Genomic DNA, 115,343 nt, shown 5'->3' on the forward strand with positions numbered 1-115,343 from the left:
GCATACAAAAAGCAGTTAACCAAGCAAAACATCTTTCAAAGTATGTCACGAAAAGGGAACTGTTTTGACAATTCTCCGATGGAGAATTTCTTTGGACTGTTAAAGCAAGAAATGTATTACGGGGTAATTTATGCCAGCTTTAAACAATTGAAGCAAGCAATAGAAGATTGGATACATTACTACAATCATCATCGAATTAAAACGAAACTTGGTTGTAGTCCTATTCAGTACCGCGAACAGATGACCGCATAAAAAATACCAACCAGATTTCTCTGGTCGGCATTTGGTCTAACTTTTGGGTCTCACTACAATGATTTTCTGGCTTTTTTTATTTGCGTCGATACATTTTAGTTAAATCAAGCATCAAATAAATCAGCAATAATGCTGTGATAATTACCGCAATAAGATTGGCAATATCATTATGGAAAAGAAAGCTAAGTCCATTAATTGCTAGTGCGATTGCAATAATAATTAAATATTTTACCATTAAAAATCTCCAGTTCTATAGTGCGCCATCTTGAATAATTTCTGTTTTATAACCATCTGGGTCTGTTAAAAAATAATAAAATGGATCTTCACCAGGAAGTCCTTTTAATTCAGTCACTGTGTAGCCAGCTTCTTGATGTTCTTTTAGTAAGGCGCGGACATTCGGCACCCCTACAGCAAGATGACCGTAACCATTTCCTAAATCATAAGCGTCCTGTTGGTCATAATTATATGTTAATTCTAATTCAAAGCCACCTTCTTCAAAAGCCATATAAACAAGTGTGAATTCAAAATCCGGAAAATCTTTTCGGCGGACTTCCTTTAAACCTAGTGCTTTTTCATAAAAAGTAATTGATTCAGTCAAGTTTTTCACTCGAATACACGTATGTAACATTTTAGCAGTCATTTGCTCTTCCTCCTTTTAAATTTCTTTCTCCATTGTAGTATATCAGCGGAATGAATACAAATAAGGTATATTGAAGTAAAACGGTAATTTCGGTATAATGAGTGTGTGCAGAAAGGTGGAAATAAGATGACGGAAATTAAACGAATTATGACTGGCGAAATTCAAGAAAATTGTTATATTATTTATCAAGATAATGTTGCTTTAATAATTGACCCAGGTGCAGAAGCTAGTAAAATTAAAGCAGAAATTGCAAAACTTCAAGTAACACCAATAGCGGTTTTGTTAACGCATTGTCATTATGATCATATTGGTGCCTTGGAAGAAATAAGGGCAGCTTATTCCATTCCGGTTTATGTTAGTCCAAAAGAACAAGCATGGCTTTCCAACCCAGAATTAAATCTATCTGCTCATATTGCTGGAAAACAAATCATTGCTGAGCCGGCAGAATATGAATTTAAACTTGGGGAATATAATATAGAAGACTTTCACTTTAAAGTGGTACCAACACCAGGTCATTCTATTGGAAGTTTAAGTTTTATTTTTGACGACTTTGTTATTGTGGGTGACGCTTTATTTAGAGGGAGTATCGGACGTACTGACTTGCATACAGGTGACTTTGATACTTTAATTAATAGCATTAAAAAAGAATTATTCGTTCTCCCAGATGACTTGTTAGCTTATTCAGGACACGGAGAAGTTACAACTATTGGTAATGAAAAAGAAACAAACCCATACTTCAATTAAAAAGTGGCAGAAGCGTTATTCTGTCATTTTTTTGCAAATAAATGAGAGGTGTTAAAAATGCGTTCAGATGAAGAAATTTTCAAAGAAGCAACAACAAAATCATTGTTACAGCTACTTAAAAAGAGTGAGGACTTTTATAAATATTGTTACCAAGAAATAATTCCCAAAGGACAAGAAATTAAATTAAAAGACTCCAAAAATTTCAAAATTTATTTAGTTGAGAGTGGTTATTTTGCGTACTGCCTCCAAAATGATAATGGGGATTCTGGAATTATTAGCTTTGTTGGGGATGAAGTTGCAGTTAATTTAGTACCACTTATTAAAGAAGAACCAGAAGACTCAATTTTGCGTACTTTAACCAAAGTACATTGCTGGGTACTTGATTCTGATTTTGTTGAACGTATTTTGGACGAAACCAATCAGAAATCACTATATTTACTAGCGAATTTACTTTATACGAGAAAAGTTTATTTTAAAGCGAGTAAGCGAACTTTTATGAAAAAAGAAGCACGGATTCGGGCTTGTTTGAAAGAGATGGGTTTATACCTAGGACGAGTAACCAAAGAAAAAGAATATATTTTGCCTGAGGAAATTAATAATTTTATTTTAGCTCAATATGCAAATACAACCCGAGAGTACACTAATATGACTGTCTTAAAATTGCGCAAAGCAGGAATACTAGATGATAGCCATAAGCCATGGGTAATTAAAAAAATAGATGATTTATAAAGTAGGGAAATCTCCCAATTAAAGCAATAAACACCTAAAGAAATTGTCACAAAAAAAACTTATTTATCTAAATTTAACCTATAAATTTATATTTTTTTCATAAATTGGTAGGAAAATCCTTTTTTCTTGATTGAAATGTTAGATGAATTTATAAATGACGACTCTAAGGTAATTTTTATTTATGATATTATATTTTAGAGGAGGAATTTATTTTGAATACATTAGAAAAAAGGCAACATGAAATTTTAGTTAATCCACTTCATTTTTGTAAGAAGTCTAGTGATTTTGCAAAGCACAGTATGAGTATTAAACTTTCAAAAAATGAATTGTTTGATGTAGACTTTGTAACAGATATTTATTTTGTCGAAATAGGAATCATTATGAAAGGGACACAAATTGATGATAATATAGGTTATAATCAATTATTAAAACATGGCGATATGTGTAATTTTTCATCGTTTATTTCGCCTGAGTTAAAACGCGGAATGGGTACTAAACTATTATCCCCAAGCACCAATGTTATTACAGCAGTTGATAGAGATTTTTTCGTTTTTATGGTTGACAAACATGTTAGTAGTGAAGTGTTTATGTTGTATCAATCCAAGAAAGAAATTATAATGTTGCAACGTCGCTGTTTGCTTAATACACTTAAAGTGAAAGATCGTGTTAAACATGTTATCGCCGCAGTTGGCTACGAATATGGAATTTCTAATGGAACGAATATACAAATTCCATCAGAATTATCAACGACATTTTTATCTAAGTTTATGGGAATAACTAGAGAATACCTATGTCTCACTATGAGCGAATTAAAAAAAGAAGGATATTTACTTAATACGAAAATTCCCATCGTTATAAACGTTGAAAAATTATTTAACGAAATTCCTTATGATTCTTTGATTTTATAAACTTTAAGAGGATAGTCTAACGGCTGTCTTCTTTTTTATGCTAAAATAAAGAAAAAAGAGGAGATTCATAATGAGTGATTACTTGGAAATTCCTGAATTAAATAAAGCTTTTCCGTTTCGGTCATTCATCAATGAAGGTGAGGTTCTTGTTTATCCGCACTGGCACAAAGAAATCGAGATTATTTATGCACTCAAAGGTAGCTTGAATTTAGGAATTAATGATATGCCAATTCAGCTAAAAGAAGGGGAAATTCAAGTTATTAATGGAGGAGATGTACACTATTTTTTAGCTTCTCCAAATAGTGAACGAATTGTTATTCAGTTTGATTTAAGTTTATTTCAAGAAGAGATGCAAATGGATATTGCAGGAAAAACTCTTCGTGAAATGTTGGCGGAAATGGCTCATTTGAGTAGAGAGTGGCCAGAAGAAGTGATAACAAAAATGCAATCGTTAATTATGGAAATACATACGGAATCTAACACTAATAAGCCAGGGAAACACTATATTTTGAAAGCAGATTTGCTATCTATTATTGTACTTATTTACCGTGAAATTCCACAATTAAAAACACAGCCTGTTAGCGTGATTTCTGAGCAAGCTGTTCTTAAATCACAAGAAACCTTACATAAATTAGAGCAGATTTTCTCTTATGTGGAAAAACATTATCAAGGCCCTATTAGTTTGCAAGAAATGGCTGATCATACTGGGTTTAGTACCTATTATTTTACAAAATTTTTCAAACGAAATACCGGAATGACTTTTGTTACTTTTTTAAATGATTACCGTTTGAATAAAGCCAAGTGGATGTTATTAAATGAGGCATTTCCAGTAACAGAAGTGGCAGAACTAGCGGGATTTAGTAGTGTTAAGACATTCCATCATGCCTTTAAACGAGCGATGGGAGTAGCGCCACTCAAATACAGAAAAGCAATATACGGGAATAATTAAGCAATAAAACAGGAAGAAATACCTCTAGTAGTTTTGTATGATGTAACTATCAAAACTATTGGAGGTTTTTTATATGTCATTGAAAGTTGGAATTATTGGTTGTGGAGGCATTGCAAACGGGAAACATATGCCAAGTTTATTAAAAGCTGAGAAAGCAGAAATGGTTGCTTTTTGCGATATCATATTAGAAAAAGCCGAAGCAGCAGCCGAAGTTTTTGGTGGAACAAATGCAAGCGTATACACAAATTATCAAGACTTACTCCAAGATAAATCCATTGATGTAATTCATGTTTGTACACCAAATATTTCTCATGCGGAAATTTCGATTGCTGCATTGGAAGCAGGTAAACATGTAATGTGTGAAAAACCAATGGCAAAAACAACAGAAGAAGCAAGAAATATGATTAAAGCAGCAGAGCGCACTGGCAAAAAATTAACCATTGGCTATCAAAATAGATTCCGTAAAGACTCAAACTACCTACATCAGATTTGCGAAAATAAGGAACTTGGCGATATTTATTATGCGAAAGCCAAAGCAATTCGTCGTCGTGCAGTACCAACATGGGGCGTTTTCTTAGATGAGGAAGCACAAGGCGGCGGACCTCTTATTGATATTGGTACCCATGCACTTGATTTAACACTTTGGATGATGGACAATTACAAACCAAAATATGTTGTAGGAAATAGTTATCATAAACTTTCTGAAAAAGAAAATGCTGCGAATGCTTGGGGTTCATGGGATCCAAAAAAATTCACAGTAGAAGACTCTGCATTTGGCTTTATTACTATGGAAAATGGGGCAACTATTGTGTTAGAAGCAAGTTGGGCGTTAAACACACTAGATGTAGGTGAAGCAAGGACATCTCTTAGCGGAACAGAAGGCGGCGCAGATATGGAAGATGGCTTGCGGATAAATGGAGAAGCGTATAGTCAAATGTATGAAAAGAAAATTCAATTGGATGCGGATGGTGTAGATTTTTATGATGGTGAAGGAGAGGATCCAGCATTAATTGAAGCTGAGCAGTGGTTGGATGCTATTTTAAATAATACTGAACCAGTCGTAAAACCAGCTCAAGCACTTGTAGTAACACAAATTTTAGAAGCAATTTATGAATCAGCTAAAACCGGAAAACCAGTTTATTTTAATTAAGGGGGAAGTACCTTTATGAAAGCAAAAATAGCTTTACAGTTGTGGAGTGTAAAAGAAGCTTGTGAAGATGATTTTTTTGGAACACTTGAAAAAGTGGCTGAAATGGGATATGACGGCGTGGAATTTGCTGGCTATTACGGGAAATCTGCAAGTGAAATTAAAGCAAAATTAGCAGCACTTGGACTAGAAGTTGCAGGTTCGCATATTAGTAAAGAAAAGCTTGAAACAGATTTAGAAAATGTGATCCTATTTGAACAAGAATTAGGTAATCAACATATTATTTGTCCGTATGCAGACTTTGAAACGAAAAAAGAATGGCTTGAATTTAGTTGTGAACTTCGCAAAATTACTCAAAATATCCAACAAGTTGGAATGCGATTTGGCTATCATAATCATGCTCATGAATTAGAACAATGGGATAATGACATCATTTTAGAACAGTTACTGGAAAATACACCTGAAATGTTTGCGGAATTAGACACTTATTGGTTAGAGTATGCAGGAGTTGGAGTTATTCCTTTTATTAAAAAATATTCTAACCGGGTGCCGCTAATTCATATTAAAGATAAATCGAGAACGAACAAAGAAAGTACTATTATTGGTGAAGGTATTCTTGATATTTCTGGCTACGTGAAGACGGCTCTTGACTCCGGGACAAAATGGCTAATTATCGAGCAAGAAGCATTTGAGGAAGATCCACTAACAAGTGTTTCCAAAGGGTATACGTATTTAGCGAATTTATTGGAGGAGAAGTAATATGACTCGTGTGACAGTATGGAATGAATTTTTACATGAAAAAGAGGATGACTCAGTGCTTGCAATCTATCCAGATGGAATTCATGGACAAATTGCTAGTTTTCTAGAAAAAGCTGGATTTGATGCGAAGACAGCTACTCTGGAAGAACCAGAACATGGTCTTACAGAAGAAGTATTAGCGCATACCGATGTCTTGATTTGGTGGGGACACATGGGTCATGACCGTGTAGAAGATAAGATTGTTGATCGTGTGCAAAAGCGTGTTTTAGAAGGGATGGGCCTTGTTGTACTACATTCCGGGCATATGTCCAAAATCTTTATGCGATTAATGGGTACCAGCTGTGATTTAAAATGGCGGGAAGCAAATGAAAGAGAGCGACTCTGGGTAGTTGACCCAACACATCCAATTGCCCAAGGAATTAACGAGTTTATCGAATTAGATGAAGAAGAAATGTACGGTGAGCATTTTGATATTCCAACACCGGATGAATTAATTTTCTTAGGTTGGTTCGAAGGCGGCGAAGTTTTCCGAAGTGGCATTACGTACAAAAGAGGAAATGGGCGGATTTTTTACTTCCAACCAGGACATGAATCCTACCCAACCTATCACCATCCGGAAATCCAACAAGTAATTATTAACGGAGTCCAGTGGTGCGCAGAAGGTAGAAAAACATATCCGGCATATGGAAATCATCAACCACTTGAAAAAATAGGGAGGAAATAAAAATGAAATTAGGCGTTTTTACACCATTATTTGCTAATTTATCATTAGAAGAAATGTTAGATAAAGTAAAAGCAGCAGGACTTGATGCAGTGGAAATTGGAACGGGTGGAAATCCGGGAAACCATCACTGTCCAACAGATGAACTTTTGGAAAGCGAAACAGCTCGCAAGGAATATTTAGAAAAATTTACTAGTCGAGGATTAACTATTAGTGCATTTAGTTGTCATGATAATCCGATTTCACCAAATAAAGAAGAAGAAGCTGCGTCGGATGAAATTTTGCGTAAATCAATTAAATTAGCTTCTTTAATGAATGTTCCGGTTGTTAATACATTTTCTGGAACAGCTGGAGATAGCGAAGATGCCAAAGCGCCAAATTGGCCGGTTATTCCATGGCCGACTGTTTATAGCGATATTAAAACTTGGCAATGGGAAACAAAACTAATTCCTTATTGGAAAGAAATTGGCGAACTAGCAGCGGCTTCTGGCGTTAAAATTGGTATTGAATTACATGGCGGTTTCTTATGCCATACACCATATACCATTTTAAAACTACGTGAAGAAACAAATGATGCTATTGGAGTTAATTTAGATCCCAGTCATTTATGGTGGCAAGGAATTGATCCAGTTGGCGCTATTAAAATTTTAGGAAAAGCCGGAGCAATCCATCATTTCCACGCAAAAGATACGTATTTAGATCAAGATAACATTAATATGTATGGTTTAACTGATATGCAACCGTATGGCGATGTTCAAACGAGAAGTTGGACATTCCGTTCAGTTGGTTGTGGTCATAGTTTAACAGAATGGTCAGATATTATGAGTGCACTGAGAACATATGGCTACGATTACGTAGTTAGCATTGAACATGAAGACCCATTGATGTCCATTGATGAAGGATTTGATCGTGCCGTTACAAATTTACAATCTATTTTAATTAAAGATAAACCACTAGATATGTGGTGGGCTTAACGATAAGAAGGGATGTCTTAGAATGAAAAAATATCAATTAGTAATTGTTGGTTACGGCGGAATGGGAAGCTACCATGTAACTCTTGCATCAGCAGCTGATAATTTAGAAGTTCATGGTGTATTCGACATTCTCAAAGAAAAACGGGAAGCTGCCGTGCAAAAAGGTTTAAAAATCTATGAGAGTTATGAAGCTGTTTTAGCAGATGAAAATGTAGATGCTGTCCTTATTGCAACACCAAATGATAGTCATAAAGAACTGGCTATTCGCGCACTCGAAGCAGGAAAACATGTCGTTTGCGAAAAACCCGTTACGATGATAAGTGAAGATTTATTAGCAATTATGGATGTATCAAAAAAAGTAAATAAACATTTTATGGTCCATCAAAATAGGCGTTGGGACGAAGACTTTCTTATTATCAAAGAGATGTTTGAACAAAAAACAATTGGTGAAATGTTCCACTTAGAATCGCGGGTACACGGGGCAAATGGTATTCCTGGAGATTGGCGTCATTTAAAAGCACATGGCGGCGGAATGGTTCTTGATTGGGGTGTTCATTTACTTGACCAATTATTATTCTTAGTTGATAGTAATGTGAAATCCGTCTCTGCTAATTTAAGCTATGCGCTTGGTGATGAAGTCGATGATGGTTTTGTATCTTTTATTACTTTTGAAAATGGAATTACTGCACAAATTGAAGTGGGAACGACTAATTTCATAAAATTACCGCGCTGGTATGTCAAAGGAACAGAAGGAACTGGAATTATCCATGATTGGGATTTAAGTGGTAGTATCGTTAAACCGACTGCACTTGCTAAATTATCGGAACCCACCCCAATACAAGCAGGACAAGGTCTAACAAAAACAATGGCACCTCCAAGCGAAGAAGCAACCGAGACTTTACCATTAATTGCTCCTGGCAAATTAGCTATGAGTTTTTATGATAATTTTGTTCAAGTATTAAATAATGAGAGCGAACCAATCGTCCAGAATGAACAAGTTTATCAAGTTTTAAAATTAATTGAAGCTATTTTCCAAGCTGCCGAATCAAATAAAACCGTCCATTCCATTTAAAAGATGTTTTAGCTTTTGGCTTTGTGGAAAACAATACTATGAAGATGTTTTCTTCTATTGAATACAATCTAATTAGGAGGGTTATTTCAATGAGTGAAGACAACGGTATCAAAGACAAAGCAAAAGGACTTAAAGACAAACTGGTAGGCGACGCAAAAGATCAATATGGTAAAGCAACAGATGACAAAGGAAAACAAGTCGAAGGTAAAGCACAAAAAGCTAAAGGTGAAGTAGAAGACAAAGCCGGCGATGTTAAAAAGAAATTATCTGAGTAAGTACAGATAAAGCGGATGTGAAGTAAAATTCACATCCGCTTTTTAATAACTAATATGCAAAAATGTTTTGCTAGGGAGTGTAAAATAAACTGTGTAAATAATGAATCCTAGGTTCATTGTTTATGCAGTTTTTCTTTTTTGGTACAATGAATAAAAAATGGAAAGGATGAGTATATGATGCCAAAGAAAAAGCGTGATCCTAAAACCGTTGCCCTTGCGAAAGCCATTGTGGAAGAATACCAGCCGGAGTCTGTGGAAGAGATGCAAAGTGCCTTGAAAGACGTATTTGGACCGCTCTTTGAGCAATTATTACAAGGAGAAGTGGAACATCATCTTGGGTATAGCACGCATTCTCGTGAAGAGAAGGAAGATGATAATCGACGTAATGGTTATGGGAATAAAACGGTGAGAACCAGCTATGGCGAAGTTCCTATTGACGTGCCACGAGATCGTTCTGGTACATTTGAACCACAACTTATTCCGAAGCGTCAGAAAGATGTCTCCGCAATTGAAAATAAGGTGTTAGCGATGTATGCCCGTGGCATGTCACAACGAGATATAGCCAAAACAATCGAAGATATTTATGGTTTTCAAATTTCCCATGAAATGATTTCAAACATCACAGATACAGTCCTACCAGAATTAGAAACGTGGCAGAGTCGCCCATTGTCTAAGTGCTATGCTTTTTTATTCGTGGACTGCATGTACGTAACGATTCGAGATGGTTATGAAGCCAAAGGCTACGCTGTCTATACCATTCTAGGCTATACGCTGCAGGGGGACAAAGAAATACTCGGACTTTGGCTCAATGAAAGTGAAAGCAAAAATAGATGGATGCAGATTTTTGATGAATTAAAAGCGCGTGGTGTAGAGGATGTCTTCTTCCTTTCGATGGATGGTGTATCTGGTTTAGAAGAAGGCGCTAAAGCTATTTTCCCAACAGTGGTTGTCCAGCGCTGCATCGTCCATCTCGTTCGAAATTCCCTCCGTTACGTCCCATCCAAAGATTATAAAGCCTTTACGGCTTCTCTTAAGAAATTGTATGGTGCGCCTTCACTAAAAGCCTGCCAAAGGCAATTAGAGACCTTCCGACAACAGTGGAGTCAGTATCCAGGTGCCATTGATGTTTGGATACGGAATTTCAAGCATGTGGAACAATTATTTGATTATGGCAGCGCCATCCGTAAAATCATGTATACTACGAATGCCGTGGAGAGTGTCCATGCCAGTTTTCGAAAAGTCACGAAGAAAGGCGCCTTCCCACAGGAAAACGCCTTACTCAAAGTCCTTTATTTACGCGTAAAGGAACTACATTCGAAATGGGCAGAAGAACACATTCAAAACTGGTCGCTTGTCATGAACCAGCTCCTTCTTTTGGATTCCCTTGAGAATCGTGTGTCGCATTATATCTCTATTTCTTAATTACACACTTTTCTTGACAAACCCTTTGGCTATTCTTAAAAAGAGCGTTAGTACAAGCTGTTTTTTATTTTTCGGCTAAGTAATTCATTTTATTTGGCATATTTTTGATTTTTTTATAATTAACTACCATTTTATTTTCGCTGATTAATAATTTGAACTGCGAATCTTTTGTTAACTGCTTTTCAGAGTAAAATGTTAGTTTCTTTTGTTTTCCTGTATCATCATAAACATTCGTTGCATACTTATAACCTTTGAATTGATTTATTTTAACTGGTTTTCCAGTTGTAGCTACTTTGAGGTAGTAGGGTTTGACAGCTGCATCTGAAGGTATAGCATATTCCCAAACAGCGCAGATAGCTAGAAGAATAGTAGCTAATATAATGGATATCTTTTTTTTAGTAAACATCATTCTTCACCTGCTTTCTTATATTACATTTAGTTTACAATGAAAAAATAACTTTATCCTGTTCATTAACTAACAAAATCTGCTCTCAACCTTACATTTTTGTCAGAAAGGTTTAAGAAAGTAACTTATAAGATTGTGAAGATAAAAAAAGTGAAATTGGAGCTACTAAATATAGGTCAAAAGAAAAAAATAACCACTATAAGTAGTAGTTTTTTAAAATTAGAAATGTGCGAAAAAACACATGATAAAGTAGTGAAAAAATTTTTTGTTTGCTAAAAACCTTGTTGTAATCATCTTTTTCGAGTTTTCATCATTAAAACCAAAGCACAATATCTTGCATTCACAATAAAAAAGTTATACTATATATAGTATCGAAAGCGAAATATTGCTTCATCGCCTTTTAACTTTTATTGAGGGGAATTTGCTCCTTTAAAAGTTAATTTTTTTGCTCCACAGAATAGGCTTACTTGTTCACCGGACGAATAAAAGCGCAAAAATGAATCAGATATTTTTACAACGAGGAAAAAAGGATGAAATGGGGATTGCAAATGACAACTTACATAGTAAAAGACGGGGGAAACAGAAAGCTACCTTTTGACAAAAGCCGATTGGATGGCTATTTAGAGAAAATCCATGAAGAATTTCCAAAACTTGATTTAGAAGATTACAAACGGAAAGTTTTTAATTTTGTAGAGAAAAAAGAAGATTATGCAGCAGATGAATTAGTGGATTACTTAATTCGAGAAGCGGAAGCACGTACAGATATTCATATTCCTGAATGGGAACATTTTGCAGCACGTCTTTATTTAAATAAATTATATAAAAAAGCAAGTAAAAATCGTTTTTATAATGATGATGATAAATATGGTTCTTATGTAGGGCTTCAAGAAAGTCTGGGAGAACGCGGTATTTATTCCGGAAATATCTTAAAGAACTATTCTAAAGAAGAATTAATTGAAGCAGGAAAATTAATTGATCCTGAAAAAGATAAATTATTTACTTACAATGGTTTATATTTGTTAGCTACTCGCTATTTAGCAACGGATTCTGAACGTAATGTCTATGAATTGCCACAAGAACGTTGGCTGACAATTGCGCTTTACTTAATGCAAAATGAACCAAAAGAAAAACGTATGAATTTAGTTGGAGAAGCTTACTGGGCTTTAAGCAATCTTTATATGACTGTTGCAACACCAACACTTGCAAATGCAGGGAAAGTTGGCGGACAATTATCTAGTTGCTTTATTGATACAGTGGATGATAGTTTACAAGGAATTTATGATAGTAATACAGATGTTGCTAGAGTTTCTAAGCACGGCGGTGGAGTTGGCGCATATCTTGGTTATGTTCGTTCAACAGGAGCAGCTATTCGTGGTGTAAAAGGCGCAAGTGGTGGCGTTATTCCATGGATTAAACAGCTAAACAATACCGCAGTCAGTGTCGATCAATTGGGGCAACGTAAAGGAGCAATTGCTGTATATCTAGACGTTTTCCATAAGGACATTGAATCTTTCCTAGATTTACGCTTAAACAATGGCGACCAACGTTTACGCGCACATGATGTATTTACTGCAGTTTGTATTCCAGATATTTTTATGGAAGCAGTAGAGCGCCGCGGAGAATGGTATTTATTCGATCCACATGAAGTAAAAGCGAAAAAAGGCTGGTACTTACAAGACTTCTATGATGAATCAAAAGGAGAAGGTACTTTCCGCGAAAAATACGATGAATTAGTTGCTGACGAAACAATCAGCAAAAAAATTGTTAAAGCAATTGATATTATGAAACGTGTAATGATGAGTCAGCTAGAAACCGGAAATCCATTTATGTTTTATCGTGATGAAGTAAACCGGATGAACCCAAATAAACATGAAGGTATGGTATACTCCAGTAATTTATGTACCGAAATCATGCAAAATATGAGCCCGACAAAAATGATCCAAGAAATTATTTCAGGTGATCAAATTGTTATTACAAAACAAGCCGGAGATTTTGTTGTATGTAACTTATCTTCTGTTAACTTAGGTCGTGCAGTGGTGGCGGAAGAAGAAGGTACTTTAGAGCGCTTGATTGAAGTAGAAGTACGGATGTTAGATAATGTTATCGACTTAAATGAACTACCAGTACCACAAGCGACAATTACCAACCAAAAATATCGTTCGATTGGACTTGGAACATTTGGATGGCATCATCTATTAGCACTAAAAAACATCGCTTGGGATTCTGAAGAGGCAGAAAAATATGCTGATGAATTATATGAACAAATTAATTACTTAGCTATTCGCGCTAGTAACAAACTAGCTCAAGAAAAAGGTGCCTATAAAGTCTTCAAAGGAAGCGACTGGAACACAGGAGAATACTTTGCACGTCGTAATTATAATTCACCTGAATGGCAAGAATTAGCGAAAGAAGTAGCAGAAAAAGGCTTGCGAAATGCGTATCTTGTAGCTGTAGCACCAAATATGAGTACGGCACAAATTGCTGGTTCAACAGCTTCTATCGACCCGATTTATAGTGCATTCTACTATGAAGAGAAAAAAGACTACCGTCGTCCAGTTATTGCACCAGACTTAAATCTAAGCACATACCCATACTATGAAAAAGGTGCTTACAAAGTAGACCAATTTGCAAGTGTTCGTCAAAATGGTCGTCGTCAACGTCACGTAGACCAATCATTAAGCTTTAACTTCTATGTACCAAGTGGTATCAAAGCAAGTAAACTACTTGAACTGCATATGACAGCTTGGAATGAAGGGCTAAAAACGACATACTATGTTCGCTCAAATGATATTGATGTGGAAGAGTGCGAATGGTGCTCTAGCTGATAAATCTCTAAAACATGTAGAAATAACATAAAATAAAAGGGAGGGCTTGCCAAAATGGCTGACCAAAAAGAACAACTTACACGTATTAAAATTTTAGAACCTTTATTTCCTAATCGTTCTACTTCCATCATAAACGGAGAAACTAGTGGGATTTTGAATTGGAATGATATCCCTTATCCATCTTTCTACCGTGCTTATAAAGAACTTTCTACTAACTACTGGATTCCAGATGAAGTAGATATGAAAAGTGATGCAAAGCAATATCCCGCTCTATCAGAACAAGAAAAATATGCGTTTGATGCGATTATTGGCTTGCTCGCAACACTAGATTCTCCGCAAACACGTTTTATTTATAATATTGCGGAATATATTACTGATCCAGCTGTCCATGCGAATGCAGCAATTATCGCTCAACAAGAAGTAATCCATAATGAAAGTTACTCTTATGTACTTGCTTCTATCACAAATTTACAAGAACAAAATCGCGTATTTGAACTTGCGAGAACACATCCAACAATTATTAAACGTAACGAACCAATCATGGAAGCATACGATGACTTTATGAATAATAAAACAGGGGAAACACTTGTAAAAGCATTAATTCAATCTTCTATTTTAGAAGGAATTAATTTCTATAGTGGTTTTGCATACTTCTACAACCTTGTTCGTCAAAATAAAATGACTGGAACAGGGAAAATCATTAGCTTTATCAATCGTGATGAACTAGCACATTCCAAGTTTATTTCAGAAGTAATCCGGGCAATCCTTGGCGAAAACCCAGAATTACAAACAGAAGAGCTAGTGGAATATACACACGAAGCTTTCCGTCACGCTGTAGAACTGGAAACAGAATGGTCTGAAGAAGTTTTACAAGGTATTGAAGGTATTGATGTGGAAGAAATGGTTGACTACGTGAAATACCGTGCCAACAAAATGCTAGGAATGCTTGGTATTCCAGAACTTTATCCAGGACATAGTGAAAACACAATGACATGGATTAAAGCTTATGCAGATAATTTTACAGAAACAAAAACCGACTTTTTTGAAATGCGCAATTCAAGCTATAAAAAAACGAATTTGGATAACGGATTCGACGATCTATGAGAATTCTGTTAGCCTATGATTCTTTAAGTGGTAATACAAAAATGGTGGCTGATGAAATTGAAGCGATTTTACAAAGCGAAGGACATGATGTTGTGTCCTTTCGCGTATCGCCTCTAGCCGAGTATCCGCTTGAAGAAGATTTTGACTTGTACGTGTTGGGGGCATGGACAGTCGACTACGGAAGAACGCCGCCAGATATGAAAGATTTTATCGCGGAATTAGCCGTTAAACCCAAGAATGTAGCCATTTTTGGCACTGGGGAAACACAATGGGGTATGGATTTTTATTGCGGAGCCGTTGACCGAATGGCAAAATACTTTGGAACAAATTATCCAACTTTAAAAATAGAACAAATGCCACACACTGAACAAGATGTGGCTGATATAAATAATTGGGTCAAGGAAATTTTAACAATAAGGAGTGGAATTAAATGACAAGTATTGAAATTAAATCAGCTGAAGAGTTTGCAGCTCATATTAATGGAGAAGAATTAGTATATGTAGATTATTGGAAAGACAATTGTCCTAATTGTAAAATGCTTGACCTTTCTTTTGATGAATTCAAAAATTCTGAAATCGCGAATAAAGTGAAAGTATTAAAAGTAAAATTAGAAGAAATGGGTGAAAATTTCTTTTTTGATCGTGATGTACAACAAACGCCTACACTAGTATTATACAAAGGCGGCGAAGAAATCCACCGTTTAAATGGATTTATTCCTCCAAATAAAATTGAAGAAGCTATTTCTCTTAATGCATAATCACAATAAGTGACAGGTCCTATCTATAGGGACTTGTCGCTTATTTTTGCACTTCATTGCGCAATTATTCACAAATTTGTTTTATGTAAGGAGCTAAAATTTTGAAAGAATTACAAGATGAAATCACTATGTTTCTGAAAGAACGTAATTGGTTAGATCAGTATAATCATCCAAAAGATCTTGCGCTATCATTATCACTAGAAGCAGCAGAATTGCTCGAATGCTTTCAATGGAAAACCGATGAAATAGCAGTGAAGGAAAATCGGGAAGAAATACTGAAAGAAGTGGCAGACGTGATGATTTATGCTTTGCAAATTGCGGAGAGTTTAGGAGCAGATGCAGAGGAAATTATTCAGTTGAAATTAGCCGAAAATCGTACAAGAACTTGGTCAAAGTAAATTTAAAAGCAAAAAATAAAGCTACTTTACCTTCAAAGATAAAGTAGCTTATCAGTTTAGAAAGAATAGGAACGTTTACGGCGTTTTTTGGAACGAATCATTGTAAAAATTCCTGCGATTATTAGAATAAGGGAAATAATACAAACACCAAAGCCGATAAGTCCGGATATGCTAAAGGAAACACCAAAGCCAATCAGACCAACAAGAAATATTACTAAGCCAGCTAATTTCATATATAAACTCCTTTCAGAATTCTTATCTCTATTATAAAGGAATTAACAGGAAAAAATAAGACTTTAAAAATAAAAAAATTTTAAAGATGAAAGTTATTGATAGAGCATAGGTTCGCATAAAAAGAAAATAGTCAAGACTGCAAACGAAAAAAATTATCTGTTATAGTAAGATAGGAAGAGAAGCAAGGAGGAAAACATATGGATTTTAAAGAATATCAAATTTTAGCAAACAGGACTGCAGCAACACATGAACAGGCACTGACGAATTACGGACTTGGAATTGCAGGAGAGGCCGGTGAAGTTGCCGATTTGATTAAAAAATATGCTTTTCACGGACATGATTTGAATAAAGAAGCTTTAACAAAAGAACTTGGCGATGTACTTTGGTATGTATCACAAATTGCGAAGTGGGCGGATATTAGCATGGAGACAGTGGCAGAACTAAATATTGAAAAATTAAAACGACGCTATCCACAAGGCTTTTCCACAGAGCGAAGTAAACTCCATATCGATTAAAAAAAACGTTTGTATGTAAGAAGAATTTTCCTACAATACAAACGTTTTTAGTTTTTTAGTGAGCTAGAAAATCTACTAAATAGTATAAAAATGACATATTGAATAATAGAGAAATAGAATACAAAATTCCAGAATGGCCAGTGGAAAACACCAAACATAATTTGCAGTGATTCAATGGGTTGAGTAAGTAAATGGATAGAATGCAATCGCGAAAATCGGCCAATATAAATAGCATAACTAGATAATAATATTAAGCTAATTAAAAGTAGTTGATAGCTAAGGCTACTAGTCCAGTTGAACCGTCTTCTAATTTCAGCAAGCATTTTTGCAAATGACCAAAATCCAATAAATAGACCAAAGAAAACACCAACGATAATATAAGTGAAATGGCGCCATAACCAAGGAGCAGTGGATATAATTCCTTCTGCACTATAAATTTCTAATCGTTGTAAATGCAACAAATCAGTTAAAAGATAAGGGGAATTCGGAAAAAATACCAGCCAAACAAGTGCAAGTGGCCAAAAAATCCACCAAACACGAGGTTTTTTTGTAAGAAATACAGCTATTTCAAAAGGGATATAAGCAAGCCCAACGTTTAATATCAAAAACGTATAAGTATCTGCTGTAAAATACAGTATAAGAAAATAACTAACTAAAAAAGCTCGGCAAATCCATATTGCTTTTTTCATGAATGCTCACCTCGTGCTAGCTATTGTATCATAAATGGAGTTCCTGGGTGAAACTTAACTTGCTAAATGAAACAAAAGTACTAAAGATAAACCAAATGCAGAAAGTAAAATAGAACCAACCAATGCTGCAGCAAAAGGTTTAGCGCCCATTTTTCCAAAAGAAGGCAGATGGACGTTTAAACCAAGTCCTCCCATAGCCATAGCAATTAAGAAATAAGCACAGACAACAAGGAAATCAGTTACAGTTGATGGAATGATACCAAAACTATTAATGGCACTTGTTGCTAAAAAACCAAAAATAAACCAAGGTACCGGAAGTTCTGCCCATGAAAAACGATTTTTTGTACCAACATTAACCATCTTTGCAACAACAAAACAAACTGGAACAAGTAATGCCACACGAGTCAGTTTTACAATAACTGCCATATCAACCGCTGAAGTACCACCAGGATCTGCTGCAGCGATAACATGGGCTATTTCATGAAGTGTAGCACCTGCAAAAATCCCATAACCATTAGGACCAAGCGGTAAAATTGGGTAGATAAGTGTGTAAATGATAGTGAAAATAGTTCCTAGTAAAGCAATGATCGTTGCAGCGACTGCTGTTTGATTATTATCCGCTTTTACTTGAGGAGAAATAGCGACAACCGCTGCTGCCCCGCAAATCCCAGTTCCACAAGCAACTAAAATAGCTAGTTTTTTATCTACTCCAAATAATTTAGCTAAAAAATAAACGATGGTAATCCCAAAACTAAGGCATAGCGCTGCAATAAGAAATACACGCCATCCAGCATGGTAAATATCCACTAAATTCAATCGGAAACCAAGTAAAATGATTCCAGCCCGAAGAATAACTTTATTGGAAAATTGAATACCTGTAAACCATTTTTCTGGTATTGGAATGAGAGCACGAATAATAATCCCGATTAAAATAGCTGTTACAAGTTGTCCAAGAATCATTAAAAATGGCAATTTAGCTAGAAAATACGATAGTCCAGCGATACAAAAAGTGAGTGCTATACCATACCAAAAGGTTTTCAGGCGAAATAATGATGGATTCATACTGTTACTCCTTTCTTTTATGCTTTTACTTTACCATTTCCTTTTTTATTAGTAAAATTTATATTAATTATATTATTGATAAGTAAAATTTATGGAGGTGTTGAATATGGATGAGGCGCTAAGAACCTATATTAGAGTGGTAGAATTAAAGAGTTTTACGAAAGCATCTGAGGAATTACATATATCTCAACCAGCAGTGTCTTTGCAGTTAAAGAAATTAGAAGAGCGGTACGATACGGAATTAATTTATCGGCAAGCTAAAAAATTTGTTTTAACGGCAACAGGAGAAATGCTATACCACCGTGCGAAACAATTAGAAGGTTTATATAGACAGGTTGAGGATGAAATCAGTTTATACCATCATCATTTAAAAGGGAGATTGCGAATTGGCGCTAGTTTTACTGTTGGGGAATATTACTTACCAGCGATGATTGCTAAATTCCACGCAAAATACCCGGATATAACATTAGAATTAATTATTGAAAACACTGCAAAAATTGCTGATAAAGTAGAAATACTCCAAGTGGATATTGGAATAATAGAAGGACAAATAAATAAAAAAGACCTTGAAATAAGTGCATTTTTAGATGATGAAATGTGTATTGTTGGCCCAGCAATTGGGGAAATGAAAGCAATTCAAAAAGGCACAACATGGATTGCTCGAGAAGAAGGTTCAGGAACGCGGGAATATTTAGATCATATTATTAGTACAAACGGCTGGAATATAGCAGAGCGAGTTGTAGCGTGGAGCAATATGGCCGTTAAACAAATGGTTCTTGAAGGGCTAGGATATACCATTATCTCCAAAAGTGTGGTAGAAGCTGAAATAAGGCAAGGAAAATTACGTACTTTTAATGAAGATAAAACGATGATGCGTAAACTTTCTGTACTTAAAAACAAACAAACTTTGGAAAATCGAATTGCAGAAACATTTTTAGCTTTTTTACGGGAGAATCAGTAAATAAAACTAGCTTTTTAGAGGCGTTGTGATTACAATAAAAAAGAATACATTTTAGAAAGGGAGAGGCAATGAAAGATTATTTTATAGATCGTTCCTATAAAGCGTCTATGGGAATAGCAAATGCCGTTCTTGTAACGCTTGGTATTGGACTTCTGTTACAAACTATCGGCCAGATGACTGGAATCTCATTTCTGGTGACGATTGGTGCGATTGGAAAATCGATGTTAATTCCTGGCATAGGCGTGGGTATTGCAATGTGCTTGCATGCTAATACACTTGTAACGATAAGTGCGGCTGCATCTGCTGTAATTGGTGGAGGAGCTATAGCAACATTGTCTGGTGGTGGCGTTGCAATTACTAGCGGAGAACCAGTTGGAGCTATTTTAGCTGTAATTGTAGCTGTTTGGACTGGGAAACGCATCACAGGGAAGACTAAGTTTGATATGATTTTGATTCCAGGCGTATCACTTCTCGCTGGTGGACTAAGTGGTATTTTATTTGCGAAGATAATGGCGCCGATTTTAGATTCTGTTAGTCTAGGAATTAGCACTTTAATTGGTGGTTCCCCGCTGATTTCATCCATGGTGATCGCTTTTGTTTTTGGATTACTTATTCTAAGCCCAGCATCATCTGCGGCTCTCGCAATTGCACTTCAATTAGACCCAACAGCAAGTGCAGCGGCATTAATTGGTTGTTCCGTTCAATTTGTATCTTTTGCAGTGTTAAGCTATCGAGACAATAACTGGGGAGCATTTTTTGCACAACTTATATGTACACCAAAACTACAAACACCAAATATTATTAGAAAGCCGAGCCTTATGTTAGTACCATTACTAACAACAATAGTCGCCGGACCGCTTGGAGTGATGGTTTTCCATATTCAAGCATCTAGTGAAGTAGCTGGACTCGGATTATGTGCGTTTGTTGCACCACTTTATTTAATAGCAAATTATGGATTCAGCACATTAGCTGCTTTTATTTTGGTTTCGGTTGTCTTGCCAGGTGTTATTGCACTTATTGTCAGACCAATATTAATCAAAAAAGAACGATTGAAAACAGGAGATTTAACTATTGAATTACAGTAAATAAAACGGAAAAGTAGGACAATTTAGTTCTGCTTTTTTGTTACAATAAAAGACTAAATTAGCTGTTTGAAAATGTGTCATTGTAACAAAATGTACATAATTTTTTTCTGAAATATCATATCAAAAAGTATTCTTTTCGTGTAAAATATATCCTTGTAAGCAATAAATATTAAAGAGGTTTAAATTATGGAAAAAAGTGGATTTGTTGCAGATCCAATTTATGGAGAAATCAAGAATGAAATAATGACTAACACTTTGGAAAATGGCGAAAAAGTGAATATAGACGACATTATGAAACGATTTCAAGTCAGCAAACAAGTGGCTTTTGGTGCCCTTCATTGTTTACATAAAAGTGGTATGATATGTGAGGAAAACGGAGGCAAAAGTTTTTCAGTAACTACTAAAAATGAAACAGAGCATCGCGAGAAATCTCGATTAAAGTTAGCTTTTTTTCATCTTAACTATGCTGTACAGAAATTACAAGATAAGGATGCAGAAATTTGCGCCACCTGTCTTCGTAGGGAATTAATCTATATAAAACTAGCTGTAGCTGATCAAGATGCAGATGTGTTTATAAGTCATGTAAAAAATTTTTATGCTTGTATGATTCACTACACAGAAATGCCTACGATGGAGAGAAATATTGATACTTTCACAGTACTCCTGCAAAAAATGAAAGAAAATAATGAGAAGCTGTTTTTCGACGAATTTAAAATGGATATTACCAAATCATTAGAAGAATTAGTTACTCATTTAGAGGCAAAAGAGTTTGAAGCATGTCACTTAGTAATCCAAAAATTTTACGATAAAAATATTTCAATTTTATTTTCGTAATCGAAAAACCCTGTATGACAACTTTCGTCACACAGGGTTTTTCTTTTCGGATGAGCTTGTCTTGCCACTCATCTGATGGGCCGGACCATGTCTGGATGTTTCTGAACAAACATACAACATTCGGAAAACGGTGAGGCATTTTCGAACAAGTAGACCATTTTTTTAACTCTTCCTTCTCAAGATATTCAACTTACGAATAAATGAGCGCCCGAACTTGTTCAAATAGTGGCCATTAATGAAACGATACTTTATTCGCTTATTTACCAACGTAGTGAGGCTAAAAATATTGATAAATGGGCGACGTAACGAAATTCCGTTCTCCTGCAACCAAGTTAGTTAAGTCCTTGACGCGGCGTATACTCCTCGCCTTCCTCCTGTAAGCTAACTTTAGCTGCTGACACTAAAATCCTTCACCAGACGTTTTGCCGGCATATGACAAAGCTGAGAAAAAAATCAGCTTGTACACCAAGTTTTTGTCATTAGCATCACCTTTTTTGTTCGTTGTATTCTATATATAGCCGTTATTCAAAATTGTAAACGCTTTATATAAAAAATGATTATAAAGTCATAGGTTAAGAAACGAAATAGGGTCTTTAGTCAGAGAAAATAAGCCATTAAAATATCATCGACAAAATTACCTTCAATAATAAATTCTTTTTCAAGCCGTCCTTCTTGTTTAAAACCATTCTTTTCATAAAAACGGATGGCGCGTTGATTAATAGATAACACACGCAAGGAAATTTTGAGATAGCCATTTTCACGAGCAATCTCTTTCATTTTATCCATTAGTAATTGTCCAATGCCTTCGCGTTGATAATCAGGATGCACAGCAATATCAAGTTCTACTACATGTTTATTGGAAGGAAGTGGAATAGGCGATTTATAACCAAGAATCCCAATTACTTTATCCTCTTTAACAACAACCACTTTGGAACCAGGAGGACTTTTAAGTAAAAATTCTGCTTCGCTGTCGAAATGAACGTTCCCAGGAGTTGTTCCAGGAGTCCATACTAAATGTTCTAATTCTATCATAGATGCTGCATCTTCACGAACGGATAATCTGATTTGCATAATATATACCAACTTTCTTTATTTTCTTTTTGCGTAAGATAGGGAGGTTTTCCAAGTTTTCCATAAGCCATCATTGGAGTAGAGTAATACATTTCCTTGGTAAAGGCGCACAGTAAGGAAGAAAGCCCCAACTACACTCAATGTAAGAATCGCTAGTGAACTAAAGATACCAAGTGTGGAAACGGATAAGAGGTCCATCCGGGCTAGCATCATCATTGGTGAAAACGTTGGGATATAGGAACCGATAATTACTAGTAAATTATCAGGTGCATTAGCTGCTGCGATAGAACCCCAGTAGCCAATAATTGCTAGAATCGTCATTGGATATATGAACTGCGCAACGGTTTCTACATTTGGTACCATTGAGCCAATCATTGCTGCAATTAAAATATATAAAAGCAATCCTAAAATGACAAAAAGTAGATTTAATACAAGATAATAAGCAGGAAAAACAGCTACTTGATCTAGTATGTTTTGAACCATATCTGTATTTTTACCAGCAATCAAGACAATTGCTCCACAAACGACATAAAAACCAATTTGAGTTAAGAGCATTAGAATAATAGCGGTTAATTTAGCAAATAAATGTGTTGTTGCCGAGACGCTAGATAAAATAACTTCCATAATTCGTGTGCCTTTTTCAGTAGCTATTTCAGAGGCCACAATATTTGCGTAACTCATAACGAAAATAAAGATAACGAGCGTTAAAATTAATACAGCAGCACTCATTACATCTTTTTCATGGTTTGTTAATTGATTACTTGCTTCTAAATCATTGGTAACTGAAACGGGAGAAGTGATCTGAGTTAGTTGATTGTTTGTGATTTTATATTTAGCTGCTTTTTCGGCAACTTTGGTAGCAGTAAGATCATCGGTTAATCGTGTAATGGTATCTTGTCCAGCAGTTTCTTCTGTGGTATAAACGGCACTTACTGTATCATTTTTTTCGGTTATTGTGACAAAACCATCAATATCTCCCTTTTTTAGAGATTTTTGAGCTGTTTCTTTATCTGTGATGGCTGATTTCACTTTAAAATGAGTATCATCTTTGGCTAGTGCTTTTTCGTAAATAGGGTTAGCTGTTAAAACGGCAATCGTAGTAATATCACTAGTAGAATCAAAATATTCCACCATTTTTGGTATCCCAGCAATTAGTATGGCAATTAAAACTGGAAATAAAAGGGAAATCAAAAATGATTTTGTTTTTACCCGACGTTTATAAACTTGCTTGGTGATTACGCCAAATTTACTCATTTGAATTCACCAGCTTTCCACTTAAAGATTTCTTCTAATGTAGGGGCTTGAAGGCTAAATGTTTGAATGAACCCATCTTTTGTAACATATTCAAAAATTTTCTCTGCATCGGATTCATTTTCAATTTCTAGTTGGAAAACGCCGTCACGCTGGGTTTCAATATGAAGTACTCCTGGTAGTGCCGCAAGTTGTTCTTTTGTATGGTGCGATTCAATGAAAATACGTTTACGACCAAACGCTGATTTAACTGATTCAGTAGTTCCTTGAAGAACCGTATTGCCTTTTTTTAACATTAAAAGAGAGTCACATAGCTCTTCTACATTTTCCATACGATGGCTAGAGAAAATAATAGCTGCTCCAGAAGCCCGTAAATCGAAAACAAACTTTTTCAAAATTTCTGCATTTACAGGGTCAAGACCACTAAAAGGCTCGTCTAAAATAACTAGCTTCGGTTGATGGATAATGGTACTTAGCAGCTGGATTTTTTGTTGATTTCCTTTGGATAATGTCTTAATTAAATCTGTCTTTTTACCAACAATTTCAGCACGTTCCAGCCAATCATCTATCTCACTTTTTATTTTTTGTTTAGGGTAACCTTTTAATTCCGCAAAAAATATTAGTTGCTCCTCGATAGTGACATTAGGATATAAACCACGTTCTTCCGGCAAATAACCGACAATATTATGGTCGATTTTGCTTACTTCTTGACCATTCCAAGTGATTTTTCCAGAAGTTGCTTCTAAAAAATGCAAAATAAGTCGGAAAGTAGTTGTTTTGCCGGCGCCATTTTGTCCAATAAGTCCAAGTATTTTTCCTTCTTCCACTCGAAAAGACAAGTCATTCACAGCTGTTTTATCAGCAAATTTTTTTGTTACATTATGTAATTCTAGCGTCACATGAACACCCCTTTCTAATTTCTTCCCACCACTTATTATACGTTGTTAAGCTACTATTGTCTTCCTGGAAGTAGCTTAAATTTGCTTAAGGTGAAAATGATTTTTTCACAAAATCTGCTAAAAAATTGTCTAGTGTAGTGGACATAACTTGTTGTAACCGTTTTCTTTTATTTGTGTATAATAGACCGTAGAGGAGGTGATGAAATGCTTCTAACTAAAACGGAGCGAGCATTAATTAACTTGTTCTTAACGAAAAATGACTTTTTAACAGCTAATCAACTAGCGGAAATTTTAGATGTTTCTTCTAAAACGATTTATCGCAGAATCAAAAATATTAATAACGCAACAGGTAAGAAAGACATCTTGATTTCGGAAAAAGGACGTGGTTTTAAACTTGATTATAAGGCCTATATTCAAGCAAAGTTAGAGACTTCAGAAGATATTTTTGGCTATACACCTACTGAAAGAAGAGAAAAAATATTACTTCAAATATTATTTAAATCACCTAAGTATTTAAATATCCATCATTTATATGAAGGCTATTATGTCGGTTACAACTCCATTAAAAATGATTTTGCGCTGTTAAATCAATCAATCACAAAGTATCATTTAACCATTGAAAAAAAGCAAAAAGAAATACGTGTGGTTGGAACAGAAGAAAATATTCGAATAGCAATTAATGAGGTAATTAACAATTTGGATTTATCTAGCTACGATGATTTGAAAACTGATTATAGTGATTTAAATAAAGCAGATGTGCAATTTATCGTGCAACAAATGGAAATTATCGAAAATAAACTAGCTATAAGTATCCCTTATCCATATGATATCAATATTTTCTCGCATCTTTATATTTTGATTAATCGTTTTCGACAAGGTGAGGTGGAAGAATTTGGTGAAAGTAGTGAAAGCGAAACTTATGTTATTACAAACAAGACACTCCACGTAATTGCAGTTGAAGCGATTGAGGCGATTGAACAATATTTGAAAATGAAACTACCAGAACGCGAGACTTTTAATTTTCTCCAATATTTAATTTCTTCACGTTTTAATCATGAAATTGAACTATTTCCTAACAATGTACTACCGATAGTGGAGGAAATGACCGATTTTTATATTAATGAAGTGGCCGCAAAAATTAATATTCCTATCAATAAAAAGCAGCTGAAAATTGAACTTTTAAGTCATATGAAGCCAATGGTAAACCGAATGAACCACCAGATAAATATTAAAAATAATTTATTAAGTGATATTAAATTGGAGTATGGAAATCTATTTGAAATCATTAAAGACACGGCTAGAGATGTTGCTAAAACATTTAACCTCCAAACCATATCTGATGATGAAATTGGCTATATAACCATCTACTTTGCCAAACATATGGAACAATCACCTTTAATAAAACGAATTCTTATCATGTGTTCAAGCGGGATTGGCACATCTGAATTATTAAAAGTAAAAGTGCAAAAAGCATTTCCTGATGTAGAAATAGTGGACGTTTTATCATCTACAAGATTCAAAAATAATATACAAGACTATCGGAATATTGATTTTATTCTAACAACAATTAAAACAGATAACAATGAAGAGATTCCTTCACTACTAGTAAGTGCAATGTTTACAGAGAAAGATAAGTTGATGGTGAAAAAATTAATGGAAAGTTTATAGGAGGGGAATATATGGATATTCAAGAGTTAGATATTAGCAAAGTCATTAATCCAGCACTTGTAAATCTAGAATTACAAGCAACAACCAAATTAGAAGTAATTGAAGAACTAACTGATTTACTAGTTAAAGCTGGTGCGGTTGCAGATAAAAAAGCTTTTATAGCAGACGTGTTATACCGGGAAGAAGAAGGGAAAACTGGCCTAGGTGAAGGGGTGGCTATTCCACATGGTAAATCTGCTAGCGTAACTAATACTTCCATTGCGGTAGGACGAACGCAAAATCCGGTAGAATGGGAATCTTTAGACGATAAACCAGTTAATATTATTATTCTTTTCGCAGTCAAAAATTCAGATGCTACGACAACCCATATAAAATTACTTCAAAAAGTAGCGATTTTACTTGCAGATGATGAGGTGATAGGACAATTTCAAACTGTACAGACAAAAGAAGCATTCATTAAATTGTTAGCTAAAAACCAGATTTAGGAGGAGTTTAGGATGAATATTATTGGAATTGCAGCATGTACATCAGGAATTGCACATACCTATATTGCTAAAGAAAAACTAACGAAAGCTGGAATTGCCCTTGGACATAACATTCATATTGAGACACAAGGAACAATTGGTATTGAAGATGAACTCTCAGCAGAACAATTAAAAAATGCGGATGTAGTAATTATTGCAGCAGACATTAAAGTTAGCGGAAAGGATCGTTTTAAAGGGAAAAAAGTAGTCGAAATTCCAACTGATTTAGCTATTAAAGCACCAAAACAAATTATTACAAAAATAGATAATGAAATAAATAACTAGGGAGTGGACCGGTATGATGAAAAAACTGCAAATCAAAAAACATGCTCTTACAGCGATTTCGTATATGTTACCGTTAGTTGTTGCCTCAGGGTTACTTATTGCCATTGGAAATTTAACAAGTGGACAGGTGATTTTAGATTATAAAGCACCTTATTCTATCCCTGATGCCCTTGTATCGCTAGGTGTTCTTGGGATGGGCTTACTTGCACCAGTCATTGCGGCTGCGATTGCATATTCGATAGCTGACAGGCCGGGTATTGCTCCAGGACTACTGATGGGGGTCATTGCCAATTCTATCGGAGCAGGCTTTTTGGGAGGAATGCTTGGTGGTTATCTAGTTGGTTACTTTGTACTTATCCTAGTGAAATATTTGAAAGTACCAAAATGGGCGCAAGGTTTAATGCCTATGATGATTATTCCACTTATAAGTAGTTTGGTTATAGGGCTTCTAATGTATTTTGTTATTGGTGTTCCTATTGTGTGGGCAACAGATGCGATGACAAATTTCTTACAAGGAATGCAAGGCAGTATGAGGTTTGTTTTTGGCGCAGTACTAGGTGGAATGGCTGCATTTGACTTTGGTGGTCCAGTAAATAAAGTAGCTTCATTATTCGCCGATGGGTTGCTACTTGAAGGTGTAAAGGAGCCAGAAGCGGTGAAAATTCTTGCGTCAATGGTTCCACCGTTTGGAGTAACGCTTTCATGGGTTGTTTCTAAACTTATCAAAAAGAAAAAATACACTAAATCAGAAGAAGATAATATTAAAATTGCCTTTCCGATGGGGATTTGTATGATAACAGAAGGCGTAATTCCCATCGCGGCAGTTGACCCAATTCGAGTAATTGTTTCTTGTACATTAGGTGCTGCTGTAGGTGGAGGTCTTAGTATGACATGGGGAATTGGCTCACCCGTTCCATCAGGAGGCATGTTTATCGTACCTGCAATGAATGAGCCATTACTATTTTGTTTAGCATTACTGATTGGAACTTGTGTCACAGCTGCAATGCTACTAATTTTAAAACGAGAACCAACCAAAGAAGAGGAGATAATTGCAGATCAAGGTTTAGAAGAGGAAGAAGAAGTCGATTTGTCTGGAATTAAAATTTCGTAAAGTTAGGAAGGAGATACAGACAGTGTATGTTTCAATGAAAGGAATGCTGCACCGTGCCAATCATGGGAATTATGCAGTCATGGCGATTAATTGTTTTAATTTAGAAACCGCAAAAGCAGTAATTGATGCAGCGCAAGAACTTAGAGCGCCAATTATTATTGATTTATTGCAAGAACATTTAGAAACACACTTGGGAAGTCGATTTTTAACAAAACCGATTATCAAAATGGCAAAAGAAGCAAGCGTTGAAGTAGCTATTAATTTAGATCATGGACAAGATGTAGCCATTGTAAAGCAGTGCTTGGCTGATGGGTTCTCTAGTGTGATGATGGATGCATCCAGTCATCCATATGAGGAAAATGTAGCGATTACAAAAGAAATGGTCCAATTTGCAGAAGTTTATAATGCAAGTGTAGAAGCAGAAGTTGGCAATATCGGAGCAGTGACAGGGGATAATTACACAAATCAAGCAATGTATACAGAACCGAAAATTGCTATTGATTTTGCAAAACGAACTGGCATTGATGCACTGGCGATCTCATATGGATCTTCTCATGGGGACTATCCAGCTGGCTTCACACCAGCCTTTCAATTCGATATTGTTCAAGAAATTAAAGCTGCTACGAAAATGCCACTAGTTCTACATGGTGGCTCTGGATGTGGCGCTGAAAACATTACCACTTCAATTCAGCTTGGAATTAATAAAATCAATGTAGGTTCTGATTTTATGAAAGCTCAAGCAACCAAAATCAAAGAATTACAACAAGAAACGCCAGGGCTTAGTTTTGTTGAGTTAATTCATGAAACAATCCAAGCCGGCAAAGAAGCAGTTAAATATTATATTCTATTATCCGGATCTAACGGAAAATCACTTTAAAAGGAGAATGAAAAATGTTAGTTAATATGAAGCAATTATTAGAAGTAGCCAAGGAAAACAAGTTTGCGGTAGGGGCATTTAATGTCGCTGATAGTAATTTTTTACGTGTAGTAGTAGAAGAAGCAGAAAAGAACAATGCACCGGCAATTATTGCTGTCCATCCAACTGAGCTAGATTTCACAAAAGATGATTTTTTTGAATATGTACTTGCAAGAATTAAAAATAGCCCTGTACCATTTGTACTTCATTTAGATCATGGTGATAATATGGGTGATGTGATGCGAGCTGTCCGTTGCGGTTTTAGTTCAGTCATGATTGATGGATCCCTGTTACCATTTGAAGAAAATATTCGTGTGACAAAAGAAGTTGTTGATGTCTGCCACAAACTTGGTGTATCTGTAGAAGGAGAACTTGGTACGATTGGGAAAACAGGAAACAGCATTGAGGGTGGTGTAAGCGAGATTATTTATACAAAACCTGAAGAAGCGGAGGAATATATTAGTCGAACTGGGGTGGATACTTTAGCAGTAGCTATTGGAACAGCACACGGTATTTATCCTAAAGACAAGGAGCCAAAACTACGCTTAGATATACTCCAAGAAATTAAAGACTTAGTAAACATTCCATTAGTACTACACGGAGGTTCTGCTAATCCAGACACAGAAATTGAAGCAGCTGTTAAGATAGGAATTCAAAAGGTAAATATCTCTAGTGATTATAAATATGCTTTTTATAAGAAATGTCGAGAAATTTTGAGCACAACGGAACTTTGGGATGCTAACGCCATTTACCCAGAATGCATTGAAGCAGCAAAAGCAGTGGTAAAAAATAAAATGGAACTTTTTCATTCTGTAAATCAAGTTGAAAAGTATCAACAAAGTAATATACCAGTTTGGCGTAGCGATTTAATTTAATACTAAAAAACGAAGAGTGCTCCTTTTGCACTCTTCGTTTTATTATAAGTAAGCTTGTAAATTTTCAATATTAATAAGTTTTTTAAGCCTTTGAATATCATTAATTCTCCAAGGCTTTTTTTGTGAGTCTAAAATACCTTCCTCACGTAATTCCATAAGCACCTTAGAAGTATAGCTTTTAGATGTATTTGCATGGCTGGCAAGCTCTTGGTAAGTAAGAAATTCTGGTAACTCCATGACATTTGCAGAAATTTGCAACCCGAAATCCATCATCGTATTTAATGAAAAATAGATACTATCTCGTGCACTTAATTTTTCTTGAATAGCAATTATATATAATTTTCTACGTGTCTCTGCAAGTTGGTGAAGCATTAAATAATTTCTGGGATCCTCAAGCTCCATCATTTTTTTGAAAAACTGAAAATCAATCCGCCACCAAATAACATCAGTTAAAGCGACTATCTTTGTGTGCTTTGGAATATCTTCAGAGTATACAGGAAGGTGAGGAAATGAACCATGTTGCAAAATAAAAACGAAATTCTGTTTATCAATACCTTCAAAAATAAATTTCATAAAGCCATCTACTATTATGTAAATATATTTTCTTCGATTATCTGAGGTTATAGTGGTACCTTCTTTCAAACGCTCTTGAATACAGTGTTTATTAAAACTAGGATCTTTTTTTAATAATTTAAGCATATTTGCTGGTGAAGCAAATTGATCTAATGTTTCTTTTAAATACATATAATCTCTTCCCTTCGTAGTTTTAATCTTCCCGAAACCACTGCAAATAAAACGTTTCTTTATATTTTATTCTTCTAGATGAATAATTTTAAGTTAATTATTATTGGAAAAGAATACTTTTAAATGCCTATAAAATGTCACAAATAATTCATAATTCAGCTAAAGTAAGCAGGAATTTAAGTAAAACTAACATTTTAGCATAGAAATAAAATAAATTTTGCCTTCGAAAGACACTTTCAAAATATGGATAAAATATGAAGAACCGCACTCTGACCTATAATATAGATAGATTAAAAAAACAAACCAACCTTTAAAGGAACATTGGGGAAATAAATGTGACAAAAAAGTCAAAAAAACACCAATAAAGCGGGAAATTTAGCTTTTTTACTGGGTTCCTTTTAAAACTATTTAATAGTATCATCACTTGTAAGAACACTCATTACATCAATGACATATATTTTTAACAATCAAAAAGTAGAAATGAGATGGGGAATTATGCAATCAATGTTTGAAAATTTATATAGCAAAAAAGTCTTAGAAGAGGAATTTGGTTTTCAACGTTTTTTGCAAACTTTAATTGATAATAAAATTTCTTATAACAAAATAAAAATACCTAATAATAGCATTTTATTATCCGAAGATACAATTAATTCCAAGGTTTATTTTATTGAAAAAGGGATAGTATCATTGGAAAAAGAAGGCAATGTAGTTAGTTTTTTAGGGGCAAATCAAATTGCGGGTTTAAACGATTATTTTATGGATGAAGCTAATCTATATACAACTAGAGTAATAGATACTGTTACTGCATACGAATTCAATAAGGAAGATATTATTTGTTCCATAATTGGGATGCAAGAAGGATGGCTTTATCTATACCTTAATAATCGAAATCATGAAAACGTGCTTATTGAAAAATGTAATCTCATGCGTGGAAATGGCGAAAGTAGATTAAAAGATTCCTTAGAACAATTAGGAGAGTTTTTTGGAAGTGAACAAGAAGGAATGATAATAATTCCAAAATGTTTCACTAGAAAAATAATCGCAAATTATTCTAATCTATCAGTGAGATCTGTTACTCACCTTTGCGGAAAGTTAATAGAGTCCGGATTTTTAGCAGAAGATTCCAAGTCTTTTATTTTATTGAAAAAATCCGACGATATTTGGAAGGAATTACAAGCCTAAAATAGCAGTTATTATATCAGAAAAGTGAGTTAGAAGTTGGTTGAAATAACTTCTAACTCTTTTTTTACATCAAAAAAGCGAGAAAATTTTTTCTCGCTTTCGTTAAGTATGAGCCGTGCTGGGTTCGAACCAGCGACCCTCTGATTAAAAGTCAGATGCTCTACCAACTGAGCTAACGGCTCTAAATATGACTGGGCTAGCTGGATTCGAACCAGCGCATGACGGAATCAAAATCCGTTGCCTTACCGCTTGGCTATAGCCCAATAATAAAATGGTGGAGGGGAGTGGATTCGAACCACCGAACCCGAAGGAGCGGATTTACAGTCCGCCGCGTTTAGCCACTTCGCTACCCCTCCGTTATAAAAGATGCCGACTGCAGGAATTGAACCCGCAACCTACTGATTACGATTCAGTTGCTCTACCAGATTGAGCTAAGTCGGCAAAGAATTGCTCTCACTGCTGGCAAATCGAAATCTAATTAATCCTTCAAAACAGATACTAATATATAATATAACATTTTTGTTATTTTTACCAGCTTTTTTTTCAAAAAAACAAAAATATTTTTTGCTGGTTAATTAAAAATAAAAAAGTGACCCGTACGGGAATCGAACCCGTGTTACCGCCGTGAAAGGGCGGTGTCTTAACCGCTTGACCAACGGGCCATCACATAAATGTTTTTTACCGCTAGAAACTATTATATAAAAAAAGGGTAGCATTTGTAAATACCTAAATTAATTTCTTTTTTTTCTGAAAATAATCACACGGAAAAAGAGTGAAATACAAACTTAATGGGTATGTGTATCTATAGAAGTTTCCAGATAAAAAATAAAATGCAAAACATAGCGTTAGTAACAGATTCAAACGGAATAGAAAGCTATATTAATAAAATAAAATAGATTAATGTTACAATCTAAAATTAGCTGTGCTATAATGTGTCTGGTTAATTGGAATTTAGGTTGAAAATCAAATAAAAAGGTAGGGAATATAATGGCTTCACCGCTAAAAAGACTATTAATCGGCCGCCCTCTGAAAACTTCAGAAGCTGGAGACCAAAAATTAGGGAAATTAAAGGCTTTAGCTGTTCTATCATCCGATGCACTTTCTTCTATAGCATATGGGACAGAACAGATTTTACTGGTACTTGTAACTGTTAGTGCTGCGGCTATGTGGTATTCGTTACCTATAGCGCTTTGTGTTCTTGTTCTTCTGTTTGCGCTTAATTTATCGTATAAACAAATTATTTACTCTTATCCGCAAGGTGGGGGCGCCTATATTGTTTCTAGGGAGAATTTAGGGAATAATGCAGGTTTAATTGCCGGCGGATCATTGCTTGTCGATTATATGCTTACTGTAGCTGTAAGTGTTTCATCTGGAACGGATGCAATCATTTCAGCTGTGCCCACCCTTTATCCATTTGCTGTACCAATTGCTGTAATATTAGTTGTTATAGTAACGATTATTAATTTGCGAGGCATTACAGAATCAGCTAGCTTGCTCGCAATTCCAGTATACTTATTTGTTTTCTCTATAATTGCACTTATCTTTACTGGTTTATTTAAAGTATTAACTGGAATGGATGCTAGTCATGAAACAGCTGCTGTAGGGACACATGTACAGGGCGTAACGATTTTCTTGTTACTAAGAGCATTTGCTTCAGGGTCAGCATCTTTGACGGGGATAGAGGCTATTTCTAATGCCGTTCCATTGTTTAAAGAACCTCGACCAAAAAATGCAGCTAAAACGTTAACACTAATGGCTGGATTACTAGGTTTTTTCTTTGTCGGAATAACTGTTCTTGCTTTTGTATATGGAACTGTTCCAGAGTTAAAAGTAACCGTGTTATCACAAATTGCAGAAAATGTATTTGGTAGAAACTTTATGTTTTATTTTGTTCAAGCTACAACTGCGCTTATTTTAGTTTTAGCGGCTAATACAGGTTTCTCAGCCTTCCCACTTCTAGCTTATAATTTAGCAAAAGATAAATTTATGCCAAGAATGTATTTAGCAAGAGGAGACAGATTAGGCTATTCAAATGGAATTATTACATTAGCGATTGGCTCGATATTACTTATTATATTATTTAAAGGAAAAACAGAGCTACTTATTCCACTATACTCAGTAGGTGTATTTATTCCATTTACGCTATCGCAAACAGGAATGATTGTAAAATGGTGGAAACAGCGTCCCAAAGGCTGGAAAAAGTCATTATCGGCAAACTTACTTGGTGCATCAATATCATTTACAGTATTAATTGTCTTATTCTTAACGCGTATAGAGTCTGTTTGGCCAGTATTTATTTTCATGCCAATCATGATTTATGTGTTCCACCGTACAAGGCATCACTATCGTAAAGTAGGACCGCAACTGAGAATTGATGAAACAATGGACTTGCCTGATTTTAAAGGAAATGCCGTTATTATCTGTGTATCTGATACCACCAAAGTTGTAGAAGGGGCATTGCAATATGCTAAATCTATTGGTGATACAGTCATAGCTGTCCACATTTCTATTGATAAAAAACAGGAAAAGGAATTTGTTGAAAGATGGAATAGGGTACATCCTGAAGTACGAATTGCCAATCTGTTTTCACCGTATCGCTCTATTTCAGATCCATTAATGAAATTTATTGATACCGCGAAACAAAAAGCAGATCAAGACAATTACTCACTTACGGTATTAATACCGCAATTTATCCCTAGAAAAGGTTGGCAAAATCTTCTTCATAACCAAACAAGTCTATTGATTCGTACAAGACTTCTAATGAAAAGAGATGTCGTTGTTTCGACTTACCCTTATCATTTAAAAGAATAGCAAGAGAAAAACGGAAGAGCACTTCGGGGGAAGAGGGATGCTCTTCCGTTTTTTATAATGGAACAACGTAAGTGTAACTAGATTTAATTTATTTGTAAAAAGAGGAAAACGCCATTTTAAAAACAAATAAAGCTGGAAAATCTTATTTTTCTTAAAGCAAAATCGGAATTTAAGGAAGAAATTAAAAAGAAAATCAATATTTCAATGAAAAATTATTTTTTTAATGATTGGTTGATTTTTTTTTACTTAGCAAAAATAATAAAGATGAATTGTATACGATATTAGTGAAACAATCCTTTTCTTGTGTAAATAGAAAAGTTAATTTTAATACTTATATACTGAAATGAATAAATATTAGTTAGATACAAATTAGGGAAAAGGACTTAATTAATATTACAAAGTGGTAACAAATTTTTCTTTTTGATGAATTCAAAATGAGTGTATTTGGAATATAAAAATAAATGGCTATATAAAGCCATTTGTGCAATTTAGTAGTTAATTAAAAAATCCTCTGAAGCCTTGAAAAAAGCCAGTTTTCGCGTTATAATTTCAATAGTTGATGGAGTAATTATGTTAGTAAAGGAGCGCTTTGTATGCAAGAACAAGATATTAGGTATTATGTACTACCTACTATAATCGTTTTCATATTAGGAATTGCTGCAATGAATGCAACTAGTTTTCCGTTTGTTAGTTTTCTGACAACTACGCTCGTAGCTACGGTGATTGGAACTATCATTGGTGGGGCGCATCAATTACTTAGAATGCTTATTAAAGCTTATCAACATTCAAAAGCGAGAAGAGTTTCACAAAAAAAGTGGCAAACACTATAAAGTGAACTATTACATAATAAAATTTAACCAAGCATTTTCGCATTTTTTGTGAGAATGCTTTTTTGTTGGTTAATAGATATTTTTTTTTATGGAAAAGATGGTACAATAAGGAAGATTATGAATGGAGGAGGTTGGAGATGGCAACTTTAGCAGATGTTGCAAAACGGGCGAATGTCTCCAAAATGACAGTTTCACGGGTTATTAATCATCCAGACCAAGTTTCAGATGAACTGAAAATGCTTGTTTATAGTGCAATGGAAGCGTTAGAGTATGTGCCGAATTATGCGGCTCGAGCGCTTGTTCAAAATAGGACACAAGTAATTAAATTTTTAATTTTAGAAGAAATTGATACTGTAGAACCATATTATATGAATTTATTAACTGGAATTAGTAGGGAGCTTGATAAATATTATTATTCGCTGCAACTTGTTACACAACGATCTAGAAATATTGGTGCTTACGATGGTTTAATTGTTACTGGGATACGTGATAAAGATTATGAGATGGGTATTTTAGATATTGATAAACCAGTTATTTTCTATGGCGAAAATAAACGTGGCTATGATTCGATTGATGTGGACAATAAGAAAGGGACAGCGCTTGCCACAGAACATATGGTTGAAATCGGCTTTACGCGAATTGTATTTTTAGGAATTGACTTATTGGATGAGCAATTTATGAAATCACGTTTAGAAGGTTATGAAGAAGTAATGAAAAAACACCATTTGCAACCAGAAAGCTATTTTATTGCTAATAGTTCAAGTGTTTCAGAAGAGAAAGCATTTGAATTATTACGTTATAATTCAGAAAAAATTGCAATTGTCAGTGCATCAGATCGAATTGCGATTGGCGTCGTTCGTGCAGCAGCAGCTTTTGGACGTCGTTTTGGTGAAAATGTTGCTGTAACGGGATTTGATGGGGTATTTTTAGATAGAATTTCATCTCCCAAAATTACGACTGTTCGTTCTCCTGTTGTAGAAATGGGGGAGGAACTTGCAAAGATGTTACTTGCTAAAATTAATGATCATGGAAAGCCTCAAGGAAACCTATTATTTACTCCCGAATTACTGATACGAGCCTCTACAACTGGAAAAGAAGAGTGATAAAAACGCTAGGAATCTTTATTCCTAGCGTCTTTTTTATTGGATTAAAATTGGTGAAAATGCTAATAAATCAAAAATAAAGTGAACAATAAATGTAACCCAAATGGAGTCCGTTTTCTTAAATAAGTAATTTAAAATAAGTCTGGCTGGTACTAATGTAATGATACATTGCAGAAAATTAAAATCATAGGAAGTTAAGTGCCAGATTGCAAAAAGGAAGGAACTGAGCAAGGAAGCTTGTCAAAATTTCCAGTTCCATTTTTTCCAAGCAGCGAACATCAAGCTGATAGATATCAATTCTTCGCCAAGTATCATAAATGGAATAGTGGTGAAGACATAAGACCATGTAAGAACGTTGTTGATGCTATTTTCAATAGTACCACCTGCAAAATAAGCCCAAAGATAATTAAATATGGAACTGATAATAAATATTGCAGGAGCACCAATAAGTATCCATTTGAAACTAAAATGTTTAAACCAATCTAAAAATGTTGCTTTCAATATGATAAAAGCAACAATTCCCATACATAAGGCATTAAAAATAGCACCTATGAATGTTAACATTTCAATATTGGAAATGATGTGTGGCAAAAGAAGAAAAAGAATACCAATAATGATTGCGCTGAAAAATAACCAATAACCTTGTTTTTTATCGTTTAAAGTATATTCCTTTGTATCCTCCTTTTAGGCCATGTTAAAGAGCTTTTATTAGTCCATGAGTTATTATAGCTCTTTACTTTAAATCAGTAAAGTTACTAACTTGTCACTTAGCACACGGAGAGAAAAGCTGACTTTCTTCTATACTAAAATGTAATGTCTAAAATCTTGTTACCGTTAACGAGCAGGAAAAGGTTGCAAACGCTTTAATGGAAATGCTAATTTGAAATAGAACGATAGGTGATATAGGAGGAGAAAAAATGGAAAAAGCAGGGATTTATCATCAACCAGCGAGTAGCTATGCTTATAGTTATGACGCTAAAACACTACATATTCGGATTAGAACGAAACGCATGGATATTAGCGAGGTTACTTTAATTGCTGCCGACCCTTACTTATGGAAAGATGAAAAATGGCAAAGTGAATCGTTTTTAATGCGTAAAATTGCAGAAACTGAAGAACATGATTATTGGTTTATTGCAATAACACCCGAACATCGACGTCTTCAATATGGCTTTTTATTAAAAGATACAGAAGGAATGACAACATTTTATGGCGGTCGCGGTTTTTTTGAACCAACAGAAGCGAATTTAGCGACGATGGATTATTATTTTAAATTTCCATTTATCCATGCAGCAGATACATTTAAAGCTCCTGAATGGGTTGGAAATACGATTTGGTATCAAATTTTTCCAGAGCGTTTTGCAAATGGAAATCCGGCTATTTCACCAGAAAATGTATTACTTTGGGGAAGTAAGGATCCAAGTACAACAGATTTTTTTGGCGGAGACTTGGAAGGAATTATCCAACATTTAGATTACTTAGTGGAACTTGGTATTAATGGCGTGTATTTAACTCCTGTGTTTGAGGCGCCAACAAACCATAAGTATGACACCATTGATTATAAAAAAATTGACCCGCATTTCGGCGATAAAGAAACCTTTAGAAAACTCGTTCAAGAAGCACATAAGCGGGGCATTCGAATAATGTTAGACGCGGTATTTAATCACATTGGTGACATTTCAGCTGCATGGCAAGATGTTGTGGAAAAAGAAGAAAAATCGGCGTATCGTGATTGGTTCCATATTCATAGCTTCCCCGTTCGACAAAATGAAAATGGGAATATTGAAGGAGAACCAACGCTTTCTTATGATACCTTTGCTTTTACAACACATATGCCGAAATTAAATACAGCCAATCCAGAAGTTCAAAAGTACCTGTTAGATATTGCAACATACTGGATTCGCGAATTTGATATTGATGGTTGGCGTTTAGATGTTGCTAATGAGGTGGATCATGCTTTTTGGAAAGAATTTAAAAAAGCAGTCCAAGCTGAGAAAGAAGATATTTATATTTTGGGAGAAATTTGGCATGATTCATGGATTTGGTTACTCGGAGATGAATTCCATGCGGTAATGAACTATCCATTTACGCAAACGATTATTGAAAACTTTATTGAAGAGAAAATCACACCTGAGCAAATGGTTTCTGGTATTAATGAACAATATATGCGCTATCCGAATCAAGTTAATGAAGTCATGTTTAATATGCTCGATAGCCATGATACAGCACGCATTTTAACACGTGCTAATAATGATGAAGATAAAGTAAAACAAGCACTTGCTTTTATGTTCGCACACACTGGTTCTCCGTGTATTTATTATGGAACTGAGATAGGGATGGACGGTGGAAATGATCCGGGTTGCCGTAAATGTATGGAATGGGATGAAGCAAAACAAAATCAATCTATGTTAGCATTTACGAAAAAATTGATTGCGCTTAGAAAAGAAAACCAAGCGATTATCACATCTGGCGAGTTAACATGGTTGGATGCAAGCAGCAAAACGGGGATTACCGCATTTACGAAAGAATTAAATGGAGAAAAACTGCATTTTCTTTTCAATCAAGCAACAGAAGCAAAAGATTTCACAATTTCATTTGGAAATAGTGCGATTGATATTTGGAACAATCAAACAGTATCGGAAAATCTTACTATCCCTGCAAAAGGATTTCTTGTTATCAAAGAAAACAGTTAAAGCATACGCGTAAAGGAATTTTTCACATGTTTACCAGAAAAATGTTGTTATCGGTAACATGTGAAATCTTCTTGTAAACGCTTTCGATGTCAGCATATAATAAAAGTATAGGTTAACCTAATTCACAAACTTTAAAAAAGATTTGAAAAAAGATGGGGACTTAATGAGCAGACAAAAAAGAGCGGCTTTTTTCATAAAGAGGAGGAAAAGTAGATGAAGCGTTTTAAAAAAGTGGGGATTGTTTCAGCGGTTTTAGTAATGGCTTTAAGCTTGGCAGCATGTGGTGGCGGAAAAGATTCTAGTAAAGCGGGCGCATCTGATGGGGAGAAAACACTTACAGTTTCTGTTGATGCAGGATACAAAGACTATATTAATAAAATCAAAGGTGACTTCGAAAGTGATAATAACGTAAAAGTTAAAGTAGTTGAAAAAGACATGTTTGAAACACTTGAAGCCCTGCCACTTGATGGACCAGCTGGGACTGCACCAGACGTAATGATGTCAGCTTTTGATAGAATTGGTAGCCTCGGACAACAAGGCCACTTGGCAGAAGTAAAACTAGAGAATAAAGCTGATTATGATGAAAAAGATCAAAAACAGGTGGCTATTGACAATAAAATTTATGGCGCTCCAGCAATTATTGAAACATTAGTTCTTTACTATAATAAAGATTTACTTGATAAAGCACCAGAAACATTTAAAGATTTAGAAACAATCGCGAAAGATCCACGTTTTGCCTTCACTTCTGAAAAAGGAAAAAATACTGGTTTCTTAGCAAAATGGACTGACTTTTACTTCTCTTATGGACTTCTTGCAGGATATGGCGGTTATGTTTTTGGTGATGAAGGTACAAATCCAAAAGATATTGGTCTAAATAACAAAGGGGCTGTTGAAGGAATTACCTATGCAACAAGTTGGTTCCAAGATGTATGGCCAAAAGGAATGCAAGATAATAAAAGCGCAGATGACTTCATTCAAGACCAATTTGTTAAAGGGAAAACAGCTGCAATATTAGGAGGACCATGGTCGGCAGCTAACTATAAAGAAGCGAAAATTAATTATGGTGTAGCAAAAATCCCAACACTAAACAATGGTAAAGAATATGCGCCATTTGCTGGTGGTAAAGGTTGGGTAGTAAGCAATTATTCTAAAAACAAAGATGTAGCACAAAAATGGTTAGACTATGTAACAAACCAACAAAGTCAAGAAACTTTATATGATATGACAAATGAAGTACCTGCTAATTTAAAAGCACGTGATACTGCGAAATCTAAAAATGATGAATTAACTAATGCAGTTATCGAACAATATAAAAATGCACAACCAATGCCAAATATTCCTGAAATGTCGGAAGTTTGGACTGGGGCTGAAAATCTAATGTTTGATGCAGCATCAGGTTCAAAAACTCCACAAGAATCAGCGGATGATGCAGTGAAAGTAATAGAAGATAATGTAACACAAAAATATACGAAATAATACCGAATCGGCGGGGCATGGATGAGCGCGCCCGCCGATTTTAACATTTAGTCAGTGAATCTATATCTAGAATTGAGGGTAACAAAATGAAACTAGAACAAAAACAAATTAAAAATGTTCGCAGGGCGACTTTGTTATCAATCATTCCTGGGCTTGGTCAATTTTATAATAAACAAAATTTTAAAGGGATTGTTTTCTTTGCACTATTTGCTTTGTTTATCATAGAATTCTTTACAATTGGCTTAAATGCACTTATTGGCCTGATCACACTTGGTTCTGTTCCTGGTGTTGACCACTCCTTGTTTTTAATGATTGAAGGTACTTTGCAATTAATTGTGACATTACTATTTATAGGCTTTTGGTTTATAAATATTTTTGATGCAAGACGTGTGGCTATGCAGTGGAACCTGGGCGAAACTGTTAACCAATCAGCACTTGCGATTATAAAAAATATGCTTGATAAAGGTTTTCCTTATTTACTTACATTACCCGCATACCTTGTTATGACGTTTATTATTATTTTCCCAGTACTTGTAACACTTTTTATGGCGTTTACCAACTATGACTTTTATCATATTCCACCAGCTAATTTAATTGACTGGGTTGGTTTTAAGAACTTTTTTAATATCTTTTTCCTAAGTTCGTATCGTGACACATTCCTAAGTGTTTTCTCATGGACACTCGTTTGGACTATTTGTGCCACTTCTCTCCAAATTGTGGTTGGGGTATTTACAGCCATTATGGCGAACCAAAGCTTTATTAAAGGGAAGCGATTATTCGGAGTTGTTTTCTTACTTCCATGGGCGGTACCAGCATTTATCACTATTATGAGTTTCTCTAATATGTTTAATGACAGTATTGGCGCGATTAATACACAAGTAATTCCACTATTGAATCATTTACCGTTTGTTGATATGAACGCAATAGCTTGGAAAACGGATCCATTTTGGACTAAAGTAGCGCTGATTAGCATTCAAGGCTGGCTTGGTTTCCCGTATATTTATGTTATGGTAACGGGAGTTTTACAAGCCATTCCAGGTGAACTTTATGAAGCAGCGAGAATTGACGGGGCGAGCGCAATTCAGCGTTTCCGTAAAATTACCTTGCCGATGATTTTATTTGTAACGGCACCAGTATTTATTACACAATATACATTTAATTTTAATAACTTTTCGATTATATACTTATTTAATGAAGGTGGTCCCGGAAGTGTCGGAGCAGGCGCTGGATCAACGGATATCTTGATTTCATGGATTTATAAATTAACAACAGGTACTTCGCCACAATATGCTGTAGCAGCTGCTGTAACGCTACTTATTTCAATTATCGTTATTACTGTTTCGATGATTGCCTTTAAGAAAACGAATGCCTTTGGGAACGAGGAGATGATGTAAATGAGAGATTTTATGAAAGATCAGCGGACGACGAAGTTTTTAACACAGTTTTTTACGTATTTATTTTTGACCGTGTTAACGATTATTATTTTGTATCCGATTCTAATTACAGCATCGTCTGCCTTTAAACCAGGTAATATCGCAGCATTTACTTTAGAGTGGTCGGATAGTTGGACACTAAATAATTTTACTCGGTTATTTAATGAAACATTATATTTGGATTGGTACAAAAATACACTTATTATCGCTGTCGTAACAATGATTATGCAAGTAACGATTGTGACGCTTGCCGGTTATACATATAGCCGATACCGTTTTAAAGGACGTAAAAACAGCTTGATTTTCTTCCTGATTATTCAAATGGTACCTACAATGGCGGCACTTACAGCTTTCTATGTTTTGGCAATGCTTTTAGGCGCGCTTGACCAGTATTGGTTCCTGACATTGATTTATATTGGTGGCGGAATCCCAATGAATACTTGGCTGATGAAAGGATACTTTGATACTGTTCCGCGGGATCTAGATGAATCTGCAAAACTTGATGGAGCGGGACATTTCCGGATTTTCGCACAAATCATTTTACCACTGGTAAGACCGATGATTGCAGTTCAAGCTTTATGGGCATTCATGGGACCATTCGGTGATTTCTTACTTGCTAAATTCTTACTCAGAACACCAGAAAACTTAACTATAGCGGTTGGACTTCAAACATTTATTGCCAATCCACAACAACAAAAAGTCGCGTTATTCGCAGCAGGAGCCATTCTTGCCGCTTTACCGATTTGTTTACTGTTCTTCTTCTTGCAAAAGAATTTTGTTTCTGGCCTAACTGCTGGTGGAACAAAAGGATAATCGATTTTTAAAAAGGCTGTGATATCAATGAAAAAAGTTCCATTTATCATTCACTATGTAAAAAGCACATTAGGTCCAAGCGCCATTTTTGACGGACGAAAAGCACTTAAATTTTGGCAAATGGTGATTGTATTTATCTTCTTAAATGCATTACTGTTACTACCAGTTTCGGCTCATTTTGCGAATCAAACAAGTTTTGACTTACCAGAAATAATGCCGGGAATGGCTGCGCTTGGAACAGATCAGTTGGCAAATGATATACAAGGCTTATCGCTCGAAAATGGCGAATTAACGGATAAAAATGCTCATCTAGTAGAGAAATCGGCTAATGGCGTTTCTGGGGTTAATTTAACTGATGTAGAACTTGGCAATGCTAAAAATGTGATTAATCTCAAAAATAATGAAATGGTGCTAAAAGATGCAAGTGGCTATACATTCCAAGTAAGCTACCCAAAAGATGCCACATTAGCGGAAATTACTTCTAGTGAATCATTAGTAAATTGGATTTCAGCTCAATGGTATTTAGAAAACCAAGCATTTGTCTTTCTTTCGATGGTTATGATGATTGGTTCGATAATCTTTGTGAGTTCGCTTATGCTAGCTATATTCACGTCGCTTTTCATTTGGATGACAAAACGGAGCAGCTTTTCAAAGATTGGCTCTTTTAAAGAATCTTTTAATTTAACGCTGAATGCACTGGGAATTCCAGTGATTGCAGCATGCGCTATCGGCTTTATCTATTTTGATATAACCATCATTATGGCTGTCCAATCACTTGGAATGGTATTAATGATAGCTTGGACATTTTTAAAGACAAGATTTTATAAGACTAGTGAGAAAAATATGGCTGCTAGTCGCTAATTAGGAGGATTTAGTATGGCACAGAAGCAATTATTTGAGATTAGTCCATGGACATTACGAACAACCAAACTAGATAAAGAAAATAAACGGTTGCAAGAGAGTTTAACTTCCCTTGGTAATGGTTACATGGGAATGCGCGGGAATTTTGAAGAAGGATACTCCGGCGATGGCCATATTGGAACATATTATGCAGGTGTTTGGTTTCCTGATAAAACGCGTGTTGGTTGGTGGAAAAATGGCTATCCGGATTATTTTGGTAAAGTCATTAATGGATTAAATTTTATTGGGATTAACGTACGACTTGACGGTGAAAAACTAGATTTATTTACAGATGAAGTAAGTGATTTCGAACTTACCTTAGATATGGAAAAAGGAACGCTGAGTCGTCATTTTACAGTAGTTAAAAATAACAAGTCTTTCCGGATTTCAGCAGAACGCTTCTTAAGTGTAGCCACAAAGGAACTCGCAGTTATTCATTATCAAGTGGAAGCGTTAAGTGATGCTACAGTCGAATTATCTTCTTATTTGGATGGCAATGTGCAAAATGAAGATGCTAATTATGAAGAAATGTTTTGGCAAGAATTAGAACAAAGCGCTAGTGAACATCAGGGAGCGCTAGTTACAAAAACAATTCCAAATAACTTTGGGACACCGCGCTTCACTGTTTCAGCCGTGATGGAAAACCGCAGCAACGCGAAAAAAGAAACAAACCAAACAAAGTCACTTTATGCAGAAAATAGCTATTATTTTGAATTAAAGGCGAAGGAAGTGGCGCGAATCGAAAAACGAGTTGTGATTACAACTTCTCGTGATTATGCAGATGCAGCGCTTTTAAATGCTGGTAAAAACATTTTACAAAACCTTCAAGCTAGTTCCTATGACGAGTTGCTCGCAGCACATATTGCTGGATGGCGCGAACGATGGGACAAAGCAGATGTTGAAATTGTTGGGGATGATTCAGCGCAACAAGGAATCCGTTTTAATATATTTCAATTATTTGCTACTTATTATGGAGAAGATGCTCGTCTTAATATTGGCCCTAAAGGATTTACTGGAGAAAAATATGGTGGGGCAACCTATTGGGATACAGAAGCATTTGCGCTACCGATGTATTTATCACTAACGGATAAGTCTGTTAGCCATAATTTGTTGAAATATCGTCATGATCAACTGGACGGTGCAAAAATCAATGCGCAGAAAATCGGCTTAGGTGGGGCACTTTACCCAATGGTTACTTTCACGGGGATTGAATGTCATAATGAATGGGAAATCACTTTTGAAGAAATTCATCGAAATGGCGCAATTGCTTATGCGATTTATAATTACACAAATTATACGGGTGATGAGACTTATTTAAAAACGGATGGTATCGAAGTTTTAACAGAAATTACTCGTTTTTGGGCAGACCGCGTGCATCTTTCTGATCGATTAGACAAATATATGATTCATGGAGTAACTGGGCCAAATGAATACGATAATAACGTTAGTAATAACTGGTATACCAACTATATTGCTGCTTGGACGATTCGCTATACTCTTCAAAATTTAGATGATGAATCGAAAAAGCGTTTTGGTATTACAGAATTCGAACTAGCTAAATGGGAAGATATTGTGTATAGAATGTATTATCCGTTTGATGAAAAATGGCAAATATTTGTTCAGCATGATACATTTCTGGATAAAGAATTACGTTCAACAGATACACTTAAACCGGAAGATAGACCTATCAATCAAAACTGGTCTTGGGATAAAATTTTACGTTCTTGCTTCATTAAACAAGCAGATGTGCTACAAGGATTATATCTATTTCATGATGATTTCGATTTTGATACAAAACAGCGTAACTTTGAATTTTATGAGCCATTAACTGTTCATGAGTCAAGTCTATCACCAGCTGTTCATTCTGTTTTAGCTGCGGAAATTGGCAAATATGATAAGGCGGTAGAACTTTATAAACGGACCGCACGTCTGGATTTAGATAATATTAATAATGATACAGAAGATGGATTGCATATTACATCCATGGCAGGAAGCTGGCTTTCCATTGTTCAAGGCTTTGCAGGCATGCGAATTTCAAATGGAAAACTTCGATTTGCGCCATTTTTACCAAATGGGTGGAGCAATTACCGTTTTAAAATCAACTTCCGCGATCGTTTGCTAGAAGTGAATGTTGCTAAAGAAGACGTGACAATTAAACTTTGTCACGGAGAACCAATAGATTTAGAAATGTATAAGGAAAACTATTCACTTGAAACATCAATAACTATACCAATAAATTAATAAAAAACTTGTTGAAAACTTTGTAAAATGTTTTCAGCAAGTTTTTTTCTTTAACAAATCTTTCCAATTTTTGGCAGGATGATTCCTTTTTCCACCCGGGCTCTTATGCTATAATAAAGAAAGTGAACAATTAAATGACTACTAAAATAGCATAAAAGGTTTACAAAAGGCGCGGAGGTGAAGTGATGGATTTTTCCAATATGTCGATATTGCACTATCTAGCAAACATTGTAGATATTCTTGTCGTATGGTTTGTAATTTATAAAGTGATCATGCTAATCCGAGGGACAAAAGCAGTTCAATTATTAAAAGGTATTTTTATCATCATTGCAGTAAAACTATTAAGCGGATTTTTTGGTCTCCAAACAGTAGAATGGATTACGGATCAGATGCTTACTTGGGGATTTCTTGCAATCATAATTATCTTCCAACCAGAATTGCGCCGTGCTTTAGAGACGCTTGGTCGAGGGAATATTTTTACTCGTTATGGTTCAAGAATTGAGCGTGAACAACACCATCTAATCGAATCTATCGAAAAATCTACCCAATATATGGCGAAACGTCGTATCGGAGCATTAATCTCTGTTGCACGAGATACGGGGATGGATGATTATATCGAAACAGGCATTCCATTAAACGCAAAAATTTCTTCTCAGTTATTAATTAATATTTTTATTCCCAATACGCCGCTTCATGATGGCGCCGTTATAATTAAAGGAAATGAAATTGCATCGGCTGCGAGTTATCTGCCGCTTTCTGATAGTCCGTTTTTGTCCAAAGAACTTGGAACACGACACAGAGCAGCACTTGGAATTAGTGAAGTAACAGATAGTATCACAATAGTTGTATCCGAAGAAACAGGCGGAATTTCATTAACAAAAGGCGGAGAACTTTTCCGTGATGTTTCAGAAGAAGAGTTACATAAAATTCTTCTAAAAGAACTAGTGACAGTTACAGCTAAAAAACCTTCTATCTTTTCTAAATGGAAAGGAGGGCAAAGCGAATGATGGATCGAATTTTAAATAATAAATGGTCGATTCGGATTATAGCTTTATTACTTGCTGCTATCCTATTTACATCAGTTAATGCGAGTAATAATAGCGCAACAAGCCTCTCCACCACTGCTTCAAGTGACACAGAAGTAATCGAGAATGTACCAGTAAAAGTGTATTATGATAAAACTAATTTATATATTTCAGGGGTTCCTGAAACCGTTACTGTAACAATTTCTGGACCAAGAAGCATTGTCCAATCTGCTAAAGCGCAACAAGATTTTACTGTTTATGCTGATTTAAGAAATGCCTCCATTGGTACCCAAGAAGTTAAACTACAAGTGAAAGACATTTCTGATCGTCTTAAAGTAAAAGTAGACCCTGTATCAGTTAATGTTAATGTTCAAGAAAAAGTAACAAAGAAATTCTCTGTAGATGTAGAGTTAAGTAAATCAGTCATTGCGGATGGATATGAAGCTGGTACACCCGTTGTTGATCCTAAAAAAGTATCAATTACTGGAGCAAAAGACACGATTGAACAAATCGCTTATGTCAAGGCAACCTTAGAAAGTGATGGGAAGCATAAATCAGAATTCACCGATAATGCTACCGTTTCCGTTTTTGATAGTAACTTAAATAAACTCGATGTGGAAGTAAGTCCGCAAGAAGTAGAAGTTACCGTCCCTGTTGAGAAAGTTGGGAAATCTGTTCCGATTAAAATCAATCAAGAAGGAACACCAGAGAGTGATATTGAAATCTCCAGCATAACTCCTGATAAGTCAGAAGTGGTTGTGGTGGGGGATGATACGGTCCTTGATAAAATAAAAGAAATTGAAATCCCAATTGATGTAACAAAAATAAAAGCCGATACTGTAAAAGAAGTGACGGTCCCAGTTCCAACTGGAGCCAAATCCGTCCAACCAACGACAATAGAGGTTAAAATAAAAACTATAAAAAAGTCTGAAGCAAGTGGCGATACAAACAGCACAGAAAACAATCAAGAACCTGAATCAAATGATACAACTACCAATGACTCAGAAGATACAGACACAAAAGAATCTAAAGTATCTAAATCATTCTCGGATATGCAAGTGTATATGAGCGGACTAAAAAATACATTGGACGCACAAATGGTTACACCTGCAAATGGTAAAGTTACTGTAACTATTACTGGTGAGAAAAAAACGGTGGATAGTATCGTAGCAAAAGATTTAAGTGTTATCGCTAACTTAAGTAAAGGAAATGCTGGGGACTTCTCGACTCCGCTGGAAGTGAACGGTTTACCAGATAATGTTGCTTATAAAGTTAATCCAATATCAGCAGATTTTATTATTAAGGAAAAAGAAGCACAGAATACCGTTCCATCCAAGAACACATAAAAATAAGGAGTATGGGATTTAGATTCTCGTACTCCTTATTTTATATTTTTACATAGAAAAGAATGAGAATTAACAACACTTTATTGCAGAAGGATGAAATTTTTTCTTAAAAAAGGTATAATAACAGGTATATGGTTGAAAGAAAGTAGATAAAACCAGAATTAGGAAAAAATAAAACTAAAACAACAAACAAAAATCATTTAGATAATGAATGACTTAGAAGGAGAGTAATAAAATGGGTAAATATTTTGGTACGGATGGAGTTAGAGGGGTAGCAAACTCAGAATTAACACCAGAACTAGCTTTTCGATTAGGACGAATGGGAGGTTATGTTTTAACTCGTCATGTAGGAGAACATCCACGTGTGCTTGTTGCGCGTGACACACGAATCTCAGGAGAAATGCTTGAATCTGCTTTAATCGCTGGACTTGTTTCAGTTGGTATAGAAGTAATGCGTTTAGGAGTAATCTCAACTCCAGGAGTAGCGTATCTAACAAAAGCACAAGGAGCATCCGCTAGTGTAATGATTTCAGCTAGTCATAATCCAGTAGACGATAATGGAATTAAATTTTTCGGTTCAGATGGTTTTAAACTTTCTGATGACCAAGAAGAAGAGATTGAACAGCTTCTTGATACGGCAGAAGATACATTACCTCGCCCAAGTGGAGAAGGTTTAGGAACGGTTAGCGATTACTTTGAAGGAAAGCAAAAATATATTCAATACTTAAAGCAAACAATTGAAAATGATTTTAATGGCTATCATATCGCTTTAGATTGCGCTAATGGAGCAACTTCTGGACTTGCAACACATTTATTTGCAGACTTAGATGCTGATATTAGTTCTATGGGAGCTTCTCCAAATGGGCTTAATATCAATGATGGCGTTGGTTCTACACATCCAGAAGCCTTAGCTGCATTTGTTTTGGATAAGAAAGCAGATGTTGGTTTAGCATTTGATGGAGACGGAGACCGAGTAATTGCTATTGATGAAATCGGCCAAATTGTTGATGGTGACAAAATAATGTTTATCTGTGCGAAGTATTTACGCGAACAAGGTTTATTAAATAGTAATACAATCGTTTCTACTGTAATGAGTAATCTAGGTTTTTATAAGGGGTTAAAAGAGCTTAACATTGAAGATGTACAAACAGCTGTTGGGGATCGTTACGTAGTTGAGGCGATGCGTGAAGGTAATTATAATCTTGGTGGAGAACAATCAGGTCACATTATTTTCCTAGATCATAATACAACAGGGGATGGACTTCTTTCCGGAATTCAATTAATAAATGTAATGAAAGCAACTGGGAAAAAATTATCAGAACTGGCTTCTGAAATGAAAACATTCCCGCAAAAATTAGAAAACATCCGGGTTAGTGATAAAAATCATGTAACAGACAACCCGCAAGTTAGCAAAGTAATTAGTGAAGTAGAAGCTGAAATGGCAGGTAACGGTCGTGTTCTAGTTCGCCCATCTGGAACAGAACCACTTGTAAGAGTCATGGTAGAAGCTGCTTCAAAAGATGAAACAGATGAATACTGCGAACGTATTTCAGCTGTTGTCCGCGCGGAAATGGCACTTAACGACTAAACGAGAAAACAAAAAATCCTGATGATATTTGTCATCAGGATTTTACTAGTTTTAGTAAAATGATTTGATCTAAACAAGGAATATCATTTTCGATAATAACTTGTTCAGGGTAGTGGTCGGAAAAATAATCCGGTATAATTTGTTGCATTCGAAAACCATTTTTTTGATAGAATGCTAGCTGATTAATACTCGAATTTCCAGTTTTGACGATAACTTCAGAAAAATGATGACTTTTTGCAAAATCGAAAGCTTTTTCTAATAGCTTTTTTCCAATCCCTTTATTTTGAAAAGGTTGAAGAACTGCTATATTCATGATTTCTAGTTGATGCTTGTTTAATGGTAAAAGACAGATTACCCCAATAGTTTTTTCGGAATTTTGCCATTCAAAGACAATAGATTTTTCCAGATATTTCTTGATTTGGATTTCGCTAGGATCAGCTTCAAGAAGGAGTTCAAGTGGTACTGGCTGGCTTTTGTCCCAGATTTTCCAGTTCATTTTTATCACCTCGATTTTAGGTTAACATGGTAAATGAAAAATAGGAAGGGAAGTGGGCAAATTGCCTGATAAATTAAGAGGCGTTTGTGGTAGTTTGCTAGTTGCACTTGGTGTGACACAGTTATATAGTTTTGTCAGTGTAATAGTAGGTTATTTTAGTGCGGAAGAAAATAATTTTATTTTTGTTTGGAATTATTGGGTAATATTATTATTTGGTTTAGGTTTTTTTATTTTCGGATTTTGTTTAATTAGGAATGAAAAATTTTGGCTTGGTAGTGTTATTTTGACCGTTTGTTTTATTCTGTTTCAAGGTTTTTCGGTATATTACTATCAAATTAGAATCTTAGCTGAAATTAAAAAGAATGCTCCCTTTGAATGGTCAGGAACCATCCTATTTATTGCGGGAATTTTAGTTTTAATCTTGTTAATTATGACATCTAAAATGCCTAAACGAGAAGGGCTAACGGATCAAAATTGGAAAACAAAATGGCGTTATGCAGCTGGCTTTTTTTCGCTTATCGGGGCAGTAACCGCCGTATTTGCAGCGACGATTATTTTTAAACAACTTCATTCCGATAGTATAAAAGAAGGCTATTTATTTACAATGCCTTTAGATGCGTATTTTGCTTGTTTTATGGCTATCATATTTATCATGGTAACTATTCTTTCATGGCGAAAAGTTTCTTATTTGTTGATTGGGATATTGCTAGGAGCCTCATTTATTTTATTTACGAATTACTTATCTGTGAATAATTGGATTGATTTTGCAAAAGATAATCTATCTATTACATTTGGAAACAATGAACGCCAAGTATTTGGTATGCAATTTCTGATGGGGGCTTCGGCGCTTATTTCTAGCATATTTGCTTATATTGCTAAAAAATAATACGATTAAATCTAGTATTAAAATAACAAGCAGAAACCTTATATAAAACCATTTTTATGGAATATATAAGATTTCTGCTTGTTTTTCTTTTAAAAATAATTTGGGTTTATTGTTTTTTCCCTACAACGATATTGGTATAACTATTTAGCGTAAGGAAGTAATAGACAATATACATTAACGTGTAGATTCCTGTGGAAATAATTACGGGCATTGTTAAATCTAAAAGCAACATATGCGAAAGTCCAACTAGCGCAAAGCTACTATGCAAAATGCCGATTGCTAGTGGGATTAAGAAAACAACTAGTAACTGTTTAGCAAGTGTTTTTCGAATGTCTTTACGATTAAGTCCGATTTTTTGCAGAATATCAAAAGTACCAATATCATTATAAGCTTCTGTTAATTGTTTAAAGTAAATGATACTTCCTGTCGCTGCTAGGAAGACGAAGCCAATGAACATTCCTATGAAAAGAAGTACGCCTGTAACAGTAATGATTTCTTGATAAGTAGCGTTATATGAAAGTAACATACTATCTTTTGGTGTGACTGCTTGCATTTTTTCATTCAATTCTTTGGCGCTTTTGGCATTTTTAATGGAAATGGATTCAAGATTTACAGGTTGAATATTTTTGTCTGCGGCGATTTTCTCTACCTGACTATCGGCCAAAACAAGTAGCCCAGGAACCGTTCCAAGTGGTGAGTCTTGCACGACAGATTTAATTTGAACTGTTGGGCTTCCTGCTGCGATTAAATGATATTTTTCTCCGATCATTTCTTCTTTGGAGCGATCATCATACATAAATGAAAGAACCATTTGAGCTTGGTTTTCTTTTAACTGCACAGCATTTTCGTTATTTCCTTGATTTTTAACAAGTGCATTATAATCAGATTCTGAAATAACAGGGAAGCCTTCATTTACGCTATATTCAATAAAATCGGGGTTTGTTTCTTTTGCTGGAACAATGTAGTACGTACTTTGTTGTTTGGACTCGATTGGATGGTCTGAATCACTACCAGCTGTTTGGATGATTTTTTTATTGGTAGATGTATCTTTTGGAATAATATATTCAAAACTGGATGGAGCTGTCGTGCTGGCTGAACTATTTGCTTGATAGTAAATACTGCTAATTGTACCAATAACAGAAAGCGTTGTGGCACTAAGAATAGAAATAACAATCAATGTTTTAGCATTTGACGAAATTCGGAATGTTAATTGTGATGTGGAAATAATATTGCTTCCTTTATAAAAAAGTTTCTTATTATTTCGCAATTTTGTAAGTAGATAAGGCAGGAAGAACGTAATAAAAAGAGCTGTTCCTACAATAACTGAACCTAAAATAATTAGCGCACCAATTGGCAGTCCAAGTTTTATCCAGATGGATCCCTTTGCATCAAGTGGTTGCCCAGCGATTGTATAACCGAGCGCGATAAATAATAGCGAAAGTAATGCTAAAATGAACGATGGTTTGGGGCTTTTTTCGCGTTTTGCCTCAGAATGGAATAAATCTATTAATGTTGTGCGATAGATAATTCGGTAACCTGAGAAGGATGTAAACAAGGTGATGATTAGGAAGACGATACTAGTTTGAATGACAGCTTCCCACGAGAAAGCAAAACCACCGATGTTTTCAATATTAATTAGCTTCAGTAATATAGTAACAAAAATTTTGGAAAGCAGAGTACCTGCTAAGATACCAATTACTAGGGCGCCAAGACCCATTAAGAAATTTTCATAAAACAACATTCGACCTATTTCTTTTTTTCGTAAACCAAGTAAGGAATAAAGTCCAACTTCTTTTTTACGTTTTCTAGTGAAGAAATTATTGGAGTATAGAATGAAAATCGCTACAAAAATAAGCAAAATCACCGAAGAAGTGGAAAAAGCAGTGGATAATTTGGTCGATTTATCAATTCGTTCTACTACAGATGGATCTTTTGAGAGTACGAGAAAGGTAAAATAAATCATAATACTAAAAATCATCGAGGCAAAATATAAAAAGTAATGAACAAAATTATGGCGAATATTTTTTTTCGCTAAATCAAATAACGTCATCTGTGTCGCCTCCCAGTTTAGCAAGCACATTAAGAATTTTTTGGAAGAACTCCTTACGTGTTTTGCTTCCACGGTAGATTTCAGTATATAATTCGCCATCTTTAATAAATAAAATTCGTTTACAGAAACTTGCTGCAAAAGCATCATGGGTTACCATCATAATTGTTGCCTCATCTTGTTCGTTTAAATCCCGCAAACTTTCTAATAGGTTGCTAGCTGATTTTGAATCAAGTGCACCTGTTGGCTCATCGGCAAAAATCAGACTTGGGGAAGTAATGATTGCTCTGGATGCTGCAGTACGTTGTTTTTGACCTCCGGAGACTTCATTTGGATATTTATCAAGAATTTCTGTGATACCAAATTTTTCGCCAATAACAGCAAGTTTGGCATCAATTTCTTTTACAGGTCGTTTGGCAAGTGCAAGTGGTAAAATTATATTTTCACGAATAGTAAGTGTATCCAGTAAGTTGTAATCTTGAAAAATAAACCCTAATTTATTGCGGCGGAACATAGACATTTGCTGTTCATCCATATTTTCCAGTTCTTGCCCGGAAATCATAATCTCACCAGATGTAGGTTTATCAATCGTGGATAATACATTTAAAAGTGTGGATTTTCCGGCACCAGAAGGACCCATAATACCTGTGAATTCCCCTTTTTTAATATCAATACTGATGTTTTCAAGAGCAGTATAGACATTGCCTTTAATTCCATAAATTTTTCGAACATTTTTTGCTTGTAAAACTGTTTCCATTGTTTTCGCTCCTTAAATAAACTAACTTCTAATAAGTATATGTATTATTCTAACGTTAAAAATTGCTTGATTCCATCGTCTCAAATGACAATTATAATAATTATCCTTACAAAATTGTTAGTTTAGTGAAATAAAAAAACCGGAATTCCCGTAACCAAATCTGCGTTACAACATAGATTTGTTACTAGGAATTCCGGTTTTTACTTATTAAATGGTAAATAGTTTAGATAGTTCTTCTGAAGGTAATAGGTTTCCGATAAAGAATGAGCCAAATTCTGCATATCTAGCACTTGCTTCATCAAAACGCATTTCAGTAACAATGCGTTTAAATTCAAGTGCATCGTCAGAAAATAAAGTGACACCCCATTCGTAGTCATCAAAACCAATCGAGCCGCCAATGATTTGTTGTACTTTACCTGCATAGGTACGACCAATCATCCCATGATCACGGATAAGTTTTTGACGTTCCTCCATTGGGAGCATATACCAGTTATCCGCACCGTCACGTTTTTTACTCATTGGATAAAAACAAATATGCTTTTTAGGCGGAAGAGCCGGATATAGTCTTGCACGAACACCTTTATTTTGGTAAGGATCTTCGTCACCTGCCATATGAGAAGCAAGATAATTACTTAATTCCACAACCGATATATACGAATAGGTTGGTAATAAATAATCCGCAATGGCTAGTTTATTGAACTGATTTTCGACTTCATTTAAAGACTCAAGGGAATCTCGTAAGGTGAAAAAGACAAGATCTGCTTTTTGACCTAGAATGCTATAAATCGTGTGTTCCCCTTCACCAATATTTTTGGTAATTTCCATATCACTTAAAAAATGGCTTAATTCATTTAACATTAGTTCTTGGTTAGTTGGATTTAATTCACGCCAAGCCGCCCAATCTATCGAACGAAAATCATGAAGACAAAACCAACCATCTAATGTTTTTACTGCTTCATTCACTATGTATCACTCCTTGTTTATAATATCACTAACTAAAGTGTACCATATCAGACTATGTTCGTCTGTTTCGCTGTTTGTGAATCTAGATTTCAAATGGACGATATTTTTTACGCAAACTTTGTTGATTTTCTAAGCGAAGTTCAATGTCTATTCGGTGAAAGAGAATCATGTTGCCTTTCTTCGTATAGGGGAGAACATTACGTTTTGCTAGGGAAAGGAGCGCTTGTTTTGAAATACCTAAAAACGCTGCTGCTTCATTTGCGGTGAGGAAATTTTCTTCTAACCATTTAAAGTCAATTTGTTGTTGGCGCACACCTTTTCACCTCTTTCTTTTTAAGTTTAGAAAATATCTCGTGAAAATACAAGGGAAAACATTAACAATTGCTTAAAAACAAGCTATACTTTAACTAATGAAATTAAAAATTAGGAGGTAGAAATATGAATGAGGTTTTAACGTTGCTTAGAAATCATCGCTCATTTCGTAAATATAAAAAGGACGTAACGATACCTGAGGAAAAGTTGGATGCAATTATCCGTGCAGCTCAAAGCGCTCCTTCTTGGATTAATGGACAGCACTATTCAATTATTGCAATAAAAGATCAAGCGCGCAAAAATAAAATGGCAGAACTTTGCGGTAATCAACCATACATAGCTGAATGTTCTGTGTTTCTATGCTTTTTAGCAGATTTTTATCGAGTGAAAATTGCTAGTGAGATGCATGGGAAAAGTTTCCAGATTTCTGGTGAGGAAGATTTGCTAATGGTTGCGGCAACAGACATTGGTCTAAGCATGCAAAATGCGCTAACTGCTGCTGAATCGCTTGACTATGGCACAATTTGTATTGGTGGATTAAGAAGGAATATCACTGCAACTTCTGAATTCCTTAATTTACCCGAATTTGTTATGCCCGTAGTTGGACTTTGTATTGGTGTTCCAGATGTCGAAGCCCCAGTAAAACCAAGATTACCAAAAGAAGCTGTTTATTTTGAAGAAACATACCAAACGGATGTTATGCCATTACTAGAAGCCTATGATAAGGAAATCATTCCATTTTCAGAACGAGAAGGTTTTGTTTCTTTTACAGAGCGATTAGCGAAATTTTATGATAAACCATACTATCCAAATTTAACCGAACAAATCAAAGAAAGAGGCTTTTTGGGCGGAAAATAACTGGCATCTTCGCGGTTAATAGTATATACTTTTAGTTGATAAAAACCAGCAGAAAAAGCTGGAATGGAGGTAAGTTGATAATGACAGAAGCATTATTTTTAAACCCTGTTTTTCAAGACCGAATTTGGGGTGGAACAAAATTACACGATTACTTTAGCTATGATATTCCGTCCGATACAACCGGGGAAGACTGGGCGATTTCCGCTCATCCAAATGGACCTTCCGTAATTAAAAATGGAGAATTTAAAGGGAAAACACTAGCTGAATTGTGGCAAGAAAATCCGGCACTTTTTGGGAATCCAACAGAAGAAGTGTTTCCTCTACTAACTAAAATTTTAGATGCAAATACAGACCTTTCTGTACAAGTGCATCCGAATGATGAATATGCAAAAACGCACGAAAATGGTGAACTTGGCAAAACGGAATGTTGGTATATTATTGACTGCGCTCCTGGTGCGGAATTAATTTATGGGCATAAAGCTGCTAGTAAGGAAGAATTTGCTAGCTGGGCAAAAAATGGTGAATGGGATAAATTACTTCGCAAAGTGGCGATTAAACCGGGTGAATTTTATTATGTTCCTAGTGGTACGATTCATGCACTGGGTACAGGGACATTAGTGCTTGAAACACAACAAAGCTCTGATACAACTTATCGTGTATATGATTATGATCGTAAAGATGCAGAAGGAAACTTGCGCGAATTGCACTTAGATAAAGCAATCGACGTAACAACTGCTCCCCATGTGGATGCGAAACTAGATATCCAAACCGAAACACGTGGCGGTTTGACAGAAACCACTTTTGTTTCCAATGATTTCTTTAGTGTCTTCAAGTGGGAAGTGGATGGTACGGCTGAATTTACAGCCAAAGCGCCGTACACATTAGTAAGTATTTTAGATGGAGAAGCAGTAGTTACAATTGATGGTAAAGACCAAACTATAAAAAAAGGTGACCATTTTATTTTACCAAATGAAGTGAAAACTTGGGCAATAACTGGCAAAATTACAGCGATAGTTTCTAATCCTCCTGTAAAATAAAATACAAGCAGAAATCATTGTATAAAGCCATTTCTAAAGTGGAATATAGAAGATTTCTGCTTATTCATTTCTTTATGAGAGTACAACTAAAATATAGTTTTGCGCACGGCTATACTAACTTTTATACACCGTTTTTTGGATACCTATAATAAAGGTTTTAATATAGGTATCTATTTCCAATTTATGTTTCTCTGCATCAACTGTCTTAGGCGTGAGCTCAAAATAACTGGAATTTTCAATATATCGTTCATAAAACAAACTATATTCAATCGGATGAATCACATCATGCTTATTGGAAAGTATAAGGACTGGAATAGTTAAATTAGTTAGTTCACTTTTGTTTTTTATCGGACTATCTTTAGGTATATCAATAAATTTTTTATAGTAATGAACAGAGGCCTTATCTTCAAAATATCGCTCAAAAGTATCAATTGCTTTAGGGTAGGTATCTTTTATAGATTGAAATATCGGATCCTGTTCAAATAACTGTTGTCCGTTTTTTTTCGGCAAATAGTTACTTACTATTCTAAACCATTCTATCACTTCTTTTTTCATCGGCTCATCTGTCGCAGAACTCCTAAGTAATATCAACCCCGTCACTCTATTTGTCTCATGAACTGCTAAATTCAATGCAACACCAGCGCCCATAGATAATCCACCGACATAAAAATGCTGTATCCCTAAATAATCCATTAACGCTAAAGCATCACTTGCCAATCTATCGTAGCTAAGTTTTTTAGAGTCATGTCCGCTTTTCCCATGACCTCTTTGATCCATTGAAATTAATTGAATTTTTTCGTCTTTATTAAATGTTTCAAAAGCAAATTCTAAATTATCACCTAATCCATGAAGAAACAAAAGTGGTATGCCCTCTCCTTGTATTTCATAGTTAAAGTCAATTCCTTCGTGTTTAAAAAATGGCATGTTTTATAATCCACTCCTCTGATAGTCATATTGGTTCAGTATTTTTCACCATTAATCCATGTACATAGAACCTCAAATTTGTTATCAAGTAAAACTAAGTCAGCCATATAACCTTCTTCAATTTGGCCCAAATTTTCCATTCCTAAAATAGTTGCTGGCGTACTTGTTGCCATTTGAATAGAATCTTGCAAGTTAATACCAAACTCCGTACTTAACCGTAAAGATTTATTCATCGTCACGGTACTTGAAGCTAAGGTTCCGTCTTCTAAGCGTGCTATTCCTTCCTTGACAGTTACTTGGTGACCGCCAAAAATATACGTGCCATCGCCAACTCCCATAGCTTGAAGGGCGTCAGTAGTAAGAACGACTTTATCTGGTCCTTTAATTTTATGAATGAGACGCACAATTCCAGGGTGAAGGTGTACGCCGTCTACAATTGTTTGAACACTAATCGAATCGTTTTCTAAAGCTGCTGTAACGAGTCCGGGTGATCTATGATGGATTGTCGGCATTGCATTGAAGCAGTGAGTAATGTGGCTTGCCCCTTTTTCAAAAGCATTCTGTGCCTCTTCATAAGTTGCATTGGAGTGCGCAATTGCAACAACGACACCTCTTTTTTTCAAGAATTCAATTAGTTCAATACCACCAGGCAATTCCGGAGCAATAGTTACCATTTTAATTAAACCGTCTGCTTCATCAAAAATTTGTATCATTTCATTTAAATCAGGATGCCTTAAATATGCTGGGTTTTGCATACCTTTTTTTTCTATATTAAGGTAGGGGCCTTCCAAATGAATTCCTGCAATTTTTGCGCCTTTCTCTTTTCCAATCACTTTTTTTGTTTGCTTAATCATTTGAATTAAGTCTTCCAAAGAGGAACTAACCGATGTAACTAAAAAGCTAGTACATCCTGTTTCTGCACATGCCATAGAAACGGCTTGAATGCTTTCTGTTGAACCATCCATCATATTGTAATTATTAGCTCCATGAATATGAACGTCAATCATTCCTGGAATCAGCAGTTGGCCCTTTCCATCAAAAATTTGCTCTTCTGAATAATTTTCAGGAGCAAATTTATCGCTCGGTAAAACTTCTTTTATTATATTTTTTTCTATAATAACAGTTACATCCATTACGTCATTTTTCTGATAAACTTTCACGTTTTTGATCATTGTCATTACTTTCACTATCCTTTCAATGATATAACTTCCACTTCTTTAGAAATAAGGTGCTGCATTAAATTTTTTGGTAATGGCTCATCTGTTATTACGCCATCAATTCCAGAAAAATCAATTTTAAATGCAGTCTTTTTATTAACTTTGGTAGTATCCATTAATAAGTATACTTTTTCGGAATTTCTGATAATCTCTTGTTTCATGTAAACATCTGTAAGTTCTGAGTAAAAGACACCTGCTTCCGTTATTCCTGTCCCTCCAATAAAAGCAAAATCAAAATTAAATTGTTTGAGTTGATCTAAAACGGGCTCACCGGATAGCACGCGCGAATGGAAGTGGAAAAAGCCACCGAGCAGGTATACTTTATTATTTTCTTTCTGAGATGCGGATATTGCATTATCCATAGAATTAGTCACTACTACTAAATCATTTTGCTCAAGGTCTGAAGCCAAAAAATTAACTGTGGTTGAAACATCTAAATAGATTGTCATATGATTTTTTATTAATTTACCAGCTGCATAAGCGATTCCCTGTTTTTGTTTACTCTGTTGAACTAACCTATTTGTATAGCTTTCTATTTGTGGTTTTAAAATTGGTTGTGACACACCACCTGGATAGCGTTCAGCCAAACCACTTTCGACTAGTTTTACAATATCACGTCGAGCTGTATCTTTTGAAATGGAAAAAATGCGCATGAGTTCTTCCTGAGAAATAGTTTTCTGGCTCTCTAGCAACTTCAGTTCTTCAAGTATTCTTTCTTTTTGGTTCATAATATCGCCACCTATTATAATCTATTTTAAGTTTTTTTATATTTTTTATAAGTATTTATAATTTTATTATATACTATATTAAGCTTATGTCAATCCGGTATTTTTTACACCTAGCTTCACATAAAGCGGATTCCCCAAAAAGGTTAACTCTAGAAGGTTTTAATACTTGCTTCAAATTTTGTTCATTTTGAGTCACAACTTAATGTGGGTTATAATGAAAGTAATTGTGTTTGATAGGGGCATTTAAAAAAGGAAAGTCAATAAAAATAAATCGAAACAGCAACGTAGAGGTGAAAAAATGACGAGGAAGATAAAGTTGGTTATTATATTGGGTGTGATGATTGCCTTACTTGTTGTGGGGTGGTTTGCTGGAACGCGGTTGACTGTAAAGCAATATGATGTTACATCCACTAAAATCGAAAAAGAAATAAAGCTGGTACAATTATCTGATTTGCATTTTAGTGAGTTTGGTGAAAATAATAGTAAACTTGTAGCAAAGGTGGAAGAATTGAAGCCAGATGTAATTGCGATTACTGGAGATCTCTTTGATGAGCAAGGTGATAGTGTTCCCAAGTCATTAGTAAAGCAATTAACCAAAATTGCCCCTGTGTATTTTTCGCCGGGAAATCATGAATATGATGTTAAGGATGCTTATGAAGATGACTACAAGCTTTTTTTGAAAGAAGCGGGTGTCATTAACCTAGAAGATAAAACCGCAACAATTGACGTAAATGGTCAAAAATTTCAAATGTCTGGTTTGCGTAGTAGTGCGAAGTTAACGTTCGATTATCCCTATTACGAAGAGGGATTAGCAGAGATTAAAAAGCAACAAGATCCTGCTTATTATCAAGTATTGCTATCGCATATGCCAGATTATTTTGAGTTATATGTTGCAAGTGATTTTAATTTAACCTTAAGTGGACATACGCATGGTGGAATTATTCGGATTCCTTACACTAATATAGGGGCTATTGCGCCAGGACCTCAACGCTTAATATTACCAAAATATGTTTACGGAGAACATACGAAAAATGGCAAGAAGATGATTATTTCCGCAGGGCTTGGAGCAGGAAGTTTTCATCAAAAGGCCTTTCCTAGGTTAGGAAATCCGTATGAAATAGTGGAAGTGATAATACGTCCTAAATAGAAGAAAGAGCCGAATGATTTCCGTTCAGCTCTTTCTTTTATTTAAATATATGATCCAAGTTTGTATGTTCTTCAGTTTCGCAGTTACATGCTTTTTCCAATTCGCAACCGCCACACTTTCCTTCTTTACTACGCTTAATAAATTTAATAATTGCATAGACAGTATAACCAAAAATGGCGCCACCTAGTAGTAAATTAACGATAATACTCATCCTAAAGAGCCTCCTTAAACGAATAGACTTCCAATCTGATATACAAGAAAGACAATTACATATGCAGTGACAAGTGGATAGACTACAGAAAAGGCTGTCCATTTCCACGAAGTTGTTTCTTTTCGAATAGCGGCAACGGTTGCTAAACAAGGAATATACAGTAGAATAAAGAGCATAAAACAGTAAGCGGAAAGTGGCGTATAAAAGGAACTAACCACACTTCCGAGGGAGCTTTCACCAACTGTATAAATGATAGCCATCGTTGAAACAACTACTTCTTTTGCAAGAAATCCTGGAATAAGAGTTGCACCAGCTTGCCAAGTTCCAAAACCAAGTGGAACAAGTAAAGGTGCAATTATACCACCGATAATAGCTAGGAAACTTTCACCCATTGGGACATCAAATCCAGATGGTCCGGCATAATTAAGTAACCAAATAACGACGGAACCAGCAAAAATAAATGTTCCAGCTTTCCGTAAAAATCCTTTTCCTTTTTCCCATGTACTACGCCATAAAGTCTTAAGAGAAGGAAGACGATAAGGCGGAAGTTCAACAACAAAAACAGAATTATCTTTTTTAAGTAATGTTTTTGAAAGAATTTTAGTAACAATTAGGGCTATTAAAATACCGATAACATAAAGCGACAACACAACAAGTGCTTGATATTTCTCAAAAAATACGCCCACAAAAAGTGCATAAACTGGAAGACGTGCGGAACAAGACATAAAAGGTGAAACGAGTATGGTTAGTGTTCGTTCCTTTGATTCTTCAATGGATCTTGCCGCCATAATTCCCGGAACATTACAGCCAAAACCGATAATCATTGGAATGAATGCTTTACCATTTAGACCGAAAAGCTCCATTATCCGGTCCATAACAACAGCTATTCGCGCCATATAGCCAGAGTCTTCTAAAACTGATATAAAGAAGAAAATGACAAGAATTTGTGGTACAAAGACGAGAACTCCACCAACACCTGCGATAATTCCGTCTGTAATCAAATCGATTATAAAGCCAGATGCACCAATAGTTGTTAAAGCAGAAGTTACCCAGTCAGTGAACGTACCGCCAATAAAACCATCCAGTAAATCTGATAGCGGAGCACCAACCCAAGTAAAGGTTATTTGAAAGATTAACCACATAATTCCTAAAAAAAGAGGGATTCCTAATAATTTATGGGTGAAGATTCTATCTAGCTTATCAGACAAAGGAGTGTCAGAATTGCGAGTATATTCAACTGCGGTTAAACAAATATCGTGAATATAATTGGCACGAATTTGATGGAAATGATTTTCTATATTGCCATCAAGTGCTTTATCAAGTTCGTTTCGAATAGTAATGAGTTGTTCGAAATTAGGAGTCATTTCTAAAAATTCTTCGGTAACTTCATTTTTAGAAAGAAATTGTACTGCTAGCCAGCGTGATTGTTTAGGCGCGATAACTCCTTTTGTTAATTCCATAATGGTACTAATAGCTTTTTCCGCTAAATCTCCATATGGCAAAACAAGGGGAATTGCTGGAGCTACATGTTTTTCAGATAAAGTAGTAAGAATATCATCTGTACCTTTACCTGATCTAGCAACGACTGGTAAAATGGGAATTCGTAATTTTCTCGCAAGATTTTGGATGTTTAAATGGATACCGCGTCCTGTCGCAACATCAATCATATTAAGGCCCATGACAACAGGCGCGCCAAACTCAAGTAATTGAATCGTTAAATTTAAGTTTCGCTCAATTTGCGAAGAATCGACAATATTTAACATACAATCAAATTTTTCTTCTAATAAAAAACGTGTAACAACTGTCTCGTCTCGGGAAATCGGATTTAAATCATAAACCCCTGGTAAATCAATTAGTTTACCCGTTTTTGAACGTAAAGTACCGACTTTCTTTTCAACCGTTACTCCGCTCCAGTTTCCAATATATTCATAGGAGCCAGTTAGTGCATTAAATAAAGAGGTTTTTCCTGTATTCGGGTTTCCGAGTAAACAATAGGTGTTTTGACTCATCTGCGTTCCACCATTATGGCACAAGCATCACATTGCCGAATACTAATATATTGTCCCTTTGTCTCAAATGTACATGGTCCGCCGAATAATCCTTTTTGTTTGATACAAATTTCACAACCCTCATCGCAACCAAGTGCAAGTAAGCGGCGTTTAAGCATGGAATTTTCTAGTTTAAACTCAGCAATGCGAACTTTATCACCGACGGCAGTTTCATTTAATTGCATAATCAAACAGGCCTCCTTTTAAATTATGTAATGAATATGATAATCATTATCAACTATGTTCATCTTATCACGAATATCTTTTAATATGAAGCTTTTTTTTCGATTTAATTATGTAAGTGGCAAAAAAGTATGATATAACAGTAAAAAAATTCTTAAAAAGAGAGGGGAGTTTTTCTTAATATCATGCCTTTTTACGTCTGTATTGATACACGGAAATAAGTAGCAGTGCTGTTTTTAATTGGTTTTTACCTATCAAGTTGCTTGTTTTTATAGTAAAATAGTATCTATAACATTTTATATTAATGGAGGAAAATAACACATGAGCGATTTATTTACGACGATTAAAGGACAAGTTACTGGGAAAAATGTGCGAATTGTACTTCCAGAAGGTACGGATGAACGTATTGTTGGAGCTGCAGCACGTCTAAAAAAAGAAAATATTGTTACACCAATTTTACTTGGAAATAAAAGTGAAGTAGAAGCTGTAGCAAAAGAAATCGGTGTTTCTATTGAAGGGATTGCTATTCACGAACCTGCAACAGATCCACTTTTTGATGAATTAGTGGCTGCATTTGTGGAACGTCGTAAAGGTAAAGCAACAGAAGAAGCTGCTCGTAAAATGCTTGCAGATCCAAATTATTTTGGAACAATGCTAGTATACACGGGTAAAGCGGAAGGATTAGTAAGTGGTGCAGCTCATTCAACAGGCGATACAGTTCGTCCAGCGCTGCAAATTATTAAAACAAAACCAGGCGTAAGTAAAGTGGCTGGAGCAATGATTATGGTTCGTGGAGAAGAGCGCTATTTATTCAGTGATGTAGCAATCAATATCGCACCAGTTGCAGCAGACTTGGCTGAAAATGCAATTGTTAGTGCAGAAACAGCGGCAATTTTTGGCATTGACCCGCGTGTTGCCATGTTAAGTTTCTCAACTAAAGGTTCCGCTAAATCTGATGAAACAGAAAAAGTAATAGAAGCAACGATACTTGCAAAAGAAAAAGCACCAGCGTTAACACTTGATGGTGAATTCCAATTTGATGCGGCTTTTGTTCCAACTGTTGCAGAGAAAAAAGCACCTGGTTCCGTAATTAAAGGTGATGCAAATGTATTTATTTTCCCAAGTTTAGAAGCAGGAAATATTGGTTATAAAATTGCTCAACGTTTAGGAAACTTTGAGGCTGTTGGTCCTATTTTACAAGGCTTAAACGCACCTGTTAATGACTTATCTCGTGGTTGTAATACAGATGATGTTTATAACTTAACATTAATTACAGCAGCACAAGCAGTTAATAAATAATTAGCAAAAAGCAGTAGATTCGCTACAATCTACTGCTTTTTTTATACAATTTTTTCTAAAAAGTACCGCATCCAGCGATTATCATCCGTTAATTCAGGGTGGAAAGCTGTTACAAGAATATTAGCTTGTCTAGCTGCAACGATTTTTTCATCCACTGTTGCTAATATAGTTACATCACTAGTTGCAGATACTAAGTAGGGGGCACGAATGAATATAGCTTCAAAGGGAGTAGGCCCAAAAACATCTACAGATAAATCTGCTTCAAAACTTTCTTTTTGACGACCAAAACCATTTCGAACAGATACTGCATCCAGTAAACCTAAACTTTCTTCACCACTTTGCGTTTCCTTAGATAAGAGGACAAGTCCAGCACAAGTGCCAAAAATAGCTTTCCCTTCTTTAGCGAATGCTTGAATAGGCTCCATTAAATGATAATGCTTCATTATTTTGCGCATCGTTGTACTTTCTCCGCCAGGCAAAATAAGTCCATCTAGTCCAGCTAAATCATCTGCATGCTTTACTTTTTTTGCAAGAGCACCAGCGGATTCAATCATGCGAACATGTTCATCCACCGCTCCTTGAATTGCAAGAACACCAATTGTTTTCATCTTAAAAACTCCGATCTTGCATGCGATCTTCTGGATTTAGGCGGGATATTTCGATTCCTTTCATCGGAGAGCCTAGTTCTTTTGAAAGTTTTCCGATTAATTCATAGTCAGTATAATAAGTAGTTGCTTGGACAATAGCGTTAGCAAATTTAGCTGGATTATCTGATTTGAAGATTCCTGAACCGACAAATACGCCATCTGCTCCGAGTTCCATCATTAAAGCAGCATCAGCCGGAGTAGCGATTCCACCAGCAGCAAAATTAACAACAGGCAGTTTACCAAGTGTTTTAATTTCTTTAATTAGTTCATAAGGCGCACCAAAATTTTTCGCAGCAACCATTAACTCATCATCTGTCATGCCTGCAATTTGGCGGATTTGGCCATTGACTTGACGCATATGACGTACAGCTTCTACAATATTACCTGTTCCGGGTTCTCCTTTAGTACGAAGCATGGCAGCACCTTCACCAATTCGACGTAATGCTTCACCAATATCACGACAGCCACAAACGAATGGAACAGTGAAATCAGATTTTAATAAATGGAATTCGTCATCGGCAGGAGTTAATACTTCACTTTCATCAATATAATCAACACCCATTGCTTCTAAAACGCGTGCTTCTGTGATATGGCCAATACGTGCTTTTGCCATAACAGGAATTGAAACAGCATTCATAACTTCTTCAACAATACGAGGGTCAGCCATACGAGCTACTCCACCAGCTGCGCGAATATCAGAAGGAACACGTTCAAGTGCCATAACAGCAACTGCACCAGCATCTTCGGCAATTTTTGCTTGTTCTGCATTTACTACATCCATAATGACGCCGCCTTTTTGCATTTGCGCCATTCCGCGTTTTACTCTGTCAGTACCAACTTTTTTTTCCATATTAATAACCTCCATCAACTTAATTGAAATTACCTGATTATTATGATAAGATAAAACCCATTTCGTATAAACGGCCAATTGGATGTTTATTTCACCATCCAATTTTAAATAGGGGGAAAGTGCATGTGGCAGCTAAATTCAGTTTCTAAGTTACCGATTTATTTGCAGATTGTTGATTTAATTGAAACGAAAATCATGAATGGTGAACTTTTGCCAGAAGAAAAATTACCACCTGAAAGAAAACTTGCTTCGATGTTTGGGGTAAATCGCTCTACAGTTGTGCGTGCATTAGATGAATTAACTGCACGTGCAGTCATCGTTAGAAAACAAGGAAGCGGGACTATTGTAAATGCGGAAAAATGGGGACTTTTTGCAGGGCAGTCGACGAATTGGCGCCATTATTTAACGCAAGGAGGCTTTACGCCAACTGTACCTTATATGCGCCAAATTGGAATAACGGAGAAAAACCACTCAGATAAGATGCTTGATGCAGCAACCGGGGAACTTCCACTTGAAATGACGCCAAAATTAAAAACACCAAGCCTCTCATGGCAGTCATTTATTGCGGAAGAACAGTTAGAGGATGCGGCAGGTTATCAGCCACTTCGAGAGACAATTGAAAAACAAATGAAGGAATCGTATGGTTTAAATGTTAGACCAGAACAAATTTTGATAACGTCTGGAGCCCAGCAAGCCTTATTTCTTATTACACAATGCTTATTAAAACCTGGAGATGCTGTTGCAATAGAATCCCCTTCATACTTTTACTCTTTATCATTATTTCAATCTGCCGGGCTAAGGATTTTCGCTTTACCAATGGATTCAGAAGGCATAATTATTTCGGAATTAAAAGATTTATATCATAAACATCGGGTGAAAATGGTGTTTATCAACCCAACTTTCCAAAACCCAACTGGGCTAGTAATGAGCCTGCAAAGAAGAAAGGAACTCGTGCAAGTTTGTGCTCATCTGCAAATCCCAATTGTGGAAGATGATCCATTTTCGGAGCTTGCTGCATTAGATGAAAATATCCCAGTTCCACTTAAACAATTGGATATGGAAAATGTTTTATATATTGGTTCACTTTCAAAAATCATGGGTTCGACGACGCGGATTGGTTGGTTAATCGGTCCGGCTGCAGTTATTGAACGACTAGCGCTTGCTAGAAATGAAATGGATTTTGGATTAAGTATTTTTCCACAAGTTTTAGCAAATGCTGTTTTAAATACAGCTGAATATGATGTGCATTTAAAGCAGTTGCAGCAAATTTTATTAGAGCGTAGGGACTATTTGATCAACGCTTTAGAAACAGTTTTGCCAAATGAACTAAGCTATCTGAAACCGGCGGGAGGTTTTCATTTATGGGTGCATTTGCCAGTAGCGTTTCGCTCAATTCGTGACTTCGATATTTTCGCGAAAAATAATTTACTCATTATGCCAGGATTTTTATTTGGTATAAAAGAAACCATTATCCGTATTACCTTTGCTAGATTAGGTGAAAAAGAGGCTAACAAGGTAGCGGAAATTATAAAAAAAATAGTGATAGAAAATAAATTATTTCATCAATAAAAAGTGCGCTAAAGCTGATTAAAAGCCTTAGTGCACTTTTTTTATCTATTCTTCTAAAATCTTCTATTCTATAATAAAAAGGACGCCCCAAAAATGGATCATCACAAATAAATCTTTCTGCTAAAAGATAAGTTGTGATGAATGAGCATTTTTATGTAAGGGTTATCATTTACTATTAAGTTAAGGGAGGGGAAAGTAGATGGAACAGAATTGTAAGGAATTAATTACTTATCTGCTCTTGAATCGGCAAGTAAATCTTAGAAATGTTTCTAAAAACTTCAAAGTAACAAAAGAAGTAATCAGCGAACAAATTACACAAATAAACCATCTACTAAAGTCAGAACCAATATTAATTGACCATGATATGATTTTTGTCACAGATTTATGTAGGGAAGCATGTTATCGACTTTTAACAGCTGAGGAGCAACAGTTATTTTCGTTTTACGAGGTGAATATCAGGCGCAAACTTATCATGATTAAACTATTGCTGCATAATCATTATATGTCACTAGGAGCACTTGCTGAGTACGTCTATGTAAGTAAAAATACAATGCTGACAGATGTTAAAAGTATTAAAGAAAATTTGCATGAGTTTGAAATCCAGTTAGATTATTCACGAAAAGATGGCTATGCAGTTTCTGGATCTGAATTTCTTATTCGAAATTTGCTTGCTGAACTAATTCGCGAAGTAGTCCAAACACCGTATGGTAAATTCGTCCTTGATGAAAAGAAAATCATCACTGTAAACGAAGCATATTTACTAAAAAAACGGCTAGAGAAAGTAGAAAGCAAACTGCAAATTACTTTTACGGATGAACAGGTAGAAGAGTTACCCTATATTCTTCATGGAATTATCAAACGTTCTAAAGTTACCGAAAAAAAATGGACTTTTAAAATTGAGATGTATGACATTAAAAACACCCGTGAATTCCCGATTATGAAGGAAATGTTTTGGGGGTATGATTTTTTAAGTGAAAATGACTTGCTTTACTTATCGTTGCAAGTACTTGCATCTAATTTAGTCGAATCGGCACTTCATTTCTCAGACAGTGAAGAAATTGCCTATGCGGTTGATGAGTTTATCCGTTTACTTGAAATGTACTTTGCCATCGAAATAGTAAAGAAAAACGAGTTTAAAGAAAAAGTGATTTTACATGTCCGACCAGCGATTTATCGAACAATTTTAGGTTTTCAAATTAATAATCCACTTAAAAAGCAGTTTATAAATGAATACACCCCAACATTTAATATTGTAAAAAAAGCTTCAAAACCGTTTGAAAAGCTGGTCGGTCATGCTTGGTCGGAGGAAGAAATCGTTTATCTTTCAATGATTGTACTTGGGTGGATGTATCAGATAGAAGAAACAGAACAACCTATTTTTCGGGCAGTGGTTCTTTGCAAAAGCGGAACATCTATTTCAAAGTTACTACTCGAAAACTTAAAAATGATGTTTCCGAATATTGATTTTCAAGGGGCTTATGCAGTCAGACAGTTAAATACGGTTGCAAGAGATATTGATTTTATTTTCACTACCGTACCAGTTCAAAGTGACGCGACGATTTTTGTTATTCCTTCCATTTTAAACAAAGAAAGCCGTCAGATTCTTCGAGAACAAGTAAAAAAAGCAATTGAAATGGATAGCCATAAAAAAACAAAAGAACTTCTCGCAATGTTAAAAGATGAAATCCCCGAAGAAAATATTCGTTTAGTTCAAGCTAAAGTAGAGTCTTTTTTTAGCAAAAAAGAAATAGCGGTGGAAAAACAAGAACCAGCAGAGCTACAAATTGAAGCTGGCCAAATTCATTTTTTAGAGAATAAGTCTAATTGGGAAGAATTGGTTCAAAAGGCATTTGCCCCTATGTTGGAGCGAGGAACAGTTGACTTGTGCTACATCAGAACATGCGAAGAAATATTCTACCAAAATTATGAACAAATGATGATCGGTCCCAATGTTTATTTACCACATGCAAAACCAGCGCAAGGAGTAATAAAGCAAGATATTCAGTTAATGATTTTAAAAACAGCTGCTAAAACACCAGGAAAACAATTAGTCAAAATGATGATTGCGCTCGCACCATCCGAACAAAATAAACATATTCCATTGTTACTAAAACTAAATGAAGTATTTTTACAACCAGAAAAATTGACAAAAATTGTTGCTTCTACTAATAAACAAAAAATTGTTGAAATCCTTGAAAGGGGGTGAGCGGTACGTGGATTACCATGATTTATTTCAAAAGGAGCTAACCCTGATAAATTCTACTTACCAAAATCAGGCAGAACTTTTTGAATGCACAAGTAAAATTTTAGAAAAAGAACAGTATGTAGAAGCGACTTTTAGAGAGGCAGTAACGGATAGAGAAGTCATTTTCCCTACTGGATTAGAAATGAACGGTATTAAAATAGCTATTCCTCATACAGATACTATTTATGTGAAACGGCCTTTTGTACTTGTGAACAAACTAGCTACCCCAATCCCCTTTATTCAAATGGGAACGAGCGAGAAATGGATTAATGTGGAAGTTATTTTTATTCTTGGGATCAAACAACCGAAAAATCAAGTTCCACTGCTTTCAAGTATCATGGAAAAATTTATGGAAGCGTCATTTGTGGAACAGCTTAAGGAAATAAATGATAGTGCGATATTATGTGATTTTCTAAAAAAACAATTTGGAGAGTGATTACAATGAAAAAAGTTATCGTGGCATGTGGTTCAGGAGTAGCAACAAGTCAAACTGTGGCATCAAAAGTAGAAAGAATTTTAAAGGAAAGGGGAGTTCGTGCAACAGTAGAAGCAGTGGACATTAAGTCGCTAGATCAACATGTTAAAACAAGTGATGTGTATGTTGCAATTACAAAAGCAAATAAGGAGTACGATATTCCAACACTTAATGGTATCGCCTTTTTGACTGGTATGGGAATGGAAGAAGAGACAGAAAAACTAATTAACGCCTTAAAATAACAAGCTAGATAAGGGAGCGTGGAAAAATGGAGTCATTACAATCAGTAATACAATTTATTTTAAATCTTGGAGCGGCTGTTTTTGTTCCAGCATTAATGATTATTATTGGACTAATTGTACGGATGAAAGTAAGAGATGCTGTGAGTGCAGGGATTATTCTAGGGGTTGCTTTCCTAGGGATGAATATTGTTATTGGCTTTATGATTGAAGCATTAACTCCAGCAGCACAAGGTCTTGCAGAAAGAACTGGAATTAATTTAAGCATTTTAGATGGTGGCTGGACATCCATGGCTACACTTGCATGGGCATGGCCGTTTGCGTTCTTGATGTTCCCACTTCAACTAGGAATTAATGCGATTATGCTAGTCATCAATAAAACAAAAACCTTAAATGTCGACTTATGGAATGTTTGGGGAAAAATTTTGACAGCGGTATTAATTATCGGCGTAACAAATAATGTATATTTAGCATTTATTGTAGCTGGAATTCAAATTGTAACAGAACTAATTCTTTGTGATGCTAATCAACGCCAAATTCAAGAGTTAAATGGAATTCCTGGTGTGACAGTTTCACATGGTATGATGATTTTCTGTATTTTCTTAATGCCAATCGATTGGTTGCTGAAGAAAATTCCAGCCCTTCGTAAAGACATGGATGCGAATGCTTTAAAAGATAAAATTGGGATATTTGCAGAAAACCATGTGATGGGATTTATCATTGGTGGGCTTTTAGGTATAGCTGCAGGTTATGATGTAGCGAAAACATTGATTCTAGCCATGCAAGCTGCTGCAGCCCTTACATTATTCCCAATGGTTGCCAAATTATTTATGCAAGCATTGTCTCCACTTTCTGATGGTATTTCAGAGTTTATGAAACGTAAATTTAAAAATCGGGAATTGTTTATTGGATTAGATTGGCCCATTTTAGCAGGATGTAGCGAAGTTTGGGTTGCTATCGTACTTATGGTGCCGGTAACGCTTATATTTGCTCTTATTTTACCAGGAAACGGTGTACTTCCATTTGCTGGGATACTAAATATTTCGTTATGTGCACCAGCCTTAATTGTCACAGGTGGAAACCTAATTCGGATGATTATTCTTGGTATCGTTACTACACCAATTTTCCTTTATGTATCTACTTTCTTCGCAGGAACAATTACGGATTTAGCGCATTCTACGGGAGCGATTTCTCTTAAAGAAGGACAAGAAATCACATGGAGCACGCTTGAATATCCTGTCTTCCGTTATATTTTTGCAGAGGCTAGTCAATTTACGATTTTAGGTTTTATTTTTGTCGCAATATGGGTACTATTACTAGTATTTTATGTGAAAATGATGAAAAAACGAACAATTGAACTAGAAAAAGCCAGTTCTTAAAAAGCAGGAGTGATAAGATGATTTACACAATAACGTTAAATCCAGCAATTGATCGATTACTTTTCATTCATGGTGAGTTAGAAAAAAGGAAGACGAATCGGGTCATAAAAACAGCTTATGATTGCGGAGGAAAGGGACTTCATGTTTCAGGAGTACTAGCCAAATTTGGCATTAAAAATGAAGCACTTGGAATTGCGGGATCAGACAATCTTGACAAACTGTATGCCATTCTAAAAGAAAAGCATATTAACCATGATCTTCTTGTTGAAGCTGGAACTTCGACAAGAGAATGCTTCGTCGTCCTTAGTGATGACACAAATGGCAGCACAATGATACCAGAAGCGGGTTTTTCAGTAAGTCAGAAAAGCAAAACCAATCTTTTAAAACAAATCGCTAAAAAAGTTAAAAAAGAGGATATGGTGGTGATTGCTGGATCTCCGCCTCCTCATTATACATTATCTGATTTTAAAGAACTACTAAGAACTGTTAAGCGTACTGGCGCTTTTCTAGCATGTGATAACTCCGGTGACTATTTAAAGCTAGCTGTCGAAATGGGCGTAGACTTTATTAAGCCAAATGAAGAGGAAGTTGTGGCGATTTTAGCGAAAAAGACAAATTCCTTAGAAGAAAATATTCGCGCATTAGCTGAAAAAATCCCCTATTTAGTCGTTTCACTTGGAGGGAAAGGATCTATTTGTGCACATAATGGCAAATTATATCAAGTGATTCCGCCAATTGTAAAGGAACGAAATGATACAGGGGCAGGGGATGTCTTTGTAGGTGCATTTATTGCTGGAATCGCGATGGAAATGCCCATTATGGAAACGTTAAAAGTGGCAACTGGATGCTCCGCTAGCAAAGTGATGCAGCAAGACAGTTCAAGTTTTGATTTAGAAGAAGCTGGACAATTAAAAAATCAAGTTAGTATTATACAATTAGAGGAGAGATAATATGTTATACCAAAAAGAGCGTGAAGATTTAGCCAAAATAGTTAAGACGATGTTCGACCGGTTTGAAACGAATGCAGCAGGCGGGAATGTTAGTGTACGTATGAATAAAGAGCACATTATTATGACGCCAACCTTAATGAGTCAAGCACGGCTTTGTGACCTGTCACCATATGAAATTTTAGTCGTGGATAATAATAATGAAGTGGTAGAAGGAGACGGTAGAATCACGCGCGAAATTAATTTACATCGTGCTTGTTATGTAGAAAATCCCGATATTGGTTGTGTTCTTCATGCGCATCCCAAAGAGTCCATGTTATTTGCAACACTAGGTATGGAACTCCCGAATTTAACAGAAGCAACGCAAAAAATAGGACAAATCCCCACACTAACCTTTGCTCCAGCTACTAGTCCAGAACTAGCAGAAATTGTCCGAAATCATGTAATTGAGTTAGGCGATAAAGCAGTCCCAAGTGCGAGTTTGCTTAATAAACATGGGATTGTTGTATTAGAATCCACCCTGCATAAAGCATACGATATGTTAGAGCGAATTGAGTATAATGCATATATTGCCGAGAAAGCAATGGTTTTCGATGCATTAGGAATTAAAAAATTAGTACATGATGGTGAATTAAATTATAATTTGGAGGAGTAACAAATGGATAAATTCCTTTTTAATGCGACCCTTTTTGCAAGTGCGTTACTATTAATAGTTAGTATTTTTCGAGGTTCTATCCCACTTACCGCAATATCTCTTGTATTAGCTATAGTTTCGCAACACTTCTTCCGGAAAAAATATCCTAAACAAACGAGAAGTTATCGTGAAATTATTGCCGCAAAGCAGAAAAAAGGATAATAAAAAGGTGATGCAAAAATTTAACTAGTTTGCATCACCTTTTTCATTTTATAGTTGTGATCGTTGTGATTTTTTTGGTCTAACATAAAGTCCTAATTTTTCTCTTTCCCTAGTAAGAGATATAAAGAGTGAAATAATCATTAAGATAATAACAATAGAAAACGGAAATGCGGCAATAATGGATGCATTTTGTAAAGCAGTGAGGCCACCAGCATATAATAAAACACTAGCAATCCCAGCTTGTAGAAGTCCCCACGTTACTTTGACAGAGTTAGGCGGATTTAGTGAACCACCTGTTGTTTGCATTCCAAGTACAAAAGTAGCTGAGTCAGCAGAAGTGATAAAGAATACCGCAATTAAAATCATTGCGACAATAGATAGAATCATTCCGCCTGGAAGTTCATTAAAGACCCCGAAGAGTACTTGTTCGGTTGCTAGATTAGAAAGGCTTGTATTTTGATGTTGATCCACAAATATTGCCGAACCTCCAAAAACAGCAAACCAGAAAATACTAACTAATGAAGGAAGTACAATAACACCTAGTAAAAATTGGCGAATGCTCCTACCACGAGAAATTCTAGCGATAAAAATACCGACAAATGGAGACCAAGATAACCACCATGCCCAGTAGAAAATTGTCCAAGAATCAATCCAAGCTCGCGCATCTGGAGCATCTGGGGCAGTTTGGAAACTCATTTGAATAAGGTTTTGCAAATAACCACCAAATGAATTAGTAAAGTTATTCATAATAAACAGTGTTGGTCCTAAAATAAGTGTTAGGATAAGTAAGATGCCGGCAACGTAAATATTTACATTACTTAAGAGTTGTATACCTCTGTCAAGACCGGACATTGCAGAAAGTAAGAATAAAATCGTAACAACAAGAATAATCGTCAGTTGGACACTAAAATTATTAGGAACACCAAATAAATAGGTTAATCCTCCATTAATTTGTTGTGCTCCTAATCCAAGTGTAGTAGCAACCCCAATAACTGTCGCAAAAACAGCTATAATATCAATCAATTGACCAATAGGACCTTTAGTATGCTTACCTAAAATCGGATATAAAGTAGCACTTATTAAGCCAGGAGCATTTTTCCTGAATTTAAAGTAGGCGAGTGCGAGTGCAACAATGGCATAAATCGCCCAAGCAGAAATACCCCAATGAAAAAACGAATAACGAAGAGCATCTTTCATTGCGGCTTGTGTGCCAACTTCGCCACCAGGTGCTTGAACAGCATAGTGAGATAGTGGTTCAGCAGCGCCCCAAAATACTAAACCAATTCCCATACCAGCACTAAATAGCATGGCGAACCAAGAAAGATTGCTATATTCAGGTTTTTCTCCTGGTTTTCCAAGCCGAATGGAACCAATTGGACTTAAAACTAAAAATAAGCAGAAAATAATAATAACCGCTACAACGATTAAATAGTACCAACCAAAATTACTTGTCAAAAATTGTTGAACATTTGACGTCAGCATTTCAAATTGATCTGGTAAAAAAGCACCGAATAAAACAGCTAACACAACTAACAAGCTAGCTCCCCAAAATACCGTTGTTAATTTTTTCATTGCATCACTCCCTTTTTATTTCTCTGTATGTATTTCCCCAAGTTAGCCAAAAGGTAACATCCTATTATAGTAACAAATAAACTAGTGCTTTGACAAATAGAATTCAGCTATAAACAAGAAATTCATCAAAAAAATGGAACGCATATAAGGAAATGCGTCCCATTTTTCACAAAATATCTCTCGCATTAGCTAACGCGATATGAATCTGATCAAATCCAGTCCCACCATAAGAATTTCTTTTTTGAACGGCTGTCTTGGAGGCGAGTACATGATAGATGTCGTCTTTAATTAGTGGATTAATTTCTTGATAATATGAAAGTGGCACATCTTGCAAATAAATGCCATTTTGTGTGCATTCGAGAACTAATTTTCCAACGATTTCATGAGCTTCTCTAAAAGGAACTCCTTTTTTCGCCAAGTAATCAGCTAATTCTGTTGCATTAGAAAAATCTTTTTGGGTGGATTCTTCCATAACGACTGTATTAATTTTCATTGTTTCAATCATTCCTGAAAAAATCTCTAGACTTATTTTTACAGTTTCCAGTGTATCAAACATGCCTTCTTTATCTTCTTGTAAGTCTTTATTATAAGCAAGCGGAAGTCCTTTGAGAACCGTCAGCATACCGAAAAGATTACCATAAACTCGTCCTGTTTTTCCGCGAATCAACTCTGCCATATCAGGGTTTTTCTTTTGAGGCATAATCGAGCTACCGGTCGAAAAAGCGTCTGTTAACTCAACAAACTGAAATTCGTGGCTTGTCCAAAGTATTAACTCTTCACAAAAACGTGATAAATGCATCATTAAAATGGAACTGTTACTAAGAAATTCAATAATAAAATCACGATCGCTAACACCATCTAAACTATTTTCATATACTTTGGAGAATCCTAGTAATTCGGCACTATACATCCGATCAATTGGAAAGGTGGTTCCTGCTAGTGCTGCAGAACCAAGTGGTGAGATATCAATCCGTTTGACACTTTCTTCTAGTCGCTCTAAATCTCTTGTGAACATGCCGAAGTAAGCAAGCAGGTGATGTGCAAATGAAATCGGCTGGGCGTGCTGTAAATGAGTATAACCAGGCATGATCGTTTCAACATGTCGTTCCGCTTTTTTAATAAGAACAATGCGCAAATGTTTTAAAGAAGTAATTATATCTGCCACTCCTTGCTTTAAATACAAATGCATATCAGTTGCTACTTGATCATTACGGCTACGAGCAGTATGAAGTTTTCCAGCAACAGGACCAATTTCATCGTGCAACAGTTTTTCGATATTTAGATGAATATCTTCATTTGTCGTACTAAATTCAAGTTCTCCTTGTGATAACTTCACTTGAAGAGTTTTTAAGCCAACTGTAATTTCCTCTGCTTCTGTACTGGAAATAATTCCACATTTTGAAAGCATTGCGACATGTGCCAAACTACCGATTAAATCTTCCTGCGCCATTTTTTGATCAAAAGAAATGGATGCACCGAATTCATCTATCCAAGTCTCGCTTTTTCCTTGAAAACGTCCGCCCCATAATTTTTCCATTTTTTACACCTCAGTTGTAATGGTTGTTTTAGAATTTACTTCTGCGCTCACTTTTGTTGGTAGCCCCCATAATTTAATGAAGCCAACTGCTGCATCTTGGTCAAAGGTATCGGATGAGGTATAAGTAGCTAAGTTTTCATCATAAAGTGAATTTGGTGATTTTCTGCCTTCCACAATAGCGTGTCCTTTAAATAGTTTGATACGAATGGTGCCATTCACAAATTTTTGGGTAGATTTCAAGAATGCCACTAGCGCTTCTGTTAAAGGAGAGAACCATAGGCCATTGTAAATAGTTTCGCTAATTTTTTGTTCAATGATTGGCTTAAAGTGGGCGATTTCACGAACAAAAGTTAAGTCTTCTAATTCTTTATGTGCCGCGATTAAAGTCACTGCAGCGGGGCATTCATATACTTCACGTGATTTAATACCTACTAGACGGTTTTCAATATGGTCAATTCTACCAACGCCATGTTTACCAGCAATTTCATTTAATGTCAAAATAAGGTTAGCTAGAGTCATGTTTTCTCCATTTAAAGAAATTGGAATACCGGCATCAAAAGTGATTTCGATAATATCCGCTGTATCTGGTGCGTCTTCTAAACTAACGGTTAAGTCGTAAGCAGCTTCCGGTGGTGTTGTCCACGGATTTTCTAGGACGCCACATTCATTGCTTCTACCCCAAAGATTTTGGTCAATAGAAAAAGGATTATCTAAATCAATTGGAACGGGAATATTGTGTTCCTGTGCATAATTAATTTCTTCTTCTCTCGACCATTTCCAATCACGAACAGGAGAAACAACTTTTAAATCCGGCGCAAGGGCATGAATCGCTACTTCAAACCGAACTTGGTCATTTCCTTTACCAGTACAACCGTGAGCGATGGCAGACGCGCCCTCTTTTCGAGCTACTTCTACTAGTTTCTTAGCAATAAGAGGGCGGCTTAGTGCGGAAATAAGCGGGTATTTCCCTTCATAATAGGCATGTGCTTGAAGAGCAATTAAAGCGAAATCTTCCGCAAATTCTTCTTTTGCATCAATCGTATAGGATTGGCTCGCTCCAACGGTAATGGCTTTTTCTTTAATAAAGTCTAAATTTTTCCCTTCGCCAACATCTAAACAGCATGCGATTACCTCATATCCAGCTTCTACTAACCATTGAATGGCAACAGAAGTATCTAATCCACCTGAGTAAGCTAATACAATCTTTTCTTTTGTCATTGTAAACACCCTCCATTTATAAATATACAAATATTTGTATTTATATTAACACTGATATTATTATATATCAACCTTTTTATTTTATACTATTCATAAAAATGAGTAAAAATACATTGAGGGGTAAAAAATCTTTGATTAAAATAGCAATAAATTGGTTCCTGCCACTAAAACTGCTATACTTGTAAATGAAGTTATATTGAAGGAGTTGAGCAAGTGTGAAAAATACATTAAAATGGATTGCTATTGGTTTTGCTGGGATTATTCTACTTCCTTTGTTAGTCGTTTTCTTTATTTATAAAAAAGCGGTTGGAAGAAAGGAGTATAATCCAGAAGTACTTGAAAATTTAGATGAAGCATCACAAGAATTTGTGAAAAACACGTCACCATTATCCGATGTAGATTCGCGATATAAATATATGAGACTTGCAACAAAAGCCTTACCATCTGCTAAAGATATTGAAATTGGCGATGTGGAAAACAAAAAAATTGATGGACCAGGCGGAAAAATCCCAATTCGAATTTACACTCCAAAAGAAGAAGGGCCATTCGAAATCATTGTTTATTATCACGGTGGTGGATTTGTATTAGGTGGACTGCAAACACATGATGCAGTTGCTCGTAAACTAGTACAAACAACAGGCGCTCGTGTAGTAACCGTGGATTATCGCCTTGCTCCAGAAAATCCATTCCCGGCAGCAGTAGAAGATGCTTATGCAGCGCTACTTTGGGTTCAAAGCCATCGTACAAGCTTGCGTGCTAAATCCGCAGACATCATCGTTGCAGGAGATAGCGTTGGAGCGAATTTAGCAACCGTAGTGACACAAATCGCTAAAGCAAAAGGTGCACCAAGCATCACCGCACAAATCTTGCTTTATCCAACCACAGATATTTTCAGCCGAGACGCATCTGTGCTTTATCCGTCCATGGATGAATTTGCAGAAGGCTATGTATTAACAAAAGAATCATTAGATAAATTCTTTAAACTATATATGGCAAACGCCACTGATCGTAAATATGATCCACTTGTTGCGCCTATTCGTAGCAAAGATTTAGCTGGCCTTCCAAAAACATTCTTAGCAACAGCTGAATTTGATCCACTAAGAGATCAAGGTGAAGCATATGCTGAAAAATTAAAAAATGCCGGAGTAGAAGTATTCGTAAAACGTTTTGAAAAAGTACCACATGGTTATATGACAACAAACTCCGAAGCAACAGACGAAACATACGAATTAATCAGTGAGTTTTTAGAAGAAAAATAAATAGAAAAATCCACTCTTTCATCGGAGTGGATTTTTTTGAATGATTCTGCAAATGTATAGTGAATTTATTAGATTTCATTTAACAATTCTGATGCAAAACGTTTATTTAATGTATATCTTATTGGACGACTACTTATCTTAAGCAAGAAACCTTTTTCTTCCATTTTTTTTGTTGCGTTCATTACTCTTCTTCTTTTTCCAAAACTTTCCATATTAATTAAATCATTATTGGTTATTCTGTTATATTTTCTGCTAAATAACCAACTCTGAGTAATTATAAATAGGATGTGGGAGTCTGTTTCAGTTAAATCTGTATGCTCAAGCTCCAATTTTTTAATGTTAGTAAACATGATGTTCAGCTTAGTTTCCTTTTCGTTCATATCTTTTAAAATTCTTTTTTGGCCTTCTATTAAAAATTTAATCATCTGTTCACAAAAAAATGTCATTTCTCCAGCGTTAAAAGGGTGAGATACTTGCTCAAAGGCTTTATAGTATTCGTCCTTATGTCGATTAATGATATATGAAAATGTAATGGAAGAAAATCTATCTAAGTTTTTTCTAACTAAAGAACAAATAAGATATCTGCCAGTTCTACCATTACCATCATAAAAAGGATGAATATATTCAAAATAATAATGGGCTACCATATATTTGTATAAATCGGGCATTTGATCATTTTGCAAAAAATTGATTAGTCTATTTAAATAGTCGATTATTCTAGTCTCTGGTTCTACCCCTATATGTGTAAACTCACCATTTTTTTGAACACCTGCAAAATTTTTCCTAAAGATATCGCCATCAATTTTACAATCATCTTCAACTTCATCAGCAACTAACTCATCATAAATTTCTCTAAACTGTTGGACAGACGTGATTTCTCTATAATCATCTACATACTGATAAAGCTTTACAAGACCGATAAATCTTTTCGCATTTTTAATTCCCTTACCATTTTCTCCGAGTTCATCAATCGCCTCAGAAATTTCTTTTTTTGTACTACGAACGCCTTCGATTTCGTTTGTACTTTGCAATTCATTGATAAGTAAAGAATCGAAATATTGTTGTAATGCATGTGTAGGTAATTTTCTGCTGTTTAATTCAATCTCTTTGCTATTTGCTAGAGCTTCTTGCAAAAGACTTTGTAACTTTTTAGTATTCACTGAAAATAAATTTAATTTTGGACTGTTAAAAGTTCCATTAACGATAGGTGTTATTTCAAGATTAGTTAGATACGTACCATAGCTATTTTTACGCAAGTCTAATTCTTGTTTGTAATCATCTTCATTTTGATGAAATATAGTTTTTAAAGGATAGTATTTTTTTGACATAAAAGCACCTCCAACTTAACTTTAAGTATATAATATCATAAATAAGAAGGAATTTTTTGATTGAAATAAACGAATTTTGTTGACAAATAATATCACTCGTGAGAAGATAACTTACGAACGGTCGTCAGTTTTATGCGAAAGGAGTGTGGAAATGAGAAAAGAAGAAATTAAACAAGCTGCTTTAGAACTTTTTGCAAGCAATGGATTTGAAGGAACATCACTCGCAGATATTGCGGGAGTTGTAGGTTTAAAGAAGCAATCCATTTATTCTCATTTTAAAGATAAAGATGATTTATTTTTATCGATTATGAAGGATGCAAAGTCAACAGAAATCGACTACTACCGGGCGCATCTTCAGGATAGTGACTTATCTAGACCAGATTTAGTACTAGCTAGTTTGCTTTTTGGGGTGAAAAACTTATACGATACCGATGCAGCATTTCAGTTTTGGTTACGATATGGCTTTTATCCGCCTAAACATTTATACGATATTGTCCAAGCGGAAATTAGCGATAATGTGAGTCAAATGGAGCAAGACTTTACAGAATTATTCAGTAGCTGGATGGAACAAAAACTAATTCCAGAACAAGATGTTGAAACGATGAAAGAAGCATACATGGGCATTCTTGATGCAGTTATTGTCGAGATTGTTTATGTAAATGAACCACAAAGAACCCAAAAGAAAATCACAGCTTTATGGCAAATTTTCTGGAGAGGAATTACGCTAAAAGCTTAAATTAGAGGTGCTATATGGCAAAAAATATCGAAATTTTAGAAACAGATTCAGTAAAAAAGATTTATTTTAGATATTTAATACCTTCCTTAGTCGGGATGTTATTAATGTCATTAAATATCGTTATTGACGGAATTTTCGTTGGGCATAAACTTGGCGGGACTGCGCTTGCTGGGATAAATATTGCAGTCCCAGTCTTTACCATTTTTACCGCTATTTCGATTTGGATTGGAATTGGAGCAGCTACACAGTTTTCTTTTGCAATTGGTGAAAAGAACGTTGCTAAAGCGCAGACTATTTTTACAAATGCGATTCTAGCTGTTGTCTCGATTACAATTGTTATCGCAATTATTGCATTCATTTTTAAAGCTCCACTCGCTTATTTTTTAGGTGCGAATGATGACACGATTGGTTACGTACTCGAATATATGAATGTTTTACTTATTTTTGGATTTGCACTTACTTTAGAAAATATTTTAAGTATCTTTGTAAGAAATGATGGCGATCCGAATTTATCCATGATTGCGCTTGTTGTTACAGCTATTTGTAATGTTATTTTAAATTATTTTTTCCTATTTATTTTTGAATGGGGGGTAACTGGCTCTGCTCTTGCAACAATGATCGCGATTATTATTGGGGTGCTAATCCTCACTACCCATTTCTTTAAAAAATCAAGTCGCTTAAAATTTGTTCGCTTAAATTGGAATAAAGCTTTTTTTAAAAAGACATTTTCAATCGGTCTTCCGAGTTTTCTAGCGGAAGTTGGTGTATCCGTATTTACATTTGGCTATAATATTTCACTAGCTGCAATTGCTGGAACTGCTGGTGTTGCTGCATTCTCAGTATTAAACTATACGCACAGTGTGATTTTGATGCTGTTCCTCGGAATGGGTTCAGCAATTCAACCATTAATTAGTTACTACAGAGGAGCAAAAGCAAGAGAAAAAGAATTAGAAACGTTAAAAATTGCGATTCTCGTGGCGTTCTGTACCGGAGTTGGTTTCTTATTAGTTGGCCTATTCGCATCGAATTTACTCGTTTCGATGTTCGGTAATTTCACCCCTGATATTAAAGATCTAGCAAGCTCCGGAATCAAACTTTTCTATACAGCCTACTTATTTATGGGCTTTAACTTTGTGATGATGACTTACTTCCAAACATCAGACAAAGTAAAAATGGCGACCTGGATCACCATTTCACGGGAAATTATTTTCATGGTTATCTTCTTGTTAATTTTACCTTCCATAATTGGTATCACAGGTGTTTGGCTAGCAATCCCAATTTCTGAAATGATTGTAGCAGCATCGATTGTCATTTATATGAAGAAAAAACATATTTTATTTAAATAGCTGAAAAAGCGAAGGCGATATGTTTTTTATCACAAAATAACCAAGCAATCTACCACCAGGAAGTTATATTGTAAAAGAAATCATCGCGCCAGAGGACTATGAAAATCAGATAAAGAAATACTCGTCATGATACCTTTTAACCCACAAGACCAAGTCCATGTTACCTTTAGCGATACTAAAATAAAAGTAACTCCAACACCAAGTAACCTGAGCGGAGGAGATAAGCTAGATGAGATGGTTATTAAAGAAGTAAATACCAAAGACACATTATCTCAAACTGGAGATAGCGGAGAAAGAAAACTATTGTATACAAACGCGTTACTAACTACTAGGAGTGTTTTGTTGTTGTATAGAAGAAATCATTAAGGAATTGACAAAAGGAATCCAAGGTTAGCCTGGATTCCTTTTCGAATGATGCGGCCGAGAGGACTTGAACCTCCACGGGTTTTACCCCACTAGGCCCTCAACCTAGCGCGTCTGCCGATTCCGCCACGACCGCGTGTACATTAGCAAAATTAATTATAATATTGAACGCTTTCTTTTGTCAATAATTTATGTGGATTTAACTAGTTAAAGGTAAGTGGTTTCTAGTATAATAGAGAGAAATTAATTTACTTGAAAGAAGGTGGAAATTTGGATTTAAGAGCTATTGAAATGTTGAAAAATGCGAAAGTGATAAAAGAAATAAAGAAAGGTTTTTCAATAGATCAAAAATACCAAGTAGACAATAGCTATCTAGTTCGTGTTTTCCCGGAAAATATGTGGGAAGAGCGAAAAGTGGAATTTGAAGCAATCCAAAAATTAACTTCATTAGCTCCTAAAGTACCACGAGCATTGGAGTTTGGTTTTCTTCAAGGAAAAGGATACATGGTGATGGATTATGTACTAGGCGAAGATGCTGAGAGCGGAATGACACATTTGTCTAACGCAGAACAGCTCCAAGCAGGCGTTTCAGCAGGAGCAGTTTTGCGAAAAATACATAAAATGGATATAAATGCGACAGAATTAAATTGGTATGATTTTCAAAAAAAGAAATATTATCGGAAATTAAGTAAGTTAAAGGAATCAAAGTTAGAAGTAGTATTTCTTCAAGAGCTAGAGTCTTTTATTGAAAATAATTTAGATTTAATGAAGGAAAGAGAGATTCGACTACAACATGGTGATTTTCATCCAGCCAATATCATTTTAAAGAATCATCAATTTGCTGGAATAATTGATTTTAACCGTTTGGAGTTTGGTGATCCATTATTTGATTTAGCTAAAATTGGTTTTTTCACAACAAATAGCAGTATCGCTTTTGCGAAAGGGAATATTTTGGGTTATATTGGAAAAGAAGATATAACTGATTTTTGGAAACTTTATGCACTTTATACAGCAATGCATATTGTTTTTGCTCTAAGCTGGGCAAGTGAAAATGATATGCGCAATTTAGAAAAGTTAGAGTCTTACGCGACAAAGACAGCAAGTAGCCATGATAATTTTCGGAAATTAACACCAAAATGGATGACCAACTAGGAGGAATTAAAATGGCGGAAGAAAAAATTGATTTTAAAAAAATAGAAAAGAAGCTTTATGCGCCTAAACGTAAACCAGAACGTATTTTTGTTCCCGAAATTAATTTTTTAATGGTGGATGGTAAAGGTGATCCGGATGGCCCAGAGTACCAAGCGGCAGTTCAAGCGCTTTATACAATTGCTTATACAATCAAAATGAGTAAAATGGGAGATACGCGTTTAGCTGGTTATAATGATTTTGTTGTGCCACCGCTGGAAGGTTTTTGGTGGTCTGAGGGAATGTTTGATCTAGAGGACCGAGATGCTTGGTTATGGAGTTCACTTCTTCGACAACCAGATTTTGTAACGGAAGAAGTCCTTCAATGGGCAAAAATGCAAGCTAAGAAGAAAAAGCCAACAATTGATACAAGTAATGTGAAATTAGAGCGATTTTTTGAAGGGGATTGTGTTCAAATGATGCACATTGGCCCGTTTAGTAAAGAGATTGAAACAACGACAAAGTTACATCAATTTATGAAAGAAGAAGGGCTACAAAATGATACTGGTGCAATTCGAAAGCATCATGAGATTTATCTAAGTGATCCTAGAAAAACAGCACAAGAAAAGATGCGTACGATTTTAAGACTTCCAGTGAGTTGAATAATGGGAATTGTTTGCGTTATAGTATAGAAGAAAAGGAACGATGATAACTGTCCGAAATCATTTTATTTTAGGGTAGTTTTTGATAAAGTGGGGTTTTTGAAAATGTATTTTTTGTATGTTGGTTTATTTGGTGCGTTGGGTGGAATGTGTCGCTATGCGATTAATTTGTGGATGACTGGAGATAGCTTTCCCTATGCGACTTTAACAGTAAATCTAATTGGTTGTTTTTTATTGGCCTTTTTAATGCAATTTTTGGCGAAAAAATCACGTCTTTCACAGGTGGTCTTAAATGGTATTGGAACTGGTTTTGTAGGCGCATTTACAACATTTTCCGCATTTAGTGTGGATGCTATTCAATTGTTCCAAAATGGGGAAGTATTACTGTCACTTACTTATATAACTGTGAGTTTAATCGGTGGCCTCTTGATGGTAAAGCTTGGATATATGCTAAGCGGTTACCTTTTGAATAGGGGGAGTCACGATGTTCATTAATTTCTTGCTGGTTGGGATTGGCGCTGGACTTGGTGCGATGCTTCGTTATGGCATTTCTATACTAATTAAAAGTAAATGGAAAACGAACTTTCCATATGCGACATTTTTTATTAATATAACAGGTTCATTTTTATTAGGATTTCTTGTTTCTTCAGCTGTAGGTCCCGTTTGGCAACTATTATTAGGTACTGGATTTATGGGAGGTTATACAACTTTTTCTACCTTTAAAGTGGAAAGTATGGAATTAAAGTGGAAGGCTAATTTTCGGGTATTATTTTCTTATCTAGGTCTTAGTTATGTTTTGGGATTAATAGCTGCTTTTACTGGTATAATGATCGGTCTATAAGAATTGTTTAAGAAAATAAGAAAACGATTGCCTGTATATCCTCAAAATGCTATGCTAGAAAGAACGATAAGCTTCAGAGAGGACGAGAAAGTAAGATGACGGGTTTTAAAAAAGTAATTGTACCGATGTTATTAATCGTATTATTCTTGGCAGGTTGTAATCAAGAAACTGTGCCTGCTTTAGTGCTTGATGGGACAGTGACTGATGCTAGTTTATTAGAAAACAATAGTGAGCTAACAGTCGATGGTGTATTAACTTGGAACGGAGAAAAGAATGACTATTCTAGTGAAGTTATTATTACCGTAACAGGCAATACCGCTGTAACAAATGAAGCCACTGGTAAAGAGATGAAATTGGCTGATATTAAAAACGGAGATACTATAAAAGCTGTATTTCCTGATGGATCTACTATTACTTCTCCTGCACCAGGGAAAATTTCTGAAAGCGCAACTTCTATAAAAATAACACCAAAATAAAAACATTTTCCGTTATTCGGAGATGTTTTTTATTTGAATTTGTGTCAGTCTAATGAATTATCAAGAACTCGGTTGTTTTTTGTACCATTTTTATGTTAGCTTTAATGTATTACATAAAAACTGGAGGATTTCATATGAAAAAAGGGATATTATTTTCACTTTTGTTAGCAACATTGCTTGTTTTTAGTGCTTGTGGCGAGAGTGCCGAAGAAAAAGCAGCAAAAACACCACAAGGTCAATTTATTCAAACAGTAAAAAATAGTTCAAACGTACCAGATCAATCAACTTATACAACAACTTTTGGAGTAACAGATATAAACATAGCTAGTACTGATCCTAGTGCAGCATCTATAAATCTGTTGAAAGATATTAAATTTTCCATGACGACTTCTACAGATGAAAAAATAGATAAATCTGAAACAAAACTAAATGTGACATCGTCTAATAGCCTTTTACCAATTTCGCTAGATTTAGATTTCTTAGTGAATACAAAAACTGGTGACGCATTTATCCCACTAAAATCTATTGTGGAACCAGATGAATCCTTACTTAGTTATTTAGACCAAGCAACTAATGGTATGTGGTCTAAACTCAATACACAATTTCCAGACTTAAAGAATAAATATATCAGCACAGAAGAACTAACTAGTACAATGACGGGTGAAACACTTCCTGAGACAGAAGTAGATACGAAGAAAATAGAAGCAGCTTCAAAAGATTTAAACAAAAGAAGCTCTAAACTATTAAATAACTATTTTGCTGGACTAAAAGAAGATCGTTTTACAAAAGCGGATAATGGTACGATTTCAGTAACATTAACAAAAACAGATATTGCTAATTTAACAACCGAAGCAGTTAAACTGTTGGATGATGAAAAAGTAAAAGAAGATTTTAAAGTAATTATTGAAAGTCAAGGTGCGAATAGCGTAACTGACTTTGAAACGACATATGCGGATATGAAAACAAGCCTAGAAAAAGCTTCAAAAGAATTAAAAGATAACAAAGATATAGCAATAAAATTCAAGGTTTCCATTAAGCCAGGTAAAGACAACTCATTAGATAATTTAACATTAAACGTAAAAGTGGAAGATAAATCAACAGCCGATGCACCACAGTCTATTGCATTCAAAGTAGAAACGAAAGCAGAAGAATTTATTCCAGTTGCTGACTTCCCTACAAAAGATCAAATTGTTACAAGTGAAGAAATATCAAAAATTATATCAGATTTTTACACACAAATGTATAGTGGAATGGACTTAACTGGTTCAGGACTATAATGTTTCTAAAAGACGTAGTGACTCAGGTCATTGCGTTTTTTGTTTTTTATTTTAAGCCTGCTTTGTGGTATGATATGTAGAGAAAATGATGGACGGGTGAGATAATGGAATTCGAATTAGTTTTAACAAAAGAAAGTGACACAATACTTCTAGCAAAACAAATCGGGGAAAAACTTCAAGCAGGTGATGTGATTTTACTTGAAGGAGATCTTGGTGCTGGAAAAACCACCTTTACAAAAGGTATTGGTAAAGGGTTATTGATTCCACAAATGATAAAAAGCCCAACCTTCACGATAATTCGAGAATATAAAAAAGGACGATTGCCACTTTATCATATGGATGTATACCGGTTAGAAGATGCTTCGGCTGACGAACTGGGTCTAGAAGAATATTTTTATGGTGATGGAGTGAGCGTGGTGGAGTGGGCCCAGTTTGTTGGGGAAGACTTGCCAAATGAATACTTAGAAATTCAACTTTTTCATATAGATGAGAATACACGGAAAATAGTTGCGAAACCAGTTGGGAAAAGGTATGAGCAACTAGCGATGGAGGTTTTTCAGAAATGATACTGGGAATAGATACATCTTCTGATACGATGACGATAGCACTTTTTGATAATGGGGTAGTTATCGGGGAATATACAACAAATTTGAAAAAAAATCATAGCGTTCGACTGTTACCTGCGATTGCTGCTTTAATGGATGAATGTTCAGTAAAACCAACTGATTTAAAGAAAATTGCGGTTGCAAAAGGCCCAGGTTCCTATACCGGACTACGAATAGGTGTAACGGTGGCGAAAACGATGGCATGGGATGCAGGAATCCCAATTGTAGGAATTTCTTCTTTAGCACTTTTAGCTGAAAATGCTTTGTACTTTTCTGGTAAAGTGGTTGCTTTAATGGATGCGCGTCGTGGTAATGTTTACGCAGGTGTCTACCAAGCAATTCAAGGGGAAATGAGCAATATCCTACCTGACAGTCATATAGCACTTGCTGAATTACTGGAAAAATTACAACAAAGTGGCGAAAACGAAGCCATTTTCTTTACGGGTACATTGAACGAGCAAATTTGCTTAATGATTACTGAAACCCTTGGCGATCGAGCGATTTTTGCCAGTGCAGATTATACTTACGCTCGAGCGGGTTCTTTAGTGAAATTAGCAGAACAATTAACCGGAGAGCCAGCAGACGCTTTTATTCCTGATTATTTAAAACTTGCAGAAGCGGAAAGCAAATGGCTGGAATCGAGGGGTTCTGAGTGAGTTTGAAAGAAGGACTATTATTTAAAGAAGCGACACTTGCTGATTTAAAAAGTATTATGCATGTCGAAAAGGCTTCATTTACAGTACCTTGGACGGAAGCCGCTTTCCGAAATGAATTTATTATTAATCAATATGCTTCTTATATTCTAGCAACATATAATGGGGAAGTAGTAGGCTATGCTGGAATTTGGCTGGTGCTTGATGAGGGGCATGTAACGAATATTGCAATTCATCCAGATTATCAGGGAAATCACTACGGGGAGGCGCTTCTTCGTGAAATAATACGAATGGCAAAAGAGCGCGGTGTTATTCGAATAACTTTAGAGGTTCGCGTATCAAATGATGTAGCACAAGGACTTTACAAAAAATTAGGATTTCAAAACGGCGCCATTCGGAAAAACTACTATCCGGATACGAAAGAGGATGCGCTAGTGATGTGGGTGGACTTATGATGAAAAATACATTAATTCTTGGGATAGAATCAAGCTGTGATGAAACCGCTGCTTCTGTCGTAAAAAATGGAAATGAAATTATTTCCAGTGTGGTGGCTTCACAAATAGAAAGTCATAAACGTTTTGGCGGGGTAGTACCTGAAATTGCTTCAAGACACCATGTGGAACAAATTACCATAGTGATTGAAGAAGCGTTGAAAAAAGCAAATGTAACAATGGATGACCTAGATGCGGTCGCAGTTACAGAAGGACCGGGTCTTGTTGGTGCGCTTTTAATTGGTGTAAATGCAGCTAAAACGCTTGCTTTTATGCATCAATTACCATTAATTGGTGTACACCACATTGCGGGGCATATTTATGCGAATCGTTTTGAAACAGAGCTAGATTTTCCATTACTTGCTTTGGTCGTTAGTGGCGGGCATACAGAGCTTGTTTTAATGCGCGCTGAAAATGATTTTGAAATTATTGGCGAAACAAGAGATGATGCGGCTGGAGAAGCGTATGACAAAGTGGCGCGAACACTAGGTTTATCTTATCCTGGTGGCGTACAAATTGATAAGCTCGCAAAAGACGGCGAGGATACATTCCATTTTCCAAGAGCGATGATGGATGATGGTTCGTTTGATTTTAGTTTTAGTGGCTTAAAATCTTCCTTTATAAATACGTTGCATAATTTAAGACAGCGCGGCGAAGAGCCAAATCCAAATGATATGGCAGCAAGTTTTCAAGCGAGCGTAATTGATGTATTAGTGGCGAAAACAATTCGAGCAGCTAAAAAATATGAAGTTAAACAATTGCTTCTAGCTGGAGGTGTAGCAGCCAATCAAGGGTTACGCGCACGTCTTATTCAAGAAGTCGAAATCGAACTTCCCGAAACAGAATTAATCATTCCACCACTATCATTATGTGGTGACAATGCTGCGATGATTGCCGCTGCTGGTACTGTAAGCTTTTTACAAGGAAAACGCGGTAGTTTTGAGATGAACGCTAATCCAGGCTTATTATTAGAAGATATTTAAAGAAATAGATCATTTTTTCCAAGGCTTTTTGGAAGGAAATGGTCTGTTTTTTATTAATAATCCAAATTAACCGGTACACATCTGTTGGTATATCTAAACTTAAGAATTACATAATTATTAGGTAAGTAATAAACAACCTTTTTCTAGTATGATAATAGTGTAAAAATGTCTTTTTATGCGAACTAAAGATACTGTTTTCTAACCAATTTTTGAAATAAAAACATGAGGTGATAGGCTTATGGATACAATTTTATTAGTAGACGATGAAGAAACGATTGTTGATGTATGTAGGCGTTACCTGGAAAAAGAAGGCTTTCGGGTCTTAACTGCAAACAATGGTGAAGCTGCTTTACAACTTTATAAGTCAGAACATGTAGATTTGCTGGTGGTCGATATTATGATGCCCAAAATGGACGGACATACATTAGTAATGGAACTCCAGGAATTAGAAAAAGACACACCATTTTTATATTTAAGTGCTTTAACACAAGAAAAAGAGCGGTTATATGGATTAACTTTAGGGGCAGATGATTATATGTCAAAACCCTTTAGTCCAAGAGAGTTAGTACTACGAGTGAAAAATATTTTAAGAAGATCAAAACGTAGCTCCGAACCAGAAACATTAAAACACGGCTCATTATTTTTAGATAAAAGTAAACGTATTGTGCTTGTAAACCAGCAAGAATTGGAGCTAACCATTAAAGAGTTTGACTTGCTTTGGCTTTTAGCTAGTGAGAATAAACGAGTCTTTTCGAAGTCGGAACTATTGGAACGTGTTTGGGGCTATGAATATGATGGAGACGCTAATACAATTAATGTGCATATTCATCATTTACGAGAAAAATTACAAGCGAATGATGAAAAAGCAATTTTTATCAAAACGGTATGGGGGTTAGGCTATAAATTTGAAATGGCGGTGGAATCATGAAATTGCGCACACTTAATTTATTTTCATATGGCATCGGTGTTCTGATAGTTACTATTGTTTTAGGAGTTAGCGCATATAAAATGATTTTTAAAACAGAATTAGTTGTATTTACTATTTTAATTACACTTGGGGCGAGTGCGCTAGCTTTTTTTATTAATTATTTATTGATGCGTCCTGCCTTTCAGTCGATTGATACGTTAAGCAAAGAAAGTCGTAAAGTTGCTAAAGGAGAGTTTTCCGGAAAAGCAAAAGTGCAAGGTCCAAAAGAAACTCGAATGTTAGCGGAAGATTTTAACGAAATGGCTGTGAAATTAGATCAGATGTTTCGACAAATTAAGGAAGGCGAAGAAACGCGTAAGGAGTTAATTGCAAATTTATCCCATGATATTAAAACTCCAATCGCCTCGATACGTTCCTTTTCCGAAGCGCTTTTAGACGAAATGATTGTGACTGAAACAGAGAAGCAACAATATTTGCGAACCATTCAACGGGAAACTATCCGGTTGACTGATTTAGTGGACGAGCTAATGGATGTAGCAGCCATTGATAAAAAACAGCCAATATTAAACCGAAGTCGAATTTGGCTGGATCAATTAATAATTAATGTGTTGGAGTCCTTCAATGTACAGTTAAAACGAGAACATCGGGATATACATGTAACGATAGAGCCAGGTTGTGATTCTCTATATGCTGATCAAACCTTTGTAACACGGATTTTATGCAATTTAATAGAAAATGCATTGAAGTTTTCGGATGCTGGGACGGCAATAGAACTTACTATTACTAGCACAGAGGAAGCCACAGTATTTTTTGTGAAAGACTATGGTCAAGGGATTTCAAAAGAAGATATACCGCGGATTTTTGAACGGCTGTATCGTGTAGAAAAATCGAGAAACTTAGCGCATGGCGGTTCGGGGTTAGGTCTTCACATTGCGAAAAACTTAGCAGAGCTTCACGGTGGGACTTTACAGGTTGAAAGTGAGCGTTATGTTGGAAGTACTTTTATTTTAACGATACCGTATTGGGATGGAAATGAATAAATAAGCGAAAATTTAAGAAATACCTAAGAAATCCATAAAAGTTACCTCACTTTTACTTGCTATGATGAACTAGTAGAAAAAATTAAAGAAGAGGGGTAATTAATTATGAAAGCAAAAGTAGCATTATTTTCTGTAGTATTAGGAGCGGCATTAGTTTTAGGAGCATGTGGTGAGGCCAGTTCTTCTGGCAGTGACAACAAAACCAAAGAAAATAAAGTCACGATGTCTGATAAGAAAGAAATGCTTATGAAAGAAAATGAAAAAGTGAATTTAATGGGAACGCTGACCGGAACAGGGAGTCACAAAGTAAGTGGTAATGTAGAAATTAAAGATAATAAATTAATGTTAACAGATTTTACGACAGATGAAGGACCAGATTTACATGTCTATTTAGTTAAAGGTAATAATGTAGAAGACGGCGTAGAAATAAGTAAAGTAGACTTAAAAGCTAAAAACCAAAGCTTTGATGTATCCGATAAAGATCTTTCGAAATATGACCATGTGTTGATATACTGCGAAAAAGCGCACGAGGAATTTGGAGCGGCAGCATTAATGGATACGATGGATGAAAGTGCTACGACAGATAGTATGCTTACAGGAATGTTTTCAGGTGCAGGGAGTCATAAGGTTAGTGGAGATGTGACAATGACAGATAATAAGTTGATGTTCACAAATTTTGTGACAGATGAAGGACCAGATCTTCATGTATATTTAACCAAAGATGGTGATATTGAATCTGGAAAAGAACTAGCTAAAATTGACTTAAAGGCGAAGGAACAAACTTTTTCATTAGATAATATTAATTCAGCAGATTACAATACAGTCGTAATTTATTGTCAAAAAGCACATGAAACATTCGGGCAAGCAATGTTAAATAGCTGAGGGGTGAGGTTCGATGTTAATTGTCAAACTTAGCGCTAATATACTTTTTTCCATTATTCGGGTGGGACTAGGTATTAGTTGGTTGTATCAAGGATGGTTTAAAATACAGGCTCACTTTGATATTTCTGGACTAGTACCAAGTGTCATTGGAAATACAGATTCGCCAGACTGGTATAAAGCTTTTATGGAAAATATTGTTGGTCCAAATACAGCGTTATTTAATATTTTAATACCTTGGGGAGAACTTTTAGTTGGTCTTGGTTTAATAGTTGGGGCTTTAACTCTCCCAGCACTAATAGCGGGAATATTTATGGGGATTAATTATTGGTTAGCAGATATGATTTATATTTATCCTATACAATTAGCGATTGGTATAGTCTTACTTCTTTGTTTAAAGCAAGCAAATTATTTTAGCTTAACAAATCTATTCATTTTTTTTCGAACAAAACAAAGGAATAAAACATAAGTAAAAAAGTAGCGCCCAACATAATGAGCGCTACTTTTTACATTGTTTTATTTAAAAATTGCCGCACTTTTTCTTCATAGGTTGTTGGATCTACTGTAAAAGCTTGTCCGTGTTCAGCCCCTTTTACAATCCATTTTTCTTTATAACTATTAGTGGCTTCGTACAGTTCGTCTACCATATAAGTTGGGACAAACGCATCTTTATCACCGTGAATGTAGAAAATGGGTAAATCAGTTTTTGCAACAGCATTCGTCGCGCTAGCTTCACTAAAGTAAAAGCCTTCTTTGAATTTATTAATTAGGCTGGCGGTTGGGATAATTGGGAAACTTGGTAAATGAAACATTGCTTTTAGTTGATAAGAAAGTTCTGCGTCCATGGAAGTGTAGCCACAATCTGCAATAATACTTTTGACTTGTTTTGGCAAATTTTCCCCACTAGTCATTAAAACGGTGGAGCTACCCATGGAAACCCCATGTAAAGCAATGGTTTCATCTTCCCCATTTCTATCAATCACTTGATTAATCCATTGTACATAATCTTTTCGTTCTGGCCAGCCAAAACCAATATTTTCGCCTTCACTTTCCCCGTGCGCTCTGGCATCGGGCATTAAAACGTTATAACCAAATTTTTCATGATACATCTTTGCAAGTCCCGCCATTTCGACTTTACCACTTTTGCCGCGGTAGCCATGGGCAAGAATAATAGTTGTATTAGAAGGTTGAGTAGCTTCTAAATAATTGGCTTCTAGTTTTAGATTATCACTTGATTTTTCTGTCCAATGAATGAGTTTTTGGTTTTCCATCCACGCTTGATTTTCTACTCGATTTTTCTTGGCTAGTTTGGCAGTTGCACTTGTCACATCGGTTGTCGGCTGATCATCCATACTTGTATTATCGCGAGCTAACGCATAGCTGTATAAATAAAAACTTGCGCTAATAGTAATAATAAGAAGTAATCCAATCAAAATAGAACCAGAAATAATTAAAATCTTTTTCATTGTATGCTCCTTTTTTATGCAGATTATATAGATTCTAGTTCTTCACTTATTTCTTCCCATTCTTCCATTAATTTTTCTACAATCTCTTTTGCAGCATCTAATTTTCCAGTGATTTCAAGCGTTTTTTCATGATCTTGAAAAATTTCTGGTTTGGTTAACTCAAGTTCGAGTGCAGCGATTATTGTATCTGTTTCTTCCATTTGTTGCTCAATTTCTTCTAGTTTGCGTTTTCTTTGACGAAGCAATTTTTGCTGTTCTTTTTCTTCTTGATAATTTCTTTTGCGCATCGAAGCAGTGGCAGCTACTTCTTCGCCGTTTTCCCTGCGTTCTTCTGCCTCTAATCGTGCGAGTTCTTTCATTTCAGCTAATTTTTCTTGATAATAGTCATAGTCGCCGAGGAAGACAGTTGCTTTTTCGGGCGCTAGTTCGACTACTTTGGAAGCGATACGGTTAATGAAGTAACGGTCATGGGATACAAATAAAATCGTTCCTTCAAAATCAATTAAAGCAGCTTCTAAAACTTCCTTACTTTCAATGTCTAAATGGTTGGTGGGCTCATCTAGAATAAGGACATTTGCTTGAAGTAAAGTGAGTTTTGCGAGTGCGAGCCTTGCTTTTTCGCCACCACTAAGCGACTGGACATTTTTTAAAACATCATCATCCGAAAATAAAAAATTACCAAGTGTTGTACGGATATTAACTTCATTTAGCTCTGGATAATCGTCCCAAAGCTCCATTAAAACGGTTTTATTCGATGTAAGTTTTGCTTGTTCTTGGTCATAGTAACCAATTTTCACACCAGCTCCAAAATGAAAGTCACCACTAAGCGGCGGAAGATCACGTATAAGTGTTTTTAAAAGGGTAGATTTGCCAATTCCATTTGGGCCAACCAGCGCTAGACTATCTTGACGTTTCATTTCAAAAGTAAGGTCTTCGGCGACTTGCTTATCTTTGGCATAACCAATACTAAGCTTATCTACCATGAGAACATCTTTACCTGTTTGTTTTTCAAAATGAAAACCAAAATGAGCAGCTTTTTCATCGCCTTTAGGTCGGTCTAAAATATCCATTTTTTCTAATTGTTTTCGTCTGCTCTGCGCTCGTTTTGTTGTGGATGCACGGACAAGGTTTCTTGCAACAAAGTCTTCTAATTTAGCAATCTGCTTTTGTTGCTTATCAAACTCTTTCCACATTTGCTCTAATTTTGCTTGTTTTTGGCTAACAAAAGAACTGTAATTACCTTTGTAATGTTCTATTTTCGTTCGACTGATTTCATAGACTTGATTAACTACTTTATCTAGAAAATAACGGTCATGGGAAACAATCAGCAGGGATCCGTTGTAATTTTGCAAGTAGGTTTCTAACCATGATAAAGTTTCAATGTCTAAATGGTTAGTGGGTTCATCAAGCACAAGGATATCTTGTTTTGCAAGTAGCAGTTTAGCTAGTGCCAGCCGCGTTTTTTGACCCCCGCTTAACGAGGCGATTTCTACTTCATAATCGGCAGGATAAAAGCGAAGACCATTTAAAACGGAACGAATTTCTGCTTCATATGTATATCCGCCACTTTCTTTAAATGTATGTTGCAAGGTGTCATAGTCTTTCATTAATGCTTGATAATTTTCAGGATGGTTATAAAGTTCTGGTTCACCCAGCCGAACTTCCATTTCATGTAGATCTTGTTCCATTTTTCGAAGGGATGCGAAAACACTCAGCATTTCGTCCCAAATCGTCTTAGTAGATTCTAGCCCGGTGTTTTGTGCTAAATAACCAATTTCTACACTTTTAGGTTTGGAAATCATGCCGTTATCATAGCTCATTTTTCCAGCAATAATTTTAAGTAGCGTTGATTTTCCAGCACCGTTTCGACCGACTAAAGCTATACGGTCACCCGTTTTTACTTCTAATTTAATATTATCCAAAATAACTTCTGCACCGAAGAATTTAGAAATTTGCTGAACTTGTAATAAAATCATATTCTCTCTCCTCGAATGTTCTCTATACCAGTTTATCTTAAAAGTTAAGTAATCGCAATGTAACCGCCGTTTGTTTAATATTAGGTTAGTTTGTGAAATCGCTCGCATTATTTGTGATTTTAGCGTAAAATAGAAAAGAAGGATAAGACAAGATATTTTGCAGGACAAAACTTTGCTCTAAAGTTGTGAGCAAAAAGTTTGTGCATTCCTTGTGAAATGTTTATAGTATATAAGCAAGCATGTGAAAGGAAGTACAGTTCACAAAAGCTTCAAACTTCAGAAAAAATTTAAGAAGAAGGGACAGAAGGCATGATGGAGGAAACAACAAAAATTCCACAAGCGACAGCAAAGCGCTTACCCTTATATCATCGTTACTTGAAATACCTAGATGAGTCAGGTAAGGAACGAGTATCATCAGCAGAACTGAGTGAAGCTGTGAAAGTTGATTCAGCGACGATTCGACGTGATTTTTCATATTTTGGTGCATTAGGCAAGAAAGGATACGGGTATAACGTTTCATACATACTCGACTTCTTTAGTAAAACACTTAGTCAAGACAAACAAACAAATGTAGCATTAATTGGTGTTGGAAACCTTGGGACAGCACTATTACATTATAATTTCATGAAAAACAATAATATCAAAATCGTTGCTGCATTCGATGTAGATCCAGCGAAAGTAGGTAGTGTGCAACAAGATATTCCTATTTATCACTTAAATGATATGGAAGAAATTGTTCGTGAAAATGGTGTAGAAGTAGTTATTCTTACGGTTCCAGCTGACGAGGCGCAAGTAACTGTGGATCGCTTAATCGAAGCAGATGTAAAAGGGATTTTAAACTTTACACCAGCTCGTATCAGTGTTCCAAAACAAGTTCGTGTACATCACATCGATCTTACAACCGAATTACAAACATTGATTTATTTCCTAGAAAACTATCCGGCGAAAACCGAATAAAAAAATCTGTAGAAGGTAAGCAAAAACTTGCTTTCTACAGATTTTTTTTATGCCGTCTTTTAAGCCCAACAATAATCAAGCCAATACCAATGCCAAAATCAATCATCGTCACGACAATTAAAATATAGGCCATAATATCATAGTCGTATTCTACTATACGATCAAAAGTAAAGTAGCTAAATACTAATCCAAGTGCAAAATAAAGAAAACTTTGCTTGATTAATGAATTTTTCATATCAACCTCCAATAAAACCTAAACTTATTAATAAAACAATGGTATTCATTAAAATATGAGCCCCCATCGAAACGGAAATTCGTTTGGTTTTCGTATAAAGAAAACAAAGGATTAGCCCGATAACAAAATAAGTAAGTAAGAAGGAAATATCGCCATGAAGCAAACCGAAGAAAAGCGAACTAATCACCGCAGCGACATGGATATTCATCACATTACTTAAACCACCAAAAATCACTTTTCTAAAAACAAGTTCTTCTAAAATAGGTCCAAGAATAGAAATAAATAACAAGAAAATCGGAGCTGCTTTTGTTAAATTCACAAGTCGTTCCGTATTAACAGATTCATTAATACTACCAGAAATCAGCGAAATAATAATACTACAAATGATTTGCGCAAAATATAAACCAATGACTCCACCAATAACCCAAAGGACACTACGTAGCGGCGGCATTTTTTCACCAAGAATGATTTTATTTTCTTCAGGCTTTTTATAAAGAAGTGCGAAAATAATAATCAGCGAAAGAATATTAGAAAAAATCGACCAAATAATCATACTATAAGCATTGGCATCTACACTGGAAATGGAAGTAGTGCTCATAAAAATATGATAAACAATTGGAATCCCAACAGAAGCAGAAAAAAGTAGTAATAAATAAACAAAAACAATCGTCAAATAACGTTTAGCCAAAAAAACGCATCTCCTCTATATAAATCAAATTCAGCTAAAAGTGTTTAAAATAAACAGAAATAACTCTTCTTATTGTACAAGTTATCTGACACTAGCGCAAATTAGAATTCTCTCATTTTTGAACGTTTATACTTGCATTTTTTGTCAGGTTTGGTATCATAATAACTGTGTTAGCACTCTAATGTGTCGAGTGCTAAAATGAAAGTTCAACTATATCAGAGGAGGTCATTTACATTGTTAAAACCATTAGGAGATCGTGTTGTAATTGAGGTACTGGAAGCAGAGGAAAAAACAGCAAGTGGTATTGTATTACCAGACTCTGCGAAAGAAAAGCCACAAACAGGTAAAATTATTGCAGTTGGCTCAGGTCGTGTCCTTGAAAACGGATCAAAAGAATCACTTGAAGTAGTCGAAGGTGACACAGTTATTTTTGCAAAATACTCTGGAACTGAAGTGACATATGAAGGCACGGACTACTTGATTTTACGTGAAAGTGACATTTTAGCAATTACCAAATAATAAAACTTAACTAATCGGAGGGAAATATAAAATGGCAAAAGATATTAAATTTAGTGAAGATGCTCGTCGTGCCATGTTACGTGGTGTGGACCAATTAGCAAACGCAGTAAAAGTAACGCTTGGCCCAAAAGGTCGTAATGTTGTTTTAGAGAAGAAATTCGGTTCCCCATTAATTACCAATGATGGTGTAACGATTGCAAAAGAAATTGAATTAGAAGATCCATTTGAAAACATGGGAGCAAAACTTGTATCAGAAGTTGCTTCTAAAACAAATGACGTTGCTGGGGACGGAACTACTACAGCTACCGTTTTGGCACAAGCAATGATTCAAGAAGGCTTGAAAAACGTCACTGCTGGAGCAAATCCAGTCGGTGTTCGCCGCGGTATTGAAAAAGCCGTAGCAACAGCTATTGAAGAACTTAAAGCTATCTCTAAACCAATTGAAGGCAAAGAGTCTATTGCACAAGTAGCAGCTATTTCTTCTGGTGATGAAGAAGTTGGTAAATTAATCGCTGAAGCAATGGAACGTGTTGGTAATGATGGTGTTATTACTATTGAAGAATCTAAAGGCTTTGCAACAGAATTAGATGTAGTAGAAGGTATGCAATTTGACCGCGGCTATACTAGTCCTTATATGGTAACAGATTCTGACAAAATGGAAGCTGTTTTAGAAAAACCATACATTTTAATTACTGATAAAAAAATCAATAATATTCAAGAAATCTTACCAGTTTTAGAGCAAGTAGTTCAACAAGGCCGTCCAATGTTAATTATTGCTGAAGACGTGGAAGGCGAAGCACAAGCAACTCTTGTTCTTAACAAACTACGTGGCACATTTAACATGGTAGCAGTAAAAGCGCCTGGTTTTGGCGATCGTCGTAAAGCAATGTTGGAAGATGTAGCTATTTTAACAGGTGGACAAGTAATCACAGAAGATTTAGGTCTAGAACTTAAAACAGCTTCTATTGAGCAACTTGGAACAGCTAACAAAGTAGTCGTAACAAAAGATGATACTACAATTGTTGAAGGAGCAGGCGATTCCACTCAAATTAGCGCTCGTGTAAACCAAATCCGTGCGCAAATGGAAGAAACTACTTCTGAATTCGATAAAGAGAAATTACAAGAACGTTTAGCAAAACTTGCAGGTGGAGTAGCGGTTGTTAAAGTCGGTGCTGCAACTGAAACCGAACTAAAAGAACGTAAATTGCGTATTGAAGATGCTCTTAACTCCACTCGTGCAGCTGTAGAAGAAGGTATTGTAGCCGGTGGTGGAACAGCGCTTGTAAATATTTACAACAAAGTAGCTGAACTAGAAGCAGAAGGAGACGTAGAAACAGGTATTAACATTGTTCTTCGTTCCCTAGAAGAACCAGTTCGTCAAATCGCACATAACGCTGGCCTGGAGGGTTCCGTTATCGTGGAACGCTTGAAAAATGAAGCAGTTGGCATTGGTTTCAACGCAGCAAACGGCGAATGGGTGAATATGATTGAAGCCGGTATTGTAGATCCAACAAAAGTAACTCGTTCAGCATTACAAAACGCTTCATCTGTTGCAGCGCTTCTATTAACTACCGAAGCAGTCGTAGCAGACCAACCAAGCGAAAATGGCCCAGCAGTTCCTCCTGACATGGGCATGGGTGGCATGGGCGGAATGATGTAACCCGTCTATTGAAATGGATTTATTTAAGAGATCTCTGATTTTTTCAGAGATCTTTTTTTATGCAAATATACAATAATAAAGCTAAAGTTGTTTTATATTTACGATTAAAAAAAGACACAAAGCCTTCGATGGAATAGCTAGAGCAAAATAAACTAACAAGAATTATAACAAACAACACTTTATTATTCTCGTATTTCTTTTACCAAAAACCAATTCTTGTCACACACTTAACAACTTTGGGACCCAAACACATGTAAGTAAATCCCATCACCTTGTTATAATAAAAGAAAAGGAGATGTGCTTGTTATGAGAGAAAATTCTATTATCGGTCGAATTATTGCATTATTAGCCATTTGCTTTGCTTTTTTCAATCCGAAAACAGTCACATATTGGCTTGGTGTACGTCCGGAATCTGGTCCGGCATGGTATCTTACAACAATTGTTGCATGCGGAATTGCAGTGTATGTATTGATTGATTTGGTGAAAAAAATAAAACGAAGAAAAACAGCAGAATAATCTATTTCATGGTATACTACTAAAAAAACGACTAGGAGCAAACCATGAACTGGATACGCATAAGTAGTATAATAATAGTTGGTTTTACAGCAATTGGAGCAATTTATGGAGGGCTAACATTTATTTTTACGCCAAACGGAGATTTATTATCACTTTCGCCAGGATTATTAGAAGGCTCTCCATTTGTAGATTACTTAATACCAGGAATATTTTTACTTGTATTTATTGGCATATTCCATTTTGCAGCACTTATTTACTTATTAAAAAAATTACCTCGAACGAAAGAGGTTATGTTTGCGGCCGCGTTAGTTTTTGCTGTTTGGATGATTGTACAGTTATTTATAATCGGTTATATTTTTATTTTACAGCTCATTTTTTTAGCTGTCGCAATAGTTGAAATGATTTTAGCAGTACAACTAAAAAAAGGAATCAATGCCTAATTTTACAGGCATTGATTCCTTTTTTATTACTTCTGTTGTTCTTTTAATAAATCGCGAATTTCTTTTAAGTATTCCTCGGTTGGAGGTACGGGTGTTTCTTCGACAGGCTGTTCTTTTTTCTTCATAAAACGAGTAAGTATTTTGACAAAAAGGAAAATAGCAAAAGCGATGATGATAAAGTCAACAATAGATTGAATGAATGCCCCATATTGGAAAACAGCGTCACCAACTTTAAAGCTTAGCTCACTGAAATCAAGCCCTCCAAGTAAAACGCCAACAAAAGGCATAATGATGTTATCTACTAATGATGTAACAATTTTACCGAATGCAGCCCCGATAACAACGGCTACAGCTAAATCAAGAACATTCCCTTTTAAAGCGAAGTCTCTAAATTCTACTAACATTTTTTTCATAAATTTTTACCTCCCATTTACTTAGTATAAAACATCTAAGAATGATGTGAAAGTAAGTGAGCTTATTTCAACAGCAAACTACCAATATAAAGCGTTGGCGCCATTAAAGCATAACCGATAATAATGAATGTTAATACTCGCAGCCAAAAAGAACGAAGAATAGCTGGCTTCCATTTAGCTAAAAGTGATTGAATAGCCATCGTGATAATTGTAACAAACGCAAACATAAAAAATAATTCTATATATCGAAGCATAATATCCCACCTTTTTCTTTTACTATGACATAAGAGTAGGTATTTTTGCAATTAGAAATGAGCCGATTATTTCCATTCAATTCTCGCGCATGATAAGTTAAAAAGAGTAAAAGCGCATGTTATCACAAAGGAGTCGTAAATGAAGTATTTAAAAAAGGGTATCTTTCTTTTTATTTTTCTATATTTTCTTATTTTACCAACTGAATTAGTATCAGCGCATGCTTATTTGGAACACGCTAATCCTGCTGATCAGTCACATATTCAAACCGCACCTAAAAAAGTAACGCTAGTTTTTAATGAAGCAATTGAAGCTGATTTTCCTTTAATTGAAGTAAAAAATTCTAAAGGGGAGCAAGTGAAAACAGGGAAGACGGTAGTTTCCAAACAGAATAATCATAGCGTTGAAAGTACTTTACCGGCTGACTTGAAACCAGATGTATATGCCGTTTCATGGCGAGTTGTTTCAGCAGACGGACATGCGGTTTCTGGTGTTCTTTCTTTTAAGTTAGGGGATACAAAAGCAAATTTTCAAGAAGTGGCAGTGCCAAGTAGCGGAGCAGACCTTCCAATTAGTTCCCTTCAAAAGGCTTTACTATATATAGGCCTGTCATTATTTATTGGAATGCTCGTTTTTGGTTTTGGTTTATATCCGAGAAAGGAATCCATGCCAGAAGTAGTAGTTTTGCGATTGAAAAAATGGACCATTGCCGCACTGATTTTTCTTGGATTAGCAATTGTTCTTCAACTTTTTGTTCAAACAAGTATTACGACTGGAGTATCCATTGGAGAAAGTATACAGCCGGCAAATCTTTTCTCATTTTTGACGGAAACAAAAGCTGGTTATATTTGGTTTAGTGAATGTATCGCTTGGCTTATGCTGGTTGTTTTTACGATGATTATGTTTGGCAAAGCAACACAGTGGAGCTGGATTGCTTTATTAACCGAGAGTGTTTTAGTGGTTTATCTTATTTTTATAAAAGCACAGAATGGACACGCAGCGGCTAGTACCGATAAAATAGTAAGTATTACAGCGGATATGTTGCATATGATAATGGCTAGTGTTTGGGTAGGGGGGCTTATAATTTTGTTATGCGTATTGCCGCGAACAAAAGAGAGCAAGCACATTTGGAGTCGTTTTGCAGTCATTGCAATTATTGCGGTCGTTTCTATTATAGTTAGTGGCCTACTGATGGCTGTTATGAATATTGGCCAAATGACGAATTTATTTACAACCAATTATGGCAAATTGCTTCTTTTCAAAATTGGCTTATTCCTATTGATGGCAATCCTTGGTTTAGCACACTATATATACTTAAAACTAAAAAAGGAAAAACTTCCTTTTAAAACGATTTTGTTGGAACTAATAATTGGAATAGTTATTTTGCTAGTGGCGAGCATTCTAACAAACGTACAAACTCCTCCACCAGTAGCACCAAAAGCATATAATGAGACTATTACGGCAGAAGGAGAAAAGACAAAAATTAATTTAAAAATTGAACCAGCTACAGTAGGTCAAAATCAGTTTATTGTTACATTTCTTACTGAGAGTGGTGCAGTAAAAACAGATTTACAACAAGTAACAATTACGACAAAATCAGCTAAAACAGCTGAAAAAGCTACTTTTCAAGCAAAACTTGTCAATGATAATCAATATTTTGCAGAAGGGCTATACCTTAATCAGACAGGAAACTGGGAAGTGACAGTTCACGGATTAACAAATGATTTCACTTCTATTGACCAAACATTCACCATCCAAATCAAACAGTAAAGGGGAAAAACAATGAAAAAAATGATAAGTTCATTTAGTATTTTGTTAGCTGTTTTATTTATGCCATTTCAAGTAAGTGCGCATGTTTCGGTGTTGCCAAGCGAATCTACAGTCGAAGCTTGGGAGACCTATACGATGAAAGTCCCTTCTGAAAAAGCAGTTGCTTCAAAGAAAATTGTTTTAAAAATACCCCAAAATACTTCTTTTGAATCGTATGAACCTGTTGCTGGCTGGAAAACGACGATAGATAAGAAAAATCATACAGTTACTTGGCAAACAGAAGGTGACGGAATTGAAGCAGGGCAATTCCAGCGGTTTAGTTTTATTGCCAAAAATCCAAGTGAGGTAGGAGATATTGCTTGGAATGCTTTCCAATATTACGAAGATGGTTCCATTGTTGAGTGGATTGGGGCGGAAGACTCGGAAACTCCGCATGCAACTACTAAAATAATGAAAGAAAGCACTAAGACAGCATCTGGGTCTCATGGTGAGGTAATGGCGGGCGCTGAAAATACATCTAGTGACAGTACTACAAAAAATGACAATACCATTTTATTATGGACAGCAATTGCTATCAGCGTATTTGCACTAATTATTAGCAGTTATGCAATTATCAATCGTAAAAAATAACATCAAAGGGGAAAACAGATGGAACAAAAAATAGTGCATTTAGCAGTCGGAAAGCCAAAAGAATTAACCTTTGGAAATAATAAACAGATGATTTCAGGAATTGAAAAGCAACCTGTGGATGAAGCTTATTTAACAATGAATGGATTAGAAAATGACCGTCCGCACAATTTAAAATATCACGGTGGGGTAGACCGAACAGTTTGTATTTATCCCGCAGAACATTATCAAAAATGGGCGAAAATGTTTGGTGATAAGCTACAAGTTGGTGCTTTTGGAGAAAATTTAACAGTGACGAATATGCTAGAAGAAAATATCCATATTGGCGATAAGTTTCAAATCGGGGAAGCAGTTATCCAAGTATCTGAGGCAAGAAATCCATGCAGTACAATCGAAAAATTCAATGATATACCCAATTTATATCAAATCATTCGTGAAACTGGATATACCGGCTATCTATGCCGAACGATTACACCGGGAAAAATAAACCGCAATGCTAAAATAAAACAAATCCATCAAGAAAATCATGAAGTAACAGTAGCTTATTGTCATGATAAAGTACTACACAATAATGGGACAGAAAAAGATTATTTACAGATTCTTTCAGTAGATGCCTTGTCTGAACGTTACCGTAAACAGGTAGAAAAAACACTAAAAAAATAAACTAGTCAAGTCTTTCAAATGAGAGGCTTGGCTAGTTTATTTAGTTGGTTGTTAAAAATCAATTATAAACTATTTTACTTGGCTTTCAATAGTAGTTGGAGTTAAACCAGAGTCATTAATTTGTCTGATTTCATACACTTTTCCTTCATCGTTGAATTCAAAAAATTCTACAGAACCGTAGCTGAACTTTTTCCCAGTTTTACTTGCTCGAGCGCCGGTTGGAAATGTAATATCACCAGTTAATGTACCTGATAAAGTATATCGACATACTGCAACATTATCATCTGCATAAATTTCTTGATCTTCTATATGCGCATCCTCTGAAAATGAGGCAATTCCTTGGAGAGCAACGATAAAGTTATCTGCTCCTTCGATAACTTCTCCATTTTTATAGAATTTAATATCTGAAGTAATTAGGTCATATTGTTTTTGAAAGTCTCTATTATTTAAATTGGTATGAAACTGGTGTGGAATAGCTCTTTTTTCTTCTATTGACATAGCATTGTTCACTTTTATAGCCCCCGTAGAAGTTTTTAATTTTTAATTAAATAACTTTTTGTATTCAGGATAACCTTCTTTTTCTAAATCTTCCACTGGAACAAAACGTAAAGCAGCAGAATTAATACAATAGCGTAAGCCGCCGCTTTCTTTTGGTCCATCAGGAAATACATGCCCCAAGTGGGAATCCGCTTCGACAGAACGAACCTCTGTCCGTCTCATACCATGACTAGCATCAAACTCTTCATGAATTTCATCATCATCAATAGATTTAGTAAAACTTGGCCAACCGCAATCTGAATCATATTGATCTTTAGAAGAAAAAAGTGGTTTTCCAGATACGATGTCTACATATATACCTGGTTCAAAATGATCATAATATTCATTTTCGAATGGGCGTTCTGTTCCATTTTCTTGTGTTACCGCATATTGTATATCAGTTAACTCTTCTAAACGTTCTTGTTTTTGTTTTGGATCCATTATTTAGATTCCCCCCAATTAGACTCAATAAAATTGCTTCGACCTGATCCTGCTCGGTATCCTTCGTAGTGCAATTTGTTTTTTTTATAAAAATCTTGATGATATTCTTCTGCTGGATAAAACGGTTCTGCAGGCAAAATTTCTGTAACAATAGGCTTTTTAAAACGGCCACTGTTAGCTAGATTAGCTTTTGATTTTTCCGCAATTTCTTTTTGTTGCTCGTTATGGTAAAAAATTACAGGACGATAAGAGTCGCCTCTATCAGCAAATTGTCCAGCTGCATCTGTTGGATCTGTTTGTTGCCAGTAAATTTCAACCAATTTTTCATAAGGAAATACATCCGGATTGAATGTGATTTGGACCGCTTCGGTGTGGCCTGTCTTTCCGTTACAAACTTCTTCATAGGTAGGATTTTCTGTATGTCCACCTGTGTAACCAGAAACTACTTTTTGAATACCTGGTAATGTATCAAATGGTTTAACCATACACCAAAAACAACCACCTGCAAAAGTAGCTTTTTCTACTCGTTCATTTGTCAATGTAACCACCGCTTCCTTATTTTGTATTGGTATCGTACGTATTAAGTATAACAAAATAACGCTTTCATTGAGTGTCGGTTTAATGAATTTTATTGTATATATAGTGCCTAATTATGTTTAAATTACACATTTATAGTTTTAATAAATTTAAGGAAAACTTAGTCATATTAAGGAAATAAAAAAAATATTTGTAAATAGAGCAAGTGATTTGATGTTTATCTATTTTGAAACAAGTAAATTAATCAGGTTTTAAAAAGAATGAGGGAGGTATACAGTTAGAGTTACATCAATTATTTTGAGAGGGGAAATGAACATGTCAAAAAAGATATTACCAAAATCAGCAACAAGTTTTACTAAGCAGGCTAATAACTCCGTAAAAGACGCATTACCTTTTGAAAACACGAAAGATTTTGAAGATGCAAAAAAAGGCTTTATTGGTACCTGGGACGAAGTGAAAGTAAATGCTGAAAATGGAGAACAAGTGTGGAGTCTTGATGACTATCAATTTATCGATGACGGGGATGCACCAGATTCAGTTAATCCGAGTTTATGGCGTATTTCACAGCTTAATATGACGAATGGTTTATTTAAAGTAACCGAGCGAGTTTATCAAGTTCGTGGCTTTGACATGGCTAATACAACAATTATGGAAGGCGATACGGGTCTAATTATCACGGATACATTGACTTCTGTTGAAACAGCTCGTGCTGCTTTAGAACTTTATTATGAGCATCGTCCGAAAAAACCTATCAAAGCAATTATTTATACACATTCACATGGAGACCATTATGGTGGTGTGGCAGGACTCGTTAGTAAAGAAGATGTTGCTTCTGGAAAAGTAGCGTTAATTGGACCAGAAGGATTTATGGAACATGCAGTAAGTGAAAATATTTTTGCCGGTAATGCCATGGCTCGCCGTGCAGAATATATGTATGGAAGCCGTTTATCACGTAGCGAATTAGGTCAAGTTGATGCAGGACTCGGAAAAACACTATCTACAGGTCATATGTCACTCATTGCGCCAAATGACACTATTACTTTTGATCATGAAAAGCGGGTTGTTGATGGTATTGAAATAGAATTTCTGATGGCGCCAAATACAGAAGCTCCATCTGAACACTTGATGTATTTTCCGCAATTTAAATTAATCAACATTGCAGAAGATGCTGTACACAATTTGCATAATATTTTAACGCTTCGTGGTGCACAAATTCGTGATGCCTATGCTTGGTGGAAAGACGTTGATAAAGCGATTCGTGCTTTTGGTGACGAATATGAAATATGTATAGGACAACATCACTGGCCAACATGGGGCAATGCAGAAATTAATGATATGCTTACTCACCAACGTGATGCGTATAAATATATGCATGACCAAACATTACATTTTATAAATAAAGGTTTAACTTTAACTGAAGTAGCGGAAGCAGTTAAATTCCCACCATCTTTAGAAGAAAAATGGTATGTTAGAGGATATTATGGAACATTAAACCATGATGTAAAGGCAATCTATCAATTCTATCTTGGCTGGTATGATGGAAATCCAGCAAATCTTTATCCGCTACCTCCTGAAGAAGTTGCCGAAAAGTATGTGGAATTTATGGGTGGCATTGATGAAGTCTTGAAAAAGGCTCGTGTATGTTATGAAGCAGGAGAATATCGTTGGGTAGCAGAAGTAGTAAAACATGCAGTGTTTGCTGATGATAAAAGCGAGGAAGCTAAAGAGTTATTAGCAGATGCTTTAGAACAATTAGGTTATCAATCTGAATCGGCTTCATGGCGGAATGTGTACTTAGCTGCTGCAAATGAGCTTCGGAATTCATTACCAACAGAAGTTATATCTACTGTAACTCTTGATGTTGTAGAGGCTATGCCATTTGAATTAATTCTAGATTACTTAGGTATTCGTTTAAACGGTGAAAAAGCTATTGATAAACGAATTTCTATGAACTGGAAATTAACTGATGTGGATGAAAAGTACCATGTATTATTAAATAATTCTGTACTAACATACCGAGATGAAACAGAAGATGATAATGCTGATGTTACATTAGTAACAACACGAGACGTTTTTAACCACATTTTTAGTGGCGTGAAAACTTTTGAAGAATCATTTGCTGATCAAAGCATTAAAATAACGGGAAGTTCAGAAAAATTTGATGAATTTGTTACCTTATTAGATGAATTTGATCCAGTATTTAATATTGTAACACCATAAAGCAAAATTAATAGTTAAGCAATAGTTATAAGCGCCTTCTCTCAAATTTATGTAAACTAAATTTGAGAGGAGGTACTTTTTTTATAATTTTTTTATGAAAGGGGTGAGGAGCTTAATAGCTGAAATTGTGTGGAAGGGATACAACAGTAGAAAGGAATGAAGCAATTTGTTAGCGGACGAGGTTAGGGAAATGATTGCTGAGTTAGACAGAAATAAATTAGATGAATCTTGGGTGAGGAAGGAGCGGTTTGCTAGAAATGAAGTGATTCAGAATGAGACGTTTAGAAAAGAATTTTTTATTGTGGCGAGAGGAGTGCTTCATCTAGAAAATAAAAATTTCCGTATTATTCATTTTTTCTTCAATGGTGATGTTGTAAATAGACAAATTGCCATGATTAACATAGATAAGGAGTTGGGATTAGTATGTGATACGGAAGTTTTACTAATTTATGTTAATAGAGAATATTTTTTTGATTTTGCAACGAAAAAACCGCTTTTTTTAAAATGGCTTTTAGAAGAAACATTATACAATAACAAAAAGCTGTACCATGAATTAATAAAAAAAGAATTGCCAATTGAAAAGCGAATTATACAATCGCTACAATATATTTGTGAAAGATCAAACGAAGAAACGGACAGTGAGTCTCAACAAGTACCAATTTACATGAATAAAATGAAAATAGCCAAATATGCTGGCGTATTCTGTACGGAACTGTTTGAAAAATGGTCTTTACTAATAAATGAGAATGTAGTAGAAGAAAAGGACGGGTTACTTTTTATAAAGAAAAAATGAACAGAATTTATTCTAACTAAAATGCTTTTTAGGTCTTATCTCTAAGACCTAAAAAGTAGACTTTCTAAGTAAATGCTATTTTAGAAGGTAACAAAGAGTCGAAAAGTAAACAAATCAATGATAAAATTGTAGTGAATCTTTCTTTGAATTATTTAAAGCCCAAGATAATAGTAGTTTATAGCTGCCGGGATAACGTCTATTATTCCGAATTTCCTTAATAAATCCTCCTCGCGACCAACCGAAAGTGAAGTAGAATTGGTATTCACTTTAGCAAGGTTAGCCAAAATTTATTTTAACCAAAAAAAGTGATGACCCTCATGGGTTATCACTTTTTTTGGTTGTTACTGTTTCATTTTTTCTTAATGCTAAAAATTGTTCAATTATGGCTATTTCTTCTTTTGTAAGGTCAGGTGTTTCGGCAATTAGTTGTGTAATTTTACTAGTTCGTTGTGTACTCGTAGTAGGGGTTTTTTTAGCGCGAAAGAAATTAGTAATTGTACTAGTAATCATCCCGATAAATGCAATGCCAAATAGCATCATAATCGCAGCTAAAATTCGACCAATTGGCGTTACTGGAATAATATCACCATATCCGACAGTGGTAGCTGTCACAATTGCCCACCAAAGTGCATCGGAATAACTATGTATATCTGGTTCAATAAATACCATTGGAACAGGGATAAGAATAACTAACAAAATAAAAATCATTAAGAAACGATTTAATCCATTCGAACGGAAAAAGTTATAAATGGGAATAATGTAGCGTTTTCCCATAGCAGTAATACTTAAAATATGAACAAAACTTGCAATACGAGCCGCCCGGAACCCACTGTAAAATGGAATAATCGCAATTAGTTGGAAAGGGTGTGTTTTAACATAGTGCCATTTTCTATCAGCTCGGTACAACCTGACTAAATAATCTAACGTAAATATACTCCAAATAATCCAATTTAAAAGAAATGTAAAATAATTTTGATACGGTAAAAGAGCAAGCGATAGGATTATGAGCACAAGCATAAACGACTCATAAATTATTCTTCTCCTTGTTTTGTCCAATTTATTCACCTCGTTAATATATACTCTTATTCATTTTAGCATAAAATAATAAAAAAACTGTATGTAATTTAAAAAAGCTAGCAACCCAATAGGAGTCGCTAGCTTTAAGTTATTATTTTATTCGTAGGCGATTGCTTTTACTTCTAGATGCTAATAAACATAAATAGCATAACAAGGCGAATAGCATGGTTATAATTAAACTATGCGCAAGAGCGATATAAAGATTTACCCCAGTATATACGGATAAAGCCCCCGTTACTGCTTGAAGCGCAATAAATATCAGTGATAACACCATACTAAATGTCAAAACTCGGTATCTTCTATAGTCGCGGAATACGAGCCAAGTAACATAGAGTAGCCAAACAATTAAGATAAAAGCTGCTAATCGGTGAAAATACTGGACATAATCTTGTACAGAATCAGGCATAATAAATTTTCCGTTTTCAAACGGCCACATAGGGACAGCTAGGCTTGCTTTCTCATGACGGACAAGCGCGCCAGTATAAACAGCTAAATAAGTATAAATGGTTAGTGCGTATATGTTTATTCGCAATTTGGTTTCCATTACGAGGTTTCTAGCATCGAATTTTCGGTCGACTTCAAAAATCATTAACGCAAGTAATACAATAGAAGCGTAACAAATAATTGAAATACCAAAATGTAAAGCCATGATATACGGATTTTGTCCCCAAACAACAGCCGCCATACCCATTAACGCTTGGATAACCAAAAACAGCACCGCAATAATCGCAAGTGGTTTAGTTTCTCGACGATCCTTCATATAAATCCAGGCACAAATTGCCAGTACGATAACAAAAATAGAACTAATACCAGTTGTCATTCGGTGCATAAATTCAATCAGTTTTTCAGGTGTTACATCAGTTAGTCGAACTAATTGTCCATTACACAATGGCCAACTATTGCCACAGCCATCTGCAGAACCAGTTTTTGTTACAAGTGCGCCACCAAATACGACAACGGTCATACAAATAATGGTTAAAACAGACCAAATTTTCAAGAATTTTTTCATTATCTACCTATCTCTCCTTTAGATGCGTGTGAGATTTTTCTAATATATGTTTTTATGTATAAGTTCATGAGTACACATCAGATTAATTGTAGCGTGTTTATTTCAAGAAGTAAAGCTTACAAATCTAGAGCCGATTTATTGACAAAAGGGGCGTATTTTTCACATAATAAGGGTATAAGATATCTATCAGTTCGCAATCACTGGTTAATATCAGCAAGTGTAAGGGGGAGAAAATGTGAATCAGATAGAAAAAACTGGGGAGCTTGCAGTAACTAGGTTTACTGTTCGCGATTTTACCGAGCTTGTGAAAATTGGTATCGTGAATTCTAATACGATTACTGCTTTTACAGGAATGTGGTTAGCTTTTCAGTTAAATGGTATTTCTTTTATCCAAAATGTCGATGTAATATTTTTTACAATCGTCGGTTCAGCACTTATTGTAGCTGCTTCGGGCGCTTTTAATAATGTCATTGACCGAGATATTGATGGAATTATGGAACGAACTAAAAACAGACCAACAATGACTGGAAAGATTTCAGGGAAACGTGCATTAATGGTCGCAATTGTGCTAGGGCTCATTGGGACGATTATGCTGTTTATGACAACTTGGCAGGCAGGCGTTCTCGGGGTTATTGGTGTCTTTTTATATGTAGTCGTTTATTCACTCTATGCAAAAAGAAAATTAGTTAGTAATACAATAATTGGCAGTTTCTCGGGAGCTGTTCCGCCGCTTATTGGTTGGTTTGCTGTAGAGCCAAGTTTTAGTATTGTACCAATTATGTTATTTCTTGTGATGTTCTGCTGGCAACCGCCACATTTCTATGCAATAGCAATTAAGCGGAAAGAAGAATACGCCGCTGCTGGAATCCCAATGCTTCCAGTTGTCAAAGGCATTGAACGCACGAAAAAAAGCATGTTCTTCTGGGTTATTTTATTAACAATCTTGCCATTTTTCATGTTCGATTTAGGTATTGTATATGTTATCCTAGCAACCTTGCTAAATATTGGCTGGCTAGCACTTAGCATTTATGGTTTTAAAATGGAAGACAGCATCAAATGGGCTAAATGGATGTTTGTGTATTCATTAAACTATATGACAATATTATTTGTTGCGATGGTCGTTATTTCGATTTTCTTATAAAATAAAAGCAATTACGAAGCGGTGTGGTTTTTATAGCACTAATTTGTAATTGTTTTTTTGATTTTAAAACTTTTCAAATGATAAGAGAATTGGTAAAATGGAAGTTACACCAAGGGATTGCAAAATAATGCCGAGGAGGGCAAAGTGTGAAGTTTATTATGAGAGTAGCTGTGCTATTAATCATTTGCCTATTCATTGGATATAACACAGATTTATTTTTTAGTAAATCAGTGGAAAAAAACACCGCAGAAGATACAGCTACCAAGTCAAATTTTCCCGATGATAAAAAAACAACAAATGAAAATCCCGAACAAATGGAAGATAGCTCTAGTTTGGCACGATTTATTAATAAAAGCGTCAATGATGTAACAAAAAAATTTGGGGAGCCCGTACGTGTTGATAAATCAGCGTATGGTTATGATAGTTATATTTATAGTCAACCAGGTACAAGCTATATGCAAGTGGGAGTTACAAATAATGTCGTACAAACAATTTATGCTCTAGGACAAGATTTAAATGTTATGCCGTATACAATCGGAATGTCCACTGAAAAAGTATTTACAGATGCTAATTTACAATCTGAAATATCCTTCAATTATAAAGATAGCTACTATAAATTTGAACTTTCGGAAGAAGACTTAAACGTTAGACCAATAGTAAATATTGGCAGTGGTGTTTATGCGCAACTGAATTTTGATAAATTTAAAGCAAAATTAGTAAGTGTGCGGTATTTAAACAAACTTTCATTAATTAAAACCCGTCCGTATGAACTATCTTACCAAGGGGAAATCTATGAAGAAAAACTTTCTCAAGCAGAATGGGATGCAGTTGATAAAGCTTCAAGCAAACAAGTATTAGAGATTACCAATGTTATTCGCGACCGTTATGGAGTAGAGGAAGTTGCTTGGGATGATGCTGTCGCCAAAGTAGCTTATGGACATAGTGTAGATATGAAGAAAAATGATTACTTTGACCATAATTCGCCAACACATGGGGATTTAAGTAATCGACTTAGTGCTGGAGATGTCAAATACACTAAAGCGGGAGAAAATATCGCATTTAATTATATTGATAGTGCAGCTGCTGTAGAAGGCTGGCTGAATTCTAAAGGTCATCGTGAAAATTTACTAGATGGTTCTTATACCTACATGGGTGCCGGAACATACCAAAAATACTATACGCAAAATTTTATTATTAAATAATGGTTATATGGTATAATAAAACAAGTAAGTGATATGGAGGTGGCTAGATGCTCGCTACAATGGAAAATATGGCACTACTTGATTTATCAGATGAGCTTGCTGGCATGATTCTAGACTCCGAGGAAGTGCAAAATTACCAACAATGCAAACAAGCCTTACTGGATGATGCAACAAGCCAAAAAAGTATTCGTCAATTTATACGAATAAAAGAACAATATGAGGAAGTACAACGGTTCGGCCGGTACCATCCTGACTATAAAGAAGTAACTAGAAAAACGCGTGCTTACAAACGCGAAGTCGATATGGATCAAAACG

Annotated in this window: 121 protein-coding genes, 6 tRNA genes and 1 pseudogene (1 of these 128 running past the window's edge); 83 read left to right on the plus strand and 45 right to left on the minus strand. The window is 35.4% G+C overall.

The features are described 5' to 3' along the window. Positions 1-252, plus strand: a 252-nt coding sequence (locus HCJ50_RS07335) for an IS3 family transposase (RefSeq protein ID WP_185348973.1), incomplete at its 5' end; no start/stop codon positions are given. 76 nt (positions 253-328) lie between these two features. Here HCJ50_RS07335 and HCJ50_RS07340 read toward each other — a convergent pair. Both HCJ50_RS07340 and gloA read right to left on the minus strand, forming a co-directional pair. Then, positions 329-487 (minus strand): hypothetical protein, encoded by a 159-nt coding sequence (locus HCJ50_RS07340; protein ID WP_185348974.1) that lies wholly within the window; start codon positions 485-487, stop codon positions 329-331. 15 nt (positions 488-502) lie between these two features. Continuing rightward, a complete protein-coding gene (gene gloA / locus HCJ50_RS07345) occupies positions 503-892 on the minus strand; it encodes a lactoylglutathione lyase (protein ID WP_185348975.1) in 390 nt (129 codons plus the stop codon). Between the two features lie 126 nt (positions 893-1,018). On the opposite strand from gloA, the gene HCJ50_RS07350 reads away from it, so the two are divergent. The 11 genes from HCJ50_RS07350 to HCJ50_RS07400 all read left to right on the plus strand — a co-directional run bounded on the left by HCJ50_RS07350 (position 1,019) and on the right by HCJ50_RS07400 (position 10,592). After that, complete coding sequence (locus HCJ50_RS07350; RefSeq protein WP_185348976.1) at positions 1,019-1,636, plus strand: MBL fold metallo-hydrolase; 618 nt, start codon at positions 1,019-1,021, stop codon at positions 1,634-1,636. Between the two features lie 57 nt (positions 1,637-1,693). Continuing rightward, positions 1,694-2,365: a cyclic nucleotide-binding domain-containing protein gene (locus tag HCJ50_RS07355; protein ID WP_185348977.1), complete on the plus strand. Its 672-nt coding sequence runs from the start codon at positions 1,694-1,696 to the stop codon at positions 2,363-2,365. A gap of 212 nt (positions 2,366-2,577) precedes the next feature. Then, positions 2,578-3,273: a cyclic nucleotide-binding domain-containing protein gene (locus HCJ50_RS07360; protein WP_185348978.1), complete on the plus strand. Its 696-nt coding sequence runs from the start codon at positions 2,578-2,580 to the stop codon at positions 3,271-3,273. 70 nt (positions 3,274-3,343) lie between these two features. After that, positions 3,344-4,222 (plus strand): acid resistance transcriptional regulator GadR, encoded by an 879-nt coding sequence (gene gadR, locus HCJ50_RS07365; protein WP_185348979.1) that lies wholly within the window; start codon positions 3,344-3,346, stop codon positions 4,220-4,222. Between the two features lie 73 nt (positions 4,223-4,295). After that, complete coding sequence (locus HCJ50_RS07370; RefSeq protein WP_185348981.1) at positions 4,296-5,372, plus strand: Gfo/Idh/MocA family protein; 1,077 nt, start codon at positions 4,296-4,298, stop codon at positions 5,370-5,372. 15 nt (positions 5,373-5,387) lie between these two features. Further along, on the plus strand, positions 5,388-6,128 hold the full coding sequence (locus HCJ50_RS07375; protein ID WP_185348983.1) for a sugar phosphate isomerase/epimerase family protein: 741 nt from the start codon (positions 5,388-5,390) through the stop codon (positions 6,126-6,128). A 1-nt stretch (position 6,129) separates the two neighbouring features. Continuing rightward, a complete protein-coding gene (locus HCJ50_RS07380; protein WP_185348985.1) occupies positions 6,130-6,852 on the plus strand; it encodes a ThuA domain-containing protein in 723 nt (240 codons plus the stop codon). Positions 6,853-6,854: 2 nt separating this feature from the next. Beyond that, the gene (locus HCJ50_RS07385) at positions 6,855-7,823 is read left to right on the plus strand and encodes a sugar phosphate isomerase/epimerase family protein (protein ID WP_185348987.1); all 969 of its coding nucleotides are present in this window, start codon (positions 6,855-6,857) and stop codon (positions 7,821-7,823) included. Positions 7,824-7,845: 22 nt separating this feature from the next. Then, positions 7,846-8,895, plus strand: coding sequence for a Gfo/Idh/MocA family protein (locus HCJ50_RS07390; protein ID WP_185348988.1), 1,050 nt, complete (start codon positions 7,846-7,848; stop codon positions 8,893-8,895). Between the two features lie 89 nt (positions 8,896-8,984). Continuing rightward, positions 8,985-9,170, plus strand: coding sequence for a CsbD family protein (locus HCJ50_RS07395; protein ID WP_185348990.1), 186 nt, complete (start codon positions 8,985-8,987; stop codon positions 9,168-9,170). A gap of 177 nt (positions 9,171-9,347) precedes the next feature. Next, positions 9,348-10,592, plus strand: a complete 1,245-nt coding sequence (locus HCJ50_RS07400) for an IS256 family transposase (protein WP_185349033.1) — start codon at positions 9,348-9,350, stop codon at positions 10,590-10,592. A 64-nt stretch (positions 10,593-10,656) separates the two neighbouring features. On the opposite strand, the gene HCJ50_RS07405 is transcribed toward HCJ50_RS07400, so the two are convergent. Next, positions 10,657-10,998 carry a YxeA family protein gene (locus tag HCJ50_RS07405; protein ID WP_185349035.1) on the minus strand — a complete coding sequence of 114 codons (342 nt, stop codon included), beginning with the start codon at positions 10,996-10,998 and terminating at the stop codon, positions 10,657-10,659. A 530-nt stretch (positions 10,999-11,528) separates the two neighbouring features. Between HCJ50_RS07405 and HCJ50_RS07410 the strand changes: the two genes are divergently transcribed. The 5 genes from HCJ50_RS07410 (at position 11,529) to HCJ50_RS07430 (ending at position 16,082) form a co-directional block, all read left to right on the plus strand. Next, the gene (locus HCJ50_RS07410; RefSeq protein ID WP_185348992.1) at positions 11,529-13,823 is read left to right on the plus strand and encodes a ribonucleoside-diphosphate reductase subunit alpha; all 2,295 of its coding nucleotides are present in this window, start codon (positions 11,529-11,531) and stop codon (positions 13,821-13,823) included. 54 nt (positions 13,824-13,877) lie between these two features. Further along, positions 13,878-14,927, plus strand: a complete 1,050-nt coding sequence (locus HCJ50_RS07415) for a ribonucleotide-diphosphate reductase subunit beta (RefSeq protein WP_185348994.1) — start codon at positions 13,878-13,880, stop codon at positions 14,925-14,927. Further along, the gene (locus HCJ50_RS07420; protein ID WP_185348996.1) at positions 14,924-15,361 is read left to right on the plus strand and encodes a flavodoxin; all 438 of its coding nucleotides are present in this window, start codon (positions 14,924-14,926) and stop codon (positions 15,359-15,361) included. The genes HCJ50_RS07415 and HCJ50_RS07420 overlap by 4 nt, the downstream gene beginning before the upstream one ends. Next, positions 15,358-15,684 (plus strand): thioredoxin family protein, encoded by a 327-nt coding sequence (locus HCJ50_RS07425; RefSeq protein WP_185348998.1) that lies wholly within the window; start codon positions 15,358-15,360, stop codon positions 15,682-15,684. The genes HCJ50_RS07420 and HCJ50_RS07425 overlap by 4 nt, the downstream gene beginning before the upstream one ends. Before the next feature lie 101 nt (positions 15,685-15,785). Next, on the plus strand, positions 15,786-16,082 hold the full coding sequence (locus HCJ50_RS07430) for a nucleotide pyrophosphohydrolase (protein WP_185349000.1): 297 nt from the start codon (positions 15,786-15,788) through the stop codon (positions 16,080-16,082). Positions 16,083-16,138: 56 nt separating this feature from the next. Here the strand turns inward: HCJ50_RS07430 and HCJ50_RS07435 are convergent, their stop codons facing one another. Further along, on the minus strand, positions 16,139-16,315 hold the full coding sequence (locus HCJ50_RS07435) for a hypothetical protein (RefSeq protein WP_185349002.1): 177 nt from the start codon (positions 16,313-16,315) through the stop codon (positions 16,139-16,141). A gap of 198 nt (positions 16,316-16,513) precedes the next feature. On the opposite strand from HCJ50_RS07435, the gene HCJ50_RS07440 reads away from it, so the two are divergent. After that, on the plus strand, positions 16,514-16,831 hold the full coding sequence (locus HCJ50_RS07440) for a nucleoside triphosphate pyrophosphohydrolase family protein (RefSeq protein WP_185349003.1): 318 nt from the start codon (positions 16,514-16,516) through the stop codon (positions 16,829-16,831). A 47-nt stretch (positions 16,832-16,878) separates the two neighbouring features. On the opposite strand, the gene HCJ50_RS07445 is transcribed toward HCJ50_RS07440, so the two are convergent. Together HCJ50_RS07445 and HCJ50_RS07450 are read right to left on the minus strand one after the other, a co-directional pair. Next, on the minus strand, positions 16,879-17,520 hold the full coding sequence (locus tag HCJ50_RS07445) for a DUF1361 domain-containing protein (RefSeq protein WP_185349005.1): 642 nt from the start codon (positions 17,518-17,520) through the stop codon (positions 16,879-16,881). 54 nt (positions 17,521-17,574) lie between these two features. Continuing rightward, positions 17,575-18,582, minus strand: a complete 1,008-nt coding sequence (locus tag HCJ50_RS07450; protein WP_185349007.1) for a YeiH family protein — start codon at positions 18,580-18,582, stop codon at positions 17,575-17,577. Positions 18,583-18,688: 106 nt separating this feature from the next. Here HCJ50_RS07450 and HCJ50_RS07455 point away from each other — a divergent pair, with 106 nt between their 5' ends. The 3 genes from HCJ50_RS07455 (at position 18,689) to HCJ50_RS07465 (ending at position 21,462) form a co-directional block, all read left to right on the plus strand. Continuing rightward, the gene (locus tag HCJ50_RS07455; RefSeq protein ID WP_185349009.1) at positions 18,689-19,543 is read left to right on the plus strand and encodes a LysR substrate-binding domain-containing protein; all 855 of its coding nucleotides are present in this window, start codon (positions 18,689-18,691) and stop codon (positions 19,541-19,543) included. Positions 19,544-19,611: 68 nt separating this feature from the next. After that, entirely contained in the window at positions 19,612-20,628 is a 1,017-nt protein-coding gene (locus HCJ50_RS07460) for a PTS transporter subunit IIC (RefSeq protein ID WP_187127547.1), read from the plus strand. A 186-nt stretch (positions 20,629-20,814) separates the two neighbouring features. Beyond that, positions 20,815-21,462: a GntR family transcriptional regulator gene (locus HCJ50_RS07465; RefSeq protein WP_185349013.1), complete on the plus strand. Its 648-nt coding sequence runs from the start codon at positions 20,815-20,817 to the stop codon at positions 21,460-21,462. A gap of 597 nt (positions 21,463-22,059) precedes the next feature. Here the strand turns inward: HCJ50_RS07465 and HCJ50_RS07470 are convergent. Genes HCJ50_RS07470 through HCJ50_RS07480 form a run of 3 tightly spaced genes read right to left on the minus strand, consistent with a single transcriptional unit; the run spans position 22,060 to position 24,683 of the window. Continuing rightward, positions 22,060-22,533 carry a GNAT family N-acetyltransferase gene (locus tag HCJ50_RS07470; protein WP_185349015.1) on the minus strand — a complete coding sequence of 158 codons (474 nt, stop codon included), beginning with the start codon at positions 22,531-22,533 and terminating at the stop codon, positions 22,060-22,062. Between the two features lie 18 nt (positions 22,534-22,551). Then, positions 22,552-23,787: an ABC transporter permease gene (locus HCJ50_RS07475; RefSeq protein WP_185349017.1), complete on the minus strand. Its 1,236-nt coding sequence runs from the start codon at positions 23,785-23,787 to the stop codon at positions 22,552-22,554. Then, positions 23,784-24,683 (minus strand): ABC transporter ATP-binding protein, encoded by a 900-nt coding sequence (locus HCJ50_RS07480; RefSeq protein WP_185349019.1) that lies wholly within the window; start codon positions 24,681-24,683, stop codon positions 23,784-23,786. The genes HCJ50_RS07475 and HCJ50_RS07480 overlap by 4 nt, the downstream gene beginning before the upstream one ends. Before the next feature lie 204 nt (positions 24,684-24,887). On the opposite strand from HCJ50_RS07480, the gene HCJ50_RS07485 reads away from it, so the two are divergent. The 6 genes from HCJ50_RS07485 to HCJ50_RS07510 are packed head-to-tail and all read left to right on the plus strand — an operon-like array spanning position 24,888 to position 30,062. Next, complete coding sequence (locus HCJ50_RS07485; RefSeq protein ID WP_185349021.1) at positions 24,888-26,351, plus strand: BglG family transcription antiterminator; 1,464 nt, start codon at positions 24,888-24,890, stop codon at positions 26,349-26,351. Positions 26,352-26,362: 11 nt separating this feature from the next. Then, positions 26,363-26,836, plus strand: a complete 474-nt coding sequence (locus HCJ50_RS07490; protein WP_185349023.1) for a PTS sugar transporter subunit IIA — start codon at positions 26,363-26,365, stop codon at positions 26,834-26,836. A 12-nt stretch (positions 26,837-26,848) separates the two neighbouring features. Further along, positions 26,849-27,160, plus strand: coding sequence for a PTS fructose transporter subunit IIB (locus tag HCJ50_RS07495; protein WP_185349025.1), 312 nt, complete (start codon positions 26,849-26,851; stop codon positions 27,158-27,160). Between the two features lie 16 nt (positions 27,161-27,176). Continuing rightward, entirely contained in the window at positions 27,177-28,271 is a 1,095-nt protein-coding gene (locus tag HCJ50_RS07500) for a PTS fructose transporter subunit IIC (RefSeq protein WP_185349037.1), read from the plus strand. Positions 28,272-28,293: 22 nt separating this feature from the next. Next, complete coding sequence (locus HCJ50_RS07505) at positions 28,294-29,148, plus strand: class II fructose-bisphosphate aldolase (RefSeq protein WP_185349027.1); 855 nt, start codon at positions 28,294-28,296, stop codon at positions 29,146-29,148. Between the two features lie 14 nt (positions 29,149-29,162). Beyond that, positions 29,163-30,062 (plus strand): ketose-bisphosphate aldolase, encoded by a 900-nt coding sequence (locus tag HCJ50_RS07510; protein ID WP_185349029.1) that lies wholly within the window; start codon positions 29,163-29,165, stop codon positions 30,060-30,062. A 42-nt stretch (positions 30,063-30,104) separates the two neighbouring features. Here HCJ50_RS07510 and HCJ50_RS07515 read toward each other — a convergent pair whose 3' ends face one another. Next, complete coding sequence (locus HCJ50_RS07515) at positions 30,105-30,806, minus strand: Crp/Fnr family transcriptional regulator (protein WP_185395655.1); 702 nt, start codon at positions 30,804-30,806, stop codon at positions 30,105-30,107. A gap of 495 nt (positions 30,807-31,301) precedes the next feature. On the opposite strand from HCJ50_RS07515, the gene HCJ50_RS07520 reads away from it, so the two are divergent. Then, positions 31,302-31,988 (plus strand): Crp/Fnr family transcriptional regulator, encoded by a 687-nt coding sequence (locus tag HCJ50_RS07520; RefSeq protein ID WP_185346053.1) that lies wholly within the window; start codon positions 31,302-31,304, stop codon positions 31,986-31,988. Positions 31,989-32,097: 109 nt separating this feature from the next. Here the strand turns inward: HCJ50_RS07520 and HCJ50_RS07525 are convergent. From HCJ50_RS07525 to HCJ50_RS07545, 5 genes are all read right to left on the minus strand, one after another. Then, a tRNA-Lys gene (locus HCJ50_RS07525) sits at positions 32,098-32,170 on the minus strand. Positions 32,171-32,179: 9 nt separating this feature from the next. Then, positions 32,180-32,251: transfer RNA gene (locus HCJ50_RS07530), tRNA-Gln, on the minus strand. Between the two features lie 9 nt (positions 32,252-32,260). Beyond that, positions 32,261-32,344, minus strand: a tRNA-Tyr gene (locus HCJ50_RS07535). An 11-nt stretch (positions 32,345-32,355) separates the two neighbouring features. Further along, positions 32,356-32,429 (minus strand) — tRNA-Thr (locus tag HCJ50_RS07540). A 149-nt stretch (positions 32,430-32,578) separates the two neighbouring features. Continuing rightward, positions 32,579-32,650, minus strand: a tRNA-Glu gene (locus HCJ50_RS07545). A 325-nt stretch (positions 32,651-32,975) separates the two neighbouring features. Between HCJ50_RS07545 and HCJ50_RS07550 the strand changes: the two genes are divergently transcribed. From HCJ50_RS07550 to HCJ50_RS07560, 3 genes are all read left to right on the plus strand, one after another. Further along, entirely contained in the window at positions 32,976-34,799 is a 1,824-nt protein-coding gene (locus HCJ50_RS07550) for an APC family permease (RefSeq protein ID WP_185346055.1), read from the plus strand. A 593-nt stretch (positions 34,800-35,392) separates the two neighbouring features. Continuing rightward, the gene (locus tag HCJ50_RS07555) at positions 35,393-35,629 is read left to right on the plus strand and encodes a hypothetical protein (protein WP_185346057.1); all 237 of its coding nucleotides are present in this window, start codon (positions 35,393-35,395) and stop codon (positions 35,627-35,629) included. 137 nt (positions 35,630-35,766) lie between these two features. Continuing rightward, positions 35,767-36,732, plus strand: a complete 966-nt coding sequence (locus HCJ50_RS07560) for a LacI family DNA-binding transcriptional regulator (RefSeq protein WP_185346059.1) — start codon at positions 35,767-35,769, stop codon at positions 36,730-36,732. A gap of 36 nt (positions 36,733-36,768) precedes the next feature. Here HCJ50_RS07560 and HCJ50_RS07565 read toward each other — a convergent pair. Further along, positions 36,769-37,350: pseudogene (locus HCJ50_RS07565) on the minus strand (CPBP family intramembrane glutamic endopeptidase). Between the two features lie 299 nt (positions 37,351-37,649). Between HCJ50_RS07565 and HCJ50_RS07570 the strand changes: the two are divergent. From HCJ50_RS07570 to glmM, 9 genes are all read left to right on the plus strand, one after another. After that, complete coding sequence (locus HCJ50_RS07570) at positions 37,650-39,425, plus strand: glycoside hydrolase family 13 protein (protein ID WP_185346061.1); 1,776 nt, start codon at positions 37,650-37,652, stop codon at positions 39,423-39,425. Positions 39,426-39,638: 213 nt separating this feature from the next. Next, positions 39,639-40,901 (plus strand): extracellular solute-binding protein, encoded by a 1,263-nt coding sequence (locus HCJ50_RS07575; protein ID WP_185346063.1) that lies wholly within the window; start codon positions 39,639-39,641, stop codon positions 40,899-40,901. An 86-nt stretch (positions 40,902-40,987) separates the two neighbouring features. Beyond that, positions 40,988-42,295 (plus strand): sugar ABC transporter permease, encoded by a 1,308-nt coding sequence (locus HCJ50_RS07580; RefSeq protein WP_185395656.1) that lies wholly within the window; start codon positions 40,988-40,990, stop codon positions 42,293-42,295. After that, the gene (locus tag HCJ50_RS07585; RefSeq protein WP_003722383.1) at positions 42,296-43,147 is read left to right on the plus strand and encodes a sugar ABC transporter permease; all 852 of its coding nucleotides are present in this window, start codon (positions 42,296-42,298) and stop codon (positions 43,145-43,147) included. It abuts the gene before it with no gap. A 27-nt stretch (positions 43,148-43,174) separates the two neighbouring features. After that, positions 43,175-44,008, plus strand: a complete 834-nt coding sequence (locus HCJ50_RS07590) for a DUF1189 domain-containing protein (protein WP_185346067.1) — start codon at positions 43,175-43,177, stop codon at positions 44,006-44,008. Between the two features lie 15 nt (positions 44,009-44,023). After that, positions 44,024-46,288, plus strand: coding sequence for a glycoside hydrolase family 65 protein (locus HCJ50_RS07595; protein ID WP_185346069.1), 2,265 nt, complete (start codon positions 44,024-44,026; stop codon positions 46,286-46,288). A gap of 185 nt (positions 46,289-46,473) precedes the next feature. Then, complete coding sequence (gene dacA / locus HCJ50_RS07600) at positions 46,474-47,295, plus strand: diadenylate cyclase (protein WP_185346071.1); 822 nt, start codon at positions 46,474-46,476, stop codon at positions 47,293-47,295. Further along, positions 47,295-48,659, plus strand: coding sequence for a CdaR family protein (locus HCJ50_RS07605; protein WP_185346274.1), 1,365 nt, complete (start codon positions 47,295-47,297; stop codon positions 48,657-48,659). Before dacA ends, HCJ50_RS07605 begins: the two co-directional genes overlap by 1 nt. Positions 48,660-48,894: 235 nt before the next feature. Then, on the plus strand, positions 48,895-50,247 hold the full coding sequence (glmM, locus tag HCJ50_RS07610) for a phosphoglucosamine mutase (protein ID WP_185346073.1): 1,353 nt from the start codon (positions 48,895-48,897) through the stop codon (positions 50,245-50,247). Between the two features lie 34 nt (positions 50,248-50,281). On the opposite strand, the gene HCJ50_RS07615 is transcribed toward glmM, so the two are convergent. Then, entirely contained in the window at positions 50,282-50,743 is a 462-nt protein-coding gene (locus HCJ50_RS07615) for a GNAT family N-acetyltransferase (RefSeq protein WP_185346075.1), read from the minus strand. A gap of 61 nt (positions 50,744-50,804) precedes the next feature. On the opposite strand from HCJ50_RS07615, the gene HCJ50_RS07620 reads away from it, so the two are divergent. After that, positions 50,805-51,629, plus strand: a complete 825-nt coding sequence (locus HCJ50_RS07620) for a hypothetical protein (RefSeq protein ID WP_185346077.1) — start codon at positions 50,805-50,807, stop codon at positions 51,627-51,629. Between the two features lie 106 nt (positions 51,630-51,735). Here the strand turns inward: HCJ50_RS07620 and HCJ50_RS07625 are convergent, their stop codons facing one another. The 4 genes from HCJ50_RS07625 to HCJ50_RS07640 form a co-directional block, all read right to left on the minus strand. Then, positions 51,736-53,679, minus strand: a complete 1,944-nt coding sequence (locus HCJ50_RS07625; RefSeq protein ID WP_185346079.1) for an ABC transporter permease — start codon at positions 53,677-53,679, stop codon at positions 51,736-51,738. Further along, positions 53,666-54,433, minus strand: a complete 768-nt coding sequence (locus tag HCJ50_RS07630) for an ABC transporter ATP-binding protein (protein ID WP_185346081.1) — start codon at positions 54,431-54,433, stop codon at positions 53,666-53,668. Before HCJ50_RS07630 ends, HCJ50_RS07625 begins: the two co-directional genes overlap by 14 nt. 207 nt (positions 54,434-54,640) lie before the next feature. Then, a complete protein-coding gene (gene hemQ / locus HCJ50_RS07635) occupies positions 54,641-55,396 on the minus strand; it encodes a hydrogen peroxide-dependent heme synthase (RefSeq protein WP_185346084.1) in 756 nt (251 codons plus the stop codon). 82 nt (positions 55,397-55,478) lie between these two features. After that, positions 55,479-55,709, minus strand: coding sequence for a helix-turn-helix domain-containing protein (locus tag HCJ50_RS07640; protein ID WP_185346086.1), 231 nt, complete (start codon positions 55,707-55,709; stop codon positions 55,479-55,481). A 125-nt stretch (positions 55,710-55,834) separates the two neighbouring features. Between HCJ50_RS07640 and HCJ50_RS07645 the strand changes: the two genes are divergently transcribed. Next, entirely contained in the window at positions 55,835-56,566 is a 732-nt protein-coding gene (locus tag HCJ50_RS07645) for an NADPH-dependent oxidoreductase (protein WP_185346088.1), read from the plus strand. A gap of 80 nt (positions 56,567-56,646) precedes the next feature. Further along, positions 56,647-57,603 (plus strand): mannose-6-phosphate isomerase, class I, encoded by a 957-nt coding sequence (gene manA / locus HCJ50_RS07650; protein WP_185346090.1) that lies wholly within the window; start codon positions 56,647-56,649, stop codon positions 57,601-57,603. Between the two features lie 114 nt (positions 57,604-57,717). Here manA and HCJ50_RS07655 read toward each other — a convergent pair whose 3' ends face one another. From HCJ50_RS07655 to HCJ50_RS07665, 3 genes are read right to left on the minus strand one after another with little or no spacing between them, the layout of a single operon-like run. Next, positions 57,718-58,527 (minus strand): alpha/beta fold hydrolase, encoded by an 810-nt coding sequence (locus HCJ50_RS07655; protein ID WP_185346092.1) that lies wholly within the window; start codon positions 58,525-58,527, stop codon positions 57,718-57,720. Between the two features lie 35 nt (positions 58,528-58,562). Beyond that, positions 58,563-59,705 carry an N-acetylglucosamine-6-phosphate deacetylase gene (gene nagA, locus HCJ50_RS07660; protein WP_185346094.1) on the minus strand — a complete coding sequence of 381 codons (1,143 nt, stop codon included), beginning with the start codon at positions 59,703-59,705 and terminating at the stop codon, positions 58,563-58,565. 8 nt (positions 59,706-59,713) lie between these two features. Next, complete coding sequence (locus HCJ50_RS07665) at positions 59,714-60,472, minus strand: DeoR/GlpR family DNA-binding transcription regulator (protein WP_185346096.1); 759 nt, start codon at positions 60,470-60,472, stop codon at positions 59,714-59,716. Between the two features lie 298 nt (positions 60,473-60,770). Here HCJ50_RS07665 and HCJ50_RS07670 point away from each other — a divergent pair, with 298 nt between their 5' ends. Continuing rightward, positions 60,771-61,619 carry a metallophosphoesterase gene (locus HCJ50_RS07670; protein ID WP_185346099.1) on the plus strand — a complete coding sequence of 283 codons (849 nt, stop codon included), beginning with the start codon at positions 60,771-60,773 and terminating at the stop codon, positions 61,617-61,619. 37 nt (positions 61,620-61,656) lie between these two features. On the opposite strand, the gene HCJ50_RS07675 is transcribed toward HCJ50_RS07670, so the two are convergent. The 3 genes from HCJ50_RS07675 to HCJ50_RS07685 are packed head-to-tail and all read right to left on the minus strand — an operon-like array spanning position 61,657 to position 64,063. Next, positions 61,657-61,830, minus strand: coding sequence for a FeoB-associated Cys-rich membrane protein (locus HCJ50_RS07675; RefSeq protein WP_185346101.1), 174 nt, complete (start codon positions 61,828-61,830; stop codon positions 61,657-61,659). Between the two features lie 14 nt (positions 61,831-61,844). Then, positions 61,845-63,839, minus strand: coding sequence for a ferrous iron transport protein B (gene feoB, locus HCJ50_RS07680; protein WP_185346103.1), 1,995 nt, complete (start codon positions 63,837-63,839; stop codon positions 61,845-61,847). Then, the gene (locus HCJ50_RS07685; RefSeq protein WP_185346105.1) at positions 63,836-64,063 is read right to left on the minus strand and encodes a FeoA family protein; all 228 of its coding nucleotides are present in this window, start codon (positions 64,061-64,063) and stop codon (positions 63,836-63,838) included. Before HCJ50_RS07685 ends, feoB begins: the two co-directional genes overlap by 4 nt. Positions 64,064-64,382: 319 nt before the next feature. Here HCJ50_RS07685 and pta point away from each other — a divergent pair, with 319 nt between their 5' ends. Beyond that, positions 64,383-65,360 carry a phosphate acetyltransferase gene (pta, locus tag HCJ50_RS07690; RefSeq protein WP_185346107.1) on the plus strand — a complete coding sequence of 326 codons (978 nt, stop codon included), beginning with the start codon at positions 64,383-64,385 and terminating at the stop codon, positions 65,358-65,360. A gap of 41 nt (positions 65,361-65,401) precedes the next feature. On the opposite strand, the gene pdxT is transcribed toward pta, so the two are convergent. After that, the gene (gene pdxT / locus HCJ50_RS07695) at positions 65,402-65,968 is read right to left on the minus strand and encodes a pyridoxal 5'-phosphate synthase glutaminase subunit PdxT (RefSeq protein WP_185346109.1); all 567 of its coding nucleotides are present in this window, start codon (positions 65,966-65,968) and stop codon (positions 65,402-65,404) included. A gap of 1 nt (position 65,969) precedes the next feature. Beyond that, positions 65,970-66,857 carry a pyridoxal 5'-phosphate synthase lyase subunit PdxS gene (pdxS, locus tag HCJ50_RS07700; protein ID WP_185346111.1) on the minus strand — a complete coding sequence of 296 codons (888 nt, stop codon included), beginning with the start codon at positions 66,855-66,857 and terminating at the stop codon, positions 65,970-65,972. Positions 66,858-66,980: 123 nt separating this feature from the next. Here pdxS and HCJ50_RS07705 point away from each other — a divergent pair, with 123 nt between their 5' ends. The 8 genes from HCJ50_RS07705 (at position 66,981) to HCJ50_RS07740 (ending at position 74,567) form a co-directional block, all read left to right on the plus strand. Continuing rightward, positions 66,981-68,426, plus strand: a complete 1,446-nt coding sequence (locus tag HCJ50_RS07705) for an aminotransferase-like domain-containing protein (protein ID WP_185346113.1) — start codon at positions 66,981-66,983, stop codon at positions 68,424-68,426. 199 nt (positions 68,427-68,625) lie between these two features. After that, the gene (locus HCJ50_RS07710) at positions 68,626-70,632 is read left to right on the plus strand and encodes a BglG family transcription antiterminator (RefSeq protein WP_185346115.1); all 2,007 of its coding nucleotides are present in this window, start codon (positions 68,626-68,628) and stop codon (positions 70,630-70,632) included. Between the two features lie 7 nt (positions 70,633-70,639). Beyond that, positions 70,640-71,107 carry a PTS sugar transporter subunit IIA gene (locus tag HCJ50_RS07715; protein WP_185346117.1) on the plus strand — a complete coding sequence of 156 codons (468 nt, stop codon included), beginning with the start codon at positions 70,640-70,642 and terminating at the stop codon, positions 71,105-71,107. A gap of 5 nt (positions 71,108-71,112) precedes the next feature. Beyond that, entirely contained in the window at positions 71,113-71,388 is a 276-nt protein-coding gene (locus HCJ50_RS07720; protein WP_185346119.1) for a PTS sugar transporter subunit IIB, read from the plus strand. Positions 71,389-71,414: 26 nt separating this feature from the next. After that, on the plus strand, positions 71,415-72,764 hold the full coding sequence (locus tag HCJ50_RS07725) for a PTS galactitol transporter subunit IIC (protein WP_185346121.1): 1,350 nt from the start codon (positions 71,415-71,417) through the stop codon (positions 72,762-72,764). A 17-nt stretch (positions 72,765-72,781) separates the two neighbouring features. Continuing rightward, on the plus strand, positions 72,782-73,714 hold the full coding sequence (locus HCJ50_RS07730; protein ID WP_185346123.1) for a 1-phosphofructokinase: 933 nt from the start codon (positions 72,782-72,784) through the stop codon (positions 73,712-73,714). Position 73,715: 1 nt separating this feature from the next. Next, positions 73,716-74,366, plus strand: a complete 651-nt coding sequence (locus HCJ50_RS07735) for a class II aldolase/adducin family protein (protein WP_185346125.1) — start codon at positions 73,716-73,718, stop codon at positions 74,364-74,366. Positions 74,367-74,369: 3 nt separating this feature from the next. Further along, entirely contained in the window at positions 74,370-74,567 is a 198-nt protein-coding gene (locus HCJ50_RS07740) for a hypothetical protein (RefSeq protein ID WP_185346126.1), read from the plus strand. 48 nt (positions 74,568-74,615) lie between these two features. Here HCJ50_RS07740 and HCJ50_RS07745 read toward each other — a convergent pair whose 3' ends face one another. The 3 genes from HCJ50_RS07745 to HCJ50_RS07755 form a co-directional block, all read right to left on the minus strand. Beyond that, on the minus strand, positions 74,616-76,139 hold the full coding sequence (locus tag HCJ50_RS07745; RefSeq protein WP_185346128.1) for a glycine betaine uptake BCCT transporter: 1,524 nt from the start codon (positions 76,137-76,139) through the stop codon (positions 74,616-74,618). Between the two features lie 166 nt (positions 76,140-76,305). Then, entirely contained in the window at positions 76,306-77,676 is a 1,371-nt protein-coding gene (gene argH, locus HCJ50_RS07750; RefSeq protein WP_111143164.1) for an argininosuccinate lyase, read from the minus strand. A 3-nt stretch (positions 77,677-77,679) separates the two neighbouring features. After that, positions 77,680-78,894 carry an argininosuccinate synthase gene (locus HCJ50_RS07755; RefSeq protein ID WP_038407699.1) on the minus strand — a complete coding sequence of 405 codons (1,215 nt, stop codon included), beginning with the start codon at positions 78,892-78,894 and terminating at the stop codon, positions 77,680-77,682. 215 nt (positions 78,895-79,109) lie between these two features. Between HCJ50_RS07755 and HCJ50_RS07760 the strand changes: the two genes are divergently transcribed. Next, positions 79,110-80,153, plus strand: a complete 1,044-nt coding sequence (locus HCJ50_RS07760; protein ID WP_185346130.1) for an alpha/beta hydrolase — start codon at positions 79,110-79,112, stop codon at positions 80,151-80,153. Positions 80,154-80,221: 68 nt separating this feature from the next. On the opposite strand, the gene HCJ50_RS07765 is transcribed toward HCJ50_RS07760, so the two are convergent. Further along, complete coding sequence (locus HCJ50_RS07765; RefSeq protein ID WP_185346132.1) at positions 80,222-81,481, minus strand: Fic family protein; 1,260 nt, start codon at positions 81,479-81,481, stop codon at positions 80,222-80,224. Positions 81,482-81,632: 151 nt separating this feature from the next. Between HCJ50_RS07765 and fepR the strand changes: the two genes are divergently transcribed. Further along, the gene (gene fepR, locus HCJ50_RS07770) at positions 81,633-82,217 is read left to right on the plus strand and encodes an efflux pump transcriptional regulator FepR (protein WP_003748921.1); all 585 of its coding nucleotides are present in this window, start codon (positions 81,633-81,635) and stop codon (positions 82,215-82,217) included. A 14-nt stretch (positions 82,218-82,231) separates the two neighbouring features. Next, positions 82,232-83,563: a multidrug efflux MATE transporter FepA gene (gene fepA, locus HCJ50_RS07775; protein WP_185346134.1), complete on the plus strand. Its 1,332-nt coding sequence runs from the start codon at positions 82,232-82,234 to the stop codon at positions 83,561-83,563. A gap of 415 nt (positions 83,564-83,978) precedes the next feature. On the opposite strand, the gene HCJ50_RS07785 is transcribed toward fepA, so the two are convergent. Further along, a tRNA-Leu gene (locus HCJ50_RS07785) sits at positions 83,979-84,062 on the minus strand. 134 nt (positions 84,063-84,196) lie between these two features. On the opposite strand from HCJ50_RS07785, the gene HCJ50_RS07790 reads away from it, so the two are divergent. From HCJ50_RS07790 to HCJ50_RS07855, 14 genes are all read left to right on the plus strand, one after another. Next, complete coding sequence (locus HCJ50_RS07790) at positions 84,197-85,078, plus strand: phosphotransferase family protein (RefSeq protein WP_185346135.1); 882 nt, start codon at positions 84,197-84,199, stop codon at positions 85,076-85,078. A gap of 11 nt (positions 85,079-85,089) precedes the next feature. Beyond that, entirely contained in the window at positions 85,090-85,716 is a 627-nt protein-coding gene (locus tag HCJ50_RS07795) for a GyrI-like domain-containing protein (protein WP_185346137.1), read from the plus strand. A gap of 105 nt (positions 85,717-85,821) precedes the next feature. After that, entirely contained in the window at positions 85,822-86,211 is a 390-nt protein-coding gene (gene crcB / locus HCJ50_RS07800; RefSeq protein ID WP_185346139.1) for a fluoride efflux transporter CrcB, read from the plus strand. Beyond that, positions 86,201-86,557: a fluoride efflux transporter CrcB gene (crcB, locus tag HCJ50_RS07805; protein ID WP_185346141.1), complete on the plus strand. Its 357-nt coding sequence runs from the start codon at positions 86,201-86,203 to the stop codon at positions 86,555-86,557. The genes crcB (HCJ50_RS07800) and crcB (HCJ50_RS07805) overlap by 11 nt, the downstream gene beginning before the upstream one ends. A gap of 95 nt (positions 86,558-86,652) precedes the next feature. Then, on the plus strand, positions 86,653-87,033 hold the full coding sequence (locus HCJ50_RS07810) for a hypothetical protein (protein WP_185346143.1): 381 nt from the start codon (positions 86,653-86,655) through the stop codon (positions 87,031-87,033). Between the two features lie 134 nt (positions 87,034-87,167). Beyond that, positions 87,168-88,310 (plus strand): Lmo2079 family surface lipoprotein, encoded by a 1,143-nt coding sequence (locus HCJ50_RS07815; RefSeq protein ID WP_185346145.1) that lies wholly within the window; start codon positions 87,168-87,170, stop codon positions 88,308-88,310. Between the two features lie 104 nt (positions 88,311-88,414). After that, positions 88,415-88,876, plus strand: coding sequence for a tRNA (adenosine(37)-N6)-threonylcarbamoyltransferase complex ATPase subunit type 1 TsaE (gene tsaE / locus HCJ50_RS07820; RefSeq protein WP_185346147.1), 462 nt, complete (start codon positions 88,415-88,417; stop codon positions 88,874-88,876). Next, entirely contained in the window at positions 88,873-89,571 is a 699-nt protein-coding gene (gene tsaB, locus HCJ50_RS07825; protein WP_185346149.1) for a tRNA (adenosine(37)-N6)-threonylcarbamoyltransferase complex dimerization subunit type 1 TsaB, read from the plus strand. The genes tsaE and tsaB overlap by 4 nt, the downstream gene beginning before the upstream one ends. Further along, positions 89,568-90,023 (plus strand): ribosomal protein S18-alanine N-acetyltransferase, encoded by a 456-nt coding sequence (gene rimI, locus HCJ50_RS07830; protein WP_185346151.1) that lies wholly within the window; start codon positions 89,568-89,570, stop codon positions 90,021-90,023. The genes tsaB and rimI overlap by 4 nt, the downstream gene beginning before the upstream one ends. Further along, entirely contained in the window at positions 90,020-91,042 is a 1,023-nt protein-coding gene (gene tsaD, locus HCJ50_RS07835; RefSeq protein ID WP_185346153.1) for a tRNA (adenosine(37)-N6)-threonylcarbamoyltransferase complex transferase subunit TsaD, read from the plus strand. Before rimI ends, tsaD begins: the two co-directional genes overlap by 4 nt. A gap of 238 nt (positions 91,043-91,280) precedes the next feature. Next, positions 91,281-91,970, plus strand: coding sequence for a response regulator transcription factor (locus HCJ50_RS07840; RefSeq protein WP_185346155.1), 690 nt, complete (start codon positions 91,281-91,283; stop codon positions 91,968-91,970). Beyond that, positions 91,967-93,010 carry a sensor histidine kinase gene (locus HCJ50_RS07845; protein WP_185346157.1) on the plus strand — a complete coding sequence of 348 codons (1,044 nt, stop codon included), beginning with the start codon at positions 91,967-91,969 and terminating at the stop codon, positions 93,008-93,010. Before HCJ50_RS07840 ends, HCJ50_RS07845 begins: the two co-directional genes overlap by 4 nt. A 105-nt stretch (positions 93,011-93,115) precedes the next feature. After that, the gene (locus HCJ50_RS07850; RefSeq protein ID WP_185346159.1) at positions 93,116-93,892 is read left to right on the plus strand and encodes a DM13 domain-containing protein; all 777 of its coding nucleotides are present in this window, start codon (positions 93,116-93,118) and stop codon (positions 93,890-93,892) included. A 13-nt stretch (positions 93,893-93,905) separates the two neighbouring features. Then, positions 93,906-94,358: a DoxX family protein gene (locus tag HCJ50_RS07855; protein WP_185346162.1), complete on the plus strand. Its 453-nt coding sequence runs from the start codon at positions 93,906-93,908 to the stop codon at positions 94,356-94,358. 37 nt (positions 94,359-94,395) lie between these two features. Here HCJ50_RS07855 and HCJ50_RS07860 read toward each other — a convergent pair whose 3' ends face one another. Both HCJ50_RS07860 and HCJ50_RS07865 read right to left on the minus strand, forming a co-directional pair. After that, positions 94,396-95,355 (minus strand): alpha/beta hydrolase, encoded by a 960-nt coding sequence (locus HCJ50_RS07860; RefSeq protein WP_185346164.1) that lies wholly within the window; start codon positions 95,353-95,355, stop codon positions 94,396-94,398. A gap of 23 nt (positions 95,356-95,378) precedes the next feature. Continuing rightward, the gene (locus HCJ50_RS07865) at positions 95,379-97,331 is read right to left on the minus strand and encodes an ABC-F family ATP-binding cassette domain-containing protein (RefSeq protein ID WP_185346166.1); all 1,953 of its coding nucleotides are present in this window, start codon (positions 97,329-97,331) and stop codon (positions 95,379-95,381) included. Positions 97,332-97,640: 309 nt separating this feature from the next. Here HCJ50_RS07865 and HCJ50_RS07870 point away from each other — a divergent pair, with 309 nt between their 5' ends. After that, entirely contained in the window at positions 97,641-98,288 is a 648-nt protein-coding gene (locus HCJ50_RS07870) for a redox-sensing transcriptional repressor Rex (protein ID WP_003722329.1), read from the plus strand. 34 nt (positions 98,289-98,322) lie between these two features. Here the strand turns inward: HCJ50_RS07870 and HCJ50_RS07875 are convergent, their stop codons facing one another. After that, positions 98,323-98,523 carry a DUF4305 domain-containing protein gene (locus HCJ50_RS07875; protein ID WP_185346168.1) on the minus strand — a complete coding sequence of 67 codons (201 nt, stop codon included), beginning with the start codon at positions 98,521-98,523 and terminating at the stop codon, positions 98,323-98,325. Position 98,524: 1 nt separating this feature from the next. After that, on the minus strand, positions 98,525-99,211 hold the full coding sequence (locus HCJ50_RS07880; protein ID WP_185381259.1) for a CPBP family intramembrane glutamic endopeptidase: 687 nt from the start codon (positions 99,209-99,211) through the stop codon (positions 98,525-98,527). 234 nt (positions 99,212-99,445) lie between these two features. Here HCJ50_RS07880 and groES point away from each other — a divergent pair, with 234 nt between their 5' ends. The 4 genes from groES (at position 99,446) to HCJ50_RS07900 (ending at position 102,346) form a co-directional block, all read left to right on the plus strand. Then, on the plus strand, positions 99,446-99,730 hold the full coding sequence (gene groES / locus HCJ50_RS07885) for a co-chaperone GroES (protein WP_185346172.1): 285 nt from the start codon (positions 99,446-99,448) through the stop codon (positions 99,728-99,730). Between the two features lie 31 nt (positions 99,731-99,761). Next, positions 99,762-101,390: a chaperonin GroEL gene (gene groL, locus HCJ50_RS07890; RefSeq protein ID WP_185346174.1), complete on the plus strand. Its 1,629-nt coding sequence runs from the start codon at positions 99,762-99,764 to the stop codon at positions 101,388-101,390. A gap of 306 nt (positions 101,391-101,696) precedes the next feature. Further along, a complete protein-coding gene (locus HCJ50_RS07895; RefSeq protein ID WP_185346176.1) occupies positions 101,697-101,906 on the plus strand; it encodes a hypothetical protein in 210 nt (69 codons plus the stop codon). Between the two features lie 44 nt (positions 101,907-101,950). Continuing rightward, positions 101,951-102,346, plus strand: a complete 396-nt coding sequence (locus HCJ50_RS07900) for a hypothetical protein (protein ID WP_185346178.1) — start codon at positions 101,951-101,953, stop codon at positions 102,344-102,346. A 26-nt stretch (positions 102,347-102,372) separates the two neighbouring features. On the opposite strand, the gene mscL is transcribed toward HCJ50_RS07900, so the two are convergent. Together mscL and HCJ50_RS07910 are read right to left on the minus strand one after the other, a co-directional pair. Beyond that, the gene (gene mscL / locus HCJ50_RS07905) at positions 102,373-102,759 is read right to left on the minus strand and encodes a large conductance mechanosensitive channel protein MscL (RefSeq protein WP_185346180.1); all 387 of its coding nucleotides are present in this window, start codon (positions 102,757-102,759) and stop codon (positions 102,373-102,375) included. 62 nt (positions 102,760-102,821) lie between these two features. Beyond that, complete coding sequence (locus HCJ50_RS07910; RefSeq protein ID WP_185346182.1) at positions 102,822-103,013, minus strand: hypothetical protein; 192 nt, start codon at positions 103,011-103,013, stop codon at positions 102,822-102,824. A gap of 139 nt (positions 103,014-103,152) precedes the next feature. Between HCJ50_RS07910 and HCJ50_RS07915 the strand changes: the two genes are divergently transcribed. The 3 genes from HCJ50_RS07915 to HCJ50_RS07925 are packed head-to-tail and all read left to right on the plus strand — an operon-like array spanning position 103,153 to position 106,071. Continuing rightward, on the plus strand, positions 103,153-104,781 hold the full coding sequence (locus tag HCJ50_RS07915) for a copper resistance CopC/CopD family protein (RefSeq protein ID WP_185346184.1): 1,629 nt from the start codon (positions 103,153-103,155) through the stop codon (positions 104,779-104,781). Between the two features lie 12 nt (positions 104,782-104,793). Next, complete coding sequence (locus HCJ50_RS07920) at positions 104,794-105,411, plus strand: YcnI family copper-binding membrane protein (RefSeq protein ID WP_185346186.1); 618 nt, start codon at positions 104,794-104,796, stop codon at positions 105,409-105,411. 18 nt (positions 105,412-105,429) lie between these two features. Then, positions 105,430-106,071 (plus strand): MOSC domain-containing protein, encoded by a 642-nt coding sequence (locus HCJ50_RS07925; protein ID WP_185346188.1) that lies wholly within the window; start codon positions 105,430-105,432, stop codon positions 106,069-106,071. Between the two features lie 69 nt (positions 106,072-106,140). Here the strand turns inward: HCJ50_RS07925 and HCJ50_RS07930 are convergent, their stop codons facing one another. From HCJ50_RS07930 to msrA, 3 genes are read right to left on the minus strand one after another with little or no spacing between them, the layout of a single operon-like run. Further along, positions 106,141-106,581 (minus strand): nuclear transport factor 2 family protein, encoded by a 441-nt coding sequence (locus HCJ50_RS07930; RefSeq protein ID WP_185346190.1) that lies wholly within the window; start codon positions 106,579-106,581, stop codon positions 106,141-106,143. Between the two features lie 30 nt (positions 106,582-106,611). Further along, entirely contained in the window at positions 106,612-107,049 is a 438-nt protein-coding gene (msrB, locus tag HCJ50_RS07935; RefSeq protein WP_185346192.1) for a peptide-methionine (R)-S-oxide reductase MsrB, read from the minus strand. Beyond that, complete coding sequence (msrA, locus tag HCJ50_RS07940; protein WP_185346194.1) at positions 107,049-107,588, minus strand: peptide-methionine (S)-S-oxide reductase MsrA; 540 nt, start codon at positions 107,586-107,588, stop codon at positions 107,049-107,051. Before msrA ends, msrB begins: the two co-directional genes overlap by 1 nt. A 313-nt stretch (positions 107,589-107,901) precedes the next feature. On the opposite strand from msrA, the gene HCJ50_RS07945 reads away from it, so the two are divergent. Next, positions 107,902-109,806, plus strand: a complete 1,905-nt coding sequence (locus HCJ50_RS07945; RefSeq protein WP_185346196.1) for an alkyl/aryl-sulfatase — start codon at positions 107,902-107,904, stop codon at positions 109,804-109,806. Positions 109,807-109,996: 190 nt separating this feature from the next. Then, on the plus strand, positions 109,997-110,599 hold the full coding sequence (locus HCJ50_RS07950) for a Crp/Fnr family transcriptional regulator (RefSeq protein ID WP_311769222.1): 603 nt from the start codon (positions 109,997-109,999) through the stop codon (positions 110,597-110,599). A 315-nt stretch (positions 110,600-110,914) separates the two neighbouring features. Here the strand turns inward: HCJ50_RS07950 and HCJ50_RS07955 are convergent, their stop codons facing one another. Together HCJ50_RS07955 and HCJ50_RS07960 are read right to left on the minus strand one after the other, a co-directional pair. Then, positions 110,915-111,655, minus strand: a complete 741-nt coding sequence (locus HCJ50_RS07955) for a potassium channel family protein (protein ID WP_185346200.1) — start codon at positions 111,653-111,655, stop codon at positions 110,915-110,917. 112 nt (positions 111,656-111,767) lie between these two features. Then, positions 111,768-112,685 (minus strand): COX15/CtaA family protein, encoded by a 918-nt coding sequence (locus tag HCJ50_RS07960; RefSeq protein WP_185346202.1) that lies wholly within the window; start codon positions 112,683-112,685, stop codon positions 111,768-111,770. 235 nt (positions 112,686-112,920) lie between these two features. On the opposite strand from HCJ50_RS07960, the gene cyoE reads away from it, so the two are divergent. The 3 genes from cyoE to HCJ50_RS07975 all read left to right on the plus strand — a co-directional run. Continuing rightward, positions 112,921-113,826, plus strand: coding sequence for a heme o synthase (cyoE, locus tag HCJ50_RS07965; protein WP_185346203.1), 906 nt, complete (start codon positions 112,921-112,923; stop codon positions 113,824-113,826). Between the two features lie 146 nt (positions 113,827-113,972). Continuing rightward, positions 113,973-115,028, plus strand: a complete 1,056-nt coding sequence (locus HCJ50_RS07970) for a CAP domain-containing protein (RefSeq protein ID WP_185346205.1) — start codon at positions 113,973-113,975, stop codon at positions 115,026-115,028. A 47-nt stretch (positions 115,029-115,075) separates the two neighbouring features. Next, positions 115,076-115,343, plus strand: partial view of a YlbF family regulator gene (locus HCJ50_RS07975; RefSeq protein ID WP_185346207.1) — the 5' portion only. It continues 182 nt past the right edge of the window; only the first 268 of its 450 coding nucleotides appear in the window; it begins with the start codon at positions 115,076-115,078; its stop codon lies off the right edge, out of view.

The organism is Listeria immobilis, assembly GCF_014322765.1.
Taxonomy (GTDB): Bacteria; Bacillota; Bacilli; order Lactobacillales; family Listeriaceae; genus Listeria; species Listeria immobilis.

Bases quoted from the DNA above. Each gene is read 5' to 3' on its own strand.
- HCJ50_RS07355 (WP_185348977.1), top strand. From the start codon at position 1,694: ATGCGTTCAGATGAAGAAATTTTCAAAGAAGCAACAACAAAATCATTG.
- HCJ50_RS07395 (WP_185348990.1), top strand. From the start codon at position 8,985: ATGAGTGAAGACAACGGTATCAAAGACAAAGCAAAAGGACTTAAAGAC.
- HCJ50_RS07665 (WP_185346096.1), bottom strand. From the start codon at position 60,472: ATGAACCAAAAAGAAAGAATACTTGAAGAACTGAAGTTGCTAGAGAGC.
- HCJ50_RS07340 (WP_185348974.1), bottom strand. From the start codon at position 487: ATGGTAAAATATTTAATTATTATTGCAATCGCACTAGCAATTAATGGA.
- tsaE (WP_185346147.1), top strand. From the start codon at position 88,415: ATGGAATTCGAATTAGTTTTAACAAAAGAAAGTGACACAATACTTCTA.
- crcB (WP_185346139.1), top strand. From the start codon at position 85,822: ATGTATTTTTTGTATGTTGGTTTATTTGGTGCGTTGGGTGGAATGTGT.
- HCJ50_RS07450 (WP_185349007.1), bottom strand. From the start codon at position 18,582: ATGAATCCATCATTATTTCGCCTGAAAACCTTTTGGTATGGTATAGCA.
- HCJ50_RS07455 (WP_185349009.1), top strand. From the start codon at position 18,689: ATGGATGAGGCGCTAAGAACCTATATTAGAGTGGTAGAATTAAAGAGT.
- pdxS (WP_185346111.1), bottom strand. From the start codon at position 66,857: ATGGAAAAAAAAGTTGGTACTGACAGAGTAAAACGCGGAATGGCGCAA.
- HCJ50_RS07765 (WP_185346132.1), bottom strand. From the start codon at position 81,481: ATGTCAAAAAAATACTATCCTTTAAAAACTATATTTCATCAAAATGAA.
- HCJ50_RS07575 (WP_185346063.1), top strand. From the start codon at position 39,639: ATGAAGCGTTTTAAAAAAGTGGGGATTGTTTCAGCGGTTTTAGTAATG.
- feoB (WP_185346103.1), bottom strand. From the start codon at position 63,839: ATGAGTCAAAACACCTATTGTTTACTCGGAAACCCGAATACAGGAAAA.
- HCJ50_RS07495 (WP_185349025.1), top strand. From the start codon at position 26,849: ATGAATATTATTGGAATTGCAGCATGTACATCAGGAATTGCACATACC.
- HCJ50_RS07740 (WP_185346126.1), top strand. From the start codon at position 74,370: ATGGATAAATTCCTTTTTAATGCGACCCTTTTTGCAAGTGCGTTACTA.
- HCJ50_RS07670 (WP_185346099.1), top strand. From the start codon at position 60,771: ATGACGAGGAAGATAAAGTTGGTTATTATATTGGGTGTGATGATTGCC.
- pdxT (WP_185346109.1), bottom strand. From the start codon at position 65,968: ATGAAAACAATTGGTGTTCTTGCAATTCAAGGAGCGGTGGATGAACAT.
- HCJ50_RS07730 (WP_185346123.1), top strand. From the start codon at position 72,782: ATGATTTACACAATAACGTTAAATCCAGCAATTGATCGATTACTTTTC.
- HCJ50_RS07445 (WP_185349005.1), bottom strand. From the start codon at position 17,520: ATGAAAAAAGCAATATGGATTTGCCGAGCTTTTTTAGTTAGTTATTTT.
- HCJ50_RS07725 (WP_185346121.1), top strand. From the start codon at position 71,415: ATGGAGTCATTACAATCAGTAATACAATTTATTTTAAATCTTGGAGCG.
- HCJ50_RS07850 (WP_185346159.1), top strand. From the start codon at position 93,116: ATGAAAGCAAAAGTAGCATTATTTTCTGTAGTATTAGGAGCGGCATTA.
- HCJ50_RS07870 (WP_003722329.1), top strand. From the start codon at position 97,641: ATGATGGAGGAAACAACAAAAATTCCACAAGCGACAGCAAAGCGCTTA.
- HCJ50_RS07645 (WP_185346088.1), top strand. From the start codon at position 55,835: ATGAATGAGGTTTTAACGTTGCTTAGAAATCATCGCTCATTTCGTAAA.
- HCJ50_RS07435 (WP_185349002.1), bottom strand. From the start codon at position 16,315: ATGAAATTAGCTGGCTTAGTAATATTTCTTGTTGGTCTGATTGGCTTT.
- HCJ50_RS07675 (WP_185346101.1), bottom strand. From the start codon at position 61,830: ATGAGTATTATCGTTAATTTACTACTAGGTGGCGCCATTTTTGGTTAT.
- HCJ50_RS07585 (WP_003722383.1), top strand. From the start codon at position 42,296: ATGAGAGATTTTATGAAAGATCAGCGGACGACGAAGTTTTTAACACAG.
- HCJ50_RS07875 (WP_185346168.1), bottom strand. From the start codon at position 98,523: ATGAAAAATTCATTAATCAAGCAAAGTTTTCTTTATTTTGCACTTGGA.
- HCJ50_RS07910 (WP_185346182.1), bottom strand. From the start codon at position 103,013: ATGCTTCGATATATAGAATTATTTTTTATGTTTGCGTTTGTTACAATT.
- HCJ50_RS07595 (WP_185346069.1), top strand. From the start codon at position 44,024: ATGGCACAGAAGCAATTATTTGAGATTAGTCCATGGACATTACGAACA.
- HCJ50_RS07950 (WP_311769222.1), top strand. From the start codon at position 109,997: ATGATTGCTGAGTTAGACAGAAATAAATTAGATGAATCTTGGGTGAGG.
- HCJ50_RS07515 (WP_185395655.1), bottom strand. From the start codon at position 30,806: ATGTATTTAAAAGAAACATTAGATCAATTTGCTTCACCAGCAAATATG.
- HCJ50_RS07485 (WP_185349021.1), top strand. From the start codon at position 24,888: ATGCTTCTAACTAAAACGGAGCGAGCATTAATTAACTTGTTCTTAACG.
- HCJ50_RS07705 (WP_185346113.1), top strand. From the start codon at position 66,981: ATGTGGCAGCTAAATTCAGTTTCTAAGTTACCGATTTATTTGCAGATT.
- HCJ50_RS07370 (WP_185348981.1), top strand. From the start codon at position 4,296: ATGTCATTGAAAGTTGGAATTATTGGTTGTGGAGGCATTGCAAACGGG.
- HCJ50_RS07860 (WP_185346164.1), bottom strand. From the start codon at position 95,355: ATGAAAAAGATTTTAATTATTTCTGGTTCTATTTTGATTGGATTACTT.
- HCJ50_RS07915 (WP_185346184.1), top strand. From the start codon at position 103,153: ATGAAGTATTTAAAAAAGGGTATCTTTCTTTTTATTTTTCTATATTTT.
- HCJ50_RS07500 (WP_185349037.1), top strand. From the start codon at position 27,177: ATGAAAAAACTGCAAATCAAAAAACATGCTCTTACAGCGATTTCGTAT.
- HCJ50_RS07720 (WP_185346119.1), top strand. From the start codon at position 71,113: ATGAAAAAAGTTATCGTGGCATGTGGTTCAGGAGTAGCAACAAGTCAA.
- HCJ50_RS07375 (WP_185348983.1), top strand. From the start codon at position 5,388: ATGAAAGCAAAAATAGCTTTACAGTTGTGGAGTGTAAAAGAAGCTTGT.
- gadR (WP_185348979.1), top strand. From the start codon at position 3,344: ATGAGTGATTACTTGGAAATTCCTGAATTAAATAAAGCTTTTCCGTTT.
- HCJ50_RS07555 (WP_185346057.1), top strand. From the start codon at position 35,393: ATGCAAGAACAAGATATTAGGTATTATGTACTACCTACTATAATCGTT.
- HCJ50_RS07735 (WP_185346125.1), top strand. From the start codon at position 73,716: ATGTTATACCAAAAAGAGCGTGAAGATTTAGCCAAAATAGTTAAGACG.
- HCJ50_RS07580 (WP_185395656.1), top strand. From the start codon at position 40,988: ATGAAACTAGAACAAAAACAAATTAAAAATGTTCGCAGGGCGACTTTG.
- HCJ50_RS07490 (WP_185349023.1), top strand. From the start codon at position 26,363: ATGGATATTCAAGAGTTAGATATTAGCAAAGTCATTAATCCAGCACTT.
- HCJ50_RS07745 (WP_185346128.1), bottom strand. From the start codon at position 76,139: ATGAAAAAATTAACAACGGTATTTTGGGGAGCTAGCTTGTTAGTTGTG.
- HCJ50_RS07655 (WP_185346092.1), bottom strand. From the start codon at position 58,527: ATGCCATTTTTTAAACACGAAGGAATTGACTTTAACTATGAAATACAA.
- HCJ50_RS07855 (WP_185346162.1), top strand. From the start codon at position 93,906: ATGTTAATTGTCAAACTTAGCGCTAATATACTTTTTTCCATTATTCGG.
- HCJ50_RS07420 (WP_185348996.1), top strand. From the start codon at position 14,924: ATGAGAATTCTGTTAGCCTATGATTCTTTAAGTGGTAATACAAAAATG.
- HCJ50_RS07405 (WP_185349035.1), bottom strand. From the start codon at position 10,998: ATGTTTACTAAAAAAAAGATATCCATTATATTAGCTACTATTCTTCTA.
- HCJ50_RS07810 (WP_185346143.1), top strand. From the start codon at position 86,653: ATGACGGGTTTTAAAAAAGTAATTGTACCGATGTTATTAATCGTATTA.
- crcB (WP_185346141.1), top strand. From the start codon at position 86,201: ATGTTCATTAATTTCTTGCTGGTTGGGATTGGCGCTGGACTTGGTGCG.
- HCJ50_RS07380 (WP_185348985.1), top strand. From the start codon at position 6,130: ATGACTCGTGTGACAGTATGGAATGAATTTTTACATGAAAAAGAGGAT.
- HCJ50_RS07550 (WP_185346055.1), top strand. From the start codon at position 32,976: ATGGCTTCACCGCTAAAAAGACTATTAATCGGCCGCCCTCTGAAAACT.
- HCJ50_RS07440 (WP_185349003.1), top strand. From the start codon at position 16,514: ATGGATTTTAAAGAATATCAAATTTTAGCAAACAGGACTGCAGCAACA.
- HCJ50_RS07625 (WP_185346079.1), bottom strand. From the start codon at position 53,679: ATGACGTTATTTGATTTAGCGAAAAAAAATATTCGCCATAATTTTGTT.
- HCJ50_RS07385 (WP_185348987.1), top strand. From the start codon at position 6,855: ATGAAATTAGGCGTTTTTACACCATTATTTGCTAATTTATCATTAGAA.
- HCJ50_RS07845 (WP_185346157.1), top strand. From the start codon at position 91,967: ATGAAATTGCGCACACTTAATTTATTTTCATATGGCATCGGTGTTCTG.
- HCJ50_RS07410 (WP_185348992.1), top strand. From the start codon at position 11,529: ATGAAATGGGGATTGCAAATGACAACTTACATAGTAAAAGACGGGGGA.
- HCJ50_RS07945 (WP_185346196.1), top strand. From the start codon at position 107,902: ATGTCAAAAAAGATATTACCAAAATCAGCAACAAGTTTTACTAAGCAG.
- HCJ50_RS07685 (WP_185346105.1), bottom strand. From the start codon at position 64,063: ATGCAATTAAATGAAACTGCCGTCGGTGATAAAGTTCGCATTGCTGAG.
- HCJ50_RS07400 (WP_185349033.1), top strand. From the start codon at position 9,348: ATGCCAAAGAAAAAGCGTGATCCTAAAACCGTTGCCCTTGCGAAAGCC.
- dacA (WP_185346071.1), top strand. From the start codon at position 46,474: ATGGATTTTTCCAATATGTCGATATTGCACTATCTAGCAAACATTGTA.
- HCJ50_RS07425 (WP_185348998.1), top strand. From the start codon at position 15,358: ATGACAAGTATTGAAATTAAATCAGCTGAAGAGTTTGCAGCTCATATT.
- HCJ50_RS07590 (WP_185346067.1), top strand. From the start codon at position 43,175: ATGAAAAAAGTTCCATTTATCATTCACTATGTAAAAAGCACATTAGGT.
- HCJ50_RS07350 (WP_185348976.1), top strand. From the start codon at position 1,019: ATGACGGAAATTAAACGAATTATGACTGGCGAAATTCAAGAAAATTGT.
- HCJ50_RS07710 (WP_185346115.1), top strand. From the start codon at position 68,626: ATGGAACAGAATTGTAAGGAATTAATTACTTATCTGCTCTTGAATCGG.
- HCJ50_RS07755 (WP_038407699.1), bottom strand. From the start codon at position 78,894: ATGACAAAAGAAAAGATTGTATTAGCTTACTCAGGTGGATTAGATACT.
- mscL (WP_185346180.1), bottom strand. From the start codon at position 102,759: ATGAAAAAAATGTTAGTAGAATTTAGAGACTTCGCTTTAAAAGGGAAT.
- HCJ50_RS07475 (WP_185349017.1), bottom strand. From the start codon at position 23,787: ATGAGTAAATTTGGCGTAATCACCAAGCAAGTTTATAAACGTCGGGTA.
- HCJ50_RS07840 (WP_185346155.1), top strand. From the start codon at position 91,281: ATGGATACAATTTTATTAGTAGACGATGAAGAAACGATTGTTGATGTA.
- HCJ50_RS07925 (WP_185346188.1), top strand. From the start codon at position 105,430: ATGGAACAAAAAATAGTGCATTTAGCAGTCGGAAAGCCAAAAGAATTA.
- tsaB (WP_185346149.1), top strand. From the start codon at position 88,873: ATGATACTGGGAATAGATACATCTTCTGATACGATGACGATAGCACTT.
- HCJ50_RS07605 (WP_185346274.1), top strand. From the start codon at position 47,295: ATGGATCGAATTTTAAATAATAAATGGTCGATTCGGATTATAGCTTTA.
- HCJ50_RS07920 (WP_185346186.1), top strand. From the start codon at position 104,794: ATGAAAAAAATGATAAGTTCATTTAGTATTTTGTTAGCTGTTTTATTT.
- HCJ50_RS07615 (WP_185346075.1), bottom strand. From the start codon at position 50,743: ATGAACTGGAAAATCTGGGACAAAAGCCAGCCAGTACCACTTGAACTC.
- HCJ50_RS07895 (WP_185346176.1), top strand. From the start codon at position 101,697: ATGAGAGAAAATTCTATTATCGGTCGAATTATTGCATTATTAGCCATT.
- HCJ50_RS07415 (WP_185348994.1), top strand. From the start codon at position 13,878: ATGGCTGACCAAAAAGAACAACTTACACGTATTAAAATTTTAGAACCT.
- HCJ50_RS07520 (WP_185346053.1), top strand. From the start codon at position 31,302: ATGCAATCAATGTTTGAAAATTTATATAGCAAAAAAGTCTTAGAAGAG.
- HCJ50_RS07560 (WP_185346059.1), top strand. From the start codon at position 35,767: ATGGCAACTTTAGCAGATGTTGCAAAACGGGCGAATGTCTCCAAAATG.
- HCJ50_RS07465 (WP_185349013.1), top strand. From the start codon at position 20,815: ATGGAAAAAAGTGGATTTGTTGCAGATCCAATTTATGGAGAAATCAAG.
- HCJ50_RS07630 (WP_185346081.1), bottom strand. From the start codon at position 54,433: ATGGAAACAGTTTTACAAGCAAAAAATGTTCGAAAAATTTATGGAATT.
- HCJ50_RS07795 (WP_185346137.1), top strand. From the start codon at position 85,090: ATGGCGGAAGAAAAAATTGATTTTAAAAAAATAGAAAAGAAGCTTTAT.
- glmM (WP_185346073.1), top strand. From the start codon at position 48,895: ATGGGTAAATATTTTGGTACGGATGGAGTTAGAGGGGTAGCAAACTCA.
- HCJ50_RS07900 (WP_185346178.1), top strand. From the start codon at position 101,951: ATGAACTGGATACGCATAAGTAGTATAATAATAGTTGGTTTTACAGCA.
- fepR (WP_003748921.1), top strand. From the start codon at position 81,633: ATGAGAAAAGAAGAAATTAAACAAGCTGCTTTAGAACTTTTTGCAAGC.
- msrB (WP_185346192.1), bottom strand. From the start codon at position 107,049: ATGGATCCAAAACAAAAACAAGAACGTTTAGAAGAGTTAACTGATATA.
- gloA (WP_185348975.1), bottom strand. From the start codon at position 892: ATGACTGCTAAAATGTTACATACGTGTATTCGAGTGAAAAACTTGACT.
- HCJ50_RS07470 (WP_185349015.1), bottom strand. From the start codon at position 22,533: ATGCAAATCAGATTATCCGTTCGTGAAGATGCAGCATCTATGATAGAA.
- HCJ50_RS07865 (WP_185346166.1), bottom strand. From the start codon at position 97,331: ATGATTTTATTACAAGTTCAGCAAATTTCTAAATTCTTCGGTGCAGAA.
- HCJ50_RS07510 (WP_185349029.1), top strand. From the start codon at position 29,163: ATGTTAGTTAATATGAAGCAATTATTAGAAGTAGCCAAGGAAAACAAG.
- pta (WP_185346107.1), top strand. From the start codon at position 64,383: ATGAGCGATTTATTTACGACGATTAAAGGACAAGTTACTGGGAAAAAT.
- HCJ50_RS07960 (WP_185346202.1), bottom strand. From the start codon at position 112,685: ATGAAAAAATTCTTGAAAATTTGGTCTGTTTTAACCATTATTTGTATG.
- fepA (WP_185346134.1), top strand. From the start codon at position 82,232: ATGGCAAAAAATATCGAAATTTTAGAAACAGATTCAGTAAAAAAGATT.
- manA (WP_185346090.1), top strand. From the start codon at position 56,647: ATGACAGAAGCATTATTTTTAAACCCTGTTTTTCAAGACCGAATTTGG.
- tsaD (WP_185346153.1), top strand. From the start codon at position 90,020: ATGATGAAAAATACATTAATTCTTGGGATAGAATCAAGCTGTGATGAA.
- groL (WP_185346174.1), top strand. From the start codon at position 99,762: ATGGCAAAAGATATTAAATTTAGTGAAGATGCTCGTCGTGCCATGTTA.
- nagA (WP_185346094.1), bottom strand. From the start codon at position 59,705: ATGACAATGATCAAAAACGTGAAAGTTTATCAGAAAAATGACGTAATG.
- HCJ50_RS07815 (WP_185346145.1), top strand. From the start codon at position 87,168: ATGAAAAAAGGGATATTATTTTCACTTTTGTTAGCAACATTGCTTGTT.
- HCJ50_RS07390 (WP_185348988.1), top strand. From the start codon at position 7,846: ATGAAAAAATATCAATTAGTAATTGTTGGTTACGGCGGAATGGGAAGC.
- HCJ50_RS07460 (WP_187127547.1), top strand. From the start codon at position 19,612: ATGAAAGATTATTTTATAGATCGTTCCTATAAAGCGTCTATGGGAATA.
- argH (WP_111143164.1), bottom strand. From the start codon at position 77,676: ATGGAAAAATTATGGGGCGGACGTTTTCAAGGAAAAAGCGAGACTTGG.
- HCJ50_RS07570 (WP_185346061.1), top strand. From the start codon at position 37,650: ATGGAAAAAGCAGGGATTTATCATCAACCAGCGAGTAGCTATGCTTAT.